The 115,343-nt window shown below is 60.7% G+C and carries 98 protein-coding genes and 1 riboswitch (2 of these 99 running past the window's edge); of the genes, 42 read left to right on the top strand and 56 right to left on the bottom strand.

What is annotated here, in order from left to right:
- The 3 genes from ACWICV_RS08800 to ACWICV_RS08790 form a co-directional block, all read left to right on the top strand.
- A protein-coding gene (locus ACWICV_RS08800) for a hypothetical protein (RefSeq protein ID WP_454090423.1) crosses the window boundary here: on the top strand, positions 1-381 show its 3' portion. 246 nt of this gene lie to the left of the window's left edge; only the last 381 of its 627 coding nucleotides appear in the window; its start codon lies beyond the left edge, outside the window; it ends in the stop codon at positions 379-381.
- Complete coding sequence (locus ACWICV_RS08795; RefSeq protein WP_105656209.1) at positions 378-980, top strand: hypothetical protein; 603 nt, start codon at positions 378-380, stop codon at positions 978-980. The genes ACWICV_RS08800 and ACWICV_RS08795 overlap by 4 nt, the downstream gene beginning before the upstream one ends.
- Positions 981-1,096: 116 nt before the next feature.
- A complete protein-coding gene (locus ACWICV_RS08790; protein WP_454133144.1) occupies positions 1,097-1,597 on the top strand; it encodes a hypothetical protein in 501 nt (166 codons plus the stop codon).
- A gap of 278 nt (positions 1,598-1,875) precedes the next feature.
- Here ACWICV_RS08790 and purB read toward each other — a convergent pair whose 3' ends face one another.
- Positions 1,876-3,285, bottom strand: a complete 1,410-nt coding sequence (gene purB, locus ACWICV_RS08785) for an adenylosuccinate lyase (protein WP_105656211.1) — start codon at positions 3,283-3,285, stop codon at positions 1,876-1,878.
- Here purB and ACWICV_RS08780 point away from each other — a divergent pair.
- Positions 3,266-3,697 (top strand): hypothetical protein, encoded by a 432-nt coding sequence (locus ACWICV_RS08780; RefSeq protein ID WP_105662028.1) that lies wholly within the window; start codon positions 3,266-3,268, stop codon positions 3,695-3,697. The two genes, purB and ACWICV_RS08780, sit on opposite strands and share 20 nt — an antisense overlap.
- 2 nt (positions 3,698-3,699) lie before the next feature.
- A complete protein-coding gene (locus tag ACWICV_RS08775; RefSeq protein ID WP_365943328.1) occupies positions 3,700-5,049 on the top strand; it encodes a hypothetical protein in 1,350 nt (449 codons plus the stop codon).
- Between the two features lie 182 nt (positions 5,050-5,231).
- Here the strand turns inward: ACWICV_RS08775 and ACWICV_RS08770 are convergent, their stop codons facing one another.
- Positions 5,232-5,618, bottom strand: a complete 387-nt coding sequence (locus ACWICV_RS08770) for a phage holin family protein (protein ID WP_105656214.1) — start codon at positions 5,616-5,618, stop codon at positions 5,232-5,234.
- A gap of 82 nt (positions 5,619-5,700) precedes the next feature.
- Between ACWICV_RS08770 and ACWICV_RS08765 the strand changes: the two genes are divergently transcribed.
- The 6 genes from ACWICV_RS08765 to ACWICV_RS08740 all read left to right on the top strand — a co-directional run bounded on the left by ACWICV_RS08765 (position 5,701) and on the right by ACWICV_RS08740 (position 14,712).
- A complete protein-coding gene (locus ACWICV_RS08765) occupies positions 5,701-6,810 on the top strand; it encodes a histidinol-phosphate transaminase (RefSeq protein ID WP_365943329.1) in 1,110 nt (369 codons plus the stop codon).
- A 127-nt stretch (positions 6,811-6,937) separates the two neighbouring features.
- On the top strand, positions 6,938-8,080 hold the full coding sequence (gene pdhA, locus ACWICV_RS08760; RefSeq protein ID WP_105656216.1) for a pyruvate dehydrogenase (acetyl-transferring) E1 component subunit alpha: 1,143 nt from the start codon (positions 6,938-6,940) through the stop codon (positions 8,078-8,080).
- A complete protein-coding gene (locus tag ACWICV_RS08755) occupies positions 8,081-9,058 on the top strand; it encodes an alpha-ketoacid dehydrogenase subunit beta (protein ID WP_454090425.1) in 978 nt (325 codons plus the stop codon).
- A gap of 20 nt (positions 9,059-9,078) precedes the next feature.
- Entirely contained in the window at positions 9,079-10,494 is a 1,416-nt protein-coding gene (locus ACWICV_RS08750; RefSeq protein ID WP_454090426.1) for a dihydrolipoamide acetyltransferase family protein, read from the top strand.
- A 136-nt stretch (positions 10,495-10,630) separates the two neighbouring features.
- Positions 10,631-12,136: a hypothetical protein gene (locus tag ACWICV_RS08745; RefSeq protein WP_454090427.1), complete on the top strand. Its 1,506-nt coding sequence runs from the start codon at positions 10,631-10,633 to the stop codon at positions 12,134-12,136.
- Positions 12,136-14,712: a hypothetical protein gene (locus tag ACWICV_RS08740; RefSeq protein WP_454090428.1), complete on the top strand. Its 2,577-nt coding sequence runs from the start codon at positions 12,136-12,138 to the stop codon at positions 14,710-14,712. Before ACWICV_RS08745 ends, ACWICV_RS08740 begins: the two co-directional genes overlap by 1 nt.
- A gap of 31 nt (positions 14,713-14,743) precedes the next feature.
- Here the strand turns inward: ACWICV_RS08740 and ACWICV_RS08735 are convergent, their stop codons facing one another.
- Positions 14,744-16,801: a S9 family peptidase gene (locus tag ACWICV_RS08735; RefSeq protein WP_454090429.1), complete on the bottom strand. Its 2,058-nt coding sequence runs from the start codon at positions 16,799-16,801 to the stop codon at positions 14,744-14,746.
- A 205-nt stretch (positions 16,802-17,006) separates the two neighbouring features.
- Between ACWICV_RS08735 and ACWICV_RS08730 the strand changes: the two genes are divergently transcribed.
- The 3 genes from ACWICV_RS08730 to ACWICV_RS08720 all read left to right on the top strand — a co-directional run bounded on the left by ACWICV_RS08730 (position 17,007) and on the right by ACWICV_RS08720 (position 19,727).
- Positions 17,007-17,783, top strand: coding sequence for a hypothetical protein (locus ACWICV_RS08730; RefSeq protein ID WP_105662025.1), 777 nt, complete (start codon positions 17,007-17,009; stop codon positions 17,781-17,783).
- 345 nt (positions 17,784-18,128) lie between these two features.
- Entirely contained in the window at positions 18,129-19,490 is a 1,362-nt protein-coding gene (locus ACWICV_RS08725) for a TRAP transporter large permease subunit (RefSeq protein WP_400289455.1), read from the top strand.
- A gap of 18 nt (positions 19,491-19,508) precedes the next feature.
- A complete protein-coding gene (locus ACWICV_RS08720) occupies positions 19,509-19,727 on the top strand; it encodes a hypothetical protein (protein ID WP_219844362.1) in 219 nt (72 codons plus the stop codon).
- On the opposite strand, the gene ACWICV_RS08715 is transcribed toward ACWICV_RS08720, so the two are convergent.
- Positions 19,724-20,449 carry a GntR family transcriptional regulator gene (locus tag ACWICV_RS08715; RefSeq protein WP_105662022.1) on the bottom strand — a complete coding sequence of 242 codons (726 nt, stop codon included), beginning with the start codon at positions 20,447-20,449 and terminating at the stop codon, positions 19,724-19,726. The genes ACWICV_RS08720 and ACWICV_RS08715 overlap by 4 nt on opposite strands.
- Before the next feature lie 108 nt (positions 20,450-20,557).
- Here ACWICV_RS08715 and ACWICV_RS08710 point away from each other — a divergent pair, with 108 nt between their 5' ends.
- On the top strand, positions 20,558-23,470 hold the full coding sequence (locus ACWICV_RS08710) for an FAD-binding and (Fe-S)-binding domain-containing protein (RefSeq protein ID WP_454090430.1): 2,913 nt from the start codon (positions 20,558-20,560) through the stop codon (positions 23,468-23,470).
- 71 nt (positions 23,471-23,541) lie between these two features.
- On the opposite strand, the gene ACWICV_RS08705 is transcribed toward ACWICV_RS08710, so the two are convergent.
- The 8 genes from ACWICV_RS08705 to ACWICV_RS08670 form a co-directional block, all read right to left on the bottom strand.
- Positions 23,542-25,020 carry an amino acid permease gene (locus ACWICV_RS08705; RefSeq protein ID WP_402473602.1) on the bottom strand — a complete coding sequence of 493 codons (1,479 nt, stop codon included), beginning with the start codon at positions 25,018-25,020 and terminating at the stop codon, positions 23,542-23,544.
- A 14-nt stretch (positions 25,021-25,034) separates the two neighbouring features.
- Positions 25,035-26,450, bottom strand: coding sequence for an aspartate ammonia-lyase (locus ACWICV_RS08700; protein ID WP_454090431.1), 1,416 nt, complete (start codon positions 26,448-26,450; stop codon positions 25,035-25,037).
- Between the two features lie 47 nt (positions 26,451-26,497).
- On the bottom strand, positions 26,498-27,493 hold the full coding sequence (locus ACWICV_RS08695) for an asparaginase (RefSeq protein ID WP_286172202.1): 996 nt from the start codon (positions 27,491-27,493) through the stop codon (positions 26,498-26,500).
- The gene (locus ACWICV_RS08690) at positions 27,490-28,194 is read right to left on the bottom strand and encodes a FadR/GntR family transcriptional regulator (protein ID WP_105656225.1); all 705 of its coding nucleotides are present in this window, start codon (positions 28,192-28,194) and stop codon (positions 27,490-27,492) included. Before ACWICV_RS08690 ends, ACWICV_RS08695 begins: the two co-directional genes overlap by 4 nt.
- Before the next feature lie 136 nt (positions 28,195-28,330).
- Complete coding sequence (locus ACWICV_RS08685) at positions 28,331-28,768, bottom strand: SRPBCC family protein (protein WP_454090432.1); 438 nt, start codon at positions 28,766-28,768, stop codon at positions 28,331-28,333.
- Between the two features lie 9 nt (positions 28,769-28,777).
- Positions 28,778-29,758 carry a TIGR03086 family metal-binding protein gene (locus tag ACWICV_RS08680; protein WP_454090433.1) on the bottom strand — a complete coding sequence of 327 codons (981 nt, stop codon included), beginning with the start codon at positions 29,756-29,758 and terminating at the stop codon, positions 28,778-28,780.
- Positions 29,755-30,093 carry an ArsR/SmtB family transcription factor gene (locus ACWICV_RS08675; RefSeq protein ID WP_105656228.1) on the bottom strand — a complete coding sequence of 113 codons (339 nt, stop codon included), beginning with the start codon at positions 30,091-30,093 and terminating at the stop codon, positions 29,755-29,757. The genes ACWICV_RS08680 and ACWICV_RS08675 overlap by 4 nt, the downstream gene beginning before the upstream one ends.
- A gap of 137 nt (positions 30,094-30,230) precedes the next feature.
- Complete coding sequence (locus ACWICV_RS08670) at positions 30,231-31,181, bottom strand: beta-ketoacyl-ACP synthase III (protein ID WP_105656229.1); 951 nt, start codon at positions 31,179-31,181, stop codon at positions 30,231-30,233.
- A 272-nt stretch (positions 31,182-31,453) separates the two neighbouring features.
- Here ACWICV_RS08670 and ACWICV_RS08665 point away from each other — a divergent pair, with 272 nt between their 5' ends.
- Both ACWICV_RS08665 and ACWICV_RS08660 read left to right on the top strand, forming a co-directional pair.
- Positions 31,454-32,260, top strand: coding sequence for a metallophosphoesterase family protein (locus ACWICV_RS08665; protein WP_454090434.1), 807 nt, complete (start codon positions 31,454-31,456; stop codon positions 32,258-32,260).
- Positions 32,261-32,324: 64 nt separating this feature from the next.
- Positions 32,325-32,885 (top strand): histidine phosphatase family protein, encoded by a 561-nt coding sequence (locus ACWICV_RS08660; RefSeq protein ID WP_454090435.1) that lies wholly within the window; start codon positions 32,325-32,327, stop codon positions 32,883-32,885.
- A gap of 98 nt (positions 32,886-32,983) precedes the next feature.
- Here ACWICV_RS08660 and ACWICV_RS08655 read toward each other — a convergent pair whose 3' ends face one another.
- From ACWICV_RS08655 to ACWICV_RS08635, 5 genes are all read right to left on the bottom strand, one after another.
- Complete coding sequence (locus tag ACWICV_RS08655) at positions 32,984-35,491, bottom strand: hypothetical protein (RefSeq protein WP_454090436.1); 2,508 nt, start codon at positions 35,489-35,491, stop codon at positions 32,984-32,986.
- A gap of 253 nt (positions 35,492-35,744) precedes the next feature.
- Positions 35,745-36,914 carry an acetyl-CoA C-acyltransferase gene (locus tag ACWICV_RS08650; RefSeq protein WP_332594983.1) on the bottom strand — a complete coding sequence of 390 codons (1,170 nt, stop codon included), beginning with the start codon at positions 36,912-36,914 and terminating at the stop codon, positions 35,745-35,747.
- The gene (locus ACWICV_RS08645) at positions 36,911-37,561 is read right to left on the bottom strand and encodes a CoA transferase subunit B (RefSeq protein ID WP_105656234.1); all 651 of its coding nucleotides are present in this window, start codon (positions 37,559-37,561) and stop codon (positions 36,911-36,913) included. Before ACWICV_RS08645 ends, ACWICV_RS08650 begins: the two co-directional genes overlap by 4 nt.
- 2 nt (positions 37,562-37,563) lie before the next feature.
- Positions 37,564-38,268 carry a CoA transferase subunit A gene (locus ACWICV_RS08640; protein WP_402473595.1) on the bottom strand — a complete coding sequence of 235 codons (705 nt, stop codon included), beginning with the start codon at positions 38,266-38,268 and terminating at the stop codon, positions 37,564-37,566.
- Positions 38,269-38,430: 162 nt separating this feature from the next.
- Positions 38,431-38,886 (bottom strand): VOC family protein, encoded by a 456-nt coding sequence (locus tag ACWICV_RS08635; protein WP_332488863.1) that lies wholly within the window; start codon positions 38,884-38,886, stop codon positions 38,431-38,433.
- 101 nt (positions 38,887-38,987) lie between these two features.
- On the opposite strand from ACWICV_RS08635, the gene ACWICV_RS08630 reads away from it, so the two are divergent.
- On the top strand, positions 38,988-39,776 hold the full coding sequence (locus ACWICV_RS08630) for an IclR family transcriptional regulator (RefSeq protein ID WP_105656236.1): 789 nt from the start codon (positions 38,988-38,990) through the stop codon (positions 39,774-39,776).
- A gap of 107 nt (positions 39,777-39,883) precedes the next feature.
- A complete protein-coding gene (locus ACWICV_RS08625; RefSeq protein WP_454090437.1) occupies positions 39,884-40,984 on the top strand; it encodes an alanine racemase in 1,101 nt (366 codons plus the stop codon).
- A 9-nt stretch (positions 40,985-40,993) separates the two neighbouring features.
- On the opposite strand, the gene ACWICV_RS08620 is transcribed toward ACWICV_RS08625, so the two are convergent.
- Positions 40,994-41,992, bottom strand: a complete 999-nt coding sequence (locus tag ACWICV_RS08620; RefSeq protein WP_454090438.1) for a DNA topoisomerase IB — start codon at positions 41,990-41,992, stop codon at positions 40,994-40,996.
- 207 nt (positions 41,993-42,199) lie between these two features.
- Between ACWICV_RS08620 and ACWICV_RS08615 the strand changes: the two genes are divergently transcribed.
- On the top strand, positions 42,200-43,888 hold the full coding sequence (locus ACWICV_RS08615; RefSeq protein ID WP_454090439.1) for a long-chain-fatty-acid--CoA ligase: 1,689 nt from the start codon (positions 42,200-42,202) through the stop codon (positions 43,886-43,888).
- On the opposite strand, the gene ACWICV_RS08610 is transcribed toward ACWICV_RS08615, so the two are convergent.
- The 5 genes from ACWICV_RS08610 to ACWICV_RS08590 all read right to left on the bottom strand — a co-directional run bounded on the left by ACWICV_RS08610 (position 43,885) and on the right by ACWICV_RS08590 (position 49,614).
- Positions 43,885-45,480, bottom strand: a complete 1,596-nt coding sequence (locus tag ACWICV_RS08610) for a dipeptide ABC transporter ATP-binding protein (protein WP_402473590.1) — start codon at positions 45,478-45,480, stop codon at positions 43,885-43,887. The two genes, ACWICV_RS08615 and ACWICV_RS08610, sit on opposite strands and share 4 nt — an antisense overlap.
- Positions 45,477-46,274: an ABC transporter permease gene (locus ACWICV_RS08605; RefSeq protein WP_454090440.1), complete on the bottom strand. Its 798-nt coding sequence runs from the start codon at positions 46,272-46,274 to the stop codon at positions 45,477-45,479. The genes ACWICV_RS08610 and ACWICV_RS08605 overlap by 4 nt, the downstream gene beginning before the upstream one ends.
- Complete coding sequence (locus tag ACWICV_RS08600; protein ID WP_454090441.1) at positions 46,271-47,203, bottom strand: ABC transporter permease; 933 nt, start codon at positions 47,201-47,203, stop codon at positions 46,271-46,273. Before ACWICV_RS08600 ends, ACWICV_RS08605 begins: the two co-directional genes overlap by 4 nt.
- Positions 47,204-47,209: 6 nt before the next feature.
- Positions 47,210-48,874, bottom strand: a complete 1,665-nt coding sequence (locus ACWICV_RS08595; RefSeq protein WP_454090442.1) for an ABC transporter substrate-binding protein — start codon at positions 48,872-48,874, stop codon at positions 47,210-47,212.
- A 131-nt stretch (positions 48,875-49,005) separates the two neighbouring features.
- Positions 49,006-49,614, bottom strand: a complete 609-nt coding sequence (locus tag ACWICV_RS08590) for an NAD(P)-dependent oxidoreductase (protein WP_454090443.1) — start codon at positions 49,612-49,614, stop codon at positions 49,006-49,008.
- Positions 49,615-49,697: 83 nt separating this feature from the next.
- Here ACWICV_RS08590 and ACWICV_RS08585 point away from each other — a divergent pair, with 83 nt between their 5' ends.
- Positions 49,698-50,066, top strand: coding sequence for a winged helix-turn-helix transcriptional regulator (locus ACWICV_RS08585; protein WP_454090444.1), 369 nt, complete (start codon positions 49,698-49,700; stop codon positions 50,064-50,066).
- On the opposite strand, the gene ACWICV_RS08580 is transcribed toward ACWICV_RS08585, so the two are convergent.
- A complete protein-coding gene (locus ACWICV_RS08580) occupies positions 50,063-50,572 on the bottom strand; it encodes an N-acetyltransferase family protein (protein WP_454090445.1) in 510 nt (169 codons plus the stop codon). The two genes, ACWICV_RS08585 and ACWICV_RS08580, sit on opposite strands and share 4 nt — an antisense overlap.
- Before the next feature lie 118 nt (positions 50,573-50,690).
- Here ACWICV_RS08580 and ACWICV_RS08575 point away from each other — a divergent pair, with 118 nt between their 5' ends.
- Positions 50,691-51,827 (top strand): acyl-CoA dehydrogenase family protein, encoded by a 1,137-nt coding sequence (locus tag ACWICV_RS08575; RefSeq protein WP_332488881.1) that lies wholly within the window; start codon positions 50,691-50,693, stop codon positions 51,825-51,827.
- A 10-nt stretch (positions 51,828-51,837) separates the two neighbouring features.
- Here the strand turns inward: ACWICV_RS08575 and ACWICV_RS08570 are convergent, their stop codons facing one another.
- Positions 51,838-52,542: an NUDIX hydrolase gene (locus ACWICV_RS08570; RefSeq protein ID WP_402473586.1), complete on the bottom strand. Its 705-nt coding sequence runs from the start codon at positions 52,540-52,542 to the stop codon at positions 51,838-51,840.
- A 247-nt stretch (positions 52,543-52,789) separates the two neighbouring features.
- Here ACWICV_RS08570 and ACWICV_RS08565 point away from each other — a divergent pair, with 247 nt between their 5' ends.
- The gene (locus ACWICV_RS08565; RefSeq protein WP_332498844.1) at positions 52,790-53,560 is read left to right on the top strand and encodes a 3-hydroxybutyrate dehydrogenase; all 771 of its coding nucleotides are present in this window, start codon (positions 52,790-52,792) and stop codon (positions 53,558-53,560) included.
- Positions 53,561-53,588: 28 nt separating this feature from the next.
- Here the strand turns inward: ACWICV_RS08565 and ACWICV_RS08560 are convergent, their stop codons facing one another.
- The gene (locus ACWICV_RS08560) at positions 53,589-54,647 is read right to left on the bottom strand and encodes a YeiH family protein (protein WP_402473585.1); all 1,059 of its coding nucleotides are present in this window, start codon (positions 54,645-54,647) and stop codon (positions 53,589-53,591) included.
- A gap of 72 nt (positions 54,648-54,719) precedes the next feature.
- Here ACWICV_RS08560 and ACWICV_RS08555 point away from each other — a divergent pair, with 72 nt between their 5' ends.
- Positions 54,720-55,652 carry a LysR family transcriptional regulator gene (locus ACWICV_RS08555; RefSeq protein ID WP_454090446.1) on the top strand — a complete coding sequence of 311 codons (933 nt, stop codon included), beginning with the start codon at positions 54,720-54,722 and terminating at the stop codon, positions 55,650-55,652.
- A 127-nt stretch (positions 55,653-55,779) separates the two neighbouring features.
- On the opposite strand, the gene ACWICV_RS08550 is transcribed toward ACWICV_RS08555, so the two are convergent.
- Together ACWICV_RS08550 and ACWICV_RS08545 are read right to left on the bottom strand one after the other, a co-directional pair.
- On the bottom strand, positions 55,780-57,015 hold the full coding sequence (locus ACWICV_RS08550; RefSeq protein ID WP_454090447.1) for an aminotransferase-like domain-containing protein: 1,236 nt from the start codon (positions 57,013-57,015) through the stop codon (positions 55,780-55,782).
- Positions 57,016-57,444: 429 nt separating this feature from the next.
- Positions 57,445-57,834, bottom strand: a complete 390-nt coding sequence (locus ACWICV_RS08545; RefSeq protein WP_105662004.1) for a helix-turn-helix domain-containing protein — start codon at positions 57,832-57,834, stop codon at positions 57,445-57,447.
- A 380-nt stretch (positions 57,835-58,214) separates the two neighbouring features.
- On the opposite strand from ACWICV_RS08545, the gene ACWICV_RS08540 reads away from it, so the two are divergent.
- The 3 genes from ACWICV_RS08540 (at position 58,215) to ACWICV_RS08530 (ending at position 60,490) form a co-directional block, all read left to right on the top strand.
- Complete coding sequence (locus ACWICV_RS08540; RefSeq protein ID WP_332727036.1) at positions 58,215-59,390, top strand: NAD(P)-dependent malic enzyme; 1,176 nt, start codon at positions 58,215-58,217, stop codon at positions 59,388-59,390.
- Positions 59,391-59,565: 175 nt separating this feature from the next.
- Positions 59,566-60,009 carry a DUF4262 domain-containing protein gene (locus ACWICV_RS08535; protein ID WP_454090448.1) on the top strand — a complete coding sequence of 148 codons (444 nt, stop codon included), beginning with the start codon at positions 59,566-59,568 and terminating at the stop codon, positions 60,007-60,009.
- Positions 60,010-60,082: 73 nt separating this feature from the next.
- Positions 60,083-60,490: a DUF4262 domain-containing protein gene (locus tag ACWICV_RS08530; RefSeq protein ID WP_181148764.1), complete on the top strand. Its 408-nt coding sequence runs from the start codon at positions 60,083-60,085 to the stop codon at positions 60,488-60,490.
- 24 nt (positions 60,491-60,514) lie between these two features.
- Here ACWICV_RS08530 and cycA read toward each other — a convergent pair whose 3' ends face one another.
- On the bottom strand, positions 60,515-61,996 hold the full coding sequence (cycA, locus tag ACWICV_RS08525; protein WP_454090449.1) for a D-serine/D-alanine/glycine transporter: 1,482 nt from the start codon (positions 61,994-61,996) through the stop codon (positions 60,515-60,517).
- A gap of 608 nt (positions 61,997-62,604) precedes the next feature.
- Between cycA and ACWICV_RS08520 the strand changes: the two genes are divergently transcribed.
- The gene (locus tag ACWICV_RS08520) at positions 62,605-63,450 is read left to right on the top strand and encodes an HpcH/HpaI aldolase/citrate lyase family protein (RefSeq protein ID WP_105656257.1); all 846 of its coding nucleotides are present in this window, start codon (positions 62,605-62,607) and stop codon (positions 63,448-63,450) included.
- Positions 63,451-63,537: 87 nt separating this feature from the next.
- Here ACWICV_RS08520 and ACWICV_RS08515 read toward each other — a convergent pair whose 3' ends face one another.
- From ACWICV_RS08515 to ACWICV_RS08490, 6 genes are all read right to left on the bottom strand, one after another.
- A complete protein-coding gene (locus tag ACWICV_RS08515; protein ID WP_133834052.1) occupies positions 63,538-65,028 on the bottom strand; it encodes an alanine/glycine:cation symporter family protein in 1,491 nt (496 codons plus the stop codon).
- 227 nt (positions 65,029-65,255) lie between these two features.
- Complete coding sequence (ykgO, locus tag ACWICV_RS08510; protein WP_073707785.1) at positions 65,256-65,378, bottom strand: type B 50S ribosomal protein L36; 123 nt, start codon at positions 65,376-65,378, stop codon at positions 65,256-65,258.
- Positions 65,368-66,429: a GTP-binding protein gene (locus tag ACWICV_RS08505; RefSeq protein ID WP_454090450.1), complete on the bottom strand. Its 1,062-nt coding sequence runs from the start codon at positions 66,427-66,429 to the stop codon at positions 65,368-65,370. The genes ykgO and ACWICV_RS08505 overlap by 11 nt, the downstream gene beginning before the upstream one ends.
- Positions 66,430-66,540: 111 nt before the next feature.
- A complete protein-coding gene (locus ACWICV_RS08500; RefSeq protein WP_454090451.1) occupies positions 66,541-67,398 on the bottom strand; it encodes a fumarylacetoacetate hydrolase family protein in 858 nt (285 codons plus the stop codon).
- Between the two features lie 62 nt (positions 67,399-67,460).
- Entirely contained in the window at positions 67,461-70,178 is a 2,718-nt protein-coding gene (locus ACWICV_RS08495; protein WP_454090452.1) for a glycine betaine ABC transporter substrate-binding protein, read from the bottom strand.
- Between the two features lie 198 nt (positions 70,179-70,376).
- Positions 70,377-70,535, bottom strand: a complete 159-nt coding sequence (locus ACWICV_RS08490) for a hypothetical protein (protein WP_454090453.1) — start codon at positions 70,533-70,535, stop codon at positions 70,377-70,379.
- A gap of 221 nt (positions 70,536-70,756) precedes the next feature.
- Between ACWICV_RS08490 and ACWICV_RS08485 the strand changes: the two genes are divergently transcribed.
- A complete protein-coding gene (locus ACWICV_RS08485; RefSeq protein WP_105656264.1) occupies positions 70,757-71,305 on the top strand; it encodes a YceI family protein in 549 nt (182 codons plus the stop codon).
- A gap of 113 nt (positions 71,306-71,418) precedes the next feature.
- On the opposite strand, the gene ACWICV_RS08480 is transcribed toward ACWICV_RS08485, so the two are convergent.
- Together ACWICV_RS08480 and ACWICV_RS08475 are read right to left on the bottom strand one after the other, a co-directional pair.
- Positions 71,419-71,862, bottom strand: a complete 444-nt coding sequence (locus ACWICV_RS08480; RefSeq protein ID WP_133834047.1) for a DUF4190 domain-containing protein — start codon at positions 71,860-71,862, stop codon at positions 71,419-71,421.
- A gap of 127 nt (positions 71,863-71,989) precedes the next feature.
- Positions 71,990-73,162 (bottom strand): MFS transporter, encoded by a 1,173-nt coding sequence (locus ACWICV_RS08475; protein ID WP_454090454.1) that lies wholly within the window; start codon positions 73,160-73,162, stop codon positions 71,990-71,992.
- Between the two features lie 138 nt (positions 73,163-73,300).
- On the opposite strand from ACWICV_RS08475, the gene ACWICV_RS08470 reads away from it, so the two are divergent.
- Positions 73,301-73,600 (top strand): hypothetical protein, encoded by a 300-nt coding sequence (locus ACWICV_RS08470; protein ID WP_434689180.1) that lies wholly within the window; start codon positions 73,301-73,303, stop codon positions 73,598-73,600.
- Positions 73,601-73,698: 98 nt separating this feature from the next.
- Here the strand turns inward: ACWICV_RS08470 and ACWICV_RS08465 are convergent, their stop codons facing one another.
- From ACWICV_RS08465 to ACWICV_RS08455, 3 genes are read right to left on the bottom strand one after another with little or no spacing between them, the layout of a single operon-like run.
- Complete coding sequence (locus ACWICV_RS08465; protein WP_454090455.1) at positions 73,699-74,331, bottom strand: LutC/YkgG family protein; 633 nt, start codon at positions 74,329-74,331, stop codon at positions 73,699-73,701.
- Positions 74,328-75,779 carry a LutB/LldF family L-lactate oxidation iron-sulfur protein gene (locus ACWICV_RS08460; protein WP_105662149.1) on the bottom strand — a complete coding sequence of 484 codons (1,452 nt, stop codon included), beginning with the start codon at positions 75,777-75,779 and terminating at the stop codon, positions 74,328-74,330. The genes ACWICV_RS08465 and ACWICV_RS08460 overlap by 4 nt, the downstream gene beginning before the upstream one ends.
- Positions 75,780-75,796: 17 nt before the next feature.
- Entirely contained in the window at positions 75,797-76,561 is a 765-nt protein-coding gene (locus ACWICV_RS08455) for a (Fe-S)-binding protein (RefSeq protein WP_105656268.1), read from the bottom strand.
- 146 nt (positions 76,562-76,707) lie between these two features.
- Between ACWICV_RS08455 and ACWICV_RS08450 the strand changes: the two genes are divergently transcribed.
- Together ACWICV_RS08450 and ACWICV_RS08445 are read left to right on the top strand one after the other, a co-directional pair.
- Entirely contained in the window at positions 76,708-78,384 is a 1,677-nt protein-coding gene (locus tag ACWICV_RS08450; protein ID WP_365943363.1) for an L-lactate permease, read from the top strand.
- Positions 78,385-78,408: 24 nt separating this feature from the next.
- Entirely contained in the window at positions 78,409-79,116 is a 708-nt protein-coding gene (locus tag ACWICV_RS08445; protein WP_105656270.1) for a FadR/GntR family transcriptional regulator, read from the top strand.
- Between the two features lie 642 nt (positions 79,117-79,758).
- On the opposite strand, the gene ACWICV_RS08440 is transcribed toward ACWICV_RS08445, so the two are convergent.
- From ACWICV_RS08440 to ACWICV_RS08415, 6 genes are all read right to left on the bottom strand, one after another.
- The gene (locus ACWICV_RS08440; RefSeq protein WP_454090456.1) at positions 79,759-81,747 is read right to left on the bottom strand and encodes a GNAT family N-acetyltransferase; all 1,989 of its coding nucleotides are present in this window, start codon (positions 81,745-81,747) and stop codon (positions 79,759-79,761) included.
- Positions 81,744-84,953, bottom strand: coding sequence for a type I restriction endonuclease subunit R (locus tag ACWICV_RS08435; RefSeq protein WP_454090457.1), 3,210 nt, complete (start codon positions 84,951-84,953; stop codon positions 81,744-81,746). Before ACWICV_RS08435 ends, ACWICV_RS08440 begins: the two co-directional genes overlap by 4 nt.
- A 56-nt stretch (positions 84,954-85,009) precedes the next feature.
- On the bottom strand, positions 85,010-86,119 hold the full coding sequence (locus tag ACWICV_RS08430) for a PDDEXK nuclease domain-containing protein (protein WP_454090458.1): 1,110 nt from the start codon (positions 86,117-86,119) through the stop codon (positions 85,010-85,012).
- Positions 86,120-86,192: 73 nt separating this feature from the next.
- Entirely contained in the window at positions 86,193-87,359 is a 1,167-nt protein-coding gene (locus ACWICV_RS08425) for a restriction endonuclease subunit S (protein WP_454090459.1), read from the bottom strand.
- The gene (locus ACWICV_RS08420; protein ID WP_454090961.1) at positions 87,356-88,927 is read right to left on the bottom strand and encodes a class I SAM-dependent DNA methyltransferase; all 1,572 of its coding nucleotides are present in this window, start codon (positions 88,925-88,927) and stop codon (positions 87,356-87,358) included. The genes ACWICV_RS08425 and ACWICV_RS08420 overlap by 4 nt, the downstream gene beginning before the upstream one ends.
- A 31-nt stretch (positions 88,928-88,958) precedes the next feature.
- A complete protein-coding gene (locus ACWICV_RS08415; protein WP_454152485.1) occupies positions 88,959-91,001 on the bottom strand; it encodes a hypothetical protein in 2,043 nt (680 codons plus the stop codon).
- Between the two features lie 248 nt (positions 91,002-91,249).
- On the opposite strand from ACWICV_RS08415, the gene ACWICV_RS08410 reads away from it, so the two are divergent.
- From ACWICV_RS08410 to ACWICV_RS08400, 3 genes are read left to right on the top strand one after another with little or no spacing between them, the layout of a single operon-like run.
- Positions 91,250-91,726 (top strand): hypothetical protein, encoded by a 477-nt coding sequence (locus ACWICV_RS08410; RefSeq protein WP_454090461.1) that lies wholly within the window; start codon positions 91,250-91,252, stop codon positions 91,724-91,726.
- A 2-nt stretch (positions 91,727-91,728) separates the two neighbouring features.
- Positions 91,729-92,364: a hypothetical protein gene (locus ACWICV_RS08405; RefSeq protein ID WP_454090462.1), complete on the top strand. Its 636-nt coding sequence runs from the start codon at positions 91,729-91,731 to the stop codon at positions 92,362-92,364.
- 49 nt (positions 92,365-92,413) lie between these two features.
- Positions 92,414-93,202, top strand: coding sequence for a TM2 domain-containing protein (locus ACWICV_RS08400; protein WP_454090463.1), 789 nt, complete (start codon positions 92,414-92,416; stop codon positions 93,200-93,202).
- A gap of 164 nt (positions 93,203-93,366) precedes the next feature.
- On the opposite strand, the gene ACWICV_RS08395 is transcribed toward ACWICV_RS08400, so the two are convergent.
- Entirely contained in the window at positions 93,367-93,969 is a 603-nt protein-coding gene (locus tag ACWICV_RS08395) for a hypothetical protein (RefSeq protein WP_454090464.1), read from the bottom strand.
- Between the two features lie 234 nt (positions 93,970-94,203).
- Here ACWICV_RS08395 and ACWICV_RS08390 point away from each other — a divergent pair, with 234 nt between their 5' ends.
- Complete coding sequence (locus tag ACWICV_RS08390; protein WP_454090465.1) at positions 94,204-94,974, top strand: SDR family oxidoreductase; 771 nt, start codon at positions 94,204-94,206, stop codon at positions 94,972-94,974.
- Positions 94,964-96,019 (top strand): L-idonate 5-dehydrogenase, encoded by a 1,056-nt coding sequence (locus ACWICV_RS08385; RefSeq protein ID WP_454090466.1) that lies wholly within the window; start codon positions 94,964-94,966, stop codon positions 96,017-96,019. Before ACWICV_RS08390 ends, ACWICV_RS08385 begins: the two co-directional genes overlap by 11 nt.
- A gap of 677 nt (positions 96,020-96,696) precedes the next feature.
- Here the strand turns inward: ACWICV_RS08385 and ACWICV_RS08380 are convergent.
- Positions 96,697-98,760, bottom strand: a complete 2,064-nt coding sequence (locus tag ACWICV_RS08380) for a hypothetical protein (RefSeq protein ID WP_454090467.1) — start codon at positions 98,758-98,760, stop codon at positions 96,697-96,699.
- 245 nt (positions 98,761-99,005) lie between these two features.
- On the bottom strand, positions 99,006-99,557 hold the full coding sequence (locus tag ACWICV_RS08375; protein ID WP_454090468.1) for an OsmC family protein: 552 nt from the start codon (positions 99,555-99,557) through the stop codon (positions 99,006-99,008).
- Between the two features lie 31 nt (positions 99,558-99,588).
- Positions 99,589-99,710: riboswitch (SAM riboswitch) on the bottom strand.
- A gap of 140 nt (positions 99,711-99,850) precedes the next feature.
- Here ACWICV_RS08375 and ACWICV_RS08370 point away from each other — a divergent pair.
- Positions 99,851-103,066 (top strand): DEAD/DEAH box helicase, encoded by a 3,216-nt coding sequence (locus tag ACWICV_RS08370; protein ID WP_454090469.1) that lies wholly within the window; start codon positions 99,851-99,853, stop codon positions 103,064-103,066.
- 62 nt (positions 103,067-103,128) lie between these two features.
- Here the strand turns inward: ACWICV_RS08370 and ACWICV_RS08365 are convergent, their stop codons facing one another.
- A complete protein-coding gene (locus ACWICV_RS08365) occupies positions 103,129-103,572 on the bottom strand; it encodes a MarR family winged helix-turn-helix transcriptional regulator (RefSeq protein ID WP_365943366.1) in 444 nt (147 codons plus the stop codon).
- A 423-nt stretch (positions 103,573-103,995) separates the two neighbouring features.
- Between ACWICV_RS08365 and ACWICV_RS08360 the strand changes: the two genes are divergently transcribed.
- A complete protein-coding gene (locus tag ACWICV_RS08360; RefSeq protein WP_454090470.1) occupies positions 103,996-104,793 on the top strand; it encodes a dioxygenase family protein in 798 nt (265 codons plus the stop codon).
- A gap of 87 nt (positions 104,794-104,880) precedes the next feature.
- Here the strand turns inward: ACWICV_RS08360 and ACWICV_RS08355 are convergent, their stop codons facing one another.
- The 6 genes from ACWICV_RS08355 to ACWICV_RS08330 form a co-directional block, all read right to left on the bottom strand.
- Positions 104,881-106,842 (bottom strand): S8 family peptidase, encoded by a 1,962-nt coding sequence (locus ACWICV_RS08355; protein ID WP_402473567.1) that lies wholly within the window; start codon positions 106,840-106,842, stop codon positions 104,881-104,883.
- A 580-nt stretch (positions 106,843-107,422) separates the two neighbouring features.
- A complete protein-coding gene (locus tag ACWICV_RS08350) occupies positions 107,423-108,364 on the bottom strand; it encodes an AEC family transporter (protein WP_454090471.1) in 942 nt (313 codons plus the stop codon).
- Between the two features lie 122 nt (positions 108,365-108,486).
- Positions 108,487-109,815, bottom strand: a complete 1,329-nt coding sequence (locus tag ACWICV_RS08345; protein WP_105656279.1) for an enolase C-terminal domain-like protein — start codon at positions 109,813-109,815, stop codon at positions 108,487-108,489.
- 3 nt (positions 109,816-109,818) lie between these two features.
- On the bottom strand, positions 109,819-111,420 hold the full coding sequence (locus tag ACWICV_RS08340) for an aldehyde dehydrogenase (NADP(+)) (protein WP_454090472.1): 1,602 nt from the start codon (positions 111,418-111,420) through the stop codon (positions 109,819-109,821).
- 50 nt (positions 111,421-111,470) lie between these two features.
- Complete coding sequence (gene kdgD, locus ACWICV_RS08335) at positions 111,471-112,409, bottom strand: 5-dehydro-4-deoxyglucarate dehydratase (RefSeq protein ID WP_402473563.1); 939 nt, start codon at positions 112,407-112,409, stop codon at positions 111,471-111,473.
- A 138-nt stretch (positions 112,410-112,547) separates the two neighbouring features.
- Positions 112,548-113,438 carry a LysR family transcriptional regulator gene (locus ACWICV_RS08330; RefSeq protein WP_105656282.1) on the bottom strand — a complete coding sequence of 297 codons (891 nt, stop codon included), beginning with the start codon at positions 113,436-113,438 and terminating at the stop codon, positions 112,548-112,550.
- Between the two features lie 151 nt (positions 113,439-113,589).
- Between ACWICV_RS08330 and ACWICV_RS08325 the strand changes: the two genes are divergently transcribed.
- The 3 genes in view from ACWICV_RS08325 to ACWICV_RS08315 are tightly spaced (at most 49 nt apart) and all read left to right on the top strand, a layout consistent with a single transcriptional unit that may run on beyond the window.
- Positions 113,590-114,588 (top strand): Bug family tripartite tricarboxylate transporter substrate binding protein, encoded by a 999-nt coding sequence (locus ACWICV_RS08325; RefSeq protein ID WP_105661987.1) that lies wholly within the window; start codon positions 113,590-113,592, stop codon positions 114,586-114,588.
- Between the two features lie 49 nt (positions 114,589-114,637).
- Complete coding sequence (locus tag ACWICV_RS08320; RefSeq protein ID WP_105656284.1) at positions 114,638-115,222, top strand: tripartite tricarboxylate transporter TctB family protein; 585 nt, start codon at positions 114,638-114,640, stop codon at positions 115,220-115,222.
- 23 nt (positions 115,223-115,245) lie between these two features.
- On the top strand, positions 115,246-115,343 hold the 5' end (the start) of the coding sequence (locus ACWICV_RS08315) for a tripartite tricarboxylate transporter permease (protein ID WP_105656285.1). The gene runs 1,432 nt beyond the window's last position; only the first 98 of its 1,530 coding nucleotides appear in the window; its start codon is at positions 115,246-115,248; its stop codon lies off the right edge, out of view.

The following is a 115,343-nucleotide window of genomic DNA, read 5'->3' as shown; positions in this document are numbered from 1 at the left end:
AAACTTGCCGTCGGTGCAATGCCGGTTTCCGTGATCCTGACACCACTCAAGGTGGGGCCCTCCGGCACTTTGCTGGATGCTGCGCGAAAGGCCGCAGGCGGCAACCAGATCGAAATCGAAGATGCCGACGGAGCAGACTGGTACCTCTGGTCTTCCGTGGAGCAAACTGCCGAAGCTCCCGAGCTCAAGAACAATGGCCTGAACATGGTTGTTCCTCGTCCTTTGCCGGATGGAAGCATCGATCCGGATCCAAAAGCTGGATTGTGGTTGCTTTATTCCTACGCGTACGTTGAGTCGGAGAATGGTGAGGCATTCGCCGAAGGATTAAGGTCGTTGGGCTTGTCGATACTGGGAACTTTCAAATGGGTGCCAATTCAATGACAACATACGAGATTGAACCGGATCTGGAATTCTGGATTCCAGTACCTCGCTCATTTCCTGAAGATAATTGGGAGACGGCGGAGCAATGGGCACAGGACCTTGCGGAATTGGCCATCCCGGAAGATCCTGAGCTGCGGAAGGTCTATGAGCAGCTGGCTTTGGACGTGGCGAACAACCAGATAGCCGAAGCCGAGCATACACTCTGGTATTCGCCTGAAGATGGACACGCACTGGGCACTGCCCACTTGATAGTTCTGGACGATGAGCCGGAAAAGAGCTTGGCGGAATTGGCCATGCCGATTTACGAGCCAGCCACGCCTGTCCAAACCAGTGAATACCAATCGGAGTCGGTTGGCCAGATTCTCCAGTTGACGTCGGTCATAGCGATGGACGCGCGGTCAGGAGATGCGGACACAGCAGTCATGCCTGCCGTAGGGCATGTGAGGACCGTTGCGCGTTCGCACGGGCTGGTATTCCTGCTGGAAGCCTACGACTCGGACCTGTCTGCGTTGAGCTTCATGATGGACCCTATGATCGACTTTTTCGAAGCCGTCAACTTTGAAGAGGATGAATTCGATAGTGAAATGGATGAGAATTGAATACTGCCAGATCCAGGCTCCCCGAACACAAAGATTTTGTAACTAACTCCTTGCATCTATATCCAAGAATCGACAAGGGGTTTTCCCTAGTGCTGTTGGGCGGGATTCTGTGCATCGTGGGAATCTATCTAATCGCGAATGATTTACCCTCGACATCAAGTTATCTATCCCAGATTGTTTTGCAAGGAATTCCGACCGTGATCGGAGCCATTCTTGCTATTTTCGGAGTCGTCGCACTTGTCACCGCACTAAAAGGCGCGGCACGCAAGGGCAACGAGGCGATCGACCTGAGATTCAAAGCCAGCGGCCTGACCGTTCGGGGCGGTCGCAAGATCAACTGGGATTCGATTACCTCGGTGACAGGTATCGAGCATGTAAATAATGCGAAAGTCCAAGTCCTTTGGGACCGAGCCGATCTGAACCGGTCATTGGAAATTTATGTTGATGATTCCGTGGATGGCCCCAATGGAAACTCCAAGGATGGAACGACATACGTTCGGGTTTCGCTTCGCCATTACCCTGCCATAGAGTACCGGACCCTTTATGAGCAAATGCTGGACCAATTCGAAAAACACGGCATACCCCTTGTATTCGAGGCACGAGCTACGCAGTTCTGAATCTCCGCGTACTGGAGCTCCATCGCCGATGCCGCTAACCGTTATTTCAAGCGGTTGAGAATCCTGCAAAACGCCCGGGGCTGTAATGGTCTGCGGCTCAGCACGTTGCTAGAAGCGGAGCGGTCCGCTGTCGGTTTCACAAAATCGAAAGCACACTGATCGAACGCAAGCAGTTCTGAGCCATCATGCCCGACATGCATTACGACAGAAGCGCCGTTGCACCCGGACCTTACCGGGGCAACGGCGCTTCTATTTACGCAATTTCGGCTAAATGGACGTCATTTCTTCAGGTGGTCAACCAGCTGCGAAGCGATGCCGTTGTAGCTGCCCGGGGTCAGCGACTGCAGGCGGGTTTCGGCTTCAGCCGAGAGGCCTAGTTCGCCAACGAATTCCTTCAGGCGGGCTGCATCCACGCGGTGGCCGCGGGTCAGGTCCTTCAGTCGTTCGTAGGGGTTGTCCATGCCCTCGACACCGGCGATAGCCTCGGCGCGCATGACCATCTGGATGGCCTCTGCGAGAACCTCCCAGTTGTGGTCCAGGTCGTCAGCCAGCACGGCTTCGGCGACAGACAGGCGATCCAAGCCCTTGGCAACGTTGGAGATCGCCAGCACCGAGTGGCCGATGGCGGTACCGATGTTGCGCTGCGAGGAGGAATCGGTCAGGTCGCGCTGCCAGCGGCTGGTGACCAGGGTGGAACCGAGGGTGTTCAGCAGGCCGTTGGAGATCTCCAGGTTGGCTTCTGCGTTCTCGAAGCGGATCGGGTTGACCTTGTGCGGCATGGTCGAGGATCCGGTGGCGCCGGCCACTGGGATCTGCGCGAAGTAGCCGATGGAGATGTAGCTCCAGACATCGGTGCACAGGTTGTGCAGGATGCTGTTGAAGCGTGCAATGTCTGCGTAGACCTCTGCCTGCCAGTCGTGGGATTCGATCTGGGTGGTCAGCGGGTTCCAAGCCAGGCCCAGGTGCTCAACGAAGTCCTTGGAAATCTGCTGCCAGTCAGCGGTCGGGACCGAAGCGTAGTGGGCAGCATAGGTGCCGGTAGCGCCGTTGATCTTGCCCAGGTACTCGGTCTTCTCGACGCGATCCAGCTGGCGGGTCAGGCGCCACGCCAGAACTGCCAGTTCCTTGCCCAGGGTGGTTGGGGTGGCTGGCTGGCCGTGGGTGCGCGAGAGCATCGGCACGTCGCGGGAGTCCTCGGCCATCTTGGCCAGCTGTGCCACCAGGTCGCGGGCTGCCGGCAGCCATACCTGCTGCACGCCGCCCTGGACGCCCAGAGCGTAGGACAGGTTATTGATGTCTTCAGAGGTGCAGCCGAAATGCACCAGCGGCTTGAGGTTGCCAATGCCGATCGCTTCCAGGCGGTTGGCGATGTAGTACTCGACAGCCTTCACATCGTGAACGGTGACAGCTTCGATCTCTGCCAGTTCCTTCACGGAATCAGCGTTGAAATCGGTGACGATCTTGCGCAGTGCTGCCTTCTGTTCCGCAGAAAGCGGGGAGGTGCCTGGAAGAACGGAGTTATCGGTCAAGTGGATCAGCCATTCAACTTCAACGTGAACGCGATCGCGGTTCAAAGCCGCTTCGGAAAGGTAGTCGACCAGCGGTGCCACGGCGCTGCGGTAGCGTCCGTCGAGGGCAGTCAAAGCCAGTGGTTCATTAGCAAGGGAAGTGCGCGCAATCTCAGCCATACTCATATTCTTCCATCCTCGGCGCTACATCACATCTTTTACTTCACCGCTGTTTCCACAACCGGTCGCCAAACGTGCTGGTGCCCCATTGTTGCTGTCCATGATGGTGGACAAATTCTCAAGGATGCGGAGCAGGGAAATGATGTTTCAAGCGACGCTGCTGACGGTGGCAAGTCAGCTCGATGACGCCCAGAAAACCACTAAGTTCGCCATCGCACAGTTGGGTTCAATCCGGGCATTGACTTGGAATTCAAAGGCTGGCAAGGCGTTTCTAGACAATGTTGAGGAGCTGAGCCAGCGACTGGAAATGCTCAATGGCGAGCTGAACAACGCTGAAGAGTACTTGGGGGTTGCCATGCGTGAGATCCAAAACCTCGAAGCGCAAATCATGAACCAGAGAATGGCCTCGTAGCCATGGGATATGAAGTCAATTACAACGAGCCGGATTACGCCCAGGCAGGGGAAATCTGCCAGCGGGTTGCTCGCGACATCAATGGCATATCCGACGCATTACTCAGGGCCGCGCAGGCTGCGGACAGTTGCCAGGGGGACCTGAATCTGCAGTGCATGGCGGCAGGCATTGAAGCCAGGGGCTATGGCATCGGGCATCTAGGCGATTTGATCAGAGACAGCTATCAGCAGGCCAGGGAAGGCGAAATCACAGCGTTCGAACTTACCGGAAAGGTCTCTGCGGCCATGCGGAATTATGAGGTTGCCGAAGCCGCAGTTGAACGGATGATGCTCGTAAGCACCAGCGCGGTACTGGTCGGGGACTTCATATCCAAGACCCGCGATAACGGCTGGCGTCCGCCGAGGGAAAGCATGGAGACCTTTTTGCGCTTGCTGATGTCCTACATCCCGCACTGGCCCTTGGCGCCGAATATGACCTTGACCGAGCAAATCGAAGGTACCGCCAAGTCGCTGTCGCGGATTATGCGGCTGCTGGGGTCAAACCGGAATACCGAAATAGAGCTCGCAGGGCAAGATCCAGCTCAGACGGTTGAACTGGATGGCAAGATGAGAAGCTATTTCCAGCTGCACGAAAAGCTGGAGGGCGAAGGCACGGAGAACAACGGAAAGATCATGATCGTCGAAGCTGACGATGATACTTATATCGCGCTCTTTCCGGGGACGCAGGATGACGCCGAAGTTCCTTCGCCTTTTGGCCCGGAAGGCATCGCTGACGGCTTCGGGGTGGAATCCGAGAATTTTGTGGAACCGCTCGATGAAGCATTAAGGCTCAGCGGAGCGAAAGAGGGCGATGAAGTAATCCTTTCCGGCTACTCGCAAGGAGGCATTCACGTAGCCCAGCTGACGAAGAACAAGTTCTTGAAGCGCAAGTACAAGCTGAACAAGGTGCTGACCCTTGGTTCTCCCATCGGCACTATTGATCTGCCAAAGGATGTCCGCAGCCTATCCGTAGAAGACCGAAAAGATATGGTGCCCGGCACCGATGGCGGACCCAATCCCCGCAAGGGCGAGCACTACACCACCACTTTCCCAGGTCCGCGCGAGCACATGCAGGACATCTTGCCCGAAGACGGGCTCTTTGGCCCGTCGCATCACCTCAAGAATTACGGTGACCACCTCCTGGAACTCGATGAGGACCCGAAACTGGAAATCAGAGAGCATCTGAAGCAGTTCTACCTTCCCGAATCCCCGCTGAAAATCCGCATGTTCAAGCTGGAGCGCAAGCAAAAAGAACGTCCGCCCCTGAAGGAAGAAGACAAGGAGCGGCTCAAGCACATGGCACCACGCCACTAAAGCGCTCAAGAACTGCAACCAGCCGGCCGGATCAGCATCACCGGGTATCACCGTGCTGATGAATGGTGCTGTGGATCAGGGCAGAAGATGGGACGCTGATCGGGGCCGGCGAATAGGGTATTAACGAAAGAGGACGGCACCTGTCGGATGCCGTCCTCTTCTTGTACTGCGTCGAATACCGCTTACTCGTTCTCGCTCTTGACGAACAATCCGAGGACCGCAGAGACGATGGAGATGATAATCGTGCCGGCGATGGCATCCCACCAGAACTGCTCGATGACCAGTTCAATCGGGGTGAAGGTCGTCAGCCATGAAGTCAGCAGGAGCATCAGGGCGTTAATCACGATGGTGAACAAGCCCAAGGTGAGGCAGGTGATTGGCAAGGAGAACAGCTTGACGATCGGACGGACCAAGGCGTTGACCAATCCGAAGATTGCGCCAACCGCCAAATAGGCGATGACCGTGCTTACTGCACCTTCGCCGGCCGCGACGATCTTGAGGCCGGGCACAATCCAGACGGCGGCGGCGAGGGCAAGCGCATTGACGATGACTCGAATCAGAAAGCTCATGCCTTAACTTTGGCATAGAAATCTGGGATTAGGATGAACCGCAGATATCGCTAAACCCTTAGTGAGGGCTAGGCTTTGAGGTATGACTGAGAACCCGGTGACCCAAGATCAGGTGCAGCCACGCTCTGTAGTTGCACGTTTGCCCAAATACGCTGCGGGCAAGCCGCCTGCCCCTATTGAAGGTGCGAGAGCTTACAAGCTGTCATCGAATGAAATTCCCTTCGGTCCCTTGGACGCTGTGCATCGGGCGGTCGTGGAGCAGTCCAGCCTGAATCGCTACCCTGATCCGCTATCGACCAAGCTGCGCGAAGCACTTTCCGAGTACTTGGACGTTCCTGCGGAAGACATCGTGACCGGGGCCGGTTCCCTTGGCGCGTTGGTGCAGATCCTGAACGCCTTCGCGGGCCAGAACGAAGACGGCATCCAGGATGAAGTCATCTATGCGTGGCGTTCCTTCGAGGCCTACCCAATCCTCGTACAGACTGCCGGTGCGCTGCCCGTTGAAATCCCGTTGCTGGAAGACGGGCGCCACGATCTGGAATCCATGATCGCAGCGGTGAACGAGAACACTTCAGTCATCTTGCTGTGCACACCGAATAACCCCACCGGTCCGGTACTCAGCCAGGCCGAAGTCGATGACTTCCTGGCACGGGTTCCGAAGAACGTGCTGGTTGTCCTGGATGAGGCCTACACCGAGTTCGTCCGCGACGAGAAATCGGTGGATGGCATCCATACCTACAACGAGAACGAAAATGTGGTTCTCCTGCGCACTTTCTCGAAGGCTCACGGCCTGGCGAATCTCAGGGTGGGCTACTCGGTGGCCCACCCGGAGATCACCGATAACATCCGCGTAGTGGCCACCCCGTTTGCCGTCTCCAGCGTGGCCGAGGATGCCGCGGTCGCTTCGCTGGCCCACATCGACCAGGTGCTTGAGCGCGTTGAGGGCTTGGTCATGGAACGCGAACGAGTTGCCTCGGCCCTGGCCGGGCAGGGCTGGAAGATTCCTTCCACCCAGGCGAACTTCGTCTGGCTTCCGCTGGGCGAAAAGACCGATGAGTTCGTCGAGCGGGCAAACGCCGTGGCGCTGTCGGTGCGCGGCTTCTCGAACGAAGGAGTGCGCGTCTCCATCGGCGAGGTTGAAGCAAACGATCGTTTTATTGAACTGTGCAAGGAATCACTAGACCTGGCATAGGGGCAACTGGTGCTGATTTCTCGCGTTTTAGCGGTCAGTGCCTATAGGCTTAGAAATTAGACAAGCCGTATATGTCCCATGCGGAATGTATTCCGTGTGGGGCATATTTATGACCGAAGGATGATAAATGACGCGTGCTGCGACCGAGGCGACGGAGCCGGATCTGATTCAGATCCTGACTCCGGACGGCCAGCGTCAGTCCCATGGAACGTACGATGCGTATCTGGGTGACGTTGATGATGACATGCTTCGCGGCTTCTACCGCGACATGGCATTGACCCGTCGATTCGATCAAGAGGCCACAGCATTGCAGCGCCAGGGCCAGTTGTGCCTCTGGGTCCCGCTGCGCGGGCAGGAAGCGGCGCAGATCGGTTCCGGCCGTGCCACCCGCCGAAGCGACTACATCTTCCCCACCTACCGCGAGCACGGCGTGGCACTGACCCGCGATGTCTCCTTCTCCGAAATGCTGCGCCTGTTCCGCGGCATCTCCGGAGGCGGCTGGGATCCCCGGGAAAACAACTTCCACATGTACACCATGGTGCTTGCCGCGCAGATGCCGCATGCCGCCGGCTACGCAATGGCTTTGAACATGGAACAGCGCGGCTGGGATGAAGCCCGTCGCGCCAAGGAGGGCAACGCCGTAGTCGCCTACTTCGGCGATGGCTCCTCCACCGAGGGCGAAACCCATGAGTCCATGGTCTTCGCCAGCTCCTTCAACGCACCGGTGGTCTACTTCTGCCAGAACAACCAGTGGGCGATTTCCGTTCCTTTCGAGGTCCAGTCCAAGGTGCCGCTGGTCAACCGCGCCGCAGGCTACGGCATGCCGGGAGTGCGCGTGGATGGCAACGACGTGCTGGCCGTTCTGGCGGTCACCCGCTGGGCGCTGGAACACGCACGCAGCGGCAAGGGCCCGGTCCTCATTGAGGCCGTCACCTACCGCCTCGGCGCGCACACCACCGCCGATGATCCAACCAAATACCGCATGAGCGAAGAAGAGGCCCAGTGGGCCCCGAAGGACCCGCTGATCCGCCTGGAAACCTACCTGCGCGAGAACAACCTGGTTGACGACGCCTACTTCGAGCAGCTGGCCGCCGACGCTGATGCGATGGCTGCCAAGGTCCGCGAAGACGCCATGGCCTTCCCTGTCCCGCCGCTGGCCAAGTCCTTCGAGCAGGTCTACGCCGAAGCACATCCGCTGATCCAGGAAGAACTGGCCTGGCATCTGGAATACGAAGCAGGATTCGCCGATGCGGCTGAGGGAGAGCACTAAATGACCACCACAATGACCCTGGCCAGGGCCATTACCAGCGGCCTGGACAAGGTGCTGGAATCCAATGGCAAGTCCCTGCTGATGGGCGAGGACATCGGGCGCCTCGGTGGCGTCTACCGCATCACCGACGGGCTGATCGACAAGTATGGCGAGCACCGCGTCATCGACTCGCCGCTGGGCGAGGCCGGCATCGTCGGCACCGCCGTGGGCATGGCCCTGCGCGGTTTCAGCCCGCTGGTGGAAATCCAGTTCGACGGCTTCGTCTTCCCTGCTTTCAGCCAGATCACCACCCAGCTGGCCAAGATGCACGCCCGCTCCGAGGGGCGTCTGACCACACCTGTAGTCATCCGCATTCCCTACGGCGGCGGCATCGGCTCCATCGAGCACCACTCCGAATCCCCGGAGGCGCTGTTCGCCCACACCGCGGGCCTGCGCATCATCACCCCGTCCAACGCGCATGACGCCTACTGGATGATCCAGCAGGCAGCCAGCTGCCAGGACCCGGTGATCTTCTTCGAGCCCAAGCGCCGCTACTGGCTCAAGGGCGAGGTCGATACCGAAACCCCGGCGCTGGATGCCTTCAAGGCGCAGGTGGTCCGCCCGGGCACTGACGCGACCATCGTCGCCTACGGCCCGCTGGTGCCGATCGCCCTGGCTGCCGCTGATGCCGCGCTGGAAGATGGCCGGTCCATCGAGGTCATCGACCTGCGCTCGCTGTCGCCGATCGATTTCGACACCATTACCGAATCGGTGCAGAAGACCGGCCGGCTGATTGTCACCCACGAAGCGCCGACCTTCGGCGGCCTGGGCGGCGAAATCGCGGCCCGCATCACCGAGCGCGCCTTCCTCTCGCTGGAAGCCCCAGTGCTGCGCGTGGGCGGATTCCACATGCCTTACCCGATTTCCAAGGTGGAGTCCCAGTACCTGCCGGACATCGACAAGTTGCTTGAAGCCCTCGACCGGTCTTTCGCTTACTAAGCGGAATCCAAGGAGTAGTAATGACAGTCTTTAATCTCCCCGATGTGGGCGAAGGCCTGACCGAAGCGGATATCGCCTCCTGGAAGGTCAAGGTGGGCGACACCGTTGAGGTCAACCAGATTTTCGTGGAAATCGAAACCGCGAAGTCGCTGGTCGAGCTGCCCTGCCCCTTCGCCGGGGTGGTCACCGCATTGCACGCGGCCGAAGGCGATACCGTACTCGTGGACAAGCCGCTGATCACCATCGATGAAGAAGGCAACGCGGCACCTCCAACCGGCGTGCCCGAAGCAGCCGAAGCCCTGAGCACCGCCGCACCGCAGGCCTCGGAAGAACCCGGCCCGCTGGTCGGATCGGGCCCCACCGCTGATGCTTCGGTGCGCCGGGCACGCACCACCCGCCCCGCTCCTTCGACGGCCAGTGCGCGTACCGCAGCGGTGCGCGCCTCCGGCTCCGCATTGGCCGAGACCATCTCGCGCCGCGCGCAGTCCCTGGGCACCGCGGTGACCCGCGAAGTCGATCGCCGCAAGCCTGCGGTGGCGAGCTTCGTGGACCGCGTGCTGGCCAAGCCGCCGGTACGCCGGCTGGCCAAGGAGCTGGGCATCGACATCAACGACGTGGTGGGCACCGGCAACCAGGGCGAGATCACCCGCGAAGACGTCAACAGCTACCAGGCTCAGCGCGAAGCCGAGCATGCAGCGGCGCCAACCTACTGGGCCCACGGCCAGCTGGCCGATGCCCGCGTGGAACGCACCCCGGTGCGCGGCGTGCGCAAAGCCACCGCCAAGGCCATGGTCGACTCGGCCTTCACTGCACCGCATGTCTCGATCTTCGTGGATGTGGATGCCAGCCGAACCATGGAATACGTGCAGCGCCTGAAGAAGTCCCGCGACTTCGAGGGCATCAAGGTCTCGCCGCTGCTGGTGCTGGCCCGTGCCGTGATCTGGGCGGCGGCCCGCAACCCTTCGGTGAACGCCAGCTGGGTGGAAACCGCAAACGGCGCCGAGATCCACCAGAAGCGCTTCATGAACCTGGGCATCGCGGCAGCCACGCCGCGCGGCCTGCTGGTGCCGAATATCAAGGACGCCCAGAACCTGAACATGAAGGAACTGGCCATCGCCCTGAACGATCTGGCCACCACCGCGCGTGCCGGCAAGACCCGTCCCGAGGACATGCGCGATGGCTCGCTGAGCATCACCAACATCGGCGCGCTGGGCATCGACACCGGCACCCCGATCATCAACCCGGGCGAAGTAGCCATCGTTGCCTTCGGCACGATCCGCCAGAAGCCATGGGTCATCGACGGCGAAGTGGTCCCGCGCTGGATCACCACCTTGGGCGGATCCTTTGACCACCGCGTGGTGGATGGCGACCTCTCGGCCCGCTTCATGGCCGACGTGGCATCGATCCTTCAGGAACCGGCGATGCTGCTGGACTAAGGGCTCCCGGGCCAGCGAGGCAGCCCACCGCCCCGCGCAGAACCTTTCGGGGATCTGCGCGGGGCGGTGTCGTCCCTGCGGTTCGAAATGTTCCTTGAGCAGGGTTATTCAAACCCCTGTTGATACAGTTGTTCCCATGAACCGCACGTTTTGCACCGACCTGAAGTACCCCGGCAAGCTGCTGCTCGCGGGCCTGTTCGCAGCCCTGGGGCTGGGCCTGGGACTGGGTGCCGTGCCGGCGCAGGCAGCCGCGGATCCAACTCAGCCAGAGGCCACGGCTCCGGTCTACCCCTCGGCGACGCCCGACGATGACTCCGCAGATGAAGGCACCGTCCTCATCCCGTCGGTGACCTCGCAGGAAGGCAACTTCTACCTGGCAGTCACCGATGCGGCACTCGATGAGGTGGATTCGGAACGGATCATGGACCAGGTCCGGCAGGCCGTGGGCGAACAGGATGCGAAGATCCTGCTCGGGGTGGACCAGGAACCCAACAACCTCAAGGGAGCAGGGCAGCTGGTGCGCGGGATGCTGATGTTCGGCGACAGCGACGCGCTGAGCGATGACTGGCTGGAGAACGGAAAGACCCTGGGCTATGTCGGGGAAGGCTGGATCGCCATCGGCGTGATGCTTCCCCAGGAAGCCGGGGATCCGGTGGAAATCGCCGTGGATCCCGGGCGCGACGTGCGCGAAACCGCACCGGGAAGCCAGCAGCGGATCCTGGAGGCAGGGCAGGGAGAGTTCGCCGCCGGGGATTACACCGCGGGGATCACCGCCGTCGCGCTGGCCACCACCCAGCAGCTGCAGGCACCGCCGGACCGGACACTGGCCAAGGTGATCGCCGTGGGCGCGCTCGCCGCCGCCGTTGCGTTCCTGCTCGCATGGGCCTGGCGTGCCAAGCGCCGCAAGGCCCGGCAGGCAGCCGCCGCCGATCGCAACAAGCAGGCCGAGCTGCTCGAATCACGGATCCAGCGGGCAAGCATTTACCTGGACCGCCATCCGGTGCCCGATCCCGGACTGGCGGGGGAGAGCCGCTTGGCGCAGGTGATGGCAGAAATTGAAAGGCAACGGGCCGGCTCCCAGCCAGGGGCCTTGCGCGCATTGGACACGGCCCCGGATTCCCTGCAGTCGCAGCAGGTCTCCGAAGCGCAGCTGGCCCAGCTGCGCGACCGCGAGCACGAGCTCTCGCTGCTGCGCGGAGCGGTGCAGCTGGCCCACGCCTTCACGGCACGGCCACGGGATTCGCGCGAGTCCTGGAACCGGATTGTCGAATACCACCGTGCACGGCTGGAGGACCTGGCGCTGTTCCTCGATCTTCCCGGTGCCGGGCGATTGGCTTGCGCGCAGGCCGCGCGCACCGTGATCATCACGCATACCGATGAGCTGCAGCTGCTGCACACCCGCCTGAGCTGCAGGAGTGCCGGCGCGGATACGGCCCCGGGGATCCTGGACAGGCTGTGGGAACTGCGCGACGAACTCGATGGCGTGTTGCACGATGCACTGGCCCAAGCCGGCCAGGCGAGGCTGAAGATTCCCCACGGGCTGGGCGAATCAATGGAGGGTGCGCAGCGGAAAACCGATCCGCTGGAGGACGATCCCATCGCAGTGCTCCGGAATTTCGCGCCAGGAAGCGGGACCCGCTGATGCCTGCCCGTTTGATGCATGATTCCACCGGACGGCGCTTGCGCCGCCCGTACCATTGGACTGCCATCGCCGCCATCATCATGGCGCTGGTGACCACCGCGCTGGGCGTGCGTGCGGTGATGGCCGTGCAGGCAGCCAACGTCCCGGACCCCTACGAGGTCCAGGTGGTGGTCCGCGGCGATAACGGCTTCAACATCACCCAGCAGACGGTGGACGCCGAGATGGCCCGGCACCCGGTGCGTGCCACGGCCCCGCTGGAACTGGTCATCACCGACCGCTGGCTCACGGGTGATGAACTGCTGCGCGGGCAGGTGCCGGAAAACCAGATCATCGTCTCGACCAGGATGGAGAACAGGGATCCCGGGCTAAGCGACGCCGAACAGCGCTTCGCCGGGGTGGGCCTGGACCGCAGCCTTGCAGCATCCGACGACGCGCATACCGACCTGCGCTTCGACATCGAGCACGCCTTCACCAAGAACGTTTCGGTAGGCCATGGGCCCAAGGCGGCGGCGGCCGCCGCGCATACTGCCGCCGTGCTGCTGGACGATTCGCCCAGCAGCTCGGCGATCTTCTGGTTCGCGGCCGTGGGTGCGAGCGCCATGCTCACCGCCGCATTCCTGGCCAGCGCCCTGCGCTTCCGCTCGCGGTGGGCATCGCGCCACAGGCGGCTGGCCGCGGCGCAGCGCAAGCTGGCCCGCGTGCTCCTGGACCTCGAAGCACTGGAAGCCACCTACCAGGCCACCGACCAATCGCGCCGTCCTGCCGGCTTCACCAAGGCGTGGCGGCAGCTCGAATCCCTGTCCCTGGATGCCGCCCGCCGCGAAGCGCGCTTGGTGCGCTCGCTGTTCACCCGGGCTGAATGCCTGGAACAGAGCACCGGGCAGCAGCTGGCGGCCTTCGAGGCCGACACGCGCAAGCTGACGGAACTGGCCGACTCGCTGATGGGCGCCGGCTCGGTGCATGCGCACCTGGCTGGCACCGGATCCACCTTCGACAAGCTCAGCAGCCCGATCAACGATGCGGCCACGGCGCTGCTGATCCGGCTGGACACCGCTCCGGGCACCATGGTGGCCGGCAAGGACCTGGCGGATTTCCGCAGTGCCCTCGGCGAACTGCTCAATGCCGCCCATGGCGATACCAGCCAGCGCACCGCCATCGAGCGCTGGGCCGAGGCCGAAAGGCGGCTGGCGAAGCTCGCCGGGAAGATCGCTGCCCGGTTGCGCCGGTATCCGCGGGGCCTGCCGCAGCCGGTGCCCCAGATCGGCGCCCAGCACAATGAGCTGCGCTCCAGCCTGGGCTTGCCGCCGGTATCCAAGCAGGGTGCGCTGGCGCAGATCGCCACGGCGAACTCGCTGGCCCGCGGGATTCTCGGCGACACGCTGCAGACCGACCAGGCTGCCGGAGGGACATCGGGCGAACCTGCTGGCTGGCAGCGCATGCTGGCCCGGCTCGCCAGCACCCGCAAGGCATCTGGCGATGAACCGCCGAAGCTGCGCCGGGCGTGGAAGTCTGGACTGCTTGCGGCCCTGCTGGTGGGCAGCCTGATCGCCTCGGGGCTCATTGTCTCCTCGATAGCCAACGAACCCGAACGCACCCATGAGGGGTCCGGCCGGGGAATGGAACTTGAAATCGATGACCAGGGCCAGCTGGTTGACGAGGCCGAGATCCGCCGGTACATGGAAGAGGACTTCGACACCCCGCAGCAGATCCTGGTTGCGGTGCGCGATGCCGAAGCCTACCTGGAACTCAAGCACTTCGACGGCTCGGAATACCGTGATTCGACGCCCGAGAGCGTGCGCGCGGCGATCTTGCGGATCAAGGACGAATACTCCGATCGCGCTGATCCTGCCAACGGGGAGCTGCCCGAGGACTTGACGATCATTCCGCTGCTGATCACGGACGAGGGCAAGGGCATCATGCCAGGGCTGATTTCCGGTGCGGTCATCAGCGGTACCGCCTCGTGGGGAACGACCGGCGGGTGGGAGCACGGAAGCATCTACGAGTCGAACTATCCGGCGATGGAAGCGGCCAGCGCGGCCGAGGACTTCGCCGTGGTGCTCAAGCAAGCCGGGTACGAGCAGCCGGACTACAACACCACCTTGCTGTACTGGATGCTCGTGTTCATGCTGTTCTTCACGGTAATCAACGTTCTCCAGGTGATCCAGTACCTGCTCGGGGCGACGTCGCAGCTGACCCGGTTCTCCCGCGGCTCGCGGTCCGTCCAGCATTCGCGCCGGCAGCTGGAGGAGCTGGCCATGGGCTTGGAGGATTCGCAGATCAATGCGGTGGCCGTGCTCGGCGCGACCGCGGCCGGGAATGCGGACGAGGCAGGGCAGCGATTGTTCGAGCGGGCCTTGATGATGGCTTGGCGCGAAGCCCAGGAGTTATCCTCGATGACCCTGGGCCAGCGCCTTGCCGCCGGCTATGCCCAGCGCGCGGCGCATCTGGCCCGGCTGGTAGCGCTGCTGGGCGAACGCGATGCCGACGTGGCGCGGCGGGCCAAGGCGCTGGTGCTGGCCAGCCGCGGTGCCGGGGGAGATGCTCCAGCGCCAGTGGAACTGCCGGGACAGAAATGACTCCGCCCCGGCAGTCCGGCACTGCGCGGTTCTAGCCCAGCAGCTCGGGCAGTTCCTGCGGCGCGTTGCCCAGCACCTTCTGGGAGAGGAACTCGGTGACAACCTGGTACCAGATCTTGGCGTGCTGCGGGGACAGCACCCAGTGGTTCTCATCCGGGAAGTACAGGAACTGGTGCTCGGTGCTGCCGTCTTCCTTCTGGGGCAGCCCCGAATCGGCCAGCAGCTCGTACCACAGGCGCAGGCCCTCGCCGATGGGCACCCGGTAGTCCTTGTCGCCGTGGATGACCAGCATCGGGGTGACGATGCTGCCCACCGAATGATGCGGCGAGTTCTGCTCGCGCATTTCGGGGCTCATCTCGCGGGTCCAGTAGAACGCGGCGTCGGTGGTCTTGCCGAAGCCTTCCAGCGCCCACAGGCTGGCGTGGGTGACGATGGCCTTGAAGCGGTCGGTGTGCCCAGCCACCCAGTTGGCCATGTAGCCGCCGAAGGAGCCGCCCATGGCGGCGGTGCGGGTTTCATCGATGTCCGGCCGCGCCTCGGCGGCATCGGTGATGGCCAGCAGGTCCGTATACGGTTCTTGGCCCCAGCGGCCCCAGCCGCGCTGGATGAACTCCTGGCCGTAGCCGGTGGACAGGGCCGGATCCGGCAGTAGCACGGCATAGCCCTGGGCCACCAGCAGCCATGGGCTCCAGCGCCAGCTCCAGGCATTCCACGAGCCCAGCGGCCCGCCATGGATCCACAGCAGCAGCGGCGCCTTGTCGGCGGCAGAAGCGGTGGCGGGCAGGGCCAGCCAGGCGCGGATGCTCAACCCGTCTTCGGCGGTGGTCGTCACCTCGGTGAGCGTTCCGGGCAGGGCCGGACGGGACACCGGGGAGCGCAGTTCGGTCAAGGCCGCGAATTCGCCCGGCTCCAGGTCGCCGGTATGCGCCAGGTCGATGGCTACCGGTTCGGCCGGGTACAGGTAGCTGGAACGCAGCGCGTAGGCGGTACGCGAGTCGCTGCGGATGGCCAGATCGGTGAACGCGCCGTCATCGGTGAGCCGGGTGATCTTGTCGTTGTACAGGCTCAGATGGAAGACCGGGGCGTGGCCGTTGTCATCGGCGGTCAGCAGCAGCGAGCGCCCGTTGGGAACCCACTGCAGGTCGCTGACCCAGCGGTCCCAGCCGGCGGCGATCCGGTGGGTGGCGCCGTCGGCCAGGTCCATCAGCCACAGCTCGAAGACCGGGGCGGTATCGGCGGTGGAACGCTCCCAGCGGGCGTAGGCCAGCTGGGTTGAATCCGGGCTGATCTTGCCCAGCGTATATTCGTACGTGTCGTCGGGGGCCAGCAGCATTTCGTGGGCGCCGGTGTGCAGGTCGATGCGCATCAATCCCGGGGCTGAGGAGGCCCGGCCTTCGGGAACTTGCCATTCGGTGACCAGGAAGGCCCCGTTGGAAGCGACATCGTAGTAGGTATCCTCCAGATTCGCGCCGATGCCCGGGGTGAGATCGGTGAGCTGGGTACTGGTGGCGTCCTGCAGGCCGGGCAGGGACCCGGTGTAGTAGTGCGGGGTGGCCGGTCCCAGATCTTCGTCCCAGTAGCGTACCGGATAGCCGGTGTGCAGGATCGCCGAGACCTTCTTGTCCTTGCGGCCGGTGCGCAGTGCCGCTTCGGCCTCCAGATCCTTGGCACGGCTGAAGGCCGAGGTGCGCAGCACGACGGTCTGCGGGGACTGCTGGCAGATCCGCAAGGACTGCACCCCGGCTGGGTGGGAAATCACCGAGCGGGCTTCGCCTCCTGCTACCGGCAGGATCCAGCCTTCGGCCTTGGCGTCTTCCTTGGATGAGCGCTTGGCGACGAAGAGCAGGTCGCCGTTGGCGGTGAACTGCGGTTGCGATTCGCCGTGCTCGCCGAACGTCAGCCTGCGTGCTGGTTCTTCGCCTTTGGGATCCAGCGACCAGAGGGCGCTTTCGTATTTCGTCTCATCCTCGGAAAGCTCGCTGAGGGTGGTGACGAGCTTGGTGCCGTCGGGGGAGAGCGCCAGGCCGCTGAGGCGGCCCAGGCCGATAAATGAATCTAAATTATGAAATGAATGCTTAGAGTGTTCCACTTCACATATCTTGCCACTGTTCGCGGCTGGGCACTACCGGAAATCGAAAATTACCTGGCATCGGGAGCACGACCGAGACAACTTGCAACTAAGGCGTGATGCTGCAGCTATTGGAAAAACCTGCAAGGCCATGGAGGATGGGTTCCATGGGGGAGCTCGCGATGTCAGCTGCATGACCGGATGATCGATCAAGGAGTTGGAAAAGATGAACCGTGCCAGAACCCGTCTAGGCGCGCTCCCGATGATGTGCGCGGCAGCGCTGATGCTGGCTGCCTGCCAGGGAGCCGAGCCGGAACCGGCCGAAAGCCAGAGCGCAGCACCCAGCGGAACGTCTCCATCGGCAAGCGCCAGCGCGCCGACCGCTTCCAGCCCCGAATCCAGCCCAACGCAAAGTACCGCAAGCGCGGATGCGCCAAGCTCGGCGGCGCCAGAGCTGAGCCAAGTGCATGAAGTGCACGGCATCCGCGTCTTTACCCCTGAGCAGTGGACTGCCACCGGGGACGACTGCGACGGCGAGTGCACCGAGTGGGATGAATGGGAGATCAAGGACGCGCAAGGCAAGCACGTGCTGACCCTGATCCCCACCACGGCAACCTCTCCGGATGGAGACACGGCGCTGTATGAACGGGAGCTGCTGGATCGCAAGGAACTTGAAAATCCCGGAGCGGATACCGGATTCCGCCCGACGAGCCTGATTGCCGAGTTCTGGGAATCGACGGACCAGGAAGATGGGGAGAAGGATTCAGGATTCGACATTGCCCTGATCGATGACGAAGAGCTCGGCAAGCGCGATGAGAACCCGGACCTGAACTTCTTCAGGATCGGCGAGCAGTCGCCGATGATGTGGGTTGAAGAGGATTATCTGGAAGACCATGGTGTTCCTGACGACCCGACCAAGCAGCAAGCGCAGCAGTTCCTGGGCACCGAGCAATACGCGTTGGTGCGCGACATCCTGCTCAGCGTGGAACCTGCCGTCGGCTAGCCCAACCAGAACATAGGAAAGGCAACAGAAATCAGACGATCGCGCTGGCTTCTGTTGCCTTTCTTCACGCCTCAAGAAGCTGCATTCCGCGCCCAGAATTGGTAGCGAGTGTGCTGTGTTCCACGCAAGGGTGCGGAAGGGCTGCAGATGCTGAAGAGCATCGAAGCGGGCAGGAGAAATTGCCGCTGAGTGGCGAAGATGCAGGGTGCGTTGGAAACCCCGGTGGCCGCGAAAAGCAGGCTTGGCTGTGCCGTCTGTGCGGTGTAACCAAAGCCCAAAAAGACTCTCATGTCACATTGTGTGGCCTGTAACATGCTACTGTGTGTAGGCACACAAAGTCATAACGTGAAAGGTGCACACATGGGCGTGCTGGCACTTGGCGTATTCATCGCCGTGACAGTCATAGTTAACGTCGTACTGAAACGGCGTATTTCAGAGGCGCTGGTACTAGCGCTGATAGCTTGTTCACTGGTCGGCGGCGCGGATGCGCTGAACTTGTTGAGCGCAGCAGTGATAGACGGCTTCCAATCAGACGTGACCTTCGCGGGCATGGCCTTTGTGTTCATGGGAGTGATCGTCTCGGCGACAGGCCTGATCGAGCGCCTGATCCATATCCTGAACTCGATGTTCGGGCGCGTTCGTGGCGGATCGGCCTACGTCTCGACCCTCGGCTCGGCCGCAATCGGACTGGTGGCGGGGTCAACCGCAGGCAACACGGCGACGGTCGGCTCGGTAACCATTCCGTGGATGAAGGAAAACGGCTGGTCTTCCAACCGCGCTGCAACGCTGGTAGCAGGAAACTCCGGCTTGGGCGTCGCGCTCCCGCCGAACAGCACCATGTTCATCCTCTTGGCCATGCCGGCTGCCGCTGGAATTTCCGCTGGCGACGTATATGTTGCACTGGCCATTGGTGGCGCTTATTGCGTGCTCTACCGCATGATCCTGGTGTTCACTTGGGCTCGTGCCGACGGCATTCCCGTAGCGAATCGCGATGGCATAGCGACGCTGGGGCAAGCATTGCGCGAAGGCTGGCGCTCGCTGCTGATCTTCCTGGGTATCGCGATCCCCGTCGCGCTGACCTTCGGCCCGCTGTTTGAATTCCTATCCCGTCCGGAATTGGTGGGCAAGGACTCGATGGGATCGATCTCGATCATCGTTTGGGTTCCGATTCTGATTTCGGCGATCGCATTGATCGAGGGGCGAAAGCGGATCTTCGCACCGGATTCGAAGTTCAAGGTGATCTTGAATCGCGAGCTGCCGCAGTTCGCCACTGTTGGTGTTTCACTCTTCGCGGCGCTGAGCGCATCGAACATCATGGAGGCCCTGGGCGTCGGTCCGCAGCTTTCAGATTTCCTGGGTTCACTGGATATGCCAAAGGCGGCGATTGTCGCAATCGTCTGTGTCATGGCTGTGGTCGTAGCCACCCCGCTGTCCTCGACGGCAACCGCCGCGGCCGTGGGTGCACCGGCAGTGATGGCGCTGACCAGCGTGGGTATCGACCCAGTCATCGCCGTGGTGACAGTGCTGTTGTGCACCTCGACCGAGGGTTCTTCGCCACCGGTCGGAGCGCCGATCTATTTGGCTGCCGGCTTCGCCGAAACCAATCCAACCAAGATGTTCATGCCATTGCTGGGCTACTTCGTGCTGCCAATGATCGCCATTGCCTGGCTTGTCGGCATGGGCTGGCTGCCGATTCCGATTTCGTAGGAGATAAACATGCGACTCATGAAAATTCTGTTTCTGATCTTCTTGGCGCTGTTCATGATCGGCGGCACGGCAATCGTCGGCACGCAGCTGGCAGGTGTGCTGTCGCTGAATGGCGACCTGGTCAGCGGCGCAAAGCAGGTCCTGTACCCGTGGACATTCAGTTTCGCGACAGCGTGCGCTCTGTGTGCCTTCGTGCTGCAGTATTCAAAGGAATACAAGGAAGACGAGCAGGACTAGTAGCCAGCTGTCAGTTCTGTCCACAAGTTTTCAGGGTCAAGGTCCAAACCTTGGCCCTGAACTGCTTGTGCGAGCAAAAGCTTTCCTGTCGCGACCAGGTGCTGGCGCATCGCCAGGGCCGCTGCCGGGGCGTTGCCACTGGAGATTGCGGTGATAATCGGTTCATGCTCGACCATGATGTCGCTCAGCGTGCGCTGCTTGCCTGCGGTGGAAACGCCCAGCAGCCGCGTTGCGACACGAAGGCGGTTCACGATGTTGCGGCCGCGGTTCGATTGCGCGACTTCAAGGATGAAGTCGTGCAGCTGCTGGTCCAGATCGAAGAACTCTTCGGTCAGTTCGGCTTCGGCGCAACGGGACAGACCGCCAACGATCTCATTTAGCTGCGCTGCGATTTGCGGGGTGCAGGCCTGCGCGGCTCGGAACGCGGCAGGAACCTCCAGAGCCAGCCGTAGCGAGAAAATTTCTGCGACATCTTTTGGCTGGGTCGGAATGATGCGGAAGCCGCGATTCCGCGCAAATTCAATCAAGCCGGCTTCTTCCAGACGCAACAGGCCATCGCGCACCGGTGACCGGGAGATCTTCAATCGATCAGCCAGCTGGTACACGCTGTAGAGGGTGTCGGTCTTCAATTCCCCAGAAATGACAGCTGAACGGACGTAGTCCATCACTTGTTCGGTCAATGTGCGCCCATGTTGGGCGGGGACTTGGGGATCGGAGGTCATGAACTGATTCTCTCATTGAAATCGACTGCGGAGTTTTCACGTAATCAAGAAACTAAACAGTGTGTAACATGTTACTCTGATGAGACGAATCAACGAGAGGCGATCACCATGTCAGCTCAGTCGAGCATCCAGACCTTGAGTCCTGAGGCAAATGAGATGCGGGAACGGCTACGGACCGATCTGACGACTCGGGCTGCATATATTTCCGATGCCTCGATATTCCGTCGGGTTCCGCAAGCGGTCCTCGAAGTGCGCAGCGAGGCCGACATCGCCTTGGGTATCGAATATGCCAAGGCCGAAGGCCTTTCGATCACGTCGCGAGGTGGCGGCACCTCGGTTGCGGGCAACGCCATCGGCGAGGGGTTGATCCTGGACACCTCCCGCTATTTCAATAAGATCCTCGACATCGATCCCGAGGCGAAGACCGCACGCATCCAGCCTGGAGTCATCTGCGACCAGCTGCGTGATGCGGCTGCTGAATACGGGCTGACCTACGGCCCGGACCCGTCGACCCATAGCCGTTGCACCGTAGGCGGCATGGTGGCCAACAACGCTTGCGGCTCGCACTCGCTGGAGTGGGGCACCGCCGCGGACAACGTCGTGTCCATGAAGATCATGCTAGGCGACGGATCCGTGGTTGAGGTCAACTCCGACGGCACCAGCAGCGAAGAACTTGACGGGAATCTCAAGGCGCTTCGCGATGCGAACCTCAAGGAATTGCGCACCGAACTGGGCCGCTTCGCCCGCCAGGTCTCCGGCTACGGCATGCACTATCTGCTCCCGGAAAACGGGTTCAATGTCGCCAAGGCGCTCTCCGGTTCCGAAGGTACCTGCGGGGTCATCACCGAGCTGGTGGTGCGCCTTGTCGAGAAGCCGAAGCATACGGCGCTGGCAGTATTGGCTTTTGAAACGGTCTTCGACGCCGCGGCTGCGGCCGCATCCCTGCGCCGGCCAGGCCTTGCCACCGCGGAAGGCATGGGCGGAGATCTGCTCGATGCGCTGCGTAGCCGCCCCGGGCAGCAGGATGCCGGATCCAACCTGCCAGGCATGGGTGCCGCCAACCGCGGTGGCGTAGCCAAGGCCGGCGGCTGGCTCTTCTGCGAGACTGCTGGGCAAACCATGGAACAGGCACGAAGCATCGCCGATGAGCTGGTGCAGTCCGCGTATGCCGCGCAGACCGGAGCTGCGATCGATGCCGTGGTCGTGACGGACCATGCCGAGGCCCGCACGCTATGGAAGATCCGCGAAGCCTCCGCCGGTATTGTCACCCGTCTGCCAGATGGCGGCGAGGCCTGGCCGTCCTGGGAAGATTCCGCGGTTCCGCCGGAAAATCTCGCCGACTACCTGCGCGACCTGTACGCGCTCATGGACACCCATGGACTGCGCGGCATCCCCTTCGGGCACTTCGGCGAGGGATGCGTCCACGTGCGCATCTCCTTCGATTTGGGCACCGAAGAAGGCATGGCGATCTTCCGCCAGTTCATGGAACAGGCCGCCGACACCGTAGCCAAGCACGGAGGCTCGCTGTCCGGCGAGCACGGGGATGGCAGGGCGCGCTCGGAATTGCTCACCCGCATGTACAGCCCGAAGATGATGAAGGCATTCGCCAGCTTCAAGGCGGCCTTCGATCCCGAGGGCCTGTTCAACCCCGGGGTATTGGTCAATCCGGAACGCATCGATGAGTCGCTGCGTCCCGGACCCGGGCAGCGCAGCTTCGAGCTGACGCCGGTTCATGCGCTCTCGCGCGACAAGGGTTCCTTGGTCAACGCGGTCAACCGCTGCGTGGGCGTAGGCCTGTGCCGTTCGGACGAGGGGGCCATGTGCCCGTCCTTCCAGGGCACTCATAACGAGGTCAACTCCACGCGCGGCCGTGCCCGGGTGCTTTCCGAGATGTTCCGCGGCACCACCTTGCCCGATGCCTACAAGTCCGAAGAGGTGAAGGACGCCCTGGACCTCTGTCTGTCCTGCAAGGCCTGCGCTTCCGAATGCCCGGTCAATGTGGATATGGCGACCTACAAGTCGGAGTTCCTGCACAAGTTCTACGAGGGTCGCATCCGCCCGATGGCGCACTACACCATGGGGTGGCTACCCAAGCTCACCCACTGGATGCACCAGGTGCCAGGTGCGGCATCCTTGGCCAACACCGTGCTGCGCTTCGAAGCGGTGCAACGGCTTGTCAAGAAGGTTGGCGGCATTGAACCGACACGCAAGATGATCACGTTCTCGGGCGAATCGCTGCAGCGCTGGGCGGCCAAGCGGAACGAAACAGAAGCCGCATCGCCGCAGGGCACCGTGGTGCTCTGGCCGGATTCCTTCAACAACCACCTGGATACCGGACCAGGCGAGGCGGCAGTCGAAGTGCTCGAAACCCTCGGCTACCGGGTGATCATTCCCGAAGGGTTCGTCTGCTGCGGTTTGACGTGGCACTCAACCGGCCAGCTGGATACCGCGCGCAAGGTCATCAAGCACACCTTGGACGTCATGGAACCCCTGGTCAAGGCAGGCTACCCGGTAATCGGCCTGGAACCGTCCTGCACGGTGATGCTCGGCCACGAAATCACCGAGCTGGTTCCCGAGGATCCTCGCGCGGCGGCGCTGTCGGCGGCCGTCGTGCCGTTCGCGGATCTGATCGCCAAGCATGTTCCGGCCGATGGCAAGCCCAGCGCCAGCTGGCCCTTCGAACAGCTGAACGTCGGCGCGGTGTCGCAAGTCCATTGCCATGAGCGTTCGCAGGGTGACCATGGCTCATCCTCGGCCGTGCTGCGCAGCATCGGCATTGACGAGCGTGAAATCGAAACCGGCTGCTGCGGCTTGGCCGGCAACTGGGGATTCGAACCCGGACATGCAGAACTATCCCGCTCGCTGGGCGAACGCGAGCTCTTCCCGGCCATCCGCAATCGTGCGCAGGACGATGTGGTGCTCGCCGACGGATTCTCCTGCCGCACGCAGATCGCCGAGGGCACGGAGGTCCGCGGCATGCATCTGGCGCAGGTGCTGCTCAAGGCCAAGATCACCGGCTAGCCAGGCTCGGAACGCAGAAAACCGGCCCGGACACAGCGCGATGCTGCATCCGGGCCGGTTCTGCGATCCTGCTACGGCTGGTTGGCCGGCTGCTCGTTGCGCAGCCGTGCCTCGGCGATCTCGTTGATCCGTCCGCGGCACAGGTACCAGCCGCCGATGATCAGAGGGATGATGATCACCAGCGAGGCAACCGTCCAGGTGCCTACCGGATTATCGAAGGCCATCATCACCAGCACCAGGGCCAGGAAGCCCAGGGTTACCCAGCCTGAAACCGGGGCGAATGGCATCCGGAAGCTGGGTCGATCCTGCTCTCCGCGCTTGGCGGTCTTCATCAGGGCCATCTGGCACAGCACGATCATCGCCCAGGAGGCAATGATGCCGATGGCAGCGAAGTTCAGCACGATCTCGAAGGCCTTGGCCGGGACCACGGCGTTGAGCACCACGCCGAGCACTGCCACCACGGCGGTGATCACGATGCCGCCGTAGGGCACCCCTGCCTTGTTCATCCGTCCGGCGAATTTCGGTGCCGACCCGTTCAACGACATGGAGCGCATGATGCGCCCGGTGGAGTAGAGCCCGGCGTTCAGCGAGGACAGCGCCGCGGTGAGCACCACCAGGTTCATCACCACGTCCATGCCCTGCACGCCGATGGATCCGAAGAAGGTCACGAACGGCGATTCTCCGGCGCTGTACGCGGTGTAGGGCAGCAGCAGCGAGAGCAGTACCAGCGAGCCGACGTAGAATACGGCGATGCGGATGATCACGGTGTTGATCGCCTTGGGCATGACCTTTTCCGGATTCTCCGTTTCACCCGCGGCGGTGCCGATCAGCTCGATGGAAGCATAGGAGAAGACCACGCCCTGCATCAGCACCAGCACCGGCAGCAGGCCGTTGGGCAGCAGCCCCCCATTATCGGCCAGCAGCGAGAAGCCGACCTCATGCCCGTCCAGCGGGGTACCGAAGATGACGAAGTAGCAGCCGACAATCAGGAAGGCCACCAGGGCCACGACCTTGATCAGCGCGAACCAGAATTCCATCTCGCCGAAGGCCTTGACGGAGATCAGGTTCATGGTGAGCACCACGGCCAGCGCGGCCAGCGCCCAGAGCCACTGCGGCACCGAGCTGATCCACCCCACGTATTTGCCGAAGAAGCCCATGTACAGGGCGACCGCGGTGATGTCCACGATGGCGGTCATCACCCAGTTCAGCCAGTACAGCCAGCCGGTGGCGAAGGCCGCCTTCTCGCCGTAGAACTCGCGGGCGTAGGAGACGAAGGAGCCGGTCGACGGACGGTGCATGACCAGTTCGCCCAACGCCCGCAGGATCAGGAAGGCGAAGAAGCCGCAGACCGCGTAGCTGATGACGATGCCCGGGCCGGCCGCCTCGAGGCGCCCTCCGGCGCCCATGAACAGGCCGGTGCCAATCGCTCCGCCAATGGCGATCATCTGCATCTGCCGGGAGGACAGGCCCTTGTGGTAATCGTTGTCGCCGGCCGTCAGCGCGGCATCGGGGACGTGCGCCGCGGTGGCGTGCGGAGTGGAATTATCCATATGATTCCTCGGATCTAGTCGGTGAGGTTGGCGAGGCGCTCGGGGGAGAGCAACTCATTGAGGTCTTCGGCCGAGAGCAGGCCGCGTTCGAGCACCAGCTCGGCCACGCCGCGCCCGGTGTGCAGCGCTTCGAGGGCCACCGAGGTGGATGCCGCGTAGCCCAGCCTCGGGTTCAGCGCGGTGACCAGGCCGATGGAGTTCTCCACCTCGCGGCGCAGCGCCTGCTCGTCCACGGTGATCCCGTCGATGCACTTGTGCGCCAGGGTCAGGCAGCCGTTGGCCAGGTGCTTCAGGGAGAGCCCGATGGAGTGCACGATCACCGGCTCGAAGGCGTTCAGCTGCAGCTGCCCGCCCTCGGCGGCCATGGTCACGGTCAAGTCGTGGCCCACCACCTGGTAGGCGATCTGGCTGACCACTTCCGGGATCACCGGGTTGACCTTGCCGGGCATGATCGAGGAGCCGGACTGCACGGCCGGCAGCTGCAGGTCGTTCAGGCCCGCGCGCGGACCGGAGGAGAGCAGGCGCAGGTCGTTACAGATCTTGGAGATCTTCAGCGCCACGCGCTTGAGCACGCCCGAGAGGTGCACGAAGGCGCCCACATCCGAAGTGGCTTCGATCAGGTCCGGGCTGGTGGTCAGCGGGAGGCCGGTCAGCTCGCGCAGGTGGCGGCAGGCGGCCTCGGCATAGCCGGCCGGGGCGTTCAGCCCGGTGCCGATGGCGGTGGCGCCGAGGTTGATCTCGGTGACCAGGCACAGCGATTCTTCCAGCCGCGCCCGGTCCTCGCCCAGGGTCACGGCCCAGCCGCGGAACTCCTGGCCCACGGTCATCGGCACGGCGTCCTGCAGCTGGGTGCGGCCCATCTTCACCACGGTGCGGAACTCTGCGGCCTTGGCGATGCACGAATCCTGCAGCACCTCGATGGCTGCCAGCAGCGGCTGGGTGGCGAAGTGCGTGGCGATGTTCACCGCGGTCGGGTAGGCGTCGTTGGTGGACTGCGAGAGGTTCACATGGTCGTTGGGGTGCAAGAAGGAGTACTCGCCCTTGGCATGGCCCATGATCTCCAGCGCCAGGTTGGCGATGACCTCGTTGGCGTTCATGTTCGTGCTGGTGCCGGCCCCGCCCTGGATCGGGTCGATGATGAATTGCTCATGCAGCGCCCCGCCGGCGATGGCCTCGCAGGCCTGGTCGATGGCGCTCGCGCGCTGGGCGTCCAGCAGCCCCAGCTCGTGGTTGGCACGCGCCGCGGCCTGCTTCACGCGCGCCAATGCGCGGATCAGGTGCGGGTTGCCGGACAGCTCGGTGCCGGTGATGTCGAAGTTCTCCTTGGCGCGCAGCGTGTGCACGCCCCAGTAGGCATCCGCCGGGATATCGCGGTCGCCGATCAGGTCATGCTCGCTGCGGGTCTGGCCGCTGAGCAAGGTTTCAGGCATGGTGGATTCTTCTCCAGGATTCGTTGAAATGGTTGGAACGGAAAAAACTACAGTGCGGCCAGCAGGCCCACGGGCGCACCGCCGCCAAAGGCCGGGCTGGTAGCCAGCGGTTCAAGGGCCAATGCGGCCTCGGAGCCCAGGTGCTCGGCGAGCAGCTTGGCGGTGATCGGCATCCGGGCGCGGTCCGAGCCGTCGGCGATCTTCACGGCCAGCGCGCTGCCATCGGGCAGGCCCACGGCCTGGATGCCCTCGAAACCGTCCTTGGCCACGGAGCCGGGCACCGCGCGCATCAGGGCGGTGACATCGCGGCCAACGCCGGCTACCAGTTCCGGGTAGCCGGCCATTGCCGCGGCCACGCGTGCCTCGGCGGTGCCTTGCGCGGCGCTGGCCAGCTTGCCGAAGGCGCGGGCCAATCCGGCCAGGGTCATCCGGTAGACCGGGGTGCCGCAGCCGTCGGTGCTCACCCCGGAGATCTGTTCGCCCGAAAGATCCTCCACGGTGTCCTGCAGCAGCTGCAGGAGGCGCTCGTCGTGCAGGTAGTTGGCGGTGTCCCAGCCCTTGAGCTCGCACAGGGCCGCCAGTGCGGCGTGCTTGCCCGAGCAGTTCTGCGCGAGCGCGGTGGCCTTGCCGCCAGCGGCCAGGTAGTCCTGGCGCTCGGCAACGCCGTAGGGCAGGTCGGTGGAATTGCGCAGCGCTGTGTGGTCCAGGCCGGCGGCGGCCAGCGTGGATTCGGCGACCTGCAGGTGGCGCGGGCTCCCGGAGTGGCTGGCCGAGGCCAAGGCCAGCTGCTGGTCGTCGAGCTGCAGTCCGGCGCGCAGCATGCCCACGGCGAACAGCGGCTTGAGCGCCGAGCGCGGGTAGAACGCGGCCTGGGCATCGCCGCGGCTGGCGGCGATGGAGCCGGCGGGATCCAGCAGCACGGCCGAGCCGTAGTGGATGGACTCCACGGCCTCGCCGCGGGTGGCGATGACCAGCGGTTCGTGCTGCGGCAGTGCCTCAACGACCAGCGAAGCGCGCAGGGTCTGGGGATCGGCGGGGGTCACTTCTTGCTCCTGACTATGGTGGATACTGCTTGCTGCACCGCATTGAGGTGCTTGGCCATCGCATTGTTGGCCGCTTGCGGGTCTTGGGCGGCGATGGCCTGGTAGATTTCCTGGTGCTCCGAGTTCGACGGCGACCGGCGGCCGGCAACCAGGTTCACGGTCTCGGACTGGCGGGCCATGGCCTCGCGGATGTCCGCGACGACCTTGGAGAACACCGAGTTGCCGCTGGCCTGGGCGATCGCGGCATGGAAGGCGGCGTCCAGCTCGACCCAGGCTGCCGGGTCGTCTTCCTGCTCCATCGCCTCGATCAGCCCGCTGATCCGCTCCAGGTCCTCGGCGGTGCGCCGGGTGGCGGCGAGGGTGGCAGCCGGGATCTCGATATGCGGACGGGCTTCGTGCAGGTCGTCGGAGGAGAACGTGCCCAGTTTCAGCTCGCGGGTGGGCCGGTGGGAGACCACGAAGGTGCCGCGCCCGGTTTCGGTGCGGGTCAGGCCCAGGGCCGCGCAGGAGCGCAGCGCTTCGCGGATGACCGAGCGGCTCACGCCGTAGTCGGCCGCGAGGGCAGCTTCGGATCCCAGTTTCGCGCCGATGGCGATTTCCTGGGCTTCAATGGCTAGGCGGAGTGCATGGAAGACGCCTTCGGCAGCGGATCGTCGTTCGATCGGTTGCTGTCCGGGTGTCCAGCTGTCAGACAGGTTCACGTGTACCAGTCTGGGGTGTGATCCACTTAACGTCAAGTCGGGAACTGGAGCAATCGGGAATGCTCAGGTCAGTGACGCGCGAACACCGCGGAGGCGATGCCGGAGGCAAGGTATCCGCGGTGTTCGCCGCTGGTCCTCAGTCTTTCTCCAGGATGCTTTTCAGCGCCCGGAGATCAGCCATATTGGCTCGCCGCATCATCATTTCCATCAGCGGGCCGGCCAGTTTGCCGAAGCCAGTTGGCTCGCCGTCATTGCGCAGGTGGACCCGGGTCGCCGTTGGCCCTATCGCTTCGAAGCGATAGGTGGTGCGCATGGGAAACGGGCCCTGCGCGGTGGCCATGACCAGTTCCTCGTTCTCCGCGAACCTGGTGACTTCGTAGGTGTAGGAAAGCTTCCGTCCAAGGAACCTGGCTTCGAAGGCGGTGCATGATCCGAGGCCGAAGCCATGGGGATCCAGCCGGCGCACCGAGTGGATATTCCGGTACCACGCGGGAGCGTTCAGCGGGTTCATCGCGTAGCCGGCCACCACCGAACGTGGCCGGTCGATAGCGATGCTCGTGGAGACATCAACCATGGGAGGTCCTCAGGCTCCTGCGGGAACGCGGCCGGTGAACGCAATCAGGCGATCCAGGCTGCTGGCGGATTCGGCGACCATGGTTTCTTCCGCGAAGGAACCGGAGATGCGCTGAGCCGGTCCCACAGTCTTGCGTGCCAAGCCCAGTACGTATTCCGCGTGGCCAGGATGGATCGCGAACTCCTGGCCGGTCGCCTGGGTGAAGTCCCACCCGTGAACCATCAGTTCCAGATTCAGGATCCCGGCAACCACTGAAGCCGGCATGACAGCGAATCCGAGATCAATCTCGCCGGCAACGCCGCGAGCGGCAAAAGCCTCCAGGGTCGGCTGCACCAGGTTGGCGATGCGTGCTTCCGGCGCCAGGGCCGGGTCATCGGATACCGCAGCGCCCAGGGCACCGCCGATCATCGAGACCGAACCCGCAAGGTGATCCAGCAGCTCGCCCACGGAGAACTCGGAGCAGGGAGTGGCTTTGGCCAGGTCCGCTGCGCAGATGTTGTTCAGGATGAACTGCAGGGCTGCCACGGAGCCCTCGGCGGAAACGATCGGGTTCTGCGGCTCGGGAACGGCGTTCCACTCGTCGATGGCTGCTTCGCCGGTTTCAGCAAACTCCTTCAGGCGGTCCAGGAAGTGGTTCCATCCCTCGGCGTGGCCCGAGGACTGCTCGGCGTCCAGCCCCTCATGGCGCAAGGTCAGGGCCGTGCCCTGATCCAGCGGTTCCAAGGTGATGAAAACCGTCGAATCGCCGGGCGGAACGGCATCCGAACCTTCCCAGCCCATGGTGAAGACCAGGCGCCTGCCGGGCTCGATTTCGGTGAAAGTGCCCGAGGCCTGGTGGCCCGGACCCATGGTGAAGCGGTAGCTGCCCCCGGTCTGCAGGTCGAGGCGGTTGGCAACGGTTTGCCAGCGGCGAAGGCGCTCCGGGTTGGTGACCAGTGCAAAGGCGGTGTCGGCGTCAACGGGGAGGATGACTGTTCGTTCAAAGCTCATGGCTTTTCTCCTGGTGGCTGGTGCGGTGGCCCATTGAACGACGCCAATTCGGCGGCCTCGGCAACGAGCAGGTCGAGTTCGGTATTCCAGAACGAGTCAAGGAGGGCCTTGAGCTTCGTGATGCCTGCAGGGTCCAGCGAGTAGTAGCGGCTGCGGCCATCCTTGCGGGCTTGCAGCAGTCCTACGTCAATCAACAGCAGCAGGTGTTGCGAGATGGCGGAGCGGCTGACGGCGAAGTTCGCGGCCAGTTCCGTCACCGTGCGTTCCCCGGAACCCAGCAACTGAATCAAGCGCCTGCGCGTTGGCTCGGAAGCGACTTCCAGTAGATCAAGCATGAAAAATACGTTAGCAGTCACTAACGCGTTGTTGCAAGGGATTCGGAGCAGCTTTTTAGGCTGATGCGGAAGGCGCCGTTAAAGCACTAGTGGGCGCCACGGCAAAATGCCGTAGCGCCCACTCATGGCGAAAATACTTAAGGGATCGTGATGATCTGGCCGGCGTAAGCCAGGCCGCCACCGAAGGCGAAGAGCAACGCCTTGGAACCCGAAGGCAATGGCTCATCCGAAGCCATCAACTTGGAAAGAGCCAGCGGAACCGAAGCGGCCGAAGTGTTGCCCGAGTACACCACATCGGTGGCCACGCGCGCGTTCGGTGCGCCGATCTTCTCTGCCAATGGCTCGATGATGCGCAGGTTGGCCTGGTGCAGGACAATGGCGTCCAGCTCCTCAGGCTTCATGCCGGCACGGTCGATGATTTTCGAAGCGATCTTCGGCAGCTGCGTGACGGTCCAGCGGTAAACGCTCTGGCCGTTCTGCGCAAACTTCATGTTGTTTTCTTCTTCGATGCGCACTGCATCGGACAGGGACGGAACCGAACCCCAGACCACCGGCGAGATGCCGTTGTCCTCCGATGCGGTGATCACGAAGGCGCCAGCGCCGTCCGCGGTCAGCACGCAGGTGGTGCGATCGGTGAAGTCGGTGTAGTCGGTGAGCATCTCCGAGCCGATAACCAGGGCATTCGTCGCCGAGCCAGCGGCAATGGCGCCCTGGGCCAGGCCAACTGCGTGGGCAAAGCCTGCGCAAGCCACGTTCACGTCCACCGCTGCCGGTCCTTGGTCCATGCCCAGGGCGTTAGCTACGCGTGCGGCCATGTTCGGCGAACGGTCCGTAGCGGTGCAGGTGGCGACGATGATCATGTCGATATCGGCTGCCTTGATGCCAGCGGCGTTGCCCAGCGCCATCTCTGCGGCCTTGATGGCCATGGAGTCTACGGTTTCAACACCGGTTCCCCAGCGGCGTTCTTCGATGCCGACACGTCGGGTGATCCATTCATCGCTGGTTTCCACCAACTTTTCCAGCTCGGTGTTAGGGACGATGCGCTCTGGCTGGAAGTGGCCAAAGGCGACGACTTTGCTGCCGGTCATGGATATAGCTCCTCGGTGGATTCAAATCTTCTCTTCTAAGATTAGTCGTTTTGGATGCTACTCGCCGTTCATATGCGCCAGAAAGCATGTGTCAGCCAGTTTTACCTGCCTTCATTGGCCGATTTGTCCGATTATCGGCAAAACCCCGATTCTTCAGGACTTCATATGGCGTCGACACCCTGTTCACCTGCTGGCCAGAACCCCGGCGTTCAATGGGATGAAATGCAGCAGCCGTGAAGGAGGAAAAATTGGAACCTCTGACGATAATCCAATTGAGCGACACCCACCTGCGTCCCGAAGGGCAGCTGCTTCACGGATCCATTGATTCGTGGCAACGAACAGAACAGGCGCTGGAAGCAGCCGCTTGCCTGGATCCGGATGCCATTGTGGTGACCGGCGATATCGCAGACCGCGGTTCGGACATCCATGAGCGGGCCGCAGGGATCTTCAACCAGGCCCAGCGTGAACTGGATTGCCCGGTCATCACCGTTCCGGGCAACCATGATCCGTTGGGCGCGATTGGAGAATCCTTCAACACCAGGCGCCTGTCCACCGGTCCGCATCCAGCCGACACGGTGCACGAGATCCTGGGACTACGGATTATCGGATTGGACAGCGGGGGATTCCAGTTGGCCCGGGGACGCCTGGAACAGCGGCAGCTCGATTGGCTTGCCTCGCTGCTGGCGGTTCCGGCGCCGCGCGGATCCCTGCTGCTGCTGCACCATCCTCCGGTGGAAGCCGCCAATGAAGCCCGCGCCGGCCGCGGGCTGGAGAACCCGATGGAGCTGGCGGCCATCGCCGCCGGAAGCGATATCCGTGCAATCCTTAGCGGCCACTACCATCAAGCGTCCACCAGCCAGCTGTTGAGCACCCCGGTGTTCATGGCTCCCGCAGTGTCCTACAACATGAATCCATTTGCCCCGACGCAGATCGTTGACGAACCCGCAGCGGGATTCAACGTCATCAAGGTCGGAGCCAAATCGGTCGACGCGTTCGCTGCAACCAGCGGCCAGTACGCCGCGCTGCACGCCAGCACCCCTCTGCCAGCGCCGGTCAAGAGTTCGCAGACCGGCAACTGACTCCAAGAACGCTACTTCGCACCGGGCACCAGTTGCTTCGGTGCATGCCAGAAAGAAGAAGACGATGAGCGCAAAGAAACTGATCCTGATCCGCCACGGACAGACCGAATGGAACAAGGCAGGGCGCCTGCATGGACGCAGCGACCTGCCACTGAACGATACCGGCATCCGCCAAGCCCAGCAGCTGGCCACCGAGCTGGCACCCGAAGGCACTTGGGACGCAGTGTATTCCTCCCCGTTGTTCCGTGCCCGCCAAACAGCGCAGATCCTCGCCAATGGCCTGGGCATCCGTGCCCTGCACGAAAACCAGGAACTGATGGAGCAGGACTTCGGCGATCTCGAAGGCACCCTGGTGGCCGATGGCGCCGACGAACAGCGCCAACTGCTGGTTGGCACCGGAGAAACCGAAGAACATCTGGTGGGGCGTGCAGTGAACGCATTGTTCAAGATCTGCCATCAGCATCCCGGGCAGAACGTGATGGTCGTGAGCCACAGCGCCTTGATCTGCTCGGTAATCGCCGCGCTCACCGGCGAAAGCAATCCGCGCATGGCCAATGGAACCTATGTCGAGCTGGATGCGCAGCTACTGGTCAACCACGTCTCGCGCGAACCGCTGTGGCATTAGGAAGCAAAGAGCAAAGCCGCGTGCCGGCCATGGATCATGGCCGGCACGCGGCTTTGCGTTCTAGTCAGCGGCGGGCTAGCAACAGCTGAAGCAGCGGCTTACCACCAGGATGCGCCTTCGACGGTGACCTGGGGCTTCTCGCCGTACCAATCCACGCTGCCCGTGAAGCTGCGGGTGAGCTCTTCTTCGTCGTAATCAATGAACTCCGTGTCATTGAGCTTGTACTTGAAGACGATCTCGGAGCTTGAGAAACTGCCCGATTCCTCGATGGCCACGCTTTCAGCATGCGACTTCACAGAGAACGATGCGATGTCCTTGGACTGCAAGGTGCTCGGGCAACCGTCATCGAGGTTGGTTGGAACGGTCACGCAGGCAGTAGCGAACTTCTTGACCTCATCCAGAACCAGCTCGTCGAGCTTCTCGGTGGTGGTCGTAACCAGCGCCGCCTGTGCCGGCTGCGAATCAGGATGGTTGACGCGCAATTCCTGCGCTTCGCTCGTCAGGTATTCATTGCCAGGCGCTGAGACATCATAGATGCCCGGGTAGGCGTAGAAGCTGCCGGTGAAGGAACTTCCCTCGCCGTAGTAGTCCTCGCTTTCAAGCAGCTTGACCTTGGCCTTGCCGACAGTGACTTCCGAGCTCTTATCGGAGGTGATCTCCACCGGAACAATCAATGCTTCATTGAGCACCCAGGTATCGAGCAGGCCGAAGTCCTTGTCGCCCGCGTCGACATTGAAGGAGCGTTCGTGGCGCTCGCCGTTGATGGAGTAGATCGCTCGCACACGGGCCGAGTCCTTGCCCTTGGATTCCTCGATGACATCAACGAGTTCCAAGCGCTGCTTGGCGTTGCCCAGGATATCGTCGCTGAGCAGGACGCGCGAGGCGTTGTCGATCCCCGGGTCGACCATTTCGGTCGCCTTGCCGGCCTGGCCCTCGGCAAGCAGCGCGAGGTATTTCTCAACTTCAGCTTCGGGCTTGCGCTGCCCGTTCAGGTAGGCGATGGCACCGAAGCCCAGACCGGCAATGACTGCCAGCGCAAGAACCGAGAAGCCAACGGCCTTGGCCTTCTTCTTGGACTCTTCCGAGGCCGGGGCCAGCGCCGGAGCCGGTTCACCAGCCATCGGCTGGCCGTTGGCGGCCGCGGCAGGGGTGGATTGGGCTGCGGCGGCAACTGGAGCAGCCTGGCTGGGTGCGGCTGCAACCGGCGAAGCCGGAGCAACGGCGGGTGCCTGGCCGGAAATCCATCGCGCTGCGGCGTCCTTGCCGGCAATCACTGCCAGCAGGGATGGGGCGAAGCGGTAGACCTGCAAGGGCAGGACTTCTGCCAGCAGCGAGACAACTGCGGCCCCGAGTGCCAGGAAGATCACCGAGTACCAGGTGATGCCATAGGACATGCTGCCGCTCATGTTGCCCATCTCGTTGGCGGTGATGGCGCCACCCAGGGAGATGTTGGTCAGCCCGGCAAGAATCATCCACAGGACCAAAGCCGCCACTGGCAGCTGCCAAGCGCGCTGCAGGTTGAAACCAGTGGCCAGTCGACCACGGTGCACGCCAATACGGATAGCCGCCAGGAGTACCAGGAGGGCGCTCAGGACCAGGAGCCAAGCACCCTTGCCGTCGGCGATATCCCAGATGTGCAGGACGGATTCGGGCATGGCATCGGCGGTGTATTCGCCCAGGAAGCTGGCCATGCCGGAGACATTCGGAGCCAGCGCCCCGAGGAAGCCCAACGCTGCCACATATGAACCGATGGTTCCCAGCAGCGGGAGCAGGATCAGGCCCAAGCTCCAGGGCATGTCATCTGGACGCTGGGTGAATGCGGCAATGATGCCGACCAAGGCGAAAGCCGCCAAGGTCGAAACGGCCAGGGCCACGGCCTCGCGGACGCCGGTAATCAATGGGGATCCGGCGTTGGCGCGCTGGGGTGCGGTGGCAAGGAACTGCGAGAAGAAAACGGCCAAGGCAATCGTGAAGAAGACACCTGCATATCGCGGGGACACCGCGGCGGAGAAGAATTCGCCACCCTGGATGCTGAGCTTCCCGAAGAGCGCAATGACCAGGAAGACCAATGCCAGGACCAGCGCGTGCAGTCCGGAGGCCAATGCAGCGCTCTTCCAACCGCCGTTGCGTGCGCCACGACGCAGCTTGCGCACGATCAGGTAGTTCGCGGCGCAGATTGCCACGATGGAGGTGACCGAAACGAGGGCGAATGCGAGGCTGAGCTCGCCGAACATGCCGAATCCGCCTCCGGATCCGGTGATCTTCAGCCCGCCGCCCAGGACGGCACCGAAGACCATGATGAAGGCCTTGAAGGAATTGAGCTGGGACGCCACGTTGAATTCAGCGGAGCTGCCGCCACCGATCTCCTTGGCCATTGAGGCCAGGGGGATCAGGTAGCAAAGAGCCAGGACGATGCCAATGGCCGCAATGGCGCCGGCTTGGAATCCAAGAAGCTGCAGGCTGGCACGGGACTTCAGTTCCAGGACCGCGTTGGTGAATTTCCTGACCTGCCGGTTCTGCCCGGCATTCTGGAACGGGTTCGCCGGTGCCGCCGGCGCTGGCAATGGATCCGAAGGTGCCGGTGGCACCTTTGGATCATCAGGCAATTGCGTATTTTCCAAGGTGAGTCCTCACATGGTGCGATGATGGCGTCACATCCGAGCGTTCTTGGAAACTTAAAGTCGAACAATTGGAATATGACCTTCCAATTACATAACAAGTAAGTGGAAGAACAAAGTCCAGTTAAGAAACATGCGGCGGCTTAAGGAGCGAGTTCCGCCTTTCACTTCACCGGTAAATGGACAAGCCGGTGCGGTTGGATCCCAGAAGACCCAACCGCACTGGCTAATCGGACAGCGGCTACAGCGAACGCAGCACCACTGCGGTGCCCTGGCCGCCACCACCGCAGATGCCGATGGCACCCAGCGAGCCGGCCGGCATCTCGTGGAGCTGGCGGGCCAACGTGCCAATGATGCGTGCACCGGAAGCGCCAATCGGGTGGCCCAGGGCAATCGCGCCACCATGCGGATTCACGATGGAGGCATCGAGACCCAGCGCCTTGGTGGACTGCACCGCGACAGCGGCGAAAGCTTCATTGATTTCGACGGCCTTCAGGTCCTGGGCTTTGGCCCCGGCCTTCTCCAGGGCTGCGCTGATGGCATTGGATGGCTGCTCGTGCAGGGTGCGGTCCGGGCCGGCAACGAAAGCGTGCGAGAGAATTTCAGCCAGCGGCTCCAGGCCCAGGCGCTCAATGGCCGCATCGCTGGCCAGCACCACGGCTGCTGCGCCGTCGGTGATCTGCGAGGAGTTGCCCGCGGTAATGGTGCCTTCCTTGGCAAAGGCCGGACGCAGCTTGCCCAAGGATTCCACGGTGGTTGCTTCGCGGATGCCATCATCTTCGCTGATCGTGGTGTCGCCGCGACGGCTGGAAATGGTAAATGGCGCAATCTCGCCGGCTGCGAAATCTCGGGCCGCGGCAGCGCGCTGGTGGGATGCGGCCGAGACCGTATCCTGGGCCTCGCGGGTCATCGACAACTTGGCATTGTGCTCCTCGGTGGAAGCGCCCATCGAACGCTTCTCGGCAGCATCGGTCAGGCCGTCGTATTCCAGGGTGTCAATCAGTTCAATGGCACCGTACTTGGTTCCGGCACGGGCGCGCTGCACATGCGGAGCCAGCGACATGGATTCCTGGCCGATAGCCAGGACAACGTCTGCCTCGCCGCTATTGATCAGGCGGGCTCCTGCCACAACGGCCTCGGCACCTGAGAGGCATACGGCATTCACGGCGATGGCCGGAACATCCAGCGCAATGCCGGCACCCACGGCGGATTGACGGGCCGGGTTCTGGCCGGCGCCACCTTGCAGCACCTGGCCGGCGATGACCTGCTGGACCTCGCTGGGATCAACTCCGGCACGTTCCAGCGCGGCCTTGCCGGCATGGGCGCCGAGCTCGGTGGCTGGAACAGCGGCGAAGGCGCCGTTGAATTTCACGAATGGGGTACGGGCGTAGCCCACAATCTTTGCGGTCATGCTTTCAGATCCTCCACAATATCCACGGCAAATTCTGCTGCCGTGATTTCCTTGATGGTTTCCACGCTTTCACCCGGGGCTACTGCACGCAGGGTCAAGGTCGAGTTTTCTATATCAAACACTGCTCGGTCGGTGATGATGCGGTTGACCACGCCGACTCCGGTGAGCGGCAAGTCGCATTTCTCCACAATCTTGGACGTCCCGTCCTTGGCCACGTGATCAGTCAGAACGATCACGCGCGGGGTGCCGGCGACCAGGTCCATGGCTCCGCCCATGCCCTTGACCAGCTTGCCCGGGATGGTCCAATTGGCCAGATCGCCATTGGCGGCCACTTGCAGGGCGCCGAGGATCGCGGTCTGGACGTGGCCGCCGCGGATCATGCCGAAGGAGGTCGCCGAATCGAAGAAGCTGCCGCCGGGCAGGATGGTCACGGTCTGCTTGCCTGCATTGATCAGATCCGCATCTTCTTCACCTTCATAGGGGAAGGGACCCATGCCCAGCAGGCCGTTTTCGCTTTGCAGCTTGACCGAAACGCCTTCCGGCAGGTTGTTGGCCACCATCGTGGGGATTCCAATACCGAGATTCACATACTGGCCGTCGGTTAATTCGCTAGCGGCAATGGCCGCCATTTCATCGCGAGTCCACATGCTCAGGCCTCCTTTCGGCTGCGCACGGTGCGCTGTTCAATGTCCTTGACCGCATCGGCCTGCACCAGGGTCTGCACGAAGATGCCGGGGGTCTCCACCAGCGACGGATCCAGATAGCCCTCGACAATTTCCTCGGCTTCGGCGAAGGTATGGCGGCCGGACATGGCGGCCAGCGGGTTGAAGTTCTTCGAGGTCATCCGGTAGCGCAGGTTGCCTTCGGCGTCGGCCTGGTGCGCCTTGACCAGTGCGATATCGGCAAAGATGCCACGCTCGAGGATCGCTGGCTTGCCGTTGAATTCCATGACTTCCTTGCCTTCGGCGATCGGAGTTCCCACGCCGGTGGGGGTGAAGAAGGCGGGAATGCCCACCCCGCCAGCGCGCAAGCGCTCGGCCAAGGTGCCCTGCGGGCAGAATTCAACTTCCAGATCCCCATCGAGGAACTGCTGTGCGAACAGCTTGTTCTCCCCGACGTAGGAGGCCAGGACCTTGGAGACCTGCTTATTTTCCAGCAGGATGCCCAGCCCTTTGCCGTCTACGCCCATGTTGTTTGACACGATGGTCAGGTTGGTTGCCTTCGAATCCCGCACTGCAGTGATCAGGCGGTTGGGGATGCCGGAGAGGCCGAAACCGCCTACTGCGATGGTCATGCCATCCTTGACGACGGCAGCCAAGGCGGCGGCTGCGTCATCCCGAAACTTCGTTGTCATCGATTCCTCCATGTGTCCACTATGTGGAGCGCGGATCTGCTTATCCTCTAACGTACGTAGTCGCAGGTGAGCATGCAATAGACCCGGTGCATTGCCGGGTAACTGGTCGGATGGTGAGGAGGAATGGCCAAGCGGTCCATATTATGGACATAGCTGAGAGGGCTAGACGATGTCGAACTCATTGCCTTCGATATCGAACATGCAGATAGCGAAATGGCCCATCTCTGGCATGTCGTGAACGGTGCGGACTTTGGCCCCCAGAGCCACCAGGCGCTCTGCCTCGTCGGTGATGATTTGCCTGCGTTCCTCGAAGCGAACGCCGCGGCCGCCGCTGACCAGCAAGTCCAGATGCAGGCGATTCTTGATGCTCTTGGCCTCCGGTACCTGCTGGAACCAAATCCTTGGCCCACCACCTTGCGGATCGACCAGCGACTCCGGTTCATCACCGGTTCCGGGCGGCAATTCATCATCCGGCACGCCCATGGACTGCCAGTAGGCGCGCCAGGTGGGATGCCCGTCCGGGGCGGGCTCGGGAACGTAGCGCAAGGCTTCGGCCCAGAACCGGACCATTGCTTGCGGGCGGGCGCAGTCGATGACGATTTGCCATGTATTTTCCATGTGCTGAATTATCCGCCGACCAGCTCGATAGCAACAGGGTACGGCGACAAAGTATGAAGCGGGAATTATCCGGCCCGGAACCGATCGTCCATAATGTGGTCATGAGCAATTCCCCGGCTGGAACCCAAGTCGTAGGGCGGCTGGCCGCCGTGCTTCGCACCGTGAGCACCGCAATGCCCGAGGGCATCACCACGACGCAAACGGCCCGGAGCACCGGTTTGGCCCGGCCCACCGTGCATCGCCTGCTCAGCGCGTTGGCCACCGAAGGATTCTGCGACCACGATCATCGCACCGGCCGCTGGCTGCTTGGCCCCGAGCTCTACCTCATGGGCGCGGTGGCAGCCGAGCGCTACGACATCAGCGAATTGGCCCGCGAGCATGTTGCCGCGCTGGCCGAGGCGACCGGGGAAAGTGCGTTCCTCTCGGCGCGGCGAGGGGACGAAACCGTGTGCTTGCTGCGCCAGGATGGAGCCTTTCCCATCCGCTCGTTCGTGCTGTATGAAGGACGGCGCTTCCCGCTGGGAGTCGCTTCGGCCGGAATCGCGATCCTTGCTTTCCTGCCTGAACAGGGCATTGAGCGCTACCTGCGCGATGCCGATCTAGAGCCAGGATATGGGCCGGCGCATTCGCGCGAAGAGCTGCGCAAAAAGGTCGCCGAAACCCGCCAGCTGGGCTATTCGGTCAACCCCGGCTTGATCGTCGAGGGCAGCTGGGGCATGGGTGCTGCGGTTTTCGACAACTCGGGACAGCCTGCCTGGGCACTGAGCCTGACCGGGATCCACACTCGCTTTGAAGCGGACCGCCGCGAAGAGCTGGGCAATCTCCTGCTGCACCACGCGCACGAGCTGTCCACCAAGCTGTCGGCCCGGTCAAGCACGCTGCCACGCTAGTTTTTCCTTCCCCTGTACAAAGCTTCCTGCGGTAATCTTTCAGATCGGCGGGAATGCCTATTTCCAGGATTCCCCGTGACGCAGCCAAGTGCAGAAGGACGGAAAATTTGGGCACTATCCCGGCCGGAATCAACACCCCGCAGGTCATCGTTGACGTAGCGAAGCTCCAGCAGAACATTGACCGGGTGGCCCACCGGGTGGCGAGCCAGGGCCTGAAACTGCGCCCGCATGCCAAGACGCATAAGATGCATGAAATCGCCGAACGCCAGATGGACGCCGGTGCCGCCGGACTCACCGTGGCAACTGTCGGCGAAGCCCTCGCGTTTGCGCTGCACGGGGTCGCGAAGATCTTCATCGCCTACCCTCTGTGGGTCAATGAATCCCAGGCGGCACGCATCCTGGAGCTGATGCGCCGTGCCAAGCTGAGCATCGGCACGGACTCTGTCCAGGCCGTGCAGCAGATGGCCAGGATGCTGGGGGAGAAGGCCTCCAAGATCAAGCTCGTCATCGAGATCGACAGCGGCCATCACCGAAGCGGCACCAGCCCGCAAGGCGCGGTGGCAATAGCCGATGCCGCCCGTGCGGCAGGCATGCGCGTGCATGGGATCTTCACCTTCCCCGGCCACAGCTACTCGCCGGACGGCATCGACGCGGCACTCAACGATGAGCACAAGGCCCTGGCCGAAGCGGCGTGCCTGCTGCGCGAGGCCGGGCATGCCATCAAACGCATCAGCGGGGGCTCCACCCCGACCGCCGAACTGAGCGACAACTCGGTGCTGACCGAGGTGCGTCCAGGGGTGTACGTCTTCGGCGATGCGCAGCAGTTCGAGCTGGGGCGCGTGCGCTGGGAGGATATTTCCCTGACCGTCGCGTCCACCGTGATCAGCCGCCATGAAGGCGATGGGCAGATTCCCCGGCGCATCGTGCTGGACGCCGGCAGCAAGGTGCTCGGAGGCGACCGCCCGGCCTGGGCCACCGGATACGGACGCATTGCCCAGTGCCCTGAAGCCCGCATCAGCGCACTATCGGAGCATCACGCCACCGTGCTGTGGCCCGAGCACTTGGATCTGCCGGCCCACGGCGAGCAGCTCCACGTCATCCCGAACCATGTCTGCGTCGCGGTGAACCTGGTCGACAACGTGCTGGCAGTGCATGAGGACGGCACCAGCGAGGTATGGGATGTAGCGGCCCGCGGACTGAACTTCTAGATTCTGAACCTAGCTGGCCCTTTCGAGGAACCGCAGCAGGCAGCGCGAAGCCGGATCCATATGGTTCTTGGTCCCCAGCTGCCGCTTGGAACGGCGCAGCGCCGCCAATTTTTCCGGATCGTCCGCCAGCTCCAGCACACGGGGATCGATATAGGAGCCGGCCGCGATTTCGGGAGTATTGCCCAGTTTTCCGGCGGCCTGCTCGATGGCCAGCTTGCGCAGATTCCTGGCATCATCGGCAGCCATAGCCGAGGCGGGAGCCTCGACCAGTGCCCTGAAAGCCGCCAAGCTGCCGCCCCAGGTCCTGAAGTCCTTGGCGGTGAATCCGCTACCCAGGTGCTCCTCGAGGTACCGGTTGATTTGCGCAGGCTGGAGCAAGTGCGAGTGCCCATCGTCATCCAGGTAGCGGAAAAGCTCGTAGCCCGGCTGATCGCGCAATTGGACCAGTACTCGTGCCAGTCGCCGGCTCCTGATTTTCACATGCTGCTGCTGGCCGCTCTTGCCGGGAAACTCGAGGGTGGCGCAATGCCCTTGGACCTCCAGATGCTTGGCTCGCAGCGAAGCGGCCCCGAACGATTGGTTGGCGCGCGAGTAGGCGTGCGTGCCGATGCGCAGCAGGTGCAGATCCAGCAGCAAGACCACGGCCGCAGTGACCCTGTCCTTGTCGTTTCTTCCCCGGCGCAGATCCCGCAGCAGCTGGCGGCGGAGATTGGGCAGTGCGCGGCCGAACGCCGGCAACCGGTCGAACTTGGCGGCATCCTGCCGCTCGCGGAAATCGGGGTGGTAGATCATCTGGGTGCGTCCTGCCGCATCGATTCCGCGAGCTTGGACCTTGGCCCGCGCACTGGCCGCGATCTGGACCTGTTTCCATGCCGGCGGGATCGACAATTGCTTGATCCGATCCAGCAGGTGCTGGTCCTTCACCGTGCGTGCCCCTTCCAGATAGAAGAAGCCGGTTCCCGCGCGCCGGCGCGTGATGGGAAGCCGTTTGCTTCGGCGTGCTGGCATGGATGCCTCCCGGTAGTTGCGTAGCCGTGCAATCACGCACACGCTATCGCCGATCGCTGCCCTGATCCGGGTGTTCGCAGGAAAATCCCAGCTGTGCGGTGCCGGGGTATTCCTGCCAGCGGGCGGATCCGCCACCTGCAGCGCGTCGTTTGCGCCCGGGAAACCCTGGAATCGCGCCGCGCTTCGTTACAGGGCATGATTGGAGGTATGGAAAATAGTGCTGCGCCCGCATGGGTGGCAAATTACCAGCCGGGAGTCCCGGCCGAAATCGAGCTGCCCACCGAACCGCTCAGCCGCATGTTCGAGCGCTCCGTGCGTGAAGCCGGCGAGAGTCCGGCGACCGAATTCTTCGGCCGCCGCACCAGCTACGCCGATCTGGGCGCGCAGGTAGCCAAGGCCGCCGAGGGCCTGCGCAAGCTCGGCGTGCGTGCCGGCGACCGCGTTGCGCTGATCCTGCCCAACTGCCCGCAGCACGTGATCGCCTTCTACGCGATCCTGCGCCTTGGCGCCGTCGTGGTGGAGCACAACCCGCTGTACACCTCGCGCGAACTGCGCCACCAGTTCGAGGACCACCAGGCGCGCATCGCGATTGCCTGGGACAAGGTCGTGGCCAACGTCCAGGAGTTCCCCAAGGACGTGCAGCTGGACTCCATCGTCTCGGTCAACCTGCTCGAAGCCTTCCCCGCGGTCAAGCGCCTGGCGCTGAACCTGCCGGTCAAGAAGCTGCGCGAGACCAAAGCGTCGCTCACGGCCCGCACCTCGGGCACCGTGGCATGGAAGGACCTGCTCTCCGGTGCGCAATTGGATGCGAACCACCCGCATCCGGATGTCGATGACCTGGCGGTCATCCAGTACACCTCGGGGACCACCGGCCACCCCAAGGGTGCCATGCTCACCCACTTCAACCTCTATTCCAACGCCTTGCAGGGCGAGGCCTGGATGCTCGGGGCGCAGGAGCGCGAGGAAATCCTCTACGCGATCCTGCCGATGTTCCATGCCTTCGGCATGACCCTGTACCTGACCTTCGGAGTGAAGAAGCAGGGACTGCTGGTGCTCTTCCCGAAGTTCGATCCGCAGATGATCCTGGATGCCTGGAAGAAGTCCCCGGCCACCGTGTACTGCGCGGTGCCGCCGATCTACGAGCGCACCGCCCTGGCGGCCAAGGAGCGCGGCGTCTCGCTGAAGAGCGCCAAGTACTGCATCTCCGGGGCGATGAACCTGCCCGACCATGTGGTGGAGCTGTGGGAATCGATGTCCGGCGGCCTGCTGGTGGAAGGCTACGGCATGACCGAGTCCTCGCCGGTGGCCTTGGGCAACCCATTCCACCCCAGCCGCCGCACCGGCACCATCGGCGTGCCCTTCCCCTCGACACTGATGAAGGTCGTGGACGTGGAGGACCCGAGCCGGGAAGTGGCCCAGGGAGAACCGGGCGAATTGCTGATCAAGGGCCCGCAGGTGTTCCAGGGCTATTGGAACAACCCGGAGGAAACGGCCAAGGCCAAAACCGAGGACGGATGGCTGCGTTCGGGCGATGTGGTCACCGTTGACGAGGACGGCTTCGCCCAGGTGGTGGACCGCGCAAAGGAGCTGATCATCACCGGCGGCTTCAACGTTTCACCGACCGAGGTCGAGATCGCCCTGCGCCAGCACGCTGACGTGGCCGATGCCGCAGTATTCGGAAAGCCGTTGGCCCGCGGCGGCGAAATGGTGGTTGCCGCGGTGCAGCTCGAAGAGGGCTGCGGGCTGAACGAGGACGCGCTGCGCGCTCACTGCCGCGAGCTGCTGGCCGCCTACAAGGTGCCTAAGCGCATCGTGCAGATCGATGAGATGCCGCGCTCGCTGCTGGGCAAGATCCTGCGCAAGCAGGTCAAGGACCAGATGGTGGATCTGGTCTAGCGCAACCGCGGCATCGCCGAAAGCAGCAGTTTCGTGTAGTCGTGCTGCGGGGCGCCGAAGACCTGGTCCGTAGAGCCCTGCTCGATGATCTTGCCTTCATGCATCACCGCAACGGAGTCGCTCATGTGCTCGATCACCGACAGATCATGGCTGATGAACAAGTAGCTGGTTCCGGTGTCCAGCTGGATCCGATCCAGCAGGTCCAGCACCGTGGCTTGGATTGATACATCCAAGGCCGAGACCGGCTCGTCAAGGACCAGCACCTGCGGCTTGGGCGCTAGCGCGCGGGCAATTGCCAGGCGCTGGCGCTGCCCGCCGGAAAGCTCGCGCGGGTTGCGGCCCAGCAATTCGGTGGACAGCTCGACTTGTTCGAGCAGTTCAGCCGCCGGCTTGCGGTACTCAGCGGCGCGCTTGGACTTGCCGCGGCTCAGCGCATCGGCCAGCAGCTGCCCCACCGAATAGCGCGGATCGAAAGACCCCAACGGGTTCTGGTAGATCGCGCCCATTTGTTCGCGCAGCTTTCGGCGCTGGGATTCGAGGGCCGGGGCAAAGTGCTCGCCGAGCAGCTGGACATTGCCTGCATCAGGCTTCTGCAAGCCCAGCACCATGCGCGCGGTGGTGGTCTTCCCGGACCCGGATTCGCCGACAACGCCCAGGGTCTTGCCCCGGGGCAGTTCGAAACTGATCGCATCCACGGCCTGGTGCTTGCCGAACGTTTTGGACAGCTGCGTGGCTGATAACGCGGGGGCAGTAGTGGCGGGTGCTTCTGGCGGTGGTGCCGTCAACGGCTTGCTGGCTGCCGACAACGGGGCGAAGCGCGGTATCCCCGAAGGCACGGCCCGCAGCAATTGGCGGGTGTACTCGTGCTGCGGGTCGCCCAGGATCTGCCCGGTGCTGCCGGCCTCAACGATTGCACCGTTGCGCATCACCGCAATGTCGTCGGCCAAATGCGCTACCTGGGCCAGATCGTGGCTGATCATCAGCACGCCGCGGCCCTGCTCCTTGAGCTCGCGCAGCTGCGAAAGGACCAGTGCTGTCAGCGCCGAGTCCAAGGCGGTGGTTGCCTCATCGGCGATGACTACCTGCGGGTTGCCGGCCAGGGCCTGGGCAATCAGGGCACGCTGGCGCATGCCGCCAGAGAGCTCGGTGGAACGCTGCTTGGCACGGCGCCCGGGCTCGGGCATGCGCACGGATTCCAGCACCTGGAGCACTCGCTGCTGGCGCTCGGATTTCGACATCTTGCCGTGCGCCTTGAGCGCATCACCGATTTCCCGGCCCACCGGGCGCAGCGGATCGAGCGCCATCAGCGCATCCTGCAAGATCATGGACACCGAATTCCCGCGGATCTGCTGCCAGCCGCGGTCGGAGAGCTCCAAGGCGTTCTGCCCGCAGACAGCGAGCTCGGCGGCGCTGACGGTGCCGCCGGAGAGGCCAAGCAGGCTGCGGGCGGTCACGGATTTGCCCGACCCGGATTCGCCGACCAATGCGAGGCAACGTCCGGCCTTTACGGTGAAGGAAATGTTCTTCACCGCCACGGTGGAACCGAAATGGACCGAAAGGTCCTTGACCGTAATCAGTGCTTGCTCGTTCATGCTGTCCTTGCCCTTCCGCCCAGCGCGCGGCCAATCAGCGTGGCGCCTGCGGCCACGACAACTATCGCCAAGCCGGGGAACAAGCTCATCCACCACGCGAAGTGCAGGTAGGTGCGCCCGGCCGAAAGCATGGCACCCCATTCGGGAGCTGGCGGGGGAGTGCCCAAGCCCAGGAAGGACAGGGCAGCAGCCCAGATCACGGCTTGGCCGATCCCCAAGGTCACCAGCGCCAGCAGGGGCTTGAGGGCGTTGGGAACCAAATGGTTGCGGACCAACAGCCACGAGCCGCGGCCCAGCACGGTGGCTGCCTCCAGCATTTCCGAACTCTTCAGCGTGCGGATCTGGCTGCGCACCAGCCGGGCATATCCCGGTGCGGTGGACAGGCCCACCGCGACGATGGCCGGCCCGACACCGGGTCCGGTGAAGGCAATGATCAGCAGTGCCATCAGCAAGGATGGAATCGCGTAGAGCGCTTCGAGCACGCGCAGGATGATCTCGTCGAGCCAGCGCGGGGACAATGCCGCAGCTGTGCCCAAGACGATGGCCAATCCCATGCCCAATCCCGTGGCCGCCAGGCCGATAGCCAGCGAGTCGCGGGCACCATGGATGACACGGGTATAGATGTCGCGGCCCGATTCGTCGGTGCCGAAGAAATGCGCGGCGCCGGGTTTGCTGAATGCCTCGGCCGGGTTGATGGCCAATGGGTCGCCCGGAGCCAGCACCGAAGGGGCCAGCGCGATGAGCGCCCACAGGGCAATAAAGGAAACCGAGAGGATCTTCGCGGCGCGGCTCATGTGCTGGCCCCCGCCGGATCAATGGCGCGTTCGATGCCCTCGGTAATCGCCATGGCCACGATGTACACCAGTGCGGAGAACAATGCGATGCCGGTGACCATGGGGATGTCGCGGGCCAGCACCGCAGAGAGCAGTGAGCGGCCCAGGCCCGGACGGGCGAAGATCGCCTCGACCACCACCGCGCCGGAAAGCAGCGAGGAGAAAGCCCAGCCGGTCAGGCCCAGAGCAGGCAAGGCGGCATGGCGCAAGCCATGGCGCCAGAAGACCGCCAGCCGGCTTTCGCCACGGGCACGCGCGGCCAGCGCGAACTGGCTGCCCAGGGCTGCACTCAGCGAATCGCGCATCAGCTGTGTGAGGAACCCGGCCAGCGGCAATGCCAAGGTCAGCACGGGAAGTACCAAACCCTGGGCGGTGCCGTTATCCACGGCCGGCAGCCAGCCGAGCATCGAGGAGAAGAGCATGATCAGCACCGCGCCGAGCCAGAAGTGCGGCACGGCGGCGGCAATGATCTCCACGATATTTCCCAGCCAGGCGCCAAAGCGGTTGGCCCGCATGGCCGATGCCGCGAAGCCCAAGGCCAGCACCCAGGCGGCCGCCAGGGCCAGCAGAGCAAGCCAGAGGGTATTGGGCAGGAGATCGCCCATGATGCCGGCGACCGGCTGCTTGAGCGAATAGGAGGTGCCGAAGTCCAAGGTGGCCAGCTTGCCCAGGTACATCAGGTACTGGGAGATGAGCGGCAGGTCCAGTCCGTACTCGGCGCGGGCCGCGGCCAGCGCTTCGGCCGAGGCCTGGGAACCGGGGCCGCCCATGATTGCTTCGGCCGGGTCGCCGGGGATCAGCCGGATGGCGATGAAGATGGCGGTGGCCACCAGCCATAGCACCACCAGCGCGCCGCCGATCTTGCGCCCGGCCCAAGCAATCGTGCCCATGGGGTGCTACTTGGTGATGAAGGTGTCGTAGTAGACCGGCGAGGACACCGCGGTGGTGGCGCCGATGCCGTGCACGTTCTTGCCGTAGAGGAAGTGGTTCTGCTGGTCGTAGAGCGGCAGCACGTAGTAGCCCTCCAGGACCAGCTTCTGGGCCTGCTCGTACAGCGCAGCGCGCTGGGCTTCATCGTTGGCCTCTTCGGCCTGGGCCAGGATCCCATCGAGCTTCTCGTTCTTCACCTGCGCGTTGTTGGCGAAGTAGCCCGATGGCGCCGGGACGGTCGAGTCGGAGTGGTACAGGATGCGCAGCACCGACGGGCCGACCTTGGTGTAGGGAGCCGAGACCAGGTTGTAATCGTGCTTGGCCAGGGCGCCGTACCAGCTGGACAGGTCCAGCAGCTGGATCTTCACCTCGAAGCCCACGGCCTTGGCCTGGGCCTGGAACTGCTCGAACAGGGACTGCTCGGCAGGAACCGACTGGTTGGTGGAGACCGGGAAGTCCAGCGACAGGCGCTTGCCGTCCTTCACGCGGTAGCCTTCGGCGTCGCGTTCGCTCCAGCCTGCTTCATCGAGCAGCGCGTTGGCCTTGGCAACGTCGGTGGTGAACAGCGATTCATCGGAGTAGCCCAGCGGTTCGGCTGAAGACAGCAGCGAGTAGCTGCGCTCGGTGGTGCCGAAATAGAGGGCCTTGACGCCGGCGCTGGCATCCACGGAGCGGATGAACGCCTCGCGAACGCGCTGGTCATCGAATGGCGCCTTGGAGCTGTTCAGCTCCAGGCGGTTGGAAGCACCCGGGCGCGGAGCGTCCAGATGGCCCAGCGAGCCGTCCTGCTTTGCCGTGGCGATGGTGTCCGGCTGCGCGTTGTCGATGACATCGACTTCGCCCGAGACCAGGGCTGCGTAGCGGGTGGCGGCCTCAGGGATGAAGCGCCAGGTGATGGCCTCCAGATAGGCCTTGGAATCGGAGCGCTCCGCGTTCTTGACCGGCGGCACGTAGTCTTCGTTGCGGACCAGGTTCACGGCCTTCTGGTGCTCCCAGGATTCGACCTTGAACGGGCCGGTGCCTACCGGTGAGGCGCAGTTGGTCGCCTGGTCGCGTTCCAGCGCCTTGGGGGATTCGATGGCGGTCCATGGCATGGACAGCGATTCGAGCAGCGCGTTATCCGGGGCGGAGAGCGTCAGCTTGGCGGTGAGCTCATCGGCGATCTCGATATCCACGACCTTGCCCACGGCCAGGTAGCCGGTGGAGGACGCGGTATTCGGATCCTTCAGGTGCTCGATGTTGGCTTCGATGGCTTTGGCGGTGAGCTTCGTGCCGTCGGTGAAGGAAATCCCATCGCGCAGGGTGATGGTGCGGGTCAGCCCGTCATCCGAAACTTCGGTGCTTTCGGCCAGCCACGGGATGATCTTCCCGTCGGCATCCTTGGTGAACAGGGATTCGAGGTACTGGCTTGCCACCAGGGCTTGCGGGTAGTTGCCGCCCACATGCGGATCCAGGCAGGCCGGCTCGGCGTCGCCCGAAGCATAGACCAGGGTGCCGCCGGCAACCGGCTTCGCCTCCTCTGCGGGGGCATCGGGTCCTGCCCCTGCCGAGCAGCTGGCTAGAAGGGATCCAAGGAGCGGGAGCGCGATAGCGCAGCCAAGGATCTTGGACGCGCGCGAGTTTCGTTGCATGGGGAAGGGCTTACCTCGATGAACTAGTGGTGATGACCAAACCAACTCTAGCCATCTGGAACGCATTCGTCAGATCGGAGCGAATCGCTCCGATCCGACGAAACCTGGCTAGCGGCACTGCGCGAGGTGATCTACTTTTCGCTGGCCACGGTCATGCGGCGGTTCTGGTGGACCGGGGTTTCGATTTCATCGAGGATCGCCACGGCGAAGTCCTGGGAGGAAACGAAGTCGCCCGCTGGCGAATCGGTGCCCAGGGTGTAGCTGCCGGTGCGGCGTGCAGGCATGATCACCGGGGCTGGAGCCACGACGGTCCAGGTGATGCCGGAAACCGAAGTGAACATGTCGTAGACCTCGGCGCAGGTGGTGGCCTCGGCCTTGTATTCCTCCGGGAAACCCGGGGTGTCGACCAGGCGGACGCCGTCTACCTCGGTAGCGCCGGCGCCGCCGACAACCAGCAGGCGGGCTGGGACCAGGGTTTCGGTGATCTGTTCGAAGGCATCCAGGTATTCCTGGTGGTCGCCACCGGTGCGCGATGGCGGTACGGCAATGACGAGCACGTCGTTGTTCTTTCCCAGATCGCGGTAGGTTGCCCCGTCGCCCAGCTCGGCGGCCACGGTGGTGGTTCCGTCGATTTCCTTGCCCGAACGGGAGACCGAGGTGACCTCATGGCCGCGTGAAATGGCTTCGGCAACGACTTCCGAGCCGACCATGCCGGTAGCTCCGTAAACTGCAATCTTCATGGTGTTCTCTTTCCTTGGGAAATTGGGTCCGGCACAATGGTATCTTTTAGATACCGCCCACTACAACGAAACTAGGTTTCCTCATGGATAGCCATGGCTCTTTTGACGTGTTCGTGCAGCAATGCCCTTCACGTGAAATCATGCAGCGCCTAGGCGATAAATGGACGCCGCTGGTCCTCTTGTCCCTGGCTGGCGGCCCGCAACGTTTCTCCGCATTACGCCAGCGCATCGGCGCGGTCACCCCTAAAGTGCTCACCAATACCCTGCGCAACCTGGAGCGCGACGGGCTGGTGCAGCGCACCGTATATGCCCAGGTGCCGGTGCGGGTCGACTACGAGCTGACTGATTTGGGACGCGGGATCCTGGAACCCATGGAAATGATGCGCCTGTGGTCCGAGGAGCATGTGCCCAAAGTGCTCGCTGCCCGTGAGCGGTTCGACGCGCGCGGCTAATGGCCAGGTGGAGCAGTAGGACGCAGCGGCAGGAACATGAAGTGCTTGCCCACCAGCCCCTTGGTCGGATGGTTGAAGGCGCCCGGAATGGTGCCCAGGATCTTGAAGCCCAGCGATTGCCATAGACGCACTGCAGCCTCATTGGTCTCGACGACAGCATTGAACTGGATACCGTGATAATTTTCCTGCCGGGCCCAGTCGATCACGTATTCGCCCAGTGCTCGTCCCACGCCGCGATTGCGGCGTTCCGGATCGACCAGGAAGGACGCGGTGGCTATGTGGGCTCCCCGTCCGGGCTTGTTTGGCCCCATCTTGGCCGAGCCGATGATCCTGCCATCTGCCACGGCAACGACCGTTTGCCCTGGTAGCGTCTCCATCCACCAGGGGCGGGCTTCTTCAAGGGTTTGGCCTTGGGGGAAGGCGTAGGTCTGTCCCTCATCCATGATTTTGCGGTAGAAGCCGAAGATCCCAGGCCAATCCCCGGCGGTGCTTGTCCGGATTTGCATGCGCTTAGCCCAACTCTTTCGAAATGAATGCTTCGGAACTCATCCTATTGGTCCTCATTGTATCTTGCGTCACATAGACTGAGGTCAAAGACGCAAGGTGCAGGCAAAGGAGCCGGTGTTGTTTGAAGTAAGCGAAGACCAGAAGTCGTTGATCGAGATGGTCCATGATTTCGCCGAGACCAGGATTGCTCCCAATGCCCTGAAGTGGGACCAGGAACAGCACTTCCCGGTGGATGTGCTGGCCGAAGCCGGACAGCTGGGCATGGGCGGAATCTATGTTTCTGAAGATCATGGCGGATCCGGTCTGAGCCGCAGCGATGCGGTGCTGGTCTTCGAGGAACTCGCCAAGGCCGACCCGACCTTGGCCGCCTACATTTCCATCCACAACATGGTCGTGTGGATGGTCGACACCTTCGGCAACGACGCGCAGCGCGCCAAATGGCTGCCATCGATGACCGCCATGGACGACCTGGGCTCCTACTGCCTGACCGAGCCCGGAGTCGGCTCCGATGCGGCGGCCCTGTCAACCCGTGCCCGCAAGGACGGTGACGAGTATGTGCTCAGCGGCGTCAAGCAATTCATCTCGGGAGCTGGAAGCTCGGCGCTCTACATCGTCATGGCCCGTACCGCTGATACCGGTTCGCGCGGCATCAGCGCCTTCCTTGTTCCCGGGGATGCCGAGGGCCTGAGCTTCGGGCCGAACGAAAAGAAGATGGGCTGGAAGGCGCAGCCCACTCGCCAGGTGATCATGGAAGGCGTGCGCATTCCCGCCGCCAACCTGCTGGGCGAGGAAGGCCAGGGATTCTCCATGGCCATGCAGGCACTCAATGGCGGCCGCCTGAACATCGGGGCCTGCTCGCTGGGTGGCGGGCAGAGCGCGCTGGAGAAGTCGGCGCTGTATTTGAAGGAGCGCCAGGCCTTCGGCGGACCGCTGACCAGACAGGAAGCGCTGGTCTTCAAGCTGGCCGAAATGGACATGGAGCTGGAAGCCGCCCGCTCCTTGCTGCGCCGTGCCGCCGCCGCACTGGACGCGAAGAGTCCGGACCGCGTCCGCCTCTGCGCGATGGCCAAGAAGATGGCCACGGACGCCGGATTCAACGCCGCCAACAGCGCTATCCAGCTGCACGGCGGCTACGGCTACCTCGCGGACTACGGGATGGAGAAGATCACCCGGGATCTGCGCGTGCACCAGATCCTGGAAGGCACCAACGAGATCATGTCGCTCATCGTCGGACGCACGCTGCTGGAATCCTGACCGGCGGCAATCAGGCGTTGAACTGCTTTTCCGAATTCCGCACAGCGTTTCCCGAGAGGGAATCGCGGGGATCCGGATGAACCGATGAGATGGCCGGCTCGATGGAAATGATCTGCTCGATGCTGCCCTGCTCCATCGCATCCCGCAAGGTGCGCTGGGTGGGGCGCATCATTTTAATCTCGCCGCGTTCCAGGGAATCGAAGAGCTCCTGGGGGCTGATCCATGTGGAGATCACCGCTTCGGTGGTCTGGTGGACTGGTTCCTGGCCGGGGCGCAAGGCCGCGACAAAGAAGTACGTATCGAACCGCCGCGGGAAACCGGCTGGGGTGACCCAATTGGCCCAGGGGCGCAGTTGGCCAGGATCCAGCAGCAGCCCTGTCTCCTCGAAGACTTCACGACGTGCTGCGGCCAGGATCTCCCCGGCCAGATGCTCCGCGCGATCTGGTCCTTCCCCAAGGATCGAGGTGCGCGCCCATTGCCGGGCGTGCTCGCTGAGCAAGGCGGGATCCAGCTCTCCTGCCGCCACCGCTTGGCCGTCTTGGGCATCAACTCGGCCGCCGGGATAAACCACCATGCCGGCTGCGAAGTCCATGGTGTTCACGCGATGCTGGACGAAAACCTCAAACCCGCCAGCTGCCTCGCGCAGCAGCAAAACACTGGCCGCTTTGCGGATCGGGACCTCTGCGGGAGTCGCAGGTATCGGGGAAGTCGTCATTGCCTACCATGTCCTTGGCTCTTGGAAGTGAAAATAGCCTTCGAGAGCCAGCTTAGCTTCCAGCGCACAGCAAACGGGCAACCGGCAGAAACCGCTGTGCATGCTTGCACATTGACCTGCGGAATCTGCACAGCAAATGCCGTTGACCGGATTCCTGGCGGAGCCTAGTTTGAATCACAGAGACCTGCGCGAAGCTGCGGGCATCGCAACTGGAAGCCGCAGGGGAGCCGAGCAGAGGATGAGCGCAATGGCGGAACAAATTGGCCCATGGCCTCAGGGTCTGAAGGGGCGCCGCGCCTTGGTTACCGGTGGCGCCTCCGGCATAGGCCTGGCCAGTGCCCGGGCATTGGCCGACGCCGGTGCCACTGTGACGATTGCCGACCTCAATGAACAGGCCGCTGAAGAAGCGGCCCGCGAGCTCGGCGGAAAAGCATGGGCTGTGGATCTTTCGGATACCGCGTCGTTGGAAGATCTCAGCGTGGATACCGACATCCTGATTAACAACGCCGGCGTGCAAAGGGTGGCTCCAATCCATGAGTACGACCCCGAAGCCTGGAGGCTGATCCATCGGCTCATGCTGGAGTCGCCGTTCCTGTTGATCCGGGCAGCACTGCCCGGCATGCGCGAGCGCGGCTTCGGCCGCATCATCAATATTTCTTCGATCCACGGGCTCCGGGCCAGCGCGTTCAAGAGCGCCTACGTTGCGGCCAAGCACGGGTTGGAGGGACTGTCGAAGGTCACTGCATTGGAAGGTGCCGACTACGGGATCACCAGCAACTGCATCAACCCGGGCTATGTGCGTACCCCGTTGGTGGAGCGGCAGATTGCCGATCAAGCGAATTCGCATGGCATTGACGAGTCGGATGTCATCCAGAAGATCATGCTTGCCGAATCGGCCATCAAGCGCCTGGTTGAGCCAGAGGAAGTCGCTTCGCTGGCGGCCTGGCTCAGTGCGGATGCCGCGGGCATGGTGACCGGAGCGTCCTACACCATGGATGGCGGCTGGAGCGCGAAATAGGTGCGGCGGGCCCGCATGGCTGCCATGCCTAGGCCGGCGGGAACAGCAGGGTTCCGCCGATCGACACGGCGATGATCACCAAGGTGGACAGCAACCCCAGCAGGAATGAACGTCCGCCGGTTTTTGCGATGCTGCGCAGGTGGACCCCGAGCCCCAAGGCGAACATGGCCGCGGCAAGCAGGAGCGTCTGCGCGCTGGCCGCAGCTGCAAGCCACGCCTCGGGAGCCAGCCCGGTGGTGCGCAGCAGCATTGCCACCAGGAACCCGAGCACGAACAGCGGCACCAGTGGCGGGTTCTTGCCGCCTTGCACCGATTGGCGCCGCCGCATGAAGACGCCGACGCCGGCAATGATTGGAGCCAGCAGGACCACCCGGGCCAGCTTGACGGTCACCGCCACGGCCAAGGCGCCGGCACCTACCGAACCGCCGGCGGCGACGACTTGTGCGACCTCATGGGTGGACGCGCCGATGAGCATGCCGATGCTGCGTTCATCCAGCCCGAGCAGCAAGCCCACCGCCGGCATGAGCGGAATCATCAATGTCCCGAAGAGCACTACCAGCCCGATCGCGGTGGCGACCTGATCCTGCTTGGCCTTGACGACGTTCTCCGCACCTGCGACCGCGGCGGCACCGCAGATGGAGAAGCCGGTGGCGATGAGCAGGCGCTGCGGCAGATCCATGCCGAGCTTCTTGCCGATCCACAAGGTGGCCAAGAACGTGATGCCAACCGAGAGGGCCACCACCAGCAGTACCCCGGGGCCCAGGCCGAGGATGGTGCCCAGCGAGAGCTGCAAGCCCAGCAGCACAATGCCCAGGCGCAGCAGCTTCTTGCCGGCAATTGCCGTGCCGGGGGCAAAAGCCTGCGGGACCGGGGCAAGATTGCGCCACAGCGCACCGAGCAGGATAGCCAGCAGCAGGGCGCTCAGGCCATGGATGTAGCGGCTGGCGAACATGCACAAGATGCCGGCGGCAAGGCAGAGGAGCAGTCCCGGAAGAGCCGGAGCGAAACGCGAAGCAGGTTTTCGATGTCCGGACTGGTCACGTTTGGAGGTGGCAGATTCTTTGACGGGACTTGTGGAGTCGTGCATGGAAATAATTCTTCTCCGGCATGGCGAATTGCGGTATACCACTTCTTGCTATCGCGGACATATGATCATGATATGGAAAGCAGCTCGTCATCTCTCGAAGACATTGCCCGCTGGATTCAACCCTCCTCATTGGAGTTGCTGGTCGGCATCGCCGATCACGGGAGCCTGAGCGCCGGTGCCCGTGCGGCCGGGATGGCGCAGCCAAATGCCACCCGCGCATTGAAAACGTTGGAGCGCCGGCTGGGATACCAGCTTGTGGCACGCAAGACCACCGGATCGCGCTTGACGGCAGAGGGAGTGCTGACCGTCCAGTGGGCTCGTGAAGTCCTGTCCAGCCTGGAAGCCTTCGCCGCTGGCGCGCGCGCGCTGGCTGAAACCGGAGAGGGAGAGCTGGAATTCGGAGCCAGCATGACGGTGGCAGAATTCTTGGCGCCAAATTGGATCGGACTACTGCATCGTGCCCTGCCACGAGTCATCCCTCGAATGAAGATCATGAATTCCCAAGATGTTATTCGTGCAGTGCAGCAGGAGGAATTGGGACTAGGATTCGTGGAAACCCCGCACATTCCTCTGGGCCTGAAAAGCCGGCAGGTACTTCACGATGAAATGCTCGTGGTCACGTCGCCTTCACATGCTTGGGCACAACGGAAGGAACCGCTGAGCCTTCACGAATTGCAAAGCACGGCGCTGATAGAACGCGAGGAAGGCTCCGGCACCCGGGCATTCTTGGATTACATTGCCCATGCCGAACGCCCGAATCCGGTCGCTGTCTTCAACTCGAACGCAACGATTTGCCAGTGCGTGGCGCGCGGAATGGGACCCGCTGTGCTCAGCCATTTGGCGGTTGAGAGCCAATTGGAGCAGGGGCTGCTCGTCGAGATCCCGTTTGATGGGCCGGCGCTGTTACGCGAGCTGCGGGCGATATGGCCTGCGCACCGTGTCTTGAATGCGACCGAGCAGAAGCTGCTTGAGATTTCCGTGGATTCCCGGTTCGCGCAGCGCTAGCCGGAGATCCAGGCCCCGGCTTGGAACTGTGCGGGCTTGGACAGGAGACGGACAGCAACCTTCCCATCAAGGATTCAAGGGCGGCCATTTGTACCGGGCAATGAGCTCCCGGTACAAGCCTCCGGCCTTAGAGTTTGGAGATCTCGTTCTTGAGCAGGCCCGACAGTCGCTGGACGCCTTCGTCGATGGTCTTCTCGTCAACGGAGCAGAAAGCCAAGCGCAGCTTATTGTCGGCTTGGCCGCTCGGGCTGAATGCCGCGCCTGGAATGAAAATGACCCCGGCCTTCACGCCCTGCTGCAGCAGCGCGTAGGTGTCAATGCCTTCAGGCAAGGTCAACCAGACGAAGAAGCCGCCTTCGGGACGAGTGTGGGTGACACCTGCCGGCAGGTACTTGGCCAATGCTTCGAGCATCGCGTCGCGGCGGGAACGGTACAGGTCGTTGTACTTGGTGATCTGCCCCTTCCAGTCATGCTCGTTGAGGTAGGCGCTGATGATCATCTGGTTCAAGGTCGGTGGGCACAGGGCTACCGCCTCGCCGGCCAGGTAGAAGCGGCGGAAAAGGTGGGTCGGGACCGCGGCCCAGCCGATGCGCAGGCCGGGCGCGAAGATCTTGGAGAAGGAACCCATGTAGATGACGTTTTCCGGGTCCAGGCTCCGCAGGGTAGGCGCAGGAGTTCCTTCGTACCGCAGCATTCCGTACGGGTTGTCTTCCAGGATCAGGATGCCGGCTTCGCGGCAGATGTCCACGATTTCCTGGCGGCGTTCGGCCGCCAGAGTGATCCCTGATGGGTTGTTGAAGTTCGGGATGGTGTAGAGGAATTTGATGCGCTCGCCGGCGGCGCGCAATTCGGCGATGCGGGCACGCAAGGCATCAGGAATCAAGCCATTTGCATCGGTGCCCACGGGGCGGGCGGACACCTGGTAGGCCTCGAAGGTATTCAGGGCCCCGACGTAGGTCGGATCTTCGCAGAGCACAGTGTCTCCGGGATTGCAGAAGACCTTGCAGGCCATGTCTTGTGCTGACTGGGAGCCGTTGGTGACCACCACATCTTCGACCCCCACGTTCGTGATGCCTTCAGCTGCCATGACATCGATAATTTGTGCACGCAGTTCAGGAGTGCCAAGTCCGGAGCCGTATTGCAATGCTTCGGGGCCCTGCTCGACGATGATGCGCCGGGCCATTTCACCGACCTTTTCCAGCGGGAGCAGCTGCAGGTAGGGGTTGCCTCCGGCCAGGGATACCAAGGAAGGGTCCAAGGAGAGCTCGAAGACGTCGCGCACCGCGGACTGCTTGATTCCGGCCGCGCGCTCGGATAGCAAGGATTCGTGCGAAGTGGTCAGCGATTCTGATGCGGTGGTCATGGTTCTCCTCGGCAAGGCTCCAGGGGCGGGGGAGCGGGGTTCCTGCGCTGGGTGCGGCACAGGAATTGTTTTCAAATAGAATACTTTGGTATTCCAGCAGGAAATTCAAGGCTTGGCAAGAGCTGAGTTTTCAACCACGTGATTCTTTGCTCCAGGCGAGGCGTTGCGTTCCTCGATCTTCAGCTGGCCCAACGCCGCATTGACGCGGCCGTGAAGTTTCTCGGAAAGGTTTCGCGGCTAGCTCCCGGCCAGCCAGCACTGCCGGACTAAGAGGACCAGTAATTCGACGCAGTCCGCCGAAGCCCGGAAATACCCAAGACCGGGAGGCGCCCATCCATGCGAACAGGGAATAACCCGGGACCCTGATCAGCAGGCGATCCCATCATCCGACTTCCTGCGGGCCGCTGGCGTAGTCGCCGGCTGGTTGGCTCACTTCTCGGTTTCGGTGCGGGAATCCAGCCAAGACTGGATGGCGCTTGGGCGAATGCGGCGATGCGTTCCACGGTATTCCACCGGAATAATCCCCGCATCGGCCAGCTTGCGCAGGTAGCTGTTGGAAATCCCGGCCATTTGGGCTGCTTGGGAAGTATTAAGGAGCAGCTCGGGTGTGCCGATGCTGACGGACTCGCCATCTGCAAACCGCGAGAGCACCTCGATCAGCGCCTGGTGCGCTTCTTTGGGCAACTTCAACGCGGTGCCGTTGACGAACACAGTCGTGTCATCCGACTCGTCCAGCGCGCGGCGTAGCCGCGCGGTGGTCTTCTCATCTAACGCCTCGAAGGTGCGGACCCTGCCCAGTGCTGAAGTCGGTGATGCCATGGCCCTTATTTTGCCTGAGATGTCCTTCGGGCGCACCTCATGACGCTGCAAATGGACTGCCTGTCGCAACTCCTTTATGACACAGATGCGACGAATGGGGGTTGTACAGCGCCAAGCGGTTCCCGTATGGTGGAAAACGTAGGTCTAAAGAAAGTACTGACCAGCCATCTTCCGGCACACCATGACGGATCCTTCAGCCTCACCCGGCGGAGCCCCTCTGGGAATTGTGTACATGGAAGCCTGACGCCCTCCTTAATTGCCTGTGGGTCACGCTCCATTGCGGTCGGATGAATGGTCATGCGCGTTCCTACGCTCTGCCACCAATTTCGTGGGTACTGCGTTTTCGTCAATCAGAACTTTCTTGAAAGAAGAGCTATTCAATGTCTGTTGAATCCACTAAAGACCTGTCCACCATCACCGACGAAGAGATTTTCGACGCCCATCTTGGCGGCAAGCTTTCCGTCTCATCGCAAATGCCGCTGAACACCAAGCGCGACCTGTCCATTGCCTACACTCCGGGTGTAGCCAAGGTATCCCAGGCCATCGCAGATGATCCAGCCAAGCACGCCACCCACACCTGGGCCTCCCGCCTGGTTGCTGTGGTTTCGGACGGCACCGCTGTGCTGGGCCTGGGCAACATCGGCGCCGCTGCCTCGCTTCCGGTCATGGAAGGCAAAAGCGCCCTGTTCAAGGAATTCGGCGGTCTGGATTCGATCCCGCTGGTATTGGACACCACCGACGTCGATGAAATCGTCGAAACCGTCATTCGCCTGCGCCCGAGCTTCGGCGCCGTGAACCTGGAAGACATCTCCGCCCCGCGCTGCTTCGAAATCGAAAAGCGCCTGATCGAGGCGCTGGATATCCCGGTTATGCACGATGACCAGCACGGCACCGCGGTGGTAGTGCTGGCAGCTCTGATCGGCGCTGCCCGCCAGACCAAGCGCGACATCAGCTCGTTGAAGGTCGTCATCTCCGGCGCTGGTTCGGCTGGCGTCGCCGTCACCAACCTGCTGCTTTCGGCCGGCGTGGATGACGTCATCGTGCTCGACTCGCGTGGCACCATCCACCGCGATCGAGACGACCTTAATCCGGTCAAGGCCGACCTGGCCAGCCGCACCAACCGTGAAGATGTCATGGGTGGCCTGGCCGAGGCACTGGACGGCGCGGATGTCGTAGTAGGACTTTCCTCCTCGACCTTCGAAGAAGCTGCCGTGGCGAAGATGAACAAGGACGCCATCATCTTCGCGCTGTCCAACCCGACCCCGGAAATCATGCCGGATGCTGCCGCGAAGTATGCGGCCGTGGTGGCCACTGGCCGCAGCGACTTCCCGAACCAGATCAATAACGTGCTGGCCTTCCCGGGCATCTTCCGCGGCGCCCTGGACTCGGGTGCCAAGAAGATCACCGAGGGCATGAAAGTCGCGGCGGCCCATGCCATTGCCAACCTGGTTGGCGATGATCTGGCAGCGGATTACATCATTCCTTCGGCAACCGATGACCGCGTGATGCCTGCTGTAGCCGCGGCTGTGGCTGCGGAAGCAGAAAAGGCCAAGTAGAAAAAGCTGGCGAAAAAGCACTGCCTGCAACGACTCGTTGCGGGCAGTGCTTTTTTCATGCGCCGGGCTGTTCTGAGGCCGTTGTCTTGGGATATCCACAATCGTAGAAAGTTCCTGCCGGGGCGATGAATTCGCGCCACACTTGCTGGCATCAGATCAACCAAGGAGGAATGCGATGAGTAATCCTGAAGGCGTCCATCTCAGTGTCCGCAGCTCGTTGCCCGAAATGCAGCTACTTGGCGTTGTTGCACTGCGCGAAATATCAGAGAAGGGGTATGCCGTAGTGCTCAGCACTATGGCAAAGCAGCAACAGGTCCTGGGGTACACACTGGGATTGGCCAAACGAGGGCATCCTGAAATCGTCAGTATCGGTGGAGACGAAGATGATGTTTTAGGGCTTCTCACGCATCTGGCGTCACAAGTCGTCGAGCACGGACAACTCTTTTCCGAGGGTACCCACAACACATCGCTATTTAGCGAGCTCATTTTCTCGGAGCCAGAGGCGGAACAGCACACTCTTCCAGTCACCAGTCTGATCCTTGGCGACACCCCGATAAGAACCTTGCATTGCAGGGAACCCAGGGACTTCGCCGTGATCCAGAAACAGTCTGCTCACTAGGAACCGCGCCGCATCGTCAAAAGATGAGCAGGCCGAGGAGAGGAACCTGACCATGTGCGATATGTGCAATGGCATGACACGCAAGCAACTGGAAGCCCTGATCGACCAGCGGATCCGCGACTACGGACATGAAGTGATTTTTGTTGAGTCGGACCGGATCAGCCCATCGCTTGCCTACACCGTTGGCCTGAGTCGCATCGGGCACCCAGAATTCCTTGTTCGAGGGCTGGACATGGATGACAGCATCCAGATGCTCAACGGATTTTCTGCGTCCGTGCTGGAATGGAATGAGGTTTTCGCCCACGGGCACACCGGCCGCTGGAAGGACGGAACACTGTTGTACTTCTCCAAGATCAGTACCGGGATCCGCAAGCAGGTGCCCTTGGCTTATCAGAGATACGGAGAAAGCCTGGGGCTGCTAGAAGTCTTACTCGTCGGCAGGGATATCCCTTACGAATATGTAGTTGCCCGGCACAATTAGGCCTTGGCATCCTTTGCCAAGGGTCTAGCTTCGCCGATGGATTGCAGCGGCCTCGTTCTCCGCGCGGACTTTTGCCCGATGTGCTGCGCGCAGAGCCCGATGGCCATCGGATTTGCGCACCTTCAGGTAGAACATTCCAACTACCAGGAACCACAGGGGCGTAGCCAGCAACGCAGCACGCGTATCGGCCTGCGTGGTCAATGCCCACAGGACGAATACGAAGAAAGCTAGGACCATGTACGGGGCTCCCATGCCGCCGGGGACCTTGAACTTGGAGGCATCATGCAGCTGCGGGCGGCGCTTGCGGAAGGCCAAATAGCTGATAAGGATCATTGACCAGACGAACATGAAGCACAGGGCAGACACCGTGGTCACCAACGTGAAGGCCTGGGCTACGGAGTCACCCGCGTACAACAGCACGACGGCAGCAAGAAGGAAAATGCAGGAGAACAGCAACGCATTGCGTGGCACCTGCGTGGCAGAAAGCTTGCTGAACTTCCGCGGAGCGTCTCCATCTTGCGACAGGGCGTACAGCATGCGCGATGTTGAATAGATCCCGGAATTTGCACTTGAAGCGGCGGCTGTCAGCACGACAAAGTTGACCAGACCCGCAGCTGCGGCTAAACCAGCCATCGAGAACATGCCAACGAATGGCGATGCATCAGCGGAGAACTTGTACCAGGGGGTGACGGCCATCAGGACGGTCAAGGCACCGACGTAGAACAGGATCACGCGCAGCGGAATGGAATTGATGGCCTTAGGGAGATTCTTTTCAGGATCCTTGGTTTCAGCCGCAGCCGTACCTACCAATTCAATGCCGACGAAGGCGAAAACGGCGATCTGGAAGCCCGCGACGAAGCCCATGAAACCAGTGGGGAACATGCCACCGTGCGCCCACAAGTGGGCGAAGGAAGCGGTGTCTCCCTCGGGAGAACTGAATCCGGTGGCAATCATTGCCAAGCCGCAAACGATCAATGCCAGGATTGCAACGATTTTCACCAATGAGAACCAGAACTCGGTTTCACCAAAAGCCTTGACGGTGGGCAGGTTCAGCCCGACCAATAGCAGGATGCAGCATAGCGCCGGGAGCCATAGCGGGATCTCGGACCACCAGTAGGCGACATATTGGGCGATCGCGACTACGTCCGCAATGCCGGTGACGACCCAGCAGAACCAATAGGTCCAGCCGGTGAAGAAGGCAGCCCAAGGTCCCAAGAGATCGCCGGCAAAATCTGCGAAGGTCTTGTAGTTCAAGTTGCTGAGCAGGATCTCGCCCATGGCACGCATGACGAAAAAGAGCATGAAGCCGATGATCATGTATACGAAGATGACCGACGGACCAGCAGCGGAAATGGTCTTGCCGGAGCCCATGAACAGTCCGGTGCCGACTGCTCCGGAGATCGCCATGAGCTGGATGTGCCTGCTGGACAGTCCGCGCTCAAGATTCGTTCCATCGGAAACGGTTTTCAGTTGCGTGGAATCGTTCGCCACGGCTGCACCTTTCATGAGCAGATCCCTTCGGTTTTTCGAAGGAGACGGCCTGCTTCGAAGGAGAACGAGACCGCTGAAAGAGGTTATCGCAGATATATTGACCAGCTATATTTGTTCGTCACCCTGGACTGCGAGCAAGCTTAACAGTTGTGAAGTTGGTTATACGCCACTGGATTCGGGCAGGCAGCCCGCTGCTTCGCGCAGTGGCCAGATGGGCAGAACCTGCACTTGAATGGGGCATTTGGTTGCTGCTGGACCTCCGGGTGGCCGGCTGTGTCCGAGAATGAAGTCACGGGAAACTATGCGAAGGAAATCCTCCGGTTCCGGCGAATGGAGTTAGCGGGAGGCAGTTGATCTGCAGAATCAGAACCACCGATGATCAATTCCCGCGTTTCCAGCCTGCGGTCGGATTTCGGAAATGGCAGAACGCGGGAGCCCGTGGAGCGCCGCAGGCAACACTGCATCCATGCTCAGCTCCACTGCGCAGAAGGCTACCCGGTTCAGTTTGGTGTCGTGCATCCGGACTGCTCCAGCGCTGCATTCCGCGCCTTTCGGTTCACTTGAAGCAAATACTGTACATGGCCAGTGGAAGCTTGGAGGGCCGAGTGAGTAGTGTAGGACGTATGGCATTCCGAAATCGTCGAGCTGCGGCTCTTCCTGCAAAATTGTCCCGTTCCTGGCTCTTGGTCAATGCGGCCAAGGAGGAAACTTTCGCTCCTTCACTGGCTTGTGAAGCGGACTCGGTGATTTTTGACATGGAAGCTGCCGTTCCTGACGACCAGAAGATCCAGGCTCGCGATAACGTAGTGCGAGCACTGTCCAATGGCATGACTGCGTGGGTACGCGTCAATGGCATTGACACTGATTTCTGGGCCGATGATCTTGCCGCGCTGTCGGGAACTCCCGGCCTGCGTGGAATCATGCTGGCCATGACCGAGCAGCCTGAACAGGTTACCTACAGCGCAATGCGGCTTCGCGCGGGTACTCCCGTCCTGGCCTTGATCGAAACCGCTTTGGGTATCGAGAATGCTACGCAGATCGCTTCGGCCCCGGGTACCTTCCGCCTGGCGTTCGGCATCAACGACTTCCGCAAGGACACCGGCGTCTCCGACGACCCGATGGCATTGGCCTACGCACGCGGACGGCTCGTGATCGCTTCGCGTGTAGGCAAGCTGCCTGGCGCTATCGATGGACCTCCACCGGCAGGTGCCGACGCCGCCAAGGTGACGGAGGAAACCCGCATCACCGCCTCCATGGGCATGACCGGCAAGCTGTCATTGTCCACCGATCACGTTGATGGCATTAACGCCGCATTGGCACCCAGCGAAGACGAGCTGTCTTGGGCAATGGAACTGCTCGAAGCGCACGCCGCCGGCGCTTCGGTGGGCGATGGCTCATACCTGCCGCGTCTGGCCCGTGCCCAGAAGATTGCCGACCTGGCCGACTCCTACGGCCTGTGGAACGCCTAAGCCTCTAGCTGTCTTCCAATAGCAAAGAACCCGTCCAGCATCTGGTATCAATCAGATGCTGGACGGGTTCTTTACTGTTTGCGGAGCCTATGCCTCGTGGGCACCGCGGTTGCGCGAGGAACCGACGACGTCGCCAGCCTTCCATTCAGCCCAACCCGGACGCTCATTCATGAAGTCCTCGATCTGCGCCTTGTTGGCTTCCAGCTTCGGGTCATGCTTGAGGTACCAGCGGGTTTCGCGGGCCACCATGCCCGAGAGGATCAGCAGGCCGATCAGGTTCGGCAGCGCCATCAGGCCGTTCATCATGTCCGAGAAGTTCCAAACGGCGGTCAGCTCGGTGGTGCAGCCTACGTAGACGACCAGCGAGAACACGATGCGGAACGGCATCACGAGCTTGCGGCCGAAGAGGCGCTCGATGTTCCGCTCGCCGTAGTAGCACCAGCCCAGGATGGTGGAGAAGGCGAACATGACCAGGCCGACGGTCACAATCCAGTGGCCCCACTGTCCGGGCAGGCCATTGGTGAATGCCTGGCCGGTCATCAGTGCAGCGGAGATCTGCTCGCCGGTTTCCCCATCGAGCATCTTCCAGGTACCTGTCGTGATGATGACCAGGCCGGTGCAGGTAACAACGATGATGGTGTCGATGAAGGTCTGGGTCATGGAGACCAGGCCCTGGCGAACCGGGTGGGTGGTCTGTGCCGAAGCGGCGGCGATCGCTGCTGAACCCATGCCGGACTCGTTGGAGAAGATGCCGCGGGCCACACCATACTGGATAGCAATGATGATGGCCGAGCCGACGAAGCCGCCCACTGCCGAGGTGCCGGTGAAGGCATCGGTGAAGATCTCGCCGAAGGCGGCAGGAATGCCGCCCACATTGGCGATCAGGATGTAGATCGATGCTGCTACGTAGAAGACGATCATCACTGGAACGAAACCAGCGGTAACGCGGCCGATGGACTTGATGCCGCCAACCAATACGGCGATGGACAGCACGGTCAGGATAACGCCGGTAACCCAAGGGGTCACATGGAAGGAATTATCCAAGTTGGCGGCAATCGAGTTGCCCTGGGTCATGTTGCCGATGCCGAAGCTGGCCAGGGTGGCAGCGATAGCGAAGAACAGGGCCAAGAACTTGCCCAACGGACCCTTGACGCCGCGTTCCAAGTAGTACTGCGGACCGCCGGACTTTTCGCCTGCGGCGTCGGTGCCGCGGAAGCGCACGCCCAGATATGCCTCGGTGTACTTCGATGCCATGCCCAGCAGGCCGGTAACCCACATCCAGAACAGGGCGCCCGGACCACCGATGCCGATGGCGGTTGCGACACCGACGATGTTACCGGTGCCAACGGTGGCGGCCAGTGCTGTAGTCAGTGCCTGGAACTGCGAGATATCGCCTTCTGCCTCGGCATCCTTGCGCTTGAGCAGGCCAAGGCGCAACGCTGCGGCGAGCTTGAAGAATTGCAGGCCGCCCAAACGGATAGTCAGGTACAGGCCAGTGCCCAAAAGTAGCGGGATGAGGACAAACGGTCCCCAAATGACGGAGGAAATATCTCCGAAGAGAGCGCCCAAATCGTCCATGGATTTAACATCCTTATTTGCGAGTGACTGATGATCAAGAGTCTCAAGCCAGAAGCCGATCCCCTTATGTGAGTGCCATCATATGACAAGGGGAGAGCCGTGTCACAAAGCGCGCTGGACGATGCCATGTCCGGTTCGTTAACTTAATTTCACGAAAAGGCCAAGGGCTCGAGCTGGCTGCTGCATTGCCGGCATCCACTGACGTGGACGCCGGCAATTCCCGGGGTTCAGCCCTGCCGTGCTTTCATGCGCGGATTCTTCTTGTTGATCACGAATACGCGACCTCGTCGTCTCACTACCTGGGAGCCGGGCGCCTTCTTCAGTGCACGGATGGAGTTCCTAACTTTCATGCCATTCACCTCCTTCATGATGTGCGGAGCTGAACAGGTCCTTGAGTTCTTCCTCGGTGACCTGGCATTGGTTGAAGACCGTCTCGATCTGCGAAGCTTCGTGTTCGGATCCGTAGAGCAGCAATTCCGAGACGGCGATCTTCGAGTTCCACGCTCCGGTGTTTTCCATCCAGATGCGCGGACCGGCTCCCCCGATGGCCACGCGCTCGCTGAGCGCACTAGCCACCCAGAGGATGCCGCGGATGCACGTGCAGGATTCGGCCAGGGAGGGAAGGGCCTGGCGGAAGCGCTCGGGATGAAGCGGGCGCTCGGCGTGCAGGCGGATCGGCATAGTGCGAGCATTGGTTGCTGTTTGCGGCAGGTGCCCGGCGCTGGTGCGTTGGCGCGCTGCTCCGGGGTGGAAGGAGCCGAGTCCTTCTTCGTGCACGCAGATATGCGCATGCGGTGCCATCTGCCGAGCTAATTCGAGGCCGGCTTCAAAGTCGGGGCCGCCTGCGCGTCGTGGACCGGTGGCACTTTCGAGCAGTTGGGTTTCCAGGCCTTCGACCGGAATGAGGGTATCTGCCTGCATCAATTCGGTGAAGAAGAACTCTCCCGACGTCCTCGCATCGCGTTCCATGGCGTTGAATCCCGATTCCCAGAGGGTGTGCCGGTCCCACATCTGGTTTTCCAATTCGGCGGGATCCAGGGACAAGACGATGCTGCTGATCCGGATTTCCAATGGTTCGAGCTTTGTGCCGAGCATGTCCAGCACTGTTCCGCTAGGCCATGTGGCGGGCAACGCCAGGATCATTGCGGCCTCGGAATCTTCCGGTGCCAGGCGTTGGATCGTCGGCAGGATCTCGAACTTCGTCGCACAGCCGATGCAGGGGTGCCCAAGAACGGTTTCGGCATGTTCTGCGGCTGCAGATCCGGAGACGTGGCGCACCAGCCGATTGCCGTCGACGAAGTCATAGCGCAAGATGACGGCATCAGGATGGTGGTGTCCCAGGTGGCTGAGGCCGGAGTCGCGGCTGGAAGTATCAAGTGCGGAGAGAACGATGAGATTCACGCGTTCAAGCTTATATGATAATGAGTCTCAATAGCAAAACTGGGAACGGGGCTTAACGCCTCGGGGGCCCGCCCGCAAATGCGGACAGGCCCCCGGAAGCGACAAGAAATATCAGTTCTGCGGCGCGTTGAAAACTACCGCAGAGGTACCCAGGCCTTCGATCGAAGTTTCAAGTGAATCGCCGTGCTTGAGCCACGGGTGACGCCCATTCTCGTCGCGGCGGCCCAACGCAACACCAGAGGGCGTACCCGTCAGGATGACGTCGCCTGGCTGCAATTCATTGAATGTCGAGAGGTAGGAAACCAAGGCGTCAGCAGAGAAAATCAGATCATCAATCTGTTCGTCCTGCAACACGGTGCCATTGACTGTGCTGGTAATGCGGGCGGCGGGATCCAGCTCATCCGGGGTCACGAGCCACGGGCCCAGGGGAGTGGAGCGATCCCAGATCTTGCCCTGCAGCCACTCTTGGGTGCGGCCCTGGTAACCGCGCATCGACACATCGCTGGCCACGGCGTAACCGGCAATATGCGCGGCTGCAGCCTCCTGGCTGATGCGGCGACCCGGCTTGCCGATAATGATGGCCAGCTCTGCTTCGTAATCCACCCGGTGGTCTTCCACTGGAATTTCGATGGTGTCCTTGGCACCGCATAGGGTGGAAGCGAACTTCGCGAACACCGTCGGATACTTCGGCAGGTCTTCGCCGACCTCGGCCGCATGCGTCTTGTAGTTCAACCCGATGCAGTAGATTTTCTCCGGCTTGGTGATCAGCGGAGCGTAGTCGGCTTCGCCCTCGGCGATGGAATCACCCACCAAAGCGCGAGCAACTACTTCTTGCTGAGTTGCGTCATCAAGACGCAGGAAACGCTGCACTGAATCGAGGTTGTCCAAGTAGTAGGCGCGGCCATCTTCAATGACAGCAGCGGTGGTATGGCCTGGTTCGCTGGCGAGGCGGAGCGTTGCAAGTTTCATGAATCTATCTCACTACATTTCTTGAGTACTGGATACTGTATCGAACGAAAGTCGGCTGAATGCTACTTCTTGGCACTGGAGACTTCTTGCCACCGGGTGACTCTTTCAGCGTGATTTTCCATCCAGTTATCGGCGATCAGTTTCGGATCTACCCCTTCCTGTTCTTGTTCAATGAATTCGTTCATGTCGTCGACAGAGAATGCCATTTGATCCAGGATACGGTCGGCTGTACTCGATATCTCGGCAACGGCTGGAGTGCGGGCGACGAATGCCTCGACATCGCCACTTGAGATGGACCTATCCAGTGGATCGAGAAGACGTAGATCATAGATTCGGTGGATGTCGTCCGGGACGTAGCCGTAGAAGATGACAGGTTTATTCTTATTTGCGAAGGCATCAAGTTTTGCCTTGAAAATGGACTCAGAGTACATCTCCGTTTCAACGGCTGGGAGATCGTGGTCCTGAATCCACTTGTCGAGCGAGTCGGCTGTGGACCAACCGCGTGCTCCGATCCACAGTTCTCCCTTGCCATCACTATCTGTATCGAATAGCTCGGCAGTTACTGAGTTTCTAAGCGAGGCTAACCCCGTGACGTGACTTTTCGTTTCAGCGGAATCAAGAATATAGATGCCCTGTGAGGTGCTGTAGCTGTGCGCAGACAACTTGATATTCTTGCTTTCAACGGCATCTTGGAATCGTGTGGACTGGTTCTGTAACCATAGATCCGGATGCACCAATGGTTCCGAGCTCTTGGACAAGAACTGTTCGGCGGCCGAGAGATGAGCCTGAGGTACTATAGCGTTCGGGATATCATTTGCAGATAGAACTGCACTAATGATTTCCGAAGTCACCTGCGCCGCGGCCCATCCCGGATCAGTGATGGTGATCGTCTGCTGCTCTTCGCTAGCTGTTCCTGACACCGCAGTGTCGTCACCCGGTCGTGGAGAATCAATTCGGGTTCCGGCGGACAAGCCAAGTTTCGATATTGGCAGAAGCAGAATGATCAGGATGACGATGATTGCAGTTCCCAAATATACGGAATCGAAAATTCTACGCTTCTGGAAGTTTGGTTCAGTCGATGCCGTTATCGTTGACTTCCCGTAGCGAATCTCAGTACCTTCGAAGGTCTTCGCAGTAACAAATCCAGATTCAACCAATTCTGCTGGAACGTAAGACTTCTTTCCAATCTCTTGGAACCCTTGTTGCAGTCGTCGCAGCTGGTTTCGGAAACCATGCAGATTGTTCCGGTCGTAATCGCGGATGGTGAAGATCAGCAAGAAAGCGCCGGCTGCGAAGACCACAGATCCTGCCGTGCCGAAAGGAGAAGCGTCGCGCAACAACAGCACGAAAATGACACTGCCGAGTCCCGTCATCCACAACGCTACGGATTCGCCGATAGATAAGCGATCATCATGGATTGCCATCCATGATGCTAATGCATCACGGGCTTCCTCTGTTTTTTGCGCTTCGGTAGGGGTTGCGGAGGAAAGTAATTCGTAGATCTTCAAGAGGTGACGCTGCTTTTCAGCCGCCGTCTCGCTGAATTCATACTCGAGCAACTGGCACAGCAGGCTGTCGGATAACACCTTGTCGTTACTTGGGTCCAAAGCGATGCAACGCCTGACAAGAAGCGCGCGGGCGTCGATTTCTTCGGTGCGCCTTGCAGACACTCGGGAGAGGATGAAGCCAGCGAGAATGGCAAACAGTCCCGTCAGTGCCGCGGTTAACTCGGGGATTGCACCGGACGACTCTAGCGGCAGTATCTGTGACGCAAGCGCGACGTATACCGTCGCGACTAAGGTCAGGCCCAACGCGTTGGTTGTTTGTTGATTAGCATGCAAAGTTAGATTCGAAAATAGAATTAGCACCAAGCCAATCATCGCTATCGGGCGTACCGGCTCGTCAAAGATTACATGTAGCAGAATCACGGACGCCGCCGGTGCGAAATATGGCAGCGAGGAGAGCGTAAGGGACTTGTATTCTTGGAAAGCCCAGGTCCATGTAACTTCCGCAACCAGATAAGTGCCCAGACCGATCAATGCGCAAACAAAAATTACCTGGGAGTCGAATGCATAGAAGCGCAAGGTGTGGTGTGAGGCTCCGAGCAGGGCTAACACTGCGCCTAGCGATATCGCGTTAGCGATGGAGATGGCGTAAAACGTGGCGAATGGTTTCGAGTCTATGCACTTGTCGATTTCTGCAGTTGCTTTGAAAGCGAAGGGAAGGTACAGGCCGCTACCGAGTGCAGCAACGAATGCCCAAATGATTTCGTGATTCGACCCGCTAGAGGAATCCATACCGATGTTCGAAATACCAATAGCTACGGCGCCGACAAAGGACGCCAGGATCAGCAACCATTGTGCAGGCTTCAACTTGCCAGCTGTTTTTGGAGTGAATATTCGGATGGCGATAGTTGCAATTAGTGGCCAAGTGAATGCAATGACAGTTGCGTCAGTCATGGATGCGCTATACAAAGCGCGATAGTACCCGTAGTACCACGTGGCTAAGAAGAATCCAGATATAGCAGACCAGCCGACCGCCCGAAGAAAACTCTTTTTTCGCCTGAATAGATTTTTGGTCTTTCGCCAAAAAATGAGTGAAAAAACTAGACTGCTAAGCACCGCAATGGTGGCCGAGACGACATAGACCTCGGCGTAATCGCCGCGGTCTCCGATTATCGAAATGAATATTGGCTTCAGGGACCAGAAGACCACTGATGCAACAGCCGCGAGTGCAATCGCAGGTAATTTGGCTTTAGAAGTGTGGCTTATTAAAGTCATTCGTTCCTAGAAGATTTCTTCAGTTCATGATGCGTTGACTGTTTACGTATCCTCTACGATATCTGCATGTGAACGACTGGAGCGTATTTTGCCTAGATGCGTGACTTAAAGACCTTAAACTTTCATTTGAAGACAAGTTGTTCATTTTGATTCAACGACCCGATCAATAGTTGTACACGGTTCTAGTGTGGAATTTGATTATGGCTGGTCGCGAGTGCCTAGCTCGCCGTCGACTTCATCGGCGATTTCGGTCGCGGCAGCGGTAGTGATGGATTCTTCTTGCCAAATTTCCTCTAGCTCTGCGGATAACTCGGCTTCTTCTTGGGCATGATCGGGAACTGGCTCATTTGCGTTCATGGCCTCAGTCTAGCCATGTACACGTCTGAGTAAAGGGGTGCATGAAAAAATAACTTCAGTAGAAACTTTCCTAGTCAGTATCAAAATAAGGGTCTCTTGAAGGGCCAGATGAAACTTTTTAGAGAAGGTGGTTGACGCTTCAACTTCATTAGTGTCATACTGGTATCAGCAAAACAAATTGAGGCGTCAACTACTTGATGGCGCGACGAAAGGATTTAGACATGACTGCATCTGCACTGACCACCGGAACCTGGAACCTCGACGCATCGCACTCCGAGATCGGCTTCTCGGTTCGCCACGCAGGCATCTCCAAGGTTCGCGGCAGCTTCACAGAATTCGACGCAACCCTGACCACCGGCGCAACCCTGGCAGATTCCTCGGTCGAGGCAACCGTCCAGATCGCATCGGTCAATACCAAGGACGCTAACCGCGACGGCCACCTGAAGGGCGAGGACTTCTTCAACGCCGAGCAGTTCCCAACCATGACCTTCAAGTCCACTGCGGTCAAGGGCGAGGCTGGCGAGTTCATTCTCGTTGGCGATCTGACCATCCGCGGCGTGAGCAAGGAAGTTGAATTCGAAGCAGAGCTCGGCGGCGAAGCTGTAGACGCTTTCGGCGCAACCCGCGTTGGCTTCTTCGCATCCACGACCATCTCCCGCAAGGAATTCGGCATCACCTGGAACGCAGCATTGGAAGCCGGTGGCGTTCTGGTCAGCGACAAGGTCAAGATCGAAATCGACGCTTCGTTCGTACTGCCAACCGCAGAGTAAAAGTTTCCCGAAGGCCGTCATGGGGATGACGGGACAAGGGCCGATACCGGCAAAGCCTCCGGCTCACGAAAGTGAGCCGGAGGCTTTGTCGTTAAAGTCGAGGAAAGACGTGCCTAGGAACCGCTGAATGACGGGTCCACGGAAAATGCGATAGCACCGATGACAAGGAATGCGACATACACGATCCAGAGCACGCCCAAAATGGTGCCGATCCAACCGGTCACTTTGCCGACCGTGGAGACCGTATTGAATTCCCTTTCGGCTTTATTGGCCTTGAAAATAGCAATCGGGCCAAGGATCACGCCTGCAACGAAGATGGACACAATGCCAAGAATCATCGAGGTCTGTGCCAGCTGGGTGCCTTGAAATTGGGATGCTGTCGGATAGCCGAAGTTGCCCGGGGGATACTGGCCCGGTTGGCCATGTGCCTGTTGATTGTAGTAAGGCTGTTGCGGGACGCCGTTGAGGTCGTAGGAACCAGGCTGCTGGTACTGCCGGTTCTGACCCTGGTGCCCTGAAGAATAAGGGTTTCGTGGTTCTTCGCCTGGACTGGTCATGGCAACCTGCTTTCCGCTTGTGATGCTCGTTCGCTTAATTCAAGATTCTCACATGCAACCGGCAATAACATCTAATCTCTAGAAGAACTCTCTGCAATGCCAGAATGCCCCGTACCTGCCAGGGAAGTCAGCTGGCTGGATGCGTTCTACGCCACAGCGCATGAGCGCCAGTCGCCACCGCCACAAGTAATAGGCTCAGTGCCAAGCCGATCCCGAAGATCTGGCCGTAGTGGCCATTCTGCGCTAAATCTGCAGTTAGGTAGGTCGCCGCAGATGCCCCGGCGAACAGGGCAAAAACGAACAGTGAAACGGTGGTGGCCCGCGCATCAGGCGAGATGTCGGTCGCCCACCCCTGCATCGATGAGTGCATGATCGCGTTCGCGGCACCCAGGAAGAACGCGGTGAAGGTATATGAGGCAGGGGACGGGGCGAACGCCGAAGGGAGGAAAGCTGCGCAAAGCACCAGGCCTCCACCGCCAATAAGCCACGTTCGGCCGAAGCGTGCCACCAATCGGCGCATCAAGCGTGCACCCAGAATGACTCCCAGGGCAAAAGCGCAACCTAGCGCTCCTGCCAAGCCAATAGCGACACCGGATTCTTGCAAGGCGGGAACGATATAGGTCAGCAATCCCATGAGTAGCCCGCCTTCGAGGAAGACGATGGCATAAAGAGCCAAGTTCATAGGACGTAAAGCTGCACGGAATTTGAATCCGGAACGCGAATGCTCGGGCTCTGCCGCCTTCCGCAAGCTATACAGGGCCGCTAAGCAACCCAGTGCAGGCAACAGGAACACCAGCCGCCAGTTCGCGTATGTTGCCAATGCTCCTGAAGCCAATGTCGCCAGGGTGGTGCCCAGCGAGGAATAGATCTGCAAATCAGATAAGCCGCGAGCGCGTTCCACCCCGGTGCGGGTATCGCCCAGGAGCGTCATCAGGGTTGGATACAGTGCGCCGAACATGAACCCGGTGACGGAGCGAGCAATGAGTAGCGGCAAATAGTCGGTGAACATGATGCTGGCGACCGCGCCGAGGCCAGCGCCGATGAGCGCCGCGCGCAAAACCGCAAGACGCCCGAAACGATCGCTAAGCACGCCCCAGATCGGCTGGCCTATGGCATAGAACAAGGCATAGGAAGCTACCAGTTGGACGGCTTGGGCGAAACTGAGCGAGGTGCCCAGCGAAAGTGCGACCAGCATGGGAGGGGTGCCATAGCGGTCGAAGAAGGAAAGGAAGCCGACGAAGCGCAAAGCCGAATCGGGAATGGTGCGTACCGAAATCCGAAGGTCCTGTTGTTTCTCCATCCCGGCCCTTCAAGTGAGAATCTTCCGCCTGCCTATCCATGTAATCAGAATCTGCCCGCTGATGCTGTTTTGGATGACAGCTGCCACGGGCAGATGACGGATCGGCAGCTAGGCAGTTACTGGTGCTTCAGTCATGAATTGAGCGAAGAATTCGCCCAACTCACCGGTCGCGTCCAGCGGCAGCACCATGGACACGTCCAAGCCTGGACAGGATTGGCGGGCTGGGTGCGCCAGGTATATCCGGTAATGAAAATCCGAGGCAAGGGAAGCATAACGGATTGCCGTCACGATGGAGCCGGGGAAGTCATCGCGGGGTTGAGCGTTTCCATTCCACCGGTGCGCTTCCGCGAAATGTTCGAGGCCGGGCTGTCGGCTTCGGTTTTTGCCGCGCGCGATCGAATAGAAGCGGACCTGAAGGATTTCATTGCCGGCGGCTAGGGCAAGAAGTCGACAGCACGCTTAAATGCACTCGCGGCCGGTTCCCCTGGAGGTTTAGGAGGGGGGAACCGGCCGCGAAAGCTTATATTGCGCCAGCCTTACAGACCGCGAACCATCAGGACGTCCAAGGTACGCGGGCCGTGCACGCCTTCAACGCGCTCCAGCTCGATATCACTGGTGGCCGATGGACCGGAGATCCAGGTCTGCGGGCGGGTGATGGCCAGTCGCGGCATGGCTTCTGGCAGCAGGCGCACGATCGAGGAGATCGGCACGATGCACACATGGTGGTCGGGTACCAGCGAAATCGCGCGGCGGCCCTGGTTTGGCTCGCCATCGAGGATGATGGTGCCGGACTCGGCGACCGAAACGGCCGACGAGGTGACCACGGCGCTGGTTTCATCCAGTTCGGCGATGCTCAGCCGTGCGCCCGGGGCATCGATGCGCTGCTCGACCTTCTCGCCCAGCCCTGAGAGCCAGCCGGTGTCCAATCCATGCGGGTAGACAACGCTGGAGGCTCCCGCCAGCTTGGCCGCTACGTATTCCGGGATCTGCGCGGCGTCAATGACGTCCACCCCGGCCTTGTAATCCACCAAGCGGTCCACCAGCAGGTCGATGAGCTCAGCTTCACCCATATCCGAGGTCTTGCGGTATTCGCGGGGTACCTCTTGGGCGACGGTAGCATCGGCTAGTGCCGAGCGGATCCGTCCCAGGATTTCGTCTTTTGCGCTCACTTGGACTCCTTCTCGTCGCTCCACCAGTCGCGGAAGGACTTGTTTGGCGGGGCGGGAATGTCACGGCTGGCGGTCCACCCTGCGGCGATGCCCGGAAGCTTCTTGATCTTCTTTTCCTTGCCGGACATCAGCCGGCCCAGCGGCAAGGCCTTTTCGAGCAGGCCGAGGTTCTTGCCCTTGCCCAACGCCCAGGAACCGCCCTTCATCAGCAGATCCATCTGGGTCGGGAGCTTGTGCTTGTCGCGGTTGGCATCCACGTCCTCGCCGCGCAGGTGCACGAGGATTTCCGGGATGTTGATCTTCACCGGGCAAGCGTCGTAGCAGGCGCCGCACAGCGAGGAAGCATATGGCAGGGAACCGTTTTCCTCGACCTCGATGCCGGTCAGCAGCGGGGAGAGGATTGCGCCGATCGGGCCTGGGTAGGTCGAACCGTAGGCGTGGCCGCCGGTGCGCTCGTACACTGGGCACACGTTCATGCAGGCCGAGCAGCGGATGCAGTTCAGCGCGGTGCGGCCGAAGCGGTCGGCCAGGGCGCGGGTGCGGCCGTTATCCAGCAGCACGATGTGCACGTTCTGCGGGCCATCGTCTTCGCTCACGCCGGTCCACAGCGAGGTGTAGGGATTCATGCGCTCGCCGGTGGAAGACCGCGGCAGCAGCTGCATGAAGACCTCGATGTCCTCCCAGTGGGGGAGAACCTTCTCGATGCCCATGACGGTGATCAGGGTTTCTGGCAGGGTCAGGCACATGCGGCCGTTGCCCTCGGATTCCACTACGCCCAGGGTGCCGGTATCGGCCAGCGCGAAGTTCGCGCCGGAGATGGCGACCTTGGCGGAAAGGAACTTCTTGCGCAGGTGCTTGCGGGCAGCTTCGGCCAGCTTGGCTGGCTCATCGGTCAGGTTCGGATCCACTACCGGCATTTCCTTGAGGAAGATGTCGCGCACCTCGGTGCGGTTCTTGTGGATTGCCGGAACCAGGATGTGGCTTGGCTTGTCGTTGCCCAGCTGGACAATCAGCTCGGCGAGGTCGGTCTCGAAGGCTTCGATGCCCTCAGTCTCCAGGTGCTCGTTCAGGCCGATTTCCTGGGTGGCCATGGACTTGACCTTGACGACCTCTTTCGAGCCGGTCGCCTTGACCAGCTCGGTAACGATCTTGTTGGCTTCGTCCGCGTCACGGGCCCAGTGGACAATGCCGCCCCGGGCGGTGAAGTTCTTCTCGAACTCTTCCAAACGCTCTTCGAGGTTGGCCATCGTCAGGTTCTTGATGGCGCTGCCGGCGTCGCGCAGCTCTTCCCAGTCCGGAAGCTCGCCGACAACGTTCAGCCGCTTGTCGCGAATGGTGTGGGTGGCGTGGCGCAGGTTCTTGCGCATCTGGGTGTTGCCCAGTTCGCGGTGCGCGGCCTTGGGGAATGGCTCGGTCTCGAACAGGTTGCCCTGCCCGCCGGCAGGCATGCCGAGGAATACCTGAGTCACAGTGACACCGTCTCTTCCATGGTGCTGGCCAGGATATCTGCCAGGTGCAGGGTCTTTGGCTTGGCTCCGGTGCGCGAAAGTCCGCCGCCGATGTGCATCAGGCAGGAGGCGTCGCCGCCCGCGCAGGCCGAGGCGCCGGTGGAGCAGATGTTCTTCATCTTGTCTTCGAGCATTGCCGTGGAGACATCGGAGTTCTTGATCGAGAAGGTACCGCCGAAGCCGCAGCACTGGTCAGCTTCCGGAAGTTCGTTGACGGTGATGCCGCCGACGGTCTTGAGCAGATCAAGTTGCCGATCGCCGAGTTTCAGCGAACGCATGCCGTGGCAGGAAGGGTGGTAGGTGATGGTCTGCGGAAAGTAGCTGCCCAGCTGCTCGGCGGCGTTGGTGATCCCCAGGACATCCACCAGCAGCTGGCTCAGTTCATAGGTGCGCTTGCCCACGGCAACTGCGCGTTCCTTGAGCTCCGGCTTGCCCAGGCGCTCTGCCAGGAAAGGGTGCTGGTGCTTGACCGAAGCAACGCAGGAGCCCGAGGGGGCCACCGCGACGTCATAGTCTTCGGTGTCGAAGGCATTGATGTGGTTTTCGACCACGGGCAGGGCTTCAGGCATATAACCGGAATTCATGTGCATTTGCCCACAGCAGGCTTGCGCCTTGGGGAAAATTACTTCATGGCCCAAGCGTTCCAGGATTTTCACTGTCGACTTGGCGGTTTCCGGATACATAGCATCCACAATGCACGTGGCAAAGAGAGCAATTCGCATAATAAATGACTCTTTCAGGGTGTGGTCAGACCATACTATGCCACGTACTTCGTAATAGTCAAGACTTGTTGTGATAGCTCTCACCTTGTACTCTAGGTGGTCGGACCACATATGGTCAGACCATCTCGAGTAAGGACGCCCACACCGTGTTTACACCCTCCACGGATCCGATCGCGGGGAGCATAGCTGTTTCAGCGCTCATCGCACTGATCCCGCTTGTAGCCTTCTTCGTACTTCTGGCGGTAGTCAAGGTCAAGGCCCACTGGGCCGGCCTCGGCTCGCTCGCTGTTGCCATCCTCGTGGCGATCTTCGGCTGGAACATGCCGGTTGGATTGGCATTGAACTCCGGACTGATGGGCATGGTCTTCGGTGCCTTCCCTATCGTCTGGATCGTTGTCATGGCGATCTTCCTCTACCAGGTCACCGTCAAGTCGGGCCGCTTCGAAGACCTGCGCCGCGTCTTCGACGTCATCGGCGGCGGCGATGTGCGCATCCAGGCCGTGCTGATTGCTTTCTGCTTCGGCGGCCTGCTTGAAGCGCTGGCCGGCTTCGGCGCACCGGTGGCGATTACCGCCACCATGCTGCTGGCATTGGGCCTGTCGCCCCTGCGCGCAGCCTGCGCGGTGCTGATTGCCAACACCGCCCCGGTGGCCTTCGGCGCCGTGGCGATCCCGATCACCACCGCCGGTGCCCTGACCGGCATCCCGGCTGCCGACATCGGCGCCATCGTTGGACACCAGTCCCCGCTGCTGGCGCTGTTCGTCCCATCGATCCTGGTGCTGATCCTCGACGGCTGGCGCGGCATGCGCCAAACCCTGCCGGCAACGCTGACCATCGGCATTTCCTTCGGTGTCGCCCAGTGGCTGTGCTCGACCTACTTCTCCTATGAGCTGACCGATATCGTTGCTGCGCTGGTTGGCTTGGCCGCCGCAGTGATCCTGCTGCGCTTCTGGACTCCAAAGGGTGCCGACGAGGCACGCCAGCGCGTGCTGACTGCTGAAGCCGCGGCAATTCCATACGAAGCCAACGCCAAGCTGCACCCGGTCAACACCTGGATGGCCTTGTTCCCGTACCTGCTGGTTATCGTCATCTTCGGCGTGGCCAAGCTGTGGAAGCTGGGCGTGGACATTCCTGCATGGCTGGCAACCACGGACATCAAGTTCGGCTGGCCAGGACTGGACGGCAAGATCCTGAATGCTGATGGCGAAGCGGTATCTTCGACCGTCTACAACTTCCAGTGGCTTTCCTCCCCGGGCACCTTGCTGCTGATCACCGGCCTGATCGTGGCCCTGGTCTACGCGAAGAACGACGGCAACGGCAAGTACAAGATGACCTTCGCCGAGGGTGCTGCCGAAATCGGCAAGACCGTCTACAACATGCGCTACGCCGCGCTGACCATCCTCTCGGTCCTGGGCCTGGCTTACGTGATGAACCTTTCGGGCCAGACCATTACCATTGGCACCTGGCTGGCAGGCACCGGCGCATTCTTCGCCTTCCTGTCGCCAATCCTGGGCTGGATCGGCACCGCGGTGACCGGCTCGGATACCTCGGCCAACGCGCTGTTCGCCAAGCTGCAGCAGACCGCTGGCATCAATGCCGGCATCGATCCGAACCTGCTGGTTGCCGCCAACACCTCCGGCGGCGTGGTCGGCAAGCTGATCTCCCCGCAGAACCTGGCCATCGCCGCTACCTCGGTGAAGATGGAAGGCCAGGAGTCGGTGATCCTCAAGAAGGTTGCCGGTTGGTCCGTAGGCATGCTGCTGGTGCTGTGCTGCTTGGTTTACCTGCAGTCCACCCCGGTTCTGTCCTGGATGCTGCCTTAGCCGTGAACGGCTAAAATAGATCCGATGCCAGTAAACCCAGCTCCGCGTGCGTACCAGATTGTTCTCCAAGCAATTGAAGAGGATCTGCGCAAGGAGAAGCTCTCCGTTGGAGACCAGCTTCCCGGCGAGCGTGCGCTCGCGGAGCAGCATGGGATCTCGCGGGCCTCGGTCCGCGATGCCATCCGCATCCTTGATGTGATGGGCATTATCAAGACTTCAACCGGCTCCGGGCCCAACTCCGGAGCGGTGATCATCTCCAACCCCTCGGCAGGCATTTCGCAGGCATTGCGCCTGCACTTGGCGGCCAAGGGGATCAACGTCCGCGAGATCGTCGAATCTCGCATCCTGCTGGAAACCTGGGCAGCGCAAATGACGCCGCGCGATCCGATCCATGCCCAGCAGGTCATTGACCGCACAGCGGTGCTGATCATGCGCATGGACGACGCGCAGCTCTCGCGCGAGGCCTTCCACCGCATTGATGCCGAGTTCCATGTGCTCCTGGCCTCCATGGCCGGCAACGCGGTAGTGGAATCGATGATGGAATCGCTGCGCAACTCGATCAGCGACTATGTCTCCGAATCGGTGCCCAGCGACGAGGCCTGGCAGCCGGTGGTGCGCGTCCTGCGCCGCCAGCACAAGGCCATCCACCACGCATTCGCGACGAACCAGCGCGAACGGGCGGCCCAGCTACTCGAAGAGCACATCAACTGGTTCTACTCGCAGACCCGCTAGCGGACTGACTGTAAAAATTCTTTGCTGTGAAGATGCGTTTTTGCTAGCCGATAACCTGAAACTCGTTGACCGGGTTTTGCGTTCCGAATCTTGATCAGTTGGTTACCGAGTACTTGGCGCTGAATCTAGACGCCTATATTTGGTAATTGCTTGTACCTCCGGTAGGTTGAAACGTTTCGTCCGTCTACTATTCGGTCTATGCGGAGAACTTGTAATTTGAAATTTGCTGTAGCACCTCTAGCGATAAGTATTGCCAAGATTGAGGGGGCCTTAAGTGCAAATCGGAACGCATCGATGATAGTGGAATCGGAGTCGCGAGCTCCTCAACGTTGCCGAGTTCAAGTCCATGTCCACTGTCGCATCCGTCGAAATATGAATTGAAGTAGGCTCGAGATATGCCGCCAGATGTACTGAACCTAGCCCAGAGAGTTTCCAGATCAGCAGTGAAGATACGGGTGATGGTAGCGATAGCACGGATGCTCTTCTCATCACGTGAAGAGTACAGTGCCGCCTGGAACGGGGCGAACTGCGTGGGGACACGTCTCCGGAACTCGACTTGTTTCGAACCACGCAATATGTTGGAAACATGTTCTGTTCGAATGGAGAGAAGTATCGGCCGTGCATAATAGTGGTCTTGATTGGTCAACTGATTCCGAATCCATGTCGATAGATCTTCGAAAAAAGATCTTCAGATATCACAACTGGTGACAAGAAAGGTGGACAAGGCCGTCCTTCTTGATTGAACCATTCGCGCATAGAATCTAACGATATGGGATTTTCGAAGATTTCGGTATTTCGGAAGACGATCGCAGTGACCGTATCCTTCTTGCAGATGGCCTTGACCTGGTCCAAGGTTAGGGTTCCGAGCTTTCCTAGAGTTGCGTGGATCGAGTCGGGGTCACCTGTCCTCTGCCGGACTATTTGCGAAGTGCCAACTACTTGCATACCAGCTTTCCCCGAGACATACCAAAGAACGCGGGCTCGACCTGCGGCAATGCGGCTGATCTTCTGGCTGCGAAAATAGACTTTTTCTCGGCTCATCGCCAATGCGGGATCAGTGAAAGGCAGGTGAGCATCGTGTCCCAACAACTGACTCGCGAAATTACTCTTGATACTCATGACCAGATTAGTTGTGCCCGAACCTAAATACTTCACAGGCCAGTCCAAATGTTCGTGTATGTGCACGGATCTTTCATCAGTGAACTCATGAGTAGAATTCACCCTTCGAGCAACACTCTTACTCCAGCCTGCTTGATTTTTCTCCCAGCCGTCCTTCCGAAGCCATTGGACCAGATGTGGGCTAGGGCCTAAATGAGGGTCGGTAATTTCTACTGTTGATGCTTTGTAGTCGAGAGCCAACTGTTGCAGGTCATATAGCAATTGTCGCGACAATGGATTTTCCAAGTCTGATGATGCAACACGTAGTAGAGGAACTCTAATTAGGTTAGTGTTCACCCGCTGAACATGTCGTATGGCTATGGAATCTTTGTCTTGCTCAATCGTCTGGAGATCATTGTTGAGCCCATGGGTACTGGATGCAGAATCATGAAAGCGACTCCGCAGGGAAGTTAACCGTTCACCGTTGGGCGTAGACAGAAATCTCCTATGAGGTATTGATTCACCAGGAGCCACCGAACGAATCGAGATGGGGGACATTTGCAGAGAAGAGGGCGAGTATTCGGAACCGTTCAGCTCAGTATCTACGAACAACTTGGCTTGATATGGCAGGAGAATTCGGATGCCCAATGACGTGGCCAGTTCACCAACTTGTTCCTTAAGCTTTTCATCATTGGTGATAAATACTTCGCAGCCTGCCGCACATGCTTCCGATATGAGTCGCACATCTGTTGCAAGAGACTCGTCCTTGATGCGATTTCGTTCGGGAATGTTAGACAGGATTCCGTTCGATATTTCTTCCACTAATGAAATCTCAGGGGTCAGTAGCAACGTGTGATTCACGATATAGTCGAGAGCTAGTCCTCGTTCAATGTCATCTTGAATAGTGCCGTTGAGCTCATTGCTTATGCCCGGCGTCCGGCACCACTGGAATTTTTCACGAACGTCCGGCTCAAGCAATGGAGAAGACCTGGCCGATTGTTCTCTCTGATGAGAGAGATCACGAATAACGTTGTTGTCCAGCACCGCCTGCACTGATAATTCTGAATCAGCGGCCAAAGTTAGCAGATCTGGATTGTTGAAATCCCGCCACCAGACCGTCAGCTCTTCACCACCGTGACCCCGTCCAACTTTTGGTTTCAGCGGTGAAAATTCGAGACGCGGCCACATGCCGTTGCTTGGCCAGTCACGACGGCAACTTAGGATGATGCCACGGCGGGAAGAATTTTGATCTTGCAAGAAATCAACTAGACGTCTCGCGATACCCCTGCCGGCCCATTCTTTCGAGACACAAAGTTGAGTTATGCGAATTTGGTTTCGAGGCAAGGAAAATAACACGTACGCGATGAGCTCGCCGTCGGCAAACGCGCCGTAAACGTGTCCGTCATTTACGTAATTCCGAATTGCATCGCGGGGAAGCAAGCCTAGGGTACGTTTGTGCTTGTCACTCAGTGAAATTACTGAGTCAGCATCTTCGCTACGGCACATACGAATCGCATACTTATCTTCCTTCACTGAGCCATTCCTCCTTGAATACGGGTCGCCATGCTTTCCATTTGTTCGATGACGAGCTTGATGGCTTCGGGCTGCTTGTCTGGCGGATATCCGTTCAAGATCAACAGCCGCTTCACGGATGAACGCAGCTTTGCCCGGACATCCTCGCGGACGGTCCAGTCGGTGCGCACATCCCGGCGCATCACCTGGACTAGCTGACGTGCAATGGTGGCCAACATGTCTTCGCCTTGTTCCATCAGGGCGGATTCATTCATTGCCACCGCATCGTAGAACGCTAGCTCGTCGTTGTCCATGGGCGGTGTGAACTTCTGGCCGCGGTTGGATTCTTCGGCCACTTCCTTGGCCAGTTCCACCAGCTCGGCAATGACTTCTGCAGAGGTCAACTGCTGATTGGTGTATTTGGTCATCAGTTCTGTGATGCGTTCAGAGAACGCACGCTGGCGGATGACGTTATTCCGGGTGGACTTCGCTGATTCTTCGGCTACCAGTTTGCGCAACGCTTCGATGGCCAGCTGCGGATTCCGGGCCTTTTGTGTCTTGGCAACGAATTCCGGTGTCAGGTCGCTGAGCGAAGGTTTCGGCATGCCTGCGGCCTCATAGATATCCAGGACCTTGCCGGTTGCGTCGGTTGCTGTGGCAATGATTTGGGCCAGCTGCCGCTGGATTTCTTCCGGTACGGGAAGGCCTCGCGCTTGTCGGTCCTGGGCGTCGAATTTGCCCATCCACACGCGGATTTCCCCGTAGACCTGGATCTCCGGGCGTAGCTCTTCGAGCTTGCCAGAACCGGTGCACAGGGCCCACGCCCGTGCCAACCGACCAGCGGTGGACCGGTACTGGACGGCCAGAGGCTGCGCGCCTTCGGCAACTCCACTGTTTCCCGGAGTCGCAGGATCACGTAAATAGTTGACCGCGCCGGTGACTGCGTTCAGGAACGACTTCGGCCCGGGCTTGCCGAGCACGGCTTTCCAATCGTGGCCGGAGAGCAGACCACGGATCTGGCTGACCAAGTCGACCGCCAGGGCTATGGCTTCACCAATATTCCTGCCCACGGGTTGGTTCTTGCGGTCATCTGCCGTGTACTCAGCCAACGCGTTGGTGAGGTTTTCGGCCAGCGGGGCGTAGGCGACAAGTAGGCCATCGCTCTTTCCGCGGAAGGTGCGGTTGACGCGGGCGAGGGTCTGCATGAGCAAAGCACCTTTGAGCGGGCGGTCCAGATACAGCGTATGCAGGGGAGGGGCATCAAAGCCGGTGAGCATCATATCCTTGACGATGACCAATTCCAGCTCATCTTCGGGATCTTTGAGACGTTCCTTGATGACGTTATTCGCGGAGTCGCGGCGGACATGCTCGGAGACCGGGGGAACGTCCGACGCGGTGCCGGAGTACACGACTTTGATCTTGCCCTTGTCCAGTTCGTCGGAATGCCAATCGGGACGCAGGGCAGTGATAGCTGAGTAGAGATTTGCGCAGATCTCGCGCGTGCCTCCAACGATCATGGCCTTACCTGACGTCGGCGCGCCAGAAGCGTCAGCGATGAATGGGGCCACGGTATCCCGGCGGTGCTCCCAATGCGAAACCAGATCTCTGGCGAGTTCAGCGAGACGTTCCGGTGCGCCATAGACCGCGTTGACCACGGCCACGGACTGCTCGATGCGCGCCCGCTCGGTGTCATCCAGTCCTAGGGTCACCCTGTCGGCATCCGCATCTAGATCCTCCAAGGTGCGTCCGTCGGCTAGCTGCACCTTGATCAAGCGAGGCTCGAAGTAGACGGGCACGGTGGCCCCATCATCCACCGCACGGGAAAGGTCATAGACGTCAATGTAATCGCCGAAGACATCGCGGGTATTGCGGTCTTCGAAGGAGATCGGGGTTCCAGTGAACGCGATCAGCGTGGCGTTGGGCAGCGCATCGCGCAGATGCCTGGCATAGCCGTCCAAATCATCGTAGTGGCTGCGGTGCGCCTCATCGACAATGACGATGATGTTCTTCCGGTCGGAGAGCAGCGGATGCTCGGTACCCGCTTCCTTCTCGTCCTTGGTGCGCCCGAATTTCTGCAGGGTGGTGAAGTAGATGCCGCCGGTGACCCGCCCGGAGAGTTCCGAGCGCAGCTCGGTGCGGCGGCGGATCTGCTTGGGAGTATCAGGCAGCAGCTGAGAACGGGCAAACCCGGAATAGAGCTGACCGTCGAGTTCATTGCGGTCGGTGATCACCACGACCGTAGGATTCTTCAGCGCAGGGTGGCGCATGACCGAAGCGGTGTAGAGCTCCATTTCCATGGACTTACCCGAGCCCTGGGTATGCCAGACCACGCCGGCCTTGCCATTGGTGCGCACGGCAACAACTGTGGATCCGACGGCTTTGTTAACAGCGAAATACTGGTGCGGTTTGGCAATGCGCTTGAGCAGCCCATCGGCACCGGAATCGAAGGCAGTGAAGGAACGCATCAGCTGAAGGAATCGTGTTGGGTTGTACAACCCGTCAATCGCAGTCTCAATGGGCAGAACCGCATCGCCATCGATAACCAGGTCAGCCGGGACGGGAACGCCGTCATCATCGACATTCCACGGTGAGAAGTGGTTCAGCGGGGTGAACGGGGTGCCGTACTTGGCATCCAAGCCGTCAGAGGCGAAAGTGAAAACGCAGAAACGGAAAGCCAGCGGGAATTCGCGCAAGTAGGTCTGCAGCTGGGCATGCGCCGCGGCAACGTCAGCACTCTTGGCTCCGGCTCGCTTCAGTTCCATGATGCTCACCGGCATGCCGTTGCAGTACAGGACGACATCAAAGCGACGCTTACAGTCGCCTTGCACCAAGGTGACCTGGCTGACAGCAATCCAGTCGTTGTCGGTCTCTTCGGCGCCGATCAGTCGCAAGGTGGGGTTCTGCTCGGTTCCGTCCGGATCCAGATAGCTTATCCGATAGCCGTCCACGAACATCTTATGCATGCGGTAGTTCTCGGTGATCGCGTCCTGGGATGCTGGTGCTGCAATTTCTGCGCAGGCCTGCTGCAGATATTGTTCCGGGACGCCGGGATTCAAACGGCGCAACGCGGCGAGCAGACGCGGACGGATCAGCAGCTCGTCCCAAGACTCGCGCTCGCCGGTGCCGGGGGCGATGTCTTGGCCGTGGGTGGGCCGCCATCCATCGCCGAGCCATTCGAGGACGAGTCCTTCGAGGTCCGCTTCGGAGAAGCCGGTGTGCGTAGTCATTGAGCTAGATCCTTTGCTCGGAGCGAAGATTCATCGGGTTGCATGCCTTGCGGTTTTCATTCGGTTCGATCGTTTTTGGCGATATCGGTGGCGGCGAGTTCCGCTTCCAATTCATCGACACTCGGCAAGCTTCGGGAGACATCATCTGGAAGCGAATCCCTGATCTCGGTAGCCCATTCGGCAACGCCAACAGGCGACTTGAAGCCACGCAACGCATATTCGGCAACCACGGAGTTCTTGGTCTTGCACAGCAAAAGGCCGATGGTAGGTTCATCACCTGGCTGTGCCAGCAGGTCATCTACAGCACTCATGTACATTCCCAACTGGCCGAGGTGGCCGGGCTCGAACTTGCCCACCTTCAGCTCAACCACCACGAATCGGCGAAGGATGAAGTTGTAGAAGACCAGATCCGGGAAGAACTCATCTCCAGCAACATCCAACCGCAATTGCCGTCCGACAAACGCGAATCCCCGTCCAAGTTCCAGCAGGAAACGCTCGACGTGCTGCAACAGTTGGCCTTCAAGCTCTCGTTCATTATGGGATTCTGTCAGCTCCAGGAAATCGAAGACGTAAGGATCCTTCGTGGCTTCCTGGACTACAGATGAAGTCGATGAGGGCAGCACTGTATTGAAGTTGGAAGTTGCCTGCCCACTGCGTTCATGCATGCGTGTCTCGATCTGGCGTACCAGATGGTTGCGTGACCAGCCCTCGGCAAGGGCTGCATGGGCATACCATATGCGCGTGGATTCTTCGTTGAGCTTCTCCAACAGGGCGATGTGGTGATACCAAGGCAATTGTGCAAGCGGCGCTTGCACAATTGCCTCAGCTGTCCAAACACCGGCCAAGGTTCGCATATACTTCAGATTTCTCGGTGAGAAACCCTTGACATCTGGATACCGATCTCGCAGATCGGCAGAGAGCCGGTCAATGACTTTGGTTCCCCAACCCTGCTGCGACTGGCGATCGAGGATGTCGCGACCGATGTGCCAATAGGTATTGATCAATTCCTGGTTGGCGGTCAGGACGGCTTGACGTTGCCCCTGGGAAATGCGGTCACTGATCGAATTAAGTAGCATCGGGTACCACTCGGGAAGGCCAGCGGCAGGCGGCGTACTTGCGAAACGTACAACGTCGTCCGAAGCTGAAGTGTTGTCTTGCGAATTCATACCACTTGCCTTTCCTTCGTGGAACTAAACCAAACTAGAATTTCTCCGGTACGCGAGAAGCATTGACGGCCGGTTACACTGCGGACTCACCGAGTGCTTCGGCCTCCTTGACGCGCAGCTTGCCCGACATTAGCTGGGGGAGCAACGCGTCGCGAGTAGCTGCTAGGGTCTGGTTCTCGGCCATAAGGCCAATGACGTAATCCCGAATGGCTGAGACCCTCGTACTGAAGGATTCTGCGGCTTCGTGACCTGGCCAAGGAACATTAATGCTGGAGAGATCCTTCCAACTTGTGCGGGGCATTCGTGTGCCCTCGCTGGCAGACGTGACAGCCTGTACGACACAATCATGGGCAAGTGATGCCAAAGCAAAGCCCGATAATGCTTCATCCATGGGCGTAAGTACTAGAACATCCGTCGAACAAATCCCTGCATTAGGCGCCGTGACAATCTTGTGGAAGTAAGGTCGGAGTTTTCCGAATAGAATATCTCCTGCCTTGAAATGGCTCTTGTTGCTACTCACTTCATCGGATGAACCGTGTTCCCCGAGCCACATCAATCGTCTTGGAATGTGTTCAAGGCCTACATATGGAACCTTGGCTTCAAGCATTTCGGGGTTCGCAGTGTTTCGGCGATTTATGACTATTTCCGAGAGGGCCCGATGCTCGCTACTTAGGGTCGTTAGCAAGTCGTATTCGCCCCGAATCCATTCATCGGCAATGTTTGCGAGTTTGACGTTGACAGCAATTTTGTCGTCGAGCGCGCCGAGGACTTCGGCGAGGGCTCGTTGCTCGGCGATAGGCGGTACTTGAATCTCTAAGGACCGTACGTCAGAGACATTGAGGTGGGCAACTGTGGATCCTGCGGCCAGGGCTTCAATTTTCTTTTGTTGCATCGGCGAGGACAATAAATAGTACAAGAACCGAGTATTTAGTTGTTTAGGGTCAGGTCGGAGCAGAACGGTGCGCTGCCCAGCCGCGACGTTTTCCTCCCGTGGAATTAGTACAACCGGCCCAACGGGAGCTTCGCGTGCGAAGAGTAAATCACCGAACTTCGGGCGCATCCGACGAGTCCATGCTTTGAAAGTCTCTTCTGAAATACGTCGGGCCTGACTAAAATCGATTACGTTTCCACGCATCGCGGGTGTACCAACGGCGAAGAATCCACCAGATTCATCGATGGGAGAAGTTTTATGCTCGCAATCCACGATGTTCAGACACACCGATTCAAGGGATTGTTTCACGAAAGCCTCCCCAACTGCTCGCGAACAACAGCCGCCAAGCGCTCCGACTCCTCGAACTGCTCAAACAGTTCTTTCTTGAGTCGCGCGATTTTCTCTTCGATCGGCTCGCCATCGTCTTCGACTTCGGCAGCCCCAACGTATCGGCCTGGCGTTAGTGCGTAATCGGCATCCTTGATCTCAGCCAAGGTCGCCGAATAACAGAAGCCAGCCTCGTCTGCGTATTCTTTGCCCTCAGCGGATGAGGTTCCGCGCCATGCGTGGAAGGTATCAGCGATCTTCGCAATGTCCTCGTCGCTCAGTGCACGTTCGGCGCGGTCCACCATGTAGCCCAGGTTACGGGCGTCGATGAAGAGCACTTGACCCGTGCGGTCCACGCTTCCTTGAGTACTTGCGGACTTGTCGTTCGCGAAGAACCACGTGCAGACGGGGATGCCGGTTGAGCGGAAAAGCTGCGTCGGCAACGCGACCATGCAGGAAACGAGATCCGCTTCGACCAGCTGGGCACGGATATCGCCTTCGCCTCCGGAGTTCGAGGACATTGAACCATTGGCCATGACCACACCAGCTGTGCCACCTGGTGCCAGCTTGGAAATGATGTGCTGGATCCACGCGTAGTTGGCGTTGTTCACCGGTGGGACACCATAGCGCCAGCGAGGATCTGACTCATTGCGTGCCCAGTCCTTGATATTGAACGGAGGGTTCGCCATGATGTAGTCGGCTTGCAACTCTGGGTGCATATCGCGGGCAAAGGTGTCCTGCCAGCGCGAGCCGAGATTGGCATTGAGGCCATGGATGGCCAGGTTCATCTTGGCCATGCGCCAAGTGCGTTCGTTCAGTTCCTGTCCATAGACGGAGATCGCTGTGCGATCTTCATTGTGGGCATCAAGGAACTTCTCAGTCTGCACGAACATGCCGCCGGAACCGCAGGCGGGGTCGTAGACGCGTCCCCTTGTGGGTTCCAAAACCTCCACTAAGACGCGGACCACGCCGGCAGGAGTGTAGAACTCTCCGCCGCGCTTGCCTTCGGCACGCGCGAACTTTTCCAGGAAGTATTCGTAAACTTCACCGAGCAAGTCGCGAGCACGTGTCGAACCTTGGCCGGTGAAACGAGTTGTGTTCAGCAGATCAAGCAATTCACCGAGGCGGCGTTGGTCTACCGACTCGCGGTTGAAGACGCGTGGCAGGGTGCCTGTGAGAGGTGGGTTAGATGCCATAATTGCATCCATGGCAGCATCGATCAGCTCGCCGATATTCTTGGGGGCTTCACCGCCGATTGTGTCAAGCCCCTTGGCATTCTGGGTCAGGTATTCCCAGCGTGCATTTGCTGGAACCCAGAACACCCCTTGGCCGATGTACTCATCCACATCGTCAATTAGTTGAGCTACTTGTTCTTCGGTCATGCCGTCTGCGGTAAGCTCGGCTTCCAACTGGTCACGGCGCTCGGTGAAAGCATCGGAAACATACTTGAGGAAGACCAGACCAAGGATGACGTCCTTGTATTGCGAGGCATCCATGGAACCACGAAGCTTATCTGCGGCTTTCCACAGCGTATCCTTGAGTTCCTTCATCGTGCTTGGAGCAGCCTCGGCCGCCACCTTCTTAGTTCGTGCCACTAGGGTCGTCCTTCCTTAAACGTTCTGGAACAAGTATCTCAAGTCCACCGGACAATAATGCGCTGGTTATCCGGCTGGACATGGCATTCAAATGCTCAATGCGGCTGGCAGCATGCTGGCGTTCTTCATTAATCAAACGAAGCGCGCGACGCATCGCCTCATAAGAATCCGAAGGGACCTTCCGAACCGCCCACTGCCGCCAACTCGCTGATTCAGCACTGGTGATGTCTTGGGCGAGCACTTCTGGATGGAACCCGGAATTCGTGGGTGAACTGATTCTCAGAACCCTCGCAGGGAAATTCACTGCCTTTGACCCTTCGACATCAACTGTGGCGGTCGGACCGCCTGAAGAATTGAAGATGATGTCGCCAGGCTCGGTAATCACTGCTCGGCCATAAGCCTGTGCAAGGTCGAAGTAGGAAATTGAGCTGGTGGGCTGTCCAGACCGAATATCCGCAGAACTCCAAACTTTCATTCCGTGTTGGACCTTGGAGTGCAAAGAATTTTTGTTGAATCGGGTTCCTGGCAGGACTCGGAGATGTCCTTGGGAGACCAGCTCGCCCAGGGTGCTGAAACCGGACGTTTTGACGGGTTGCGCTTCTGATTCGCGTAACTGCAACTCCCAGTCTAATTGAGGGCGAGCGACGCTGGTCTCATTCAGCGAAGTCAGCAGCCTTTCGAATTCGACCTGGTGCTCGGCCAGAGATGCTGCGACTGAATGCGGATCCAGGCGTTCATCTAGATTCCGGGGTACCAGCCCCTGTGAGCTGGCGATAATCCTGCTTGTTAGTCCCCACTGGGCGAACCTGAATGAGTGTGCTCGGAGTCCGTGGAAATCCATGAGGCTTGCTGCCAGATCCGCAACGAGATCGTCCGCGACATTGTCGTCCAATGGCAAGTCGCCGAGATCAGCGAGCATGATGCGACGCTGCGCTAATGGAACCTCCGAGTTATCTGGACCGATGACCCACAAGCCAAGAGCACTCCGGGGTTTGAAGAGGAAATGGCCTCGCGGCAGTAAAGCCGCAGCGCGTACTCGTCCCATGCGCAAAATCGAAGCCCGCACGTTAGAGACTTCTTTTTGCTCTGCGGCATCGACCAAGGCGCTCGCCGGGGCAATGACGATGGCGCTGTCGCTGGGGCCGAGTTCAAGGACCAGGTCATCGATGGACTGTAAGACCGACAGCGGGTCGTCATCCTGCATTCCCGGAGAAGGGAACTGGGCCAGATGGATTATCGGCTTGATGCCATTCGCGGGTGAAGAAGCAATGAAAGATTCATTTGTGGCGAGCAGCATTTTCAGCCGGCGTACGGTCAACCGGCTAGTATCGTGTTCTTCTTTGGCAACTGGAAGCTGGATCTGCAGCAAAGTCGATTCTTCTACTAGTTGCATCAGCGTATATACAAGGTCGCTGCCTCCTGGTGTGGCCTCGTGGAAGACGGAGTCCGGGCCTGCCAGCTCCAGTGCGCACTTGGCGATAAGCCGGCGGACAGCGTCCGAAAGGGCAGTGCGGCTTATCGCGATTTCATTGGCCCTAAAACGATCCTCGAACAGCGACTCAAACGCCGGCAGCGCTCCGTAAGACGCATCTATCAGCTTGTCGATGTAGGCGACGATGGATGCTAATTTGTCCTGTTCCGCTTCGATTTCTGAATAGAGGCAATCGTCATCGGGATCCAGTTCGTCTGCGGCGTCTAGAAGCTCGCTCGGTGAAAAATGTGCCAGCGACTGTCCCAGGTATTGCTGCAGGGCCAGAAGCGAGGTCACCAGAGGAAAGTTTTCCCGCGCCAAAGTCGAGTAGGCCGCTGAGTCTTCCTTGAGCTCAGGGTTGTTCCCGCGGCCGGTAGCTTGCAGCCACTGAACTATTTCTTCGGACGCGAATAGTTCCTGGGCGCCAATCGTTTGTTTCGATTCCGGAAAGGGCAGTTCAGTGCCTCGGCTCCTTTTGCGCCAGACCGTAACGACAGGGCGTTGGACATGGGCTAGGCGTGCGATGTCCGGCAGGGAGATCAGTTCTTGCTCGTTCATCATTGCCTCCTTTCATGCCCGACCGTTTGATAACTCTGACCCTACAAGAAGAACTCTTCGTTGCCTATTGTGGCTACTGATAACCCTCGTTATCAGTATTTTTCTAGTCCTTTATTCGATGGGTCATTCAATCTGGTTTCACGACGGAATCATGCCGCATCGCCTCATTAGGCACTCCAGGCAAGAACGTCGAAGTCATCGAATACTCGCCCCAGGAGGACACCGTGGAACCACAGATGCAAGGACCTATGGTCCCGACTGAACTGCTCAGGCAACGCACGAAGAAATCATGGCTGATGCCAGCAGGTGCTGGATTGGCCGTCGGCACCGCTTTGGGACTGGTGATAGGGGTTTCCATCACAGGTGGCGCCGGTGGTTCCGGCAACGCAGCGCCTGATGCGCAAGAAAGCGGCTTGAACCAGGACTTTATCAACCAGGCCGTTGAAACATGCGGCATCGACCCGGAAGGGTATGCCGTCCTGGACGGTGGGGCAGCCATCGAGCTGGATACCGAAGGCGAAGACTACTTGGACAGCGGTACCTCCAACCTCGCTGCCTATTACTGCATGCTCAACGAGCTGGACGTACCGGAAGTAACCCAGCAGAAGATGGGCCGCACCCGGGCGCTGGATGGAACCCAGAGCGATACGTGGGAATCGCTGCAGGCCAGCTGGTCCTACCACCCGGACACCGGCGTCAACGTGCTCATCGAAGGAGCGAAATAGCCATGAGTGAGAATCAATCATCATCGATGCTCCCGGCTGAGGCCGTGGACAATCCAGAGGGCAAGAAGAAGCGTTGGGGTCTGGTCCTTTCCTCGACCCTCGTCGTCGGAGCCCTAGTTGGCGGCGTGTTCTGGGGTATGAACCTCGTCAATCCGAAGGAATCCGAGGAATACCTGACCCTGTCCGAGTCGCATTCTGCGGTGGCCGCGGAACGGGATTCGCTCCAATCCGACTTCGACGAGCTTGAAGCCGGAATCGCCGGCAGGGAAGAAGCCGTGGAGGAACGCGGCGCCGCCCTGGATGAACAGGCCGCCAATCTGGATACGCGTGACAAGGAACTGCAGGATGCGGAAGACAAGGTCGTTGCCCGCGAAAAGGCGGTCGGAAAGATCGAGGCAGAACAGCTGGAGAATTCCGTCGAAGACGGCGTATGGACAGTCGGCAGCGACATCAAGGCCGGCACCTATCGCGCCAAGGAAGCCGTGGGCAGCAGGTGCTATTGGGCAGTTCTCCAAACCGGTACCAATGGCAGCGACATCATCGACAACGGCATCCCCGGTGGTGGACGTCCGACCGTCACCGTGAAAAAGGGCCAGGACTTCGAATCGCAGCGCTGCGGCACCTGGGTGAAGCAGTAGAAGCCCGCACACCAAAAAACAATGATCATCACAATTTCGAGGAGTCACCATGAGCTACACCAATGCACAACCATCACCAATGGCGCAGTACCCCGTGCCGCACCTGCCGCCGAAGTCATTCGTCACGACCTGGCTGCTTTCCCTGCTGCTAGGTGGACTGGGCATTGACCGTTTCTATCTGGGCAAGGTGGGCACCGGCCTGCTGAAGCTGCTGACTTTCGGCGGTTTCGGAATTTGGTCCCTTATCGATCTCATCATCATCCTTTCCGGTGGCATGACCGATAAGTTCCGTCGCCCGTTGGAGGGCTACGCACAGCACAAGAAGCTGGCATTGATCATCAGCATCGTTCTGATCGCCATCGGCGCAGTCATTGGAATCAGCACCGGGGTCTCTGCCGGAAAGGCTGTGGATCAAGCGGTCACCAACGCACCATCTGTCGTTGAAGAACCAACCATCAAGGCTTCGGCGACTGCTGCAGCAACTGAGCAGGCTGCTGTTGAAGAAGAACCCGTGGCAGAGGAACCTGCGGAGGCCACGTGGCAGGAGGTCATTACCCTCGATGGAAAGACCGACAAGGCCAGCAAGGTGTTCGAGCTCACCGGGGCTGAAGCCCGTATGACCTATTCATTCAAGGGTGGCGAAGACATGTCCCTTGGCGCGATCTACATTCTCACCGAGGGGACGGATCTGATGAAGGACGGCGGGCTTCCCGAAGCCATGATTGACGGTCCGGTTAGCGAAGAAACGGCTCTGCACAAGACCGCGGGCAAGTACTTCCTGGATGTGAACGCTGCAAACTTCGACGGCTGGACCCTCACCATCGAAGAAAAGCGCTAACAGAGATTCCGAGGCGGATCATTTGGGAGAAACTCCTCGGAAATGTGCTCCGGTGGGAACTCTTATGGGGAAGAGGACCCACCGGGGTTTGGACAAAGGTAGTCGCCCACGCAAGTCTTGGACTTACGTGGGCGACTATCCGTTCGTAGCATCGATTCTTGAAATTATCGTTGGTTGCCCAAAGCGAACAAGGCTTGGTCGATTTCTCTGGCCGTCCACGTTTGGTCATGTTCATCAAGGAGCTGAATGAGAACTTCCACTTCTTGCATGTACCGGCGGTACCGGCCGCGACTGTTTGCCAACTGAATGCCGAGGAACGTCAAACCATGGTGCGCACGGCGATCGTAAATGGCCATTCGATTCGGTGCAGCGGCGACGATGACCGCTGAAGCTAGCGCGTCACCGGTGGTGAACCCGGGCAGTGATCCTAGAGCGCTTCGTGATTTCTTGGCGGCTTCCGGAACGCTGAGCAGCTCGTCATTCGCGTACTTGAGTACGATTTCAGTGGCCTCACGTACCACTAGGTCCGAGGTGTTCATGAGCTTCCTTGCCCACTTGGTATCGGCTCTGAGCCGTTTCCATAGAAGCAAAGAACCAATGTCAGCTTTCCCGAGGGAGCCGGTCTTGGCAAATCGTTCAGTCACCTCTTCAAGAACCTCGTCGTAGTGTTCTGAAGTGTCGCTCGTGTAGTCTTCGTGCGCTCGGGAAAGCTGAATCCAAAGAGGGATTTCGCTACCCTCAATCAACGTCGTCGATGAGTCCATCATCCTATCCTGACATCAATATTTGAAGACGTGTAAGTCCCGATGTTCAGGGCATCCGAGATGTTCTGACGCTTGCTGAAACTGAAGCTCTTAAATCCTACTTTTAGCTGTGTTGGGCATCATAAGTCTGATATGTTTTAGGGAAGCGACGGGGCTGATTTTTCGGATCTAACAGCTGGTTCATACCGCTGATGAGTTCCCGTCGATGTACCATCGACACTTCATGCGAGGGAATTCATGAGCCAACTTTTTGACCTGTCCGGACGCCTGGCCCTGGTCACCGGATCCTCCCGCGGCATTGGCCGCGAACTTGCCAGTGCCTTGGCGGATGCCGGTGCCACCATCATCCTGCATGGCCGCGACGAGCAACGCCTGGCCGAAACCGTTGCCGAATTCAGCAGACGCTATGGCACCGAAAGAATCCATAGCGCCTGCTTCGATGTCACCGATGATGCCGCCGTGCGCGAGAACATCGCAGCCATTGAAAAGAACATCGGCCCCATCCGCATTTTGGTGAACAACGCGGGTATCCAGCACCGCGTGCCCATGCTGGATCTGGAGGTGGCTGACTGGCAGCGTGTGATTGACACGAACCTCACCAGCGCATTCCTGGTAGGCCGAGAGGTCGCACGCTCCATGGTGCAGCGTGGCGAAGGCAAGATCATCAACATCTGCTCGGTGCAAACCGACTTGGCCCGCCCCACCATCTCCGCCTATAGTGCGGCCAAGGGAGGCCTGCGCAATCTCACCCGCGCCATGACCGCCGAATGGGCTGGTTCGGGACTGCAAATCAACGGCATCGCACCGGGCTACATCCACACCGAGATGACGCAGAATCTGGTGGATGACGAGAAATTCAACTCCTGGATTCTGGGCCGCACCCCGGCTGCCCGTTGGGGAACTGTCGAGGATCTGGCCGGACCAGCAGTCTGGTTGGCCTCGGATGGATCGAACTACGTGAACGGGCAGACCATTTTCATCGACGGAGGCATGAGCGTTGTCGTCTAATTCCCTCGCCACCAGCACGTTGGCCGTCGTGGCCCATGCAGCCGGTGATTTGCGTATTGAACAAATCGAGCTGGCAGCGCCGCGAGCAGATGAAGCACGCGTTGCCATCGCTTACGGCGGTATTTGCGGATCAGACTTGCATTACTGGAGCCACGGCGCCGCCGGGGAATCGATCCTCAAGGCTCCAATGGTTCTCGGGCATGAAATCGTTGGGACCGTCATGCAGGCCGCCGCTGACGGCAGCGGGCCGGCAGCCGGAACCAAAGTCGCCGTGCACCCGGCAACACCAGGCGAGACCGGGGAACCCTACCCGGCCGACCGCCCGAATCTTTCCCCGGGGTGCACCTATCTGGGCTCGGCCGCCCGCTACCCGCACACCGAGGGCGCATTCGCCCGCGAAGTGAACCTGCCATCACGCATGCTGCGTGAACTACCCGTTGGCCTGTCACTGCGTGATGCCGCACTGGCAGAACCGGCTGCGGTTGCTTGGCATGCGGTGTCGCGCGCCGGTGAAGTCGCCGGCAAGAAGGTGCTGGTTATTGGTGCTGGGCCGATCGGAGCTCTCGCTGTAGCAGTGCTCCAGCGTGCCGGAGCCAAAGAAATCATCGCAGTGGACATGCACGAGAAGCCGTTGGAAATCGCCGGGAAACTCGGTGCCACCTCCACCTTGCGAGCCGATGACCAGGAAGCTCTTGCCCAGGTGGGCGCGGACGTGGTGATCGAGGCCAGCGGCAACTTCTGCGGGTTGGCCTCCGCAGTGCGCGGTGCCGTGCGCGGCGGTCGAGTGGTCATGGTCGGGTTGCTGCCCTCAGGAGAACAGCCGGCGCTTATTTCGCTGGCTATTACCCGCGAGCTGGAACTGGTTGGTTCCTTCCGCTTCAACGACGAAATCGACCAGGTGCTTGCTGCCCTGGCCGACGGGTCGCTGCAGGTTTCCGAGGCGGTAACCCACGAGTTCCCGGTGGCCGATTCGCTTGAAGCCTTTGAAACGGCGAAGGATTCGGGGCGCTCGGGCAAGGTCTTGCTGAACTTCCTGGGGGAATAAACAAGCGTAAAAAATCCCACGGTTCCGCTTCTGGATCATTTGGAACCGGAGCCGTGGGCACTGTTCAAGCCGGGTCATAGCCTAGTACTGGGTTTTACCCGCGAACCATCAATGACGCCGCGGCAGCACGAGCCGAAGAAAACCCGTCTGAGCTGGATGGCCGTCCCGTCTCTGGCCAATGTATTCTCGCTTGCCAGCATATGACTCGCGAACGGGCAAGATTCGAAGAAGGTTCCGAAACTGTCCAAAACGGTTCTGAGCGCGATTCTGATGCGCGTTCCGGGGATAAGCCAAGGCATCCAAAGTTCTTTGATAGAGGTCTTCTTCGGGACTAGTCCCCGGCCGCATCCGAAATCATCACCACTGGAACTAGTGGGTTTTGGGCGGTTGGCTTCGTGCCGATCTCGCTGCCGCATGGGAGCGTCTTGGAGATGGCTCGGCTGATGCAGCGCTCGCGGTAAACCCGTCAGAGTACTGCGCAGCCGGTTGGCTGTAACCGCAAAATAGTTCGGTCGTCGGGCAGAATACTAGCTTGATATACGGATTCAAGTTCAGCTCAAGGCTTGAGGCCATATTCCCGGCAGGTCACAGCCGAACTCCTGCCTGCCCAGCAGCACAAAAACAGTTCGGGTCTCATGCTCTGGTCAGGGAAGAAAGTGCTCACAGTCTAGGCCGTCTTATTTCACGGTCCGCCGAGCGCTAGAGACATAGGGCGTTGTGGCATATCCCTTTTTGGAGGCTCGAACTTTCAACGAGATCTTGGTTTTGCGATCCTTGGGGGTGAGCGTATAGCTCGATTTGGTGGCACCCTTGATCTTGTTGCCATTGCGCAACCACTGGTAGCTGAGCTTGCTGCCTGCCGTCCACCCGCTGGTTTGGGCCGACAAGGTTCGTCCGGCCTTAAGAGTTCCTGAGGTCTTTACCTTGCCCTTAGTCAACGTGCCATAACCAATACGCTTGGAGTCGCTGGTGATCGAAGTATTCTTGAAACCGGGTTTGCTAGCCGATACCTTGACACTGACCTTTGTTGACCGATCCGCTGGAATTAGCCGGTAGGTGCTCTGGGTAGCGGATTTGATCTTCTGACCATTACGCAACCACTGGTACTTCAGCTTGGAGCCCTGGGTTCCTCCGGAGTGGATGGATTTCAGGGTCTTGCCCACCTTTGGTGTTCCGGTAACCTTGATGTCGCCTTTGGCAAGAGTACCCGCGGCAACAGACTTACCGGCGCTGGTGGCAACCAGTGAGGTGTAGCCTTCACGAGTGGCAGAAACTTTCACCGACAACTTGGCGGCTCGATCGGCGACGGTAGCCGTGTACGTTGATTTAGTGGCCTTGAAAATGACCCTTCCGTTGCGCAGCCACTGGTAGCTTAGCTTGGTGCCGTCGTATCGACCGGTGACATTCGCCTTGAGTCTCTTTCCAACCTTCGCCGTTCCGCCCAGCTCAACCCTGATCTTCGGCAACGCTGCCTTGCGCACCAGCACTGGAGCCGAAACAGCGGAGAAAGTCGGGGTGGCATTGGGCCAAAAAGCAGTGGTCCGGACCGAGATCTTCGCACCAACATCAGCCGGTGTGAGCTTGAGATTCGGGAATACGGCCATCGGAATGGCCGTTCCGTTTCGGAACCATTGGAACTGGAAGTCTTGCGGGCTACCAGACCACGTGCCGGTGTTGACAGTGAGTTCACTGTCGGTCACTGTGCTGCCAACGATCACGGGCGGTCCAGTTTGCCATGTTCCGGGGCCAATAACTGCGCTCGTCTCGGGGGTACTAAGTGCTTGATAGCCGTCGGGAAGTTCATAGTTCAATACTGCCCGGAGCGGGACGCCTTCGCCCCCAGGGAAGGGGCTGAAGGATGCATCAACGATGTTCAGCTCGGCAACGGAATGCACCTGAACCTCGGACCAGGGCAACTCGAAGGGTAGCTCGGGATTAGGCGTAAATATTGCCTGCGTCCGTGTTCCAACGGCCGGCGGTGCACTGAACGTCACTGACCCCAGATCGACGATTTGATTTTGAATGTAGCCGCTGAAGCTGCGGCGGGTGAGTTGTTTGCCGTCAGGCCAGGTTGCCGTAGCTAGAAGCTCGAGGTTGCCGCCACCCCACTGGGGAAGCACCGCAATAGTTTTCGTTGTGCCCACGAGCTGTGGAGCCGAATCGCTGTCAAGATTCCACTGAAATTGGAGGCTAGCTCCGGGGGCCGAGATTGATGCAGCCAGATTCTGGCCTACGGTCCGGTCTCCGGTAATAATGGGCTCGTTATCGATGGGATGCCGCGGGTCGTCAACTTGGAATGTTGGAGCCGCTACGTCAGTGTAATTTCCTCGCGCGTCGGGAACCACCATCGAGCTTGAATTGTCATAGTGACCGTACGGGGCGTTGTCCAAGATCCTAAACTGGAGCTGGTAGCTGGTAACGCCATTAGCGTCGGTGCTCAGGCTTCCCGGAATGATGTTGCCGCCGTGAAGTTTTTCGCTGGTCACTTCAGACCATAATGGCAAAGTCTGTGGCGACCAGTTTATGTATTCCGATTCTGAGAGGGGATTCTCGTCGGTGAATCGTACCGTATACGTTCCGGTTTCACCCGGCATTAGTACCGGTTTGTCGATGGTGACGTCGATAATTTCTGGTGGCTGAGAGTCGTCGATGTCCGTTGTGACGGCACCGGCCGCAGCAGGGGGCAACGCAAGTACTGCCGCAAGTGCCGCCGACATGATGGTTCTACCAGCAATTTGCATCAGTGATTCCTCTGCGCTTATACCCAAGATGAGGTAATGATGATAGCGAATTCTACCCATCAATGCACAATGAGTCGAGAGGCTGAACTACTAGTCAGAGGCGGGCTTTCCAATCTGAACATATTGCCTGTCCAGGGGATATCACTGATCGCGCAAATTATGTTTAGGCGGCGGGAAACACCGTGCCGTCAGACGCGTATCGCCACCGGCGTCATGGTGAGCGGTGGCGATACGCCTCTATAAAATTAGTTTGAACCTGCGATGCTCACAGCGGTATTGACCGGTACCGGATTGGCGAAGAGGTCCAGCACCGGGCAATGGGCATCCACTGCCTGGCGCAGTTCTTCATAGCGTTCGGCCGATTCCGGGCCGGTGATCTGGATGTCCAGATCCACCGACGAGAATCCCGGGCGGATGGACTTGTCAATGCCGAACAGGCCACGGACATCTAGGTGGCCATTGGCCACAATCTTTACCTCGTCCACCTGGATGCCGAGGTTCTGCGCGTACAAGCGGTAGACCACAACCTGGCAGGAGATGAGCGCTCCGAGCGCGTATTCCACGGGGCTTGCGGCCAGGTCGCTGCCACCCAGGGCAGCTGGCTCGTCGACCTGGAAGGTGTGCTTGCCCGAGACAATGTTGCTGGCTACTGAATCGAAGCCTTCGCCCTCGACGGTGAAAGTCAATTGGGCACTTTGCGGGGCAGCCGAAATTCGTTCGCCCCAGCCCTTGCCTGCTTCCTGCAGGCGCTGTGCGCGGTCTTCGGATACGGTTGGGGCAGATGCTGCATTAGTCATGGGGAATTGATCCCCTTTCTGGCGCAAGGGGCGCCATCGCTTACGCATCTTGGCTGTCAAGATGCGTCGAATCTTCACCTGGGGCACCCCGCACAATGACGCAGGAGGGTTGCCGTCCATTCAGCCAGGGCTCAAAGAGTGGAACTCGTGATTCAGTGATTAATTTCTATCGGTTGCAGGGCCCGCGGGTAAAGGGCAGAAGTAACTTTTCGTCACCGGGCATCTTGCTTTCCGGCTCGCTAAGATGGAATCTAGCTCTCGGGCGCCCACTGCACGAACAATGAACGGCGAGTATGGAATTCCAGCTGACACTTTCTGCGGCCCAGACCTTGGTGACCGAATCCGAATACAACCTGGGCCAGTTCCTGTGTGATTCCGGAAAAGTGCAGATCGCCAACCGGGTAATGCAACCGGGATCTACCCGCATCTCCGGTGTGGTGCTGCGCGAATCGGTGATGGCCCAATTGGAAATCACCGAGGGCAATATCAGCTTCACCAGCTTCTGCGGGAAGCATCCGGGGGTTCAGTCCTGTGAAGATGTCGCCGCCTTGCTCATCGAGGTCACCACCGAAGAAGACCAGGGCTTCTTCGTCTCCGACTCCGGGGTGGATCCCCACGCATGGAAACGCAATAGCAAGCCGCAGTGGGAACGTACCCTTGACCGTCTGCTTCCAGTCATTTCCGATGAGCCGCTGGCTGTCGAAGAACCGCTGGGATTGATCCTGAAAGTGGTCAGCGAACCCCGTTATGGCGGCGAGGACGCGCTGACCTTGCAGGCACGCCCGGCCCGCCAGGGAACCAAGAGCCCCTGGATCCAAACCGGGATCAGCTGGCGCAATGTTGCTTTTGATGCGCGGTTCTCCAAGAAGCAGCGTCGTGCGGTCGTTGAACTGGACCGGTTGCGTGAACACGTTGAACAAGATACTTATCGCCATTCGTGGGATCCCAAGGAGTGGATCTCCTTGATGGATCTTCCAGGCCAGGACCTGCTGGATGCGTTCGAAGCCCTGCGTGAAGCTGGAGTGCAGATCGTCAACGGTGGTTCTACGGCCAAGGCCCCGGTGGAGTTCAGCGAGCAACCAGCCATGGCACACGTGGATGTGCGTCGCGGTGAACATGGCCTGAGCATGGAAGGGAAGCTGCGCGGGCCGAGCGAAGAGCACGTCTACCTCTTGCCCATAGGCACGCCGCCGACCTTGTTGACTTACGCGTCCAGCCCCTTGCCGAAGGCCAGGGAAATCGGTTTGGCCCGGTTCGCTGAACCGGTCACGAAGGAACTGGCCACATTTATTGAATCCGGTGCGCAATCCATCCCGCAGGAAGGCGTTGAGCTTTTCGAGCGCCAGCACCTGGATCGATTGCGCCTGATGGCACCGTTGAAGAGCGAGGATGACAGCTACAGCATCCCTGTTCCAGCACGCCCCAGCCTCAAGCTGTCCCTGGAGAGCATCCGAACTCCGCTGACCGTGAGCTATTCCTGGGAGTACGCCTCCGCGGGCCCCCGCCAGTATGCCGTGGAAAAGGAAATTGCTGCTTCGGTGCAGGACAAGCTCGGCGCGCAGGCTTCCTTGGGGCAACTGACCTCTTCAGGAATCTTCCCGCCGAAGGAATTCAGCACCTCCGAATCCATCGATTTCTTGGTCTACGCATTGCCGCTCTTGGCAGAGCATCCTGATGTGGTCGTTGAAGAGCAGAACAGGCTGCCGAAGTACCGGATCAGCCACGCGCCGGCCGCTGTCAGTGTCGAAGCCGGCGAAAGCACGGGGGACTGGTTCGACTTGTCTGTGGAAGTGCTCCTGGACGAGACCAAGGTCCCGTTCCCACTGCTGCTGGAGGCCTTGACCAAGCAAGATGAGTATCTCGTCCTCGATGACCTTACGGTGATCCCGATTGATGGTGCAGATTTCACGCAGCTGCGCCAGCTGATATCAGAGGCCGGGGAGCTGGGCACGGTGCAGGGCGATACGATCCGCATCCATAAGTTGAGCATCGACTGGTGGCAAGAACTGGTGGATCTGGGCATTATCGAAGCCCAGCACAACCAGTGGCTGCAGACCATGAAGGCGCTGCAAAGCGGTGAAGAAATGCAGCCGGTCCAGCTAGCGGAAACGTTCAACGCTGAACTGCGCCCGTATCAGGGCCACGGCCTATCCTGGCTCAACTTCTTGCGTACCCATGATCTCGGTGGCGTCCTTGCCGACGATATGGGTCTGGGCAAGACCGTCCAGCTGCTGGCTTGCCTTGAACAAGCGCGCGTCGAGGATCCTGCACAGAAATTCCTGGTGCTGGCTCCTACCTCGGTGGTGGGTAACTGGATCAATGAGGCGCAGCGATTTGCGCCGCAGATGAGCGTCACCGGCATTACTTCAACAGCTAGAAAGAGCGGCCAAAGCATGGCTGCGCAGATCGGTGATGCCCAGCTGGTAGTTACCAGCTACACGATCTTCCGCCTGGCCTATGAGGATTTCGAAGCAGCCGGCTTCAACGTCATGATCATGGACGAGGCCCAGCAGCTGAAGAACCATGCCTCCAAAGGCTATAAGCAGGCCCGGCAGCTGCCAGTGCCGTGCAAATTCGTGGTCACTGGCACACCCATGGAAAACAACCTGATGGAACTGTGGGCGTTGGTCTCACTGGCTGCACCGGGCCTGTTGGGCGGTGCGAAGTCCTTCAAGGACAACTACCAGAAACCAATTGCCGACGGAGACCAGGAGCGCTTGGAGCGCCTGAAGAGCCGTCTGCGTCCGTTCGTGCTGCGCCGTACCAAGGAACAGGTCGTTCCAGAGCTGCCGGCGAAGACCGAACAGGTGCTGGAAGTCGAACTGGAGCCGGGGCACCGCAAAGCCTATGACCGCCGCTTCCAGCGCGTGCGGCAAGAAGTCCTGGGCCTGGTTGACGACGTTGATTCGAATCGCTTCCAGATTCTCCAATCGCTGACCTTGCTGCGCCAGCTGGCCTTGGATCCGTCCCTGGTAGGGGAGGGCGATGCCCCGAGCGCGAAGCTTGAAATGCTGCGCGAACTCATGGGGGACGCGGTTTCTGAAGGGCATAAGATTCTGGTCTTTAGCCAATTCACCAGTTTCTTGGCCAAGGCACGCGACGTCGCTGAAGAGCTGGGCATTGAGCACGGATACCTTGATGGGTCCACCACTGGCCCTAGGCGCAAGGAACTGATTGACGGTTTCGGCGAGGGAGATTTCCCGGTCTTCTTCATCTCGCTGAAGTCCGGCGGCTTCGGCATTAACCTCACTTCCGCCGACTACTGCATCTTGCTGGACCCATGGTGGAACCCGCAGGCCGAAGCCCAGGCTATTGACCGGGCCCACCGCATTGGGCAAACTCGTCCGGTCTATGTGTATCGCTTGGTGGCAAAGGACACCATCGAATCCAAGGTGCTCGCGCTGCAGGCCAAGAAGACGCAGCTGTTCAATGATGTCCTGGGAGAGACTGCCCAAGCCGCGCAGAGTGCGGCGTTAAGCGCCGATGATTTCCTGGCGCTGATGGAGTGAGCCTAAAAAGCTGAAGCCTTGGAAACCAGAAGGTCTCCAAGGCTTCAGCTGAAGATCGGGAACTAGAGAATCTGTTCAAAGCTGTCGTTGAGGCGGTGCAGGAGATCTCCAAAATTCTTCAGTTCGGCGGCTTCCCATTCCTTGAGCTGGCGGCGCAGTTCCTCACGCAGCGTGTTACCGCTGGAGCGCCACTTCTCCTTGGCGATTTCTGTTGCCGAGACCAGCTGGGCCCGGCCATCGGAAGGATCCTGGGTGCGGGTGACAAGTTCCAGAGACTCGAGGTGCTGCACGAGGCGGGAAATAGTCGCCTTGTCCAGACGCAGTTTTTCTGCGAGTGCTCCCTGTTGCTGGGCTTCATCACGGATGACCACTGCAAGCAAGCGGTACCCCGGATCCTGCAGGTCCGGGTGGATGATCTTGGCGCGACGGATCAGCATCTGGCGGGCGCGCAATAAGATGGCGGTGAATTCTTCTTCGACCGTCTGCATCAGTTCTTCTTCTTGCATACAAACCATTCTAAAGATTAATGGTCAATAAGTCTGATATTGGAAACCGCAGCCGTTCGAAGCCGAAGTGTTGAACGTACTGCGAATCCCCAGCTGAGCGTAATTAATGGCTTGGAAAAGACTGGCCAGGCAACGCCTGATGCCTGCAAAGCCGTACAGTTCCACTTCTCCGGCGCAGCTTAGGAACGACTTGCCAATTGCATTTGTGATTAGAGAAGCAATAGATTTCCGCCGCCGCTAAGAAGCAGAGCAAGAAAGCCATGGCCTCCGTTGCCGCTGGCGTTGGACCCAACGTGGTGCGGCGAATCTGTCCGCACTGTCCACGGGCCTCTTGGAGAGCATTGAGGGTCTTGCATGAATTGGATATCGGGATTCATGAAAATAAAGCTTGACGCTTCAACTAATGGTTGGTAGTTTTTAATCATGAATCATCTATCCGATACCCCTCCCGTCTTGTTCCTTAGCCATGGTGCACCGCCACTCGCCGACGACCAGCGCTGGACCCAGGAGCTGGCTAGCTGGTCCGGCACTTTCGAGAAGCCGAAAGATATTCTGATGATCTCCGCGCACTGGGAAAATGCGCCGGTGACGCTGAGTGCTACCCAGCAGAAGAACGAATTGGTCTACGACTTCTGGGGCTTCGACCAGAAGTACTACGACGTTCGCTACGATGCGCCAATGGCGCCCGGGCTGGCCAATGAAGTCGAACGGCTGACCTCGGCCTATGGCCATCACGTGGAGCGCGACGAGACGCGTGGACTGGACCATGGCGCCTACGTGCCGCTGAAGGAAATGTTCCCGGATGCGGATGTACCTGTGGTGCAGATGTCCATGCCAACACTGGATCCTGCAGGACTCTTTGATCTGGGCAAGAGCTTGGCACCCTTGCGCGAGCGGGGAACCTTGATCGTTGGCTCCGGATTCACCACCCACAACTTGCGCTGGTTCAACCCAGCCGGCGGGCCGGATTCGGCGCCGCCATCGGCCTCCAGCGAGTTCGACCACTGGGCTGAGGAGGCGATGGTCCGCGGGGATGTGGACTCGATCCTCGACTTCCTGCACAAGGCCCCGGCGGCCCGTGAAGCGCACCCTCGCTCGGAGCATTGGGCTCCGCTGTACGTTGCGCTGGGAGCGGCATACGCCTCGGGTGGAATTGATGCCAAGACGGCAATTGACGGTTTCTGGTACGGCCTGTCCAAGCGCTCCTGGACCTTGAGCTAGGCGATCTCCCTATCTTTCCCGCAGCAAGCGCGGCACCGATTGGTCCCGCGCTTGCGCAGGTAATAGTGGACTTTTCTGGTCGATCCTCTAGCTGGCGGCTACCGATGCATCATCAATGCGGAACAAGGTAGCCTGCGAGCTGTCTTCCACGCCCTTGAAACGCAAAGTAACGGTCTTACCGCGGAAGTTGTTCAGGTCAACAGCCTGCAGTTCGTAGGACGAGCCGGCATCCAAGTTCGACCAGGTGCCCACGTTGTAGGTTCCGTAGCCGTCCAGAACCTGTACGGTCAGCTTGTCGTACTGGCTATAGGCAGTAGTTTCATTGGTCAGCACATGCAGGTAGAACTCCAGCTGCGCATTGGTGGCATCTGCCGGGATGGCGACCTTCTGGTCCAGGGTGTAGGTGTTGGAATTGCCCCAACCATTCAGCCCAGCTAATCCGCTGCCGGAGCGGGCTGCCGAGCCGGACTCGAAGGTGTCGGCGCGGTTGGCGGTCCAGTAATCCGCCCCGTTCTCGAAGCCAGCATTCTTCAGCAGGTTGCCGCTTGGCTCCGGATCCGGAGTTGGCTCCGGGGTTGGTGTTGGGTTGCTGCCGTCCAGGGCATTCATGATCTTGGCGGCATCCACCAGTCCGGCGCCGCAACCGATGCTGCAACCGCCTGGCATCGCGCGGGTGCCCTGCTTCAACGCAGTTTCCACGGAGGCGGGGGACATCCCAGGGTCTGCCGACTTCATCAGTGCGACCATGCCCGCTACGTGCGGGGTGGCCATGGAAGTGCCCTGGTAGAAGGCATAGCCCTGGCTGGATGGAGTAGTGGTGCCGGTATTGATGGTGGACAGCACGCCCTGGCCGGCGTAGCGGGTGTCGCCACCAGGTGCGGTGACGTCAACGGCCGAGCCGTAGTTCGTGTAGTACGACGGAGCGCCCGAAGGGTTGCTTGCCGCTACGGTAATGACGTTTTCGCAGTTGGCCGGGCGGGAATTCGAAGCGTTCTGGCTTTCGTTGCCGGCGGCAACTACCACCGAGGTGCCGCGCGAAACCGCGGCGTTGATGGCCGCCTGGTAGGTAGTTCCGCAAGCGCCGCCACCGCCCAGGGACATGTTGATGGTGTCTGCAGGGGTTGGGTTATTGGCAATTCCCGGGACCGCACCGCCCGAAGCCCAAATGATGGCATCGGCGATATCGGACAGGCTGCCGCCGCACTTGGCCAGGACGCGGACCGGCTGGATCTTGGCATCCGGTGCAACTCCGGCCACGCCGCTGGAGTTGTTGGTGACTGCGGCTACGGTGCCGGCCACGTGGGTGCCGTGCCAAGAGGAATTGCCCGAGTAGCTGCCGCCGCATTCACCAGCGGCGTACCAGTCGCCCTCATCCTGGGGGTTCGCGTCGCGGCCGTTGCCGTCGCGGGCCGAGGCAGAGCTGGAGACGAAGTCGTAGCCGGAAACGATGTTGGCGTTCAGGTCCGAGTGCGAGGTGATGCCGGTATCCAGGACTGCGACGATGCTGCCCTCGCCGGTGGCGATGTCCCAGGCCGAAGGCAAGCGCATCCCGTTGGTGCCGCTGTAGTGCCACTGCTCGCCGTACCGGGTGTCGTTAGGCGTCATGGAAATCTTCATGATGGCATCGGGTTCCACCGATTCCACGAGACCAGACTGCGCAATATCGGCCATGAACTCCTTGGCGCCGTTGCCCTTGAGTTTCTTGTCGGCCTTCACCACGAAGCTGCCGGTGGCCATGGCTCGCATTTCCTTGACGGTAACGCCTGCTGCCTTGGCTGCTTTGCCCCAGGCCTTGGCGCGGGAGGACTTGCCCGTCTGCGTGGCTGAAGCCTTGTAGGTGACGATGAACTGGTCGTAGGCCTCGCCTGATTGCACCGAACCGATCTTGACCTTGTCTTCGCCATTTGCCTTGGGGAGGGACTTTTCAGCGGGAGCCGACACGGGGGAGGCGGTAGCTGGCAAGGCGCCAGCGCCGAAGCCGCTCATGCCGATCACTACGGCCGCGGAGACGGCCAGGGTTCTCCGAAGAGGGGTAGAAAAACGTGCCATTGATGTTCTCCTTGTAGGGTTTTTGGGCGCACAAAGGTCGGTGATCAATCGATGTGGTGTGTGCCGGTAGGAGCGTAACTGCTCGGCAACTCCTAAAGGAAGTACTTCTCAAATAAATCTTTTATATTCGCTCATGTACTAAAAAGGTGTTTCACATATTTCTGTGGAACTATCCCGGCGGACTCGCAGATTCGAAAAATGAATGATGGTTATCTGCATGTTTGGGGAGTTCGAAATTTTCAGATCCGCACTGACCATGGAAAACACATAATTATTTGCATAGCGAACGCTATCTTTCCGAAGTTGTTTCACTCTAGAAGTACATTCCGGGATCCAGCTCTCCTGGCGTCGAAGCCGTGTTCCAAGCGTGATAGGTATCTTGGCTAATTCATTGAATAAATGGGGTACCTCCGGATTCGGCACCGTGCGATGGCCGATAGCGCCTTGGTTGCCAGCTCATCGGCTGGAGGCTTCGCCAACTAATCAGTTCCGCCGAGTTACCCTTCGGGAGACAGCTGGCAACGGCTTGCAGCGGCAGGCCCAAGATGCCCACCGGAGCGAATACCGGTGCTGCACGTATCTAGCCCAGCAAGAAGGCAATGACCAGCACACTGGGAAAGGTCAGCAGGGTGCTTGCCAGCACCACTTCGCGCGGCACGGCGACGGGCAACTTGAATTGCTGGGCAAACAGCAAGACGTTTTGCGCGGTTGGAAGCGCCGCCATGATCACCACTCCGAGAAGTTCGATTCCGGATAGGCCGAAAACGAAGCGGGCAACGAGCCAGGCGAGCAAAGGCATGAAGAACACCTTGAACGCGGTCGCCAGATAGATTTCGCCGCGCAGGTTCTTATCTGACAATGGACGCTGGCCGTATAGCGCCATTCCAAAGGACATCAGCAACAGGGGGATGGATGCGTCGCCAATCATTTGCACTGGCGCATGAATGACTTCGGGCAGTGCCAGGCCAAAGAAGGAGAACACCGCACCGAGGAAGGTCGCAATAGTGACAGGGTTGGCGATGGACTTGAGGATCAATTTCGCACCGGGCAGGCTATCCGCGCCACCGGACTTGGCGCGGGAGAGCACCGCGAACATGCACAGGTAGACGGGAGCGATGATCAGCAACTGCGCGATGAGCACCGACACTACGGGACTGGTGCTGCCCACCGCATAAAGGGCCAGCGGCACACCGATATTTCCAGCATTCACATAACTCGTGGACATGGCCGCAACGGGCAGCCGACGAGCTGGAGTATTGAAGACCAGCCGCGCGACCAAGGCATAAGCGGAGCCGGTCAGCACGGCAACCATCAAGGCTATCGGGGTGAATACACCAACCACCGCATGCAGATCGGTGCTGGCAAGCAGAGTGAACATCAGGGCGGGGTTGGTGATGTAGAAGATGAGCGGGGTCAGCCCCTGGGCAATGGCCGCGCGTTGTCGCGGCAGCGCGACCGACGTCAGCAGGCCGATGCCGATGAGGATCAAGACAACGGAGAATCCCTGTAGAACTCCTTGCATATTGCCTTTCCCGCCCGGTACTGGTGTTCCCAGCTCCGGGGCTTCTCGAAGCCGTGGACGGCGAGGGTGCGAAAGCTCCCTCTACCGTCCACGGTGCATTATTCAGATTCCCTGGCAGCCTGTCAGCGAACCAGCGCGGGACTCTTCGAATCGAAGGTCCAGCCGGGAATCAGGTATTGCATGGACACCGAGTCGTCACGCGAGCCCAACCCATGTTCCAGGTACAGTTCGTGGGCTTGGGCGACCCGATCCATGTCCAGGCTGACACCCAAGCCGGACCGCTGCGGAACCTTGATCTCTCCGTCCCGAATCACCAATGGTTCCTCGGTCAGGCCCTGTCCATCCTGCCAGATCCAGTGGGTATCGAGTGCCGTGATCTCGCCCGGAGCAGCGGCGCCGACCTGGGTGAACATCGCCAGCGAGATGTCGAAGTGGTTGTTCGAGTGCGACCCCCAAGTCAGTCCGAACTCGTTGCACAGCTGGGCAACGCGCACTGAACCGGACATGGTCCAGAAATGCGGATCTGCCAGGGGGATGTCTACCGCATTGGTGCGCACCGCGTGCGCCATTTCTCGCCAGTCAGTCGCAATCATGTTCGTGGCGGTCTGCAGACCGGTCGCCCTGCGGAATTCGCTCATGACCTCGCGGCCCGAGAAGCGGCCCTCAGGGCCGCACGGATCCTCGGCATAGGCCACCACTCCACGCATGCGCTTGCCAAGCCGGATAGCATCTTCGAGCAGCCAGCCGCCATTGGGGTCAAGCGTGATCCGGGCTTCGGGGAAGCGTTCCTTCAAAGCGATGACAGCATCGACCTCGGAGTCCCCGTCCTGGACGCCGCCCTTCAGCTTGAAATCCTTGAACCCGTAACGGGCCTGAGCCGCCTCGGCCAGGCGCACCACGGCTTCTGGTGTCATGGCTTCCTCGCGGCGCAAGCGCTCCCAATCGTCGTTGCCCTGCGGTTCGCGCAGATACGGCAGATCCGTCGTATCCGGGTTGCCCACGTAGAACAGGTAGCCGAGCATCGGAACCGCGTCGCGCTGCTGCCCGTCGCCGAGCAGTTCGGCCGCCGGCACTCCAAGGAACTGGCCGTGCAAATCCAGCAGTGCAGACTCAAGTGCGGTGACTGCGTGCACGGTGGTGCGCAAATCGAAGGTCTGTGCACCGCGTCCGCCGGAATCGAGGTCTGCGAAGCGGGCTGCCACCTGGCGCAGCAGCGAACGGTAAGTCGCCACAGGGGCGCCGGTAATCAGTGTGCCGGCCTCCTCTATGGTCGAACGGATCGCTTCGCCGCCAGGTACCTCGCCGAGGCCCGTGCGGCCTTCGGAGTCAGTGAGGATAGCGATATTGCGAGTGAAGAACGGCCCGTGCGCCCCGGAGAGGTTCAGCAGCATGGAGTCATGCCCGGCGACCGGGATGACCTTCACCGAGGCAATGGTGGGCTGGGAAGTCATGGATTATTCGCCTTTCGCCTGCAGGACGCCGTCAATCCGGCGGGTCAACTTCCACGGGTTGTCTTCCGCGATGGGCTTGGGCAAGAGCGCGTCCGGGAAGTTCTGGTAGGCGATCGGGCGCAGGAAGCGCTCGATGGCCAGGGTGCCCACCGAGGTGGTCCGCGGGTCGGACGTTGCCGGGAATGGACCTCCGTGCACCATCGCGTGGCCCACTTCCACACCGGTTGGCCATCCGTTGACCAGGATGCGCCCGACCTTGGTTTCCAGCGTCCCGATGATCTGCCCTGCGGCTTCGTGATCCGAATCGTCCAGCTGCAAGGTGGCGGTGAGCTGGCCTTCCAGCCGGCCCAGCGCGGTTTGCAGCTGTGCGGCATCGGTGTAGCGAATCACCAGCGAGGCGGCTCCGAAGATTTCGTCTTGCAGCACCGGGTTGGCCAGCAGCTGCTCCACTCCAGCGGTGTAGATGGCTGGTGCCGGAGCGTTCTCGGTTGCCCCTTCGGTGCCACGGCCCAGCAGTTCGACACCGTCCTGGCTGCCGAGCGCTTGGACACCAGCGGTCCAGGAATTGTAGATTCCCTCGGTGAGCATCGTCTGCCCGGAAGTTTCCGGTGCCTGGCCGCTGACGGCGCGGGCGAATGCGTCGCCGGCAGCTCCGGTGGGAACAAAGACGAGTCCCGGTGCGGTGCACAGCTGCCCGGAAGAACCGACAACAGAAGCCAAGTAGGCCTTGGCTTGCGCAACGGGATCCTGCGCCAAGGCTCCCTCGAAGAAAATCACCGGGTTGATGGAGCTCATTTCGGCATACACCGGGATGGGTTCCGGTCGCGCGGCCGCGGCGGCCATCAGGGCGGTGCCGCCGGCCCGCGAACCGGTGAAGCCCACGGCCTTGATGGCCGGATCCTTCACCAGCGCCTGGCCGATCGACGCGCCGGGGCCATAAACCAGGGAGAAGACTCCCGGGTGCAGCCCGAAGTCGGCGACGGCCTTGCTGATGGCATGGCCAACAATCTCGCTGGTTCCGGGGTGCGCATTGTGGGCCTTGAAGACCACCGGGCAGCCGGCAGCCAGTGCGCTGGCGGTGTCGCCGCCTGCGGTGGAGAACGCCAGCGGGAAGTTCGACGCGCCGAACACCGCGACTGGGCCCACCGGGATCTTGCGCTGCCGGATGTCCACGCGCGGGGCTGGGGTGCGCTCGGGCAGGGCCGGGTCCACGCGCACGCCGTGCTGGTCGCCCTGGCGCACCACCTGCGCGAACAGCCGCAGCTGTCCGGTGGTGCGTCCGCGCTCGCCGGTCAGGCGCGCCTCGGGCAAGCCAGTTTCGGCCATGGCGCGAGCGACCAGTTCGGCGCCCACTGCCTCGATGTTCTCCGCGATGGCTTCCAGGAACTCTGCGTGCTTCGACGGTTCCAAGGACCGGAAGGACTCGAAGGCCTCGGCCGCCGCAGCGGTGGCCAGCTTCAGCTGCTGCTCATCGATGAGGCTGTAGGCAGGTTCCAGGCGCTCGTTGGTCGCCGGATTATAGCCGTTGACCTTGCGCCCGTTGCCTTCGGTGCTGGCGCCGGCGAGGATGGACTGGCCGGTGAGGTTCTGCGTGGTTGTGCTCATGAATTGCTCCTGAGTCGACTGATTGGTGTGTCGTAAAGTGCCAGTGCTGGTCAGAGGCTCGCGCCGGCGGGAACGATGCCTGCCTGCTGGATCAGCGCGGACAGGTCCGCCAGGTCCTGCTCGGTCAGATCCTGCAGCGGCGGGCGCACCGAGCCGGAGTCGCGGCCGATGGCCTTCAGCCCGCCCTTGACGATGGATACGCCGTAGCCCTTGACGCGGTCGCGGATTTCCAGGTACGGCAGCACGAAGCGGTTCAGCTTCTCGTTGACCGCCTTCAGGTCCTGGGCGCGCACATCCTTGTAGAAGTCCAGCGCGAATTCCGGAACGAAGTTGTACATGGCCGAGGAGTAGGTGCTCATGCCCAGCTGCAGCAGCGGCAGCGCGAAGGTCTCCGCGGTAGGCAGCCCGCCCAGGTAGAACAGGCGGTCGCCGTTCTTGGCGTACACCTTGGTCAGGTGCTCGATGTCGCCCAGCGCGTCCTTGAAGCCGATGAAGTTCTCGTGGTTATCGGCCAGCCGGGCCACGGTGTCCGCCGAATAGATCGCGTTGGCGCGGTTGTAGACGATTACGCCGGTCGTCGTCGATGCGCAGATGGCCGACGCGTGCTGGTAGAGCCCTTCCTGGTCGCATTCGGTCAGGTACGGCGGCAGCAGCAGCAGGCCCTCGGCCCCTGCGGCCTCGGCGTCTTGCGCATTCTGGATGGCCTGCTTGGTCGAACCGCCGGCCGAGGCCAGCACCGGAACCTTGGAGCCGGCTTCTTCCACTGCCATGCGGACCACACGCGAGGCCTCTGCCGGGGTCAGCGTGAAGCCTTCGCCCGTGCCTCCGGCGGCGAACAGTCCCGCGACATCGAAGCTGGACTGCCAGGCCAGGTGGTTGCGGTACGCGGCCTCGTCGATTTCCAGGTTCGCGTCGAATGCGGTGACCGGGAAGGAGAGCAACCCGTCCTTGAGCTTGGCGGCAAGTTCGGCGGGGGTGTACTGGGCCATGGTTTGTTCCTTTGACTGGTTCCCACCTCAGGCGAGACGGGAAAGCTGGGGGCGGTGCATTGGTATTACCCTCAGCCTAGGAACCCTCTATGATGCCTGTCCAAGCCCATATTTGTATTGTTTGATACCTACTGTGCATCATTCAGCGTGCAGCGCGTGGCGCACGATCGAGACCACCCGTTCCAGCGCCGGATTGCGCGAGGACTTGCTCCAGATGGCGTGCAGCTGCACCGGATCGTCGGTAACCTCGCCAAGCCGCAGGTAGCTGACCCCGCCCACGCCCAGCAGCTTGGCACTCTCCGGGACGAAAGCAATACCGCGCCCGGCGGAGACCAGCGCGAGCATGGTCAGCACCTGGCTGACGGTATGGCGCACGTTCTTGTGCTCGATGTCGACGCGGCGCACCACCAGGTCGTAGAAGTAGCGGGCCTTGGTGGGGGAGTGCATGATCAGCGGTTCGTTGCGCAGGTCATCGAACAATACCTCCCGCTGCAGCCGGGCCAGCCGGTGGCCAGAGGGCACTGCCACGTAGAGCCCCTCGGTTAATAGCAGTGCGGATTCGAAGAGCTTCTCGTCGAAGGGCGGGCGGGCTAAGCCCAGATCGATGTCGCCGTCCAGCAGGGCGTCGACCTGCTCGCCGGTCACCATTTCCGACAGCTCCAGGTGCACCTGCGGCATCTGCGCCGAGATTTCTCCCAGCAGCGGGCCGAGCAGGCTGAAGCCCGAGGCCGCGGTGAAGCCGATGCGCAGCTCGCCCAGCTGGCCGGCGGCGATGCGGCGGGCATTGTCCGGGGCACGCTCGGCGGCCACGACCAGCCGGCGGGCATCCTGGAGGAAAGCATGGCCCGCCGCGGTGAGGGCCACGCGGCGGTTGTCGCGCTCGAGCAGTTCCACGCCGACCGTGCGCTCGAGTTTCTGGATCTGCCGGCTCAGCGGCGGCTGGGTCATGTTCAGCCGCTCGGCGGCACGGCCGAAGTGCAATTCCTCGGCAACGGCAACGAAACTGCGTGCTTGGTCCAGAGTAAACATTTGATACCTTTCTGGAATCATTCTATGCACATTCAACCTTGGACATGCATCACTTCAAGTTTCTACGCTTGACTCCAAGACCAGCAAGGTGAGCTGTCTCACTCGAGGCCTCGGCCGGGGTCCCACACTCGACACCACAGGAGAACTTCCCATGAAAAATCGCTTGACTCGCCGCTCGCTGCTCGCCCTCTCGGCCACTGGCGCGGTACTAGCGCTTTCCGCCTGCGGCGGCAACGTCGGCGGGGGCTCGGCCTCCGCCGAATTCCCCAGCGGCCCCATCACCCTGACCGTCGGCCAGGCGCCTGGCGGCTCCACCGACCTGATCGCGCGCGCCGCGGCGGACGGCATGGCGGATTCCCTGGGCGTGGCCCTGCCCGTGGTGAACAAGCCGGGCGCCAACGGCGCGCTGGCCACCGAAGAAGTGGCGGCCATGGCCCCGGACGGGCAGAACCTCGTGCTGCTCAACGCCTCGTTGATCACCATTACCCCGCTGGCGGTATCCGCGGACGAGGCGGTTTCGCTCGATGACCTCGATGTCCTCATGGGACTGAGCCAGGATGACTACGTCATGGTAGCCAGCACCAAGTCGGGGATGGAGAACTTCGATGACATCAAGAACAGCGGCAAGAAGCTGTCCTTCGGCACTACCGGCGTGGGCACCGGCTCGCAGCTGGCCCAGGAACTGATCCTGGCCCAGGCGGGCATCGAAGGCACCACAGTACCATTCGACTCGGGTTCCCCGGCACTGACCGCCGTCATGGGCGACCAGGTACAGGTCTCCACAGTGCAGCTGGGCGAAGCCAAGCCGCAGATCGACGCCGGCACCGTCACCCCGATCGTGGTCTTCTCCTCCGAGCGCAACGAGTTCCTTCCCGATGTGCCCACCGCCATCGAGGCAGGCTATGAAGTCCCGGTCTCCCAGTACCGCGCCATCGCAGCCCCGAAGGGCCTGAGCGATGACGCCAAGCAGAAGCTGGTGGCCTCCATCAAGGACGCGGTAGCCACGGACACCTACACCTCGTTCAACGAGAAGAACATGCTGACTCCGAACGAGATTTCCGGCGAGGAAGTCACCGCCGAATGGAATGAGCTGGCCGCGAAGTACAAGGAACTGACCGATGAGTACGACATCTCGCTGGCCGGCAAGTAGCCTCCCGGCAGCCAGCTGATCCGGAACACTTCAAGCACAGGACAACATCATGCAAGCCAAACACGTTGAACGCCCGCCGGTGCCCGCCGCGCCCCGCGCGGAATCCGGCCCGGTGCAGCCCGAGGACGATTCGTCGCCCGAGGCGCTGACCCCGGAGGAACTCGCCGCCCAGTGGGAAGCCGAGGCCCCGGAACCGGCCGGACCGGTGGCGAACCTTGCCTCCAGCCTGGTGGTGCTCGCGCTGGGCTGCGCCGGCATGGCGCTGTCCGTTGGCCTGGGGCTGGGCACCCCCGCGGCGCCCAGCGCCGGGATGTGGCCCTTCATTGTCACGCTGATTGCCGCCGTCATGGCCGTGGTGCAGCTCATCGTGGGCAGGCGCGGCGGGCAGGACGGGGAGAAGTTCAGTGCCATGAGCTGGTACACCGTCATTGGTTTCGCCACCCTGATCCTGATGGTGGTGCTCATGCCGCTGATCGGCTTCGAGATTCCCGCGCTGCTGCTGTGCTTCGTGTGGATGCGCTGGCTGGGCGGTGAGCGCTGGCGCTCTGCCGCCTTGTATTCGGTGCTGGTGGTCGTGGCCTTCTACGCCATCTTCATTGCCGCGCTCGGCACCACGATTCCCCGACTGTTCTAAGTCGCAATTAAAGGTTGACTCCCATGGACTTCTTCGGACCAGTCCTGGACGGCTTCGGCACCGTCCTGGACCCCACAAACCTCTTGTATTGCCTGCTCGGCGTTGTCATTGGCATGCTGAT

This window comes from Glutamicibacter sp. NPDC055354, from assembly GCF_053644955.1.
Note: the sequence above shows the minus strand (reverse complement) of the source record. Positions and strands in the feature narration are given on the sequence as shown.

Coding starts and splice junctions, on each gene's coding strand:
- ACWICV_RS08795 (WP_105656209.1), top strand. CDS start 378: ATGACAACATACGAGATTGAACCGGATCTGGAATTCTGGATTCCAGTA.
- purB (WP_105656211.1), bottom strand. CDS start 3,285: ATGGCTGAGATTGCGCGCACTTCCCTTGCTAATGAACCACTGGCTTTG.
- ACWICV_RS08775 (WP_365943328.1), top strand. CDS start 3,700: ATGGGATATGAAGTCAATTACAACGAGCCGGATTACGCCCAGGCAGGG.
- ACWICV_RS08770 (WP_105656214.1), bottom strand. CDS start 5,618: ATGAGCTTTCTGATTCGAGTCATCGTCAATGCGCTTGCCCTCGCCGCC.
- ACWICV_RS08765 (WP_365943329.1), top strand. CDS start 5,701: ATGACTGAGAACCCGGTGACCCAAGATCAGGTGCAGCCACGCTCTGTA.
- pdhA (WP_105656216.1), top strand. CDS start 6,938: ATGACGCGTGCTGCGACCGAGGCGACGGAGCCGGATCTGATTCAGATC.
- ACWICV_RS08755 (WP_454090425.1), top strand. CDS start 8,081: ATGACCACCACAATGACCCTGGCCAGGGCCATTACCAGCGGCCTGGAC.
- ACWICV_RS08750 (WP_454090426.1), top strand. CDS start 9,079: ATGACAGTCTTTAATCTCCCCGATGTGGGCGAAGGCCTGACCGAAGCG.
- ACWICV_RS08745 (WP_454090427.1), top strand. CDS start 10,631: ATGAACCGCACGTTTTGCACCGACCTGAAGTACCCCGGCAAGCTGCTG.
- ACWICV_RS08740 (WP_454090428.1), top strand. CDS start 12,136: ATGCCTGCCCGTTTGATGCATGATTCCACCGGACGGCGCTTGCGCCGC.
- ACWICV_RS08730 (WP_105662025.1), top strand. CDS start 17,007: ATGAACCGTGCCAGAACCCGTCTAGGCGCGCTCCCGATGATGTGCGCG.
- ACWICV_RS08720 (WP_219844362.1), top strand. CDS start 19,509: ATGAAAATTCTGTTTCTGATCTTCTTGGCGCTGTTCATGATCGGCGGC.
- ACWICV_RS08715 (WP_105662022.1), bottom strand. CDS start 20,449: ATGACCTCCGATCCCCAAGTCCCCGCCCAACATGGGCGCACATTGACC.
- ACWICV_RS08710 (WP_454090430.1), top strand. CDS start 20,558: ATGTCAGCTCAGTCGAGCATCCAGACCTTGAGTCCTGAGGCAAATGAG.
- ACWICV_RS08705 (WP_402473602.1), bottom strand. CDS start 25,020: ATGGATAATTCCACTCCGCACGCCACCGCGGCGCACGTCCCCGATGCC.
- ACWICV_RS08700 (WP_454090431.1), bottom strand. CDS start 26,450: ATGCCTGAAACCTTGCTCAGCGGCCAGACCCGCAGCGAGCATGACCTG.
- ACWICV_RS08685 (WP_454090432.1), bottom strand. CDS start 28,768: ATGGTTGATGTCTCCACGAGCATCGCTATCGACCGGCCACGTTCGGTG.
- ACWICV_RS08680 (WP_454090433.1), bottom strand. CDS start 29,758: ATGAGCTTTGAACGAACAGTCATCCTCCCCGTTGACGCCGACACCGCC.
- ACWICV_RS08675 (WP_105656228.1), bottom strand. CDS start 30,093: ATGCTTGATCTACTGGAAGTCGCTTCCGAGCCAACGCGCAGGCGCTTG.
- ACWICV_RS08670 (WP_105656229.1), bottom strand. CDS start 31,181: ATGACCGGCAGCAAAGTCGTCGCCTTTGGCCACTTCCAGCCAGAGCGC.
- ACWICV_RS08660 (WP_454090435.1), top strand. CDS start 32,325: ATGAGCGCAAAGAAACTGATCCTGATCCGCCACGGACAGACCGAATGG.
- ACWICV_RS08650 (WP_332594983.1), bottom strand. CDS start 36,914: ATGACCGCAAAGATTGTGGGCTACGCCCGTACCCCATTCGTGAAATTC.
- ACWICV_RS08645 (WP_105656234.1), bottom strand. CDS start 37,561: ATGTGGACTCGCGATGAAATGGCGGCCATTGCCGCTAGCGAATTAACC.
- ACWICV_RS08640 (WP_402473595.1), bottom strand. CDS start 38,268: ATGACAACGAAGTTTCGGGATGACGCAGCCGCCGCCTTGGCTGCCGTC.
- ACWICV_RS08635 (WP_332488863.1), bottom strand. CDS start 38,886: ATGGAAAATACATGGCAAATCGTCATCGACTGCGCCCGCCCGCAAGCA.
- ACWICV_RS08630 (WP_105656236.1), top strand. CDS start 38,988: ATGAGCAATTCCCCGGCTGGAACCCAAGTCGTAGGGCGGCTGGCCGCC.
- ACWICV_RS08620 (WP_454090438.1), bottom strand. CDS start 41,992: ATGCCAGCACGCCGAAGCAAACGGCTTCCCATCACGCGCCGGCGCGCG.
- ACWICV_RS08615 (WP_454090439.1), top strand. CDS start 42,200: ATGGAAAATAGTGCTGCGCCCGCATGGGTGGCAAATTACCAGCCGGGA.
- ACWICV_RS08610 (WP_402473590.1), bottom strand. CDS start 45,480: ATGAACGAGCAAGCACTGATTACGGTCAAGGACCTTTCGGTCCATTTC.
- ACWICV_RS08605 (WP_454090440.1), bottom strand. CDS start 46,274: ATGAGCCGCGCCGCGAAGATCCTCTCGGTTTCCTTTATTGCCCTGTGG.
- ACWICV_RS08600 (WP_454090441.1), bottom strand. CDS start 47,203: ATGGGCACGATTGCTTGGGCCGGGCGCAAGATCGGCGGCGCGCTGGTG.
- ACWICV_RS08595 (WP_454090442.1), bottom strand. CDS start 48,874: ATGCAACGAAACTCGCGCGCGTCCAAGATCCTTGGCTGCGCTATCGCG.
- ACWICV_RS08590 (WP_454090443.1), bottom strand. CDS start 49,614: ATGAAGATTGCAGTTTACGGAGCTACCGGCATGGTCGGCTCGGAAGTC.
- ACWICV_RS08585 (WP_454090444.1), top strand. CDS start 49,698: ATGGATAGCCATGGCTCTTTTGACGTGTTCGTGCAGCAATGCCCTTCA.
- ACWICV_RS08580 (WP_454090445.1), bottom strand. CDS start 50,572: ATGCAAATCCGGACAAGCACCGCCGGGGATTGGCCTGGGATCTTCGGC.
- ACWICV_RS08570 (WP_402473586.1), bottom strand. CDS start 52,542: ATGACGACTTCCCCGATACCTGCGACTCCCGCAGAGGTCCCGATCCGC.
- ACWICV_RS08565 (WP_332498844.1), top strand. CDS start 52,790: ATGGCGGAACAAATTGGCCCATGGCCTCAGGGTCTGAAGGGGCGCCGC.
- ACWICV_RS08560 (WP_402473585.1), bottom strand. CDS start 54,647: ATGCACGACTCCACAAGTCCCGTCAAAGAATCTGCCACCTCCAAACGT.
- ACWICV_RS08555 (WP_454090446.1), top strand. CDS start 54,720: ATGGAAAGCAGCTCGTCATCTCTCGAAGACATTGCCCGCTGGATTCAA.
- ACWICV_RS08550 (WP_454090447.1), bottom strand. CDS start 57,015: ATGACCACCGCATCAGAATCGCTGACCACTTCGCACGAATCCTTGCTA.
- ACWICV_RS08545 (WP_105662004.1), bottom strand. CDS start 57,834: ATGGCATCACCGACTTCAGCACTGGGCAGGGTCCGCACCTTCGAGGCG.
- ACWICV_RS08540 (WP_332727036.1), top strand. CDS start 58,215: ATGTCTGTTGAATCCACTAAAGACCTGTCCACCATCACCGACGAAGAG.
- ACWICV_RS08535 (WP_454090448.1), top strand. CDS start 59,566: ATGAGTAATCCTGAAGGCGTCCATCTCAGTGTCCGCAGCTCGTTGCCC.
- ACWICV_RS08530 (WP_181148764.1), top strand. CDS start 60,083: ATGACACGCAAGCAACTGGAAGCCCTGATCGACCAGCGGATCCGCGAC.
- cycA (WP_454090449.1), bottom strand. CDS start 61,996: ATGAAAGGTGCAGCCGTGGCGAACGATTCCACGCAACTGAAAACCGTT.
- ACWICV_RS08520 (WP_105656257.1), top strand. CDS start 62,605: ATGGCATTCCGAAATCGTCGAGCTGCGGCTCTTCCTGCAAAATTGTCC.
- ACWICV_RS08515 (WP_133834052.1), bottom strand. CDS start 65,028: ATGGACGATTTGGGCGCTCTCTTCGGAGATATTTCCTCCGTCATTTGG.
- ykgO (WP_073707785.1), bottom strand. CDS start 65,378: ATGAAAGTTAGGAACTCCATCCGTGCACTGAAGAAGGCGCCCGGCTCC.
- ACWICV_RS08500 (WP_454090451.1), bottom strand. CDS start 67,398: ATGAAACTTGCAACGCTCCGCCTCGCCAGCGAACCAGGCCATACCACC.
- ACWICV_RS08495 (WP_454090452.1), bottom strand. CDS start 70,178: ATGACTTTAATAAGCCACACTTCTAAAGCCAAATTACCTGCGATTGCA.
- ACWICV_RS08490 (WP_454090453.1), bottom strand. CDS start 70,535: ATGAACGCAAATGAGCCAGTTCCCGATCATGCCCAAGAAGAAGCCGAG.
- ACWICV_RS08485 (WP_105656264.1), top strand. CDS start 70,757: ATGACTGCATCTGCACTGACCACCGGAACCTGGAACCTCGACGCATCG.
- ACWICV_RS08480 (WP_133834047.1), bottom strand. CDS start 71,862: ATGACCAGTCCAGGCGAAGAACCACGAAACCCTTATTCTTCAGGGCAC.
- ACWICV_RS08475 (WP_454090454.1), bottom strand. CDS start 73,162: ATGGAGAAACAACAGGACCTTCGGATTTCGGTACGCACCATTCCCGAT.
- ACWICV_RS08460 (WP_105662149.1), bottom strand. CDS start 75,779: ATGCCTGCCGGCGGGCAGGGCAACCTGTTCGAGACCGAGCCATTCCCC.
- ACWICV_RS08455 (WP_105656268.1), bottom strand. CDS start 76,561: ATGCGAATTGCTCTCTTTGCCACGTGCATTGTGGATGCTATGTATCCG.
- ACWICV_RS08445 (WP_105656270.1), top strand. CDS start 78,409: ATGCCAGTAAACCCAGCTCCGCGTGCGTACCAGATTGTTCTCCAAGCA.
- ACWICV_RS08435 (WP_454090457.1), bottom strand. CDS start 84,953: ATGACTACGCACACCGGCTTCTCCGAAGCGGACCTCGAAGGACTCGTC.
- ACWICV_RS08430 (WP_454090458.1), bottom strand. CDS start 86,119: ATGAATTCGCAAGACAACACTTCAGCTTCGGACGACGTTGTACGTTTC.
- ACWICV_RS08420 (WP_454090961.1), bottom strand. CDS start 88,927: ATGAAGGAACTCAAGGATACGCTGTGGAAAGCCGCAGATAAGCTTCGT.
- ACWICV_RS08415 (WP_454152485.1), bottom strand. CDS start 91,001: ATGAACGAGCAAGAACTGATCTCCCTGCCGGACATCGCACGCCTAGCC.
- ACWICV_RS08410 (WP_454090461.1), top strand. CDS start 91,250: ATGGTCCCGACTGAACTGCTCAGGCAACGCACGAAGAAATCATGGCTG.
- ACWICV_RS08405 (WP_454090462.1), top strand. CDS start 91,729: ATGAGTGAGAATCAATCATCATCGATGCTCCCGGCTGAGGCCGTGGAC.
- ACWICV_RS08400 (WP_454090463.1), top strand. CDS start 92,414: ATGAGCTACACCAATGCACAACCATCACCAATGGCGCAGTACCCCGTG.
- ACWICV_RS08395 (WP_454090464.1), bottom strand. CDS start 93,969: ATGATGGACTCATCGACGACGTTGATTGAGGGTAGCGAAATCCCTCTT.
- ACWICV_RS08390 (WP_454090465.1), top strand. CDS start 94,204: ATGAGCCAACTTTTTGACCTGTCCGGACGCCTGGCCCTGGTCACCGGA.
- ACWICV_RS08380 (WP_454090467.1), bottom strand. CDS start 98,760: ATGCAAATTGCTGGTAGAACCATCATGTCGGCGGCACTTGCGGCAGTA.
- ACWICV_RS08375 (WP_454090468.1), bottom strand. CDS start 99,557: ATGACTAATGCAGCATCTGCCCCAACCGTATCCGAAGACCGCGCACAG.
- ACWICV_RS08370 (WP_454090469.1), top strand. CDS start 99,851: ATGGAATTCCAGCTGACACTTTCTGCGGCCCAGACCTTGGTGACCGAA.
- ACWICV_RS08365 (WP_365943366.1), bottom strand. CDS start 103,572: ATGCAAGAAGAAGAACTGATGCAGACGGTCGAAGAAGAATTCACCGCC.
- ACWICV_RS08360 (WP_454090470.1), top strand. CDS start 103,996: ATGAATCATCTATCCGATACCCCTCCCGTCTTGTTCCTTAGCCATGGT.
- ACWICV_RS08355 (WP_402473567.1), bottom strand. CDS start 106,842: ATGGCACGTTTTTCTACCCCTCTTCGGAGAACCCTGGCCGTCTCCGCG.
- ACWICV_RS08350 (WP_454090471.1), bottom strand. CDS start 108,364: ATGCAAGGAGTTCTACAGGGATTCTCCGTTGTCTTGATCCTCATCGGC.
- ACWICV_RS08345 (WP_105656279.1), bottom strand. CDS start 109,815: ATGACTTCCCAGCCCACCATTGCCTCGGTGAAGGTCATCCCGGTCGCC.
- ACWICV_RS08340 (WP_454090472.1), bottom strand. CDS start 111,420: ATGAGCACAACCACGCAGAACCTCACCGGCCAGTCCATCCTCGCCGGC.
- kdgD (WP_402473563.1), bottom strand. CDS start 112,409: ATGGCCCAGTACACCCCCGCCGAACTTGCCGCCAAGCTCAAGGACGGG.
- ACWICV_RS08330 (WP_105656282.1), bottom strand. CDS start 113,438: ATGTTTACTCTGGACCAAGCACGCAGTTTCGTTGCCGTTGCCGAGGAA.
- ACWICV_RS08325 (WP_105661987.1), top strand. CDS start 113,590: ATGAAAAATCGCTTGACTCGCCGCTCGCTGCTCGCCCTCTCGGCCACT.
- ACWICV_RS08320 (WP_105656284.1), top strand. CDS start 114,638: ATGCAAGCCAAACACGTTGAACGCCCGCCGGTGCCCGCCGCGCCCCGC.